Annotated in this window: 110 protein-coding genes and 1 tRNA gene (2 of these 111 only partly in view); 52 read left to right on the plus strand and 59 right to left on the minus strand. The window is 37.4% G+C overall.

The features are described from left to right. The 7 genes from AQF98_RS13070 to AQF98_RS13100 all read right to left on the minus strand — a co-directional run. Nucleotides 1–1,214, minus strand: the 5' portion of a protein-coding gene (locus tag AQF98_RS13070; protein WP_082435049.1) for a hypothetical protein. It extends 508 nt beyond the left edge of the window; only the first 1,214 of its 1,722 coding nucleotides appear in the window; it begins with the start codon at nucleotides 1,212–1,214; its stop codon lies beyond the left edge, outside the window. A 3-nt stretch (nucleotides 1,215–1,217) separates the two neighbouring features. After that, a complete protein-coding gene (locus tag AQF98_RS13075) occupies nucleotides 1,218–2,510 on the minus strand; it encodes an MFS transporter (RefSeq protein WP_055132396.1) in 1,293 nt (430 codons plus the stop codon). Next, nucleotides 2,500–3,561: a glycoside hydrolase family 130 protein gene (locus tag AQF98_RS13080; RefSeq protein ID WP_055132397.1), complete on the minus strand. Its 1,062-nt coding sequence runs from the start codon at nucleotides 3,559–3,561 to the stop codon at nucleotides 2,500–2,502. The genes AQF98_RS13075 and AQF98_RS13080 overlap by 11 nt, the downstream gene beginning before the upstream one ends. A 94-nt stretch (nucleotides 3,562–3,655) precedes the next feature. After that, nucleotides 3,656–5,134 (minus strand): RagB/SusD family nutrient uptake outer membrane protein, encoded by a 1,479-nt coding sequence (locus AQF98_RS13085; protein WP_055132398.1) that lies wholly within the window; start codon nucleotides 5,132–5,134, stop codon nucleotides 3,656–3,658. A gap of 23 nt (nucleotides 5,135–5,157) precedes the next feature. After that, a complete protein-coding gene (locus AQF98_RS13090; RefSeq protein WP_055132399.1) occupies nucleotides 5,158–8,229 on the minus strand; it encodes a TonB-dependent receptor in 3,072 nt (1,023 codons plus the stop codon). Nucleotides 8,230–8,349: 120 nt separating this feature from the next. After that, on the minus strand, nucleotides 8,350–12,489 hold the full coding sequence (locus AQF98_RS13095) for a hybrid sensor histidine kinase/response regulator transcription factor (protein WP_055132400.1): 4,140 nt from the start codon (nucleotides 12,487–12,489) through the stop codon (nucleotides 8,350–8,352). 195 nt (nucleotides 12,490–12,684) lie between these two features. Continuing rightward, complete coding sequence (locus AQF98_RS13100) at nucleotides 12,685–12,870, minus strand: CsbD family protein (protein WP_055132401.1); 186 nt, start codon at nucleotides 12,868–12,870, stop codon at nucleotides 12,685–12,687. A 124-nt stretch (nucleotides 12,871–12,994) separates the two neighbouring features. Here AQF98_RS13100 and AQF98_RS13105 point away from each other — a divergent pair, with 124 nt between their 5' ends. Further along, on the plus strand, nucleotides 12,995–13,657 hold the full coding sequence (locus AQF98_RS13105; RefSeq protein ID WP_152969710.1) for a hypothetical protein: 663 nt from the start codon (nucleotides 12,995–12,997) through the stop codon (nucleotides 13,655–13,657). 102 nt (nucleotides 13,658–13,759) lie between these two features. Here AQF98_RS13105 and acs read toward each other — a convergent pair whose 3' ends face one another. After that, a complete protein-coding gene (acs, locus tag AQF98_RS13110; RefSeq protein WP_055132403.1) occupies nucleotides 13,760–15,655 on the minus strand; it encodes an acetate--CoA ligase in 1,896 nt (631 codons plus the stop codon). Nucleotides 15,656–15,862: 207 nt separating this feature from the next. On the opposite strand from acs, the gene rpmB reads away from it, so the two are divergent. The 7 genes from rpmB to AQF98_RS13140 all read left to right on the plus strand — a co-directional run bounded on the left by rpmB (nucleotide 15,863) and on the right by AQF98_RS13140 (nucleotide 21,868). Further along, the gene (gene rpmB / locus AQF98_RS13115) at nucleotides 15,863–16,096 is read left to right on the plus strand and encodes a 50S ribosomal protein L28 (RefSeq protein ID WP_055132404.1); all 234 of its coding nucleotides are present in this window, start codon (nucleotides 15,863–15,865) and stop codon (nucleotides 16,094–16,096) included. A gap of 40 nt (nucleotides 16,097–16,136) precedes the next feature. Then, entirely contained in the window at nucleotides 16,137–16,319 is a 183-nt protein-coding gene (gene rpmG / locus AQF98_RS13120) for a 50S ribosomal protein L33 (protein ID WP_008242799.1), read from the plus strand. A 76-nt stretch (nucleotides 16,320–16,395) separates the two neighbouring features. Then, nucleotides 16,396–16,557, plus strand: a complete 162-nt coding sequence (locus AQF98_RS21845) for a DUF4295 domain-containing protein (protein WP_082435050.1) — start codon at nucleotides 16,396–16,398, stop codon at nucleotides 16,555–16,557. 75 nt (nucleotides 16,558–16,632) lie between these two features. After that, entirely contained in the window at nucleotides 16,633–17,595 is a 963-nt protein-coding gene (gene ftsY / locus AQF98_RS13125) for a signal recognition particle-docking protein FtsY (RefSeq protein WP_055132405.1), read from the plus strand. Nucleotides 17,596–17,734: 139 nt separating this feature from the next. Next, nucleotides 17,735–19,069 carry a 30S ribosomal protein S12 methylthiotransferase RimO gene (rimO, locus tag AQF98_RS13130; RefSeq protein ID WP_055132406.1) on the plus strand — a complete coding sequence of 445 codons (1,335 nt, stop codon included), beginning with the start codon at nucleotides 17,735–17,737 and terminating at the stop codon, nucleotides 19,067–19,069. 47 nt (nucleotides 19,070–19,116) lie between these two features. Beyond that, the gene (bshC, locus tag AQF98_RS13135) at nucleotides 19,117–20,706 is read left to right on the plus strand and encodes a bacillithiol biosynthesis cysteine-adding enzyme BshC (protein ID WP_055132407.1); all 1,590 of its coding nucleotides are present in this window, start codon (nucleotides 19,117–19,119) and stop codon (nucleotides 20,704–20,706) included. Nucleotides 20,707–20,785: 79 nt separating this feature from the next. After that, entirely contained in the window at nucleotides 20,786–21,868 is a 1,083-nt protein-coding gene (locus AQF98_RS13140; RefSeq protein ID WP_055132408.1) for an Ldh family oxidoreductase, read from the plus strand. Nucleotides 21,869–22,025: 157 nt separating this feature from the next. Here AQF98_RS13140 and AQF98_RS13145 read toward each other — a convergent pair whose 3' ends face one another. Next, nucleotides 22,026–22,994 carry a hypothetical protein gene (locus tag AQF98_RS13145; RefSeq protein WP_055132409.1) on the minus strand — a complete coding sequence of 323 codons (969 nt, stop codon included), beginning with the start codon at nucleotides 22,992–22,994 and terminating at the stop codon, nucleotides 22,026–22,028. A 109-nt stretch (nucleotides 22,995–23,103) separates the two neighbouring features. On the opposite strand from AQF98_RS13145, the gene AQF98_RS13150 reads away from it, so the two are divergent. From AQF98_RS13150 to AQF98_RS13160, 3 genes are read left to right on the plus strand one after another with little or no spacing between them, the layout of a single operon-like run. Then, nucleotides 23,104–23,820, plus strand: a complete 717-nt coding sequence (locus AQF98_RS13150) for a pyridoxine 5'-phosphate synthase (protein ID WP_055132410.1) — start codon at nucleotides 23,104–23,106, stop codon at nucleotides 23,818–23,820. 50 nt (nucleotides 23,821–23,870) lie between these two features. Next, entirely contained in the window at nucleotides 23,871–24,827 is a 957-nt protein-coding gene (locus tag AQF98_RS13155; RefSeq protein ID WP_235524229.1) for a DMT family transporter, read from the plus strand. Continuing rightward, on the plus strand, nucleotides 24,824–25,387 hold the full coding sequence (locus AQF98_RS13160) for a hypothetical protein (RefSeq protein ID WP_055132411.1): 564 nt from the start codon (nucleotides 24,824–24,826) through the stop codon (nucleotides 25,385–25,387). Before AQF98_RS13155 ends, AQF98_RS13160 begins: the two co-directional genes overlap by 4 nt. A 64-nt stretch (nucleotides 25,388–25,451) precedes the next feature. On the opposite strand, the gene AQF98_RS13165 is transcribed toward AQF98_RS13160, so the two are convergent. Both AQF98_RS13165 and AQF98_RS13170 read right to left on the minus strand, forming a co-directional pair. Next, complete coding sequence (locus tag AQF98_RS13165) at nucleotides 25,452–25,679, minus strand: hypothetical protein (RefSeq protein ID WP_055132412.1); 228 nt, start codon at nucleotides 25,677–25,679, stop codon at nucleotides 25,452–25,454. 36 nt (nucleotides 25,680–25,715) lie between these two features. Then, nucleotides 25,716–25,928: a hypothetical protein gene (locus AQF98_RS13170; protein ID WP_055132413.1), complete on the minus strand. Its 213-nt coding sequence runs from the start codon at nucleotides 25,926–25,928 to the stop codon at nucleotides 25,716–25,718. Nucleotides 25,929–26,208: 280 nt separating this feature from the next. Here AQF98_RS13170 and gcvP point away from each other — a divergent pair, with 280 nt between their 5' ends. After that, nucleotides 26,209–29,088: an aminomethyl-transferring glycine dehydrogenase gene (gcvP, locus tag AQF98_RS13175; RefSeq protein WP_055132414.1), complete on the plus strand. Its 2,880-nt coding sequence runs from the start codon at nucleotides 26,209–26,211 to the stop codon at nucleotides 29,086–29,088. A gap of 332 nt (nucleotides 29,089–29,420) precedes the next feature. Next, nucleotides 29,421–29,870 (plus strand): DNA alkylation repair protein, encoded by a 450-nt coding sequence (locus AQF98_RS13180; RefSeq protein ID WP_200911876.1) that lies wholly within the window; start codon nucleotides 29,421–29,423, stop codon nucleotides 29,868–29,870. 47 nt (nucleotides 29,871–29,917) lie between these two features. Here AQF98_RS13180 and AQF98_RS13185 read toward each other — a convergent pair whose 3' ends face one another. Then, nucleotides 29,918–30,868 carry an outer membrane beta-barrel protein gene (locus tag AQF98_RS13185; protein ID WP_055132415.1) on the minus strand — a complete coding sequence of 317 codons (951 nt, stop codon included), beginning with the start codon at nucleotides 30,866–30,868 and terminating at the stop codon, nucleotides 29,918–29,920. A 189-nt stretch (nucleotides 30,869–31,057) separates the two neighbouring features. Between AQF98_RS13185 and AQF98_RS13190 the strand changes: the two genes are divergently transcribed. The 3 genes from AQF98_RS13190 to AQF98_RS13200 all read left to right on the plus strand — a co-directional run bounded on the left by AQF98_RS13190 (nucleotide 31,058) and on the right by AQF98_RS13200 (nucleotide 35,190). Next, nucleotides 31,058–31,654, plus strand: coding sequence for a TetR/AcrR family transcriptional regulator (locus tag AQF98_RS13190; protein WP_055132416.1), 597 nt, complete (start codon nucleotides 31,058–31,060; stop codon nucleotides 31,652–31,654). Between the two features lie 29 nt (nucleotides 31,655–31,683). Continuing rightward, entirely contained in the window at nucleotides 31,684–32,316 is a 633-nt protein-coding gene (locus AQF98_RS13195) for a nitroreductase family protein (protein WP_055132417.1), read from the plus strand. 156 nt (nucleotides 32,317–32,472) lie between these two features. Further along, nucleotides 32,473–35,190 (plus strand): carboxypeptidase-like regulatory domain-containing protein, encoded by a 2,718-nt coding sequence (locus AQF98_RS13200; RefSeq protein ID WP_055132418.1) that lies wholly within the window; start codon nucleotides 32,473–32,475, stop codon nucleotides 35,188–35,190. A gap of 41 nt (nucleotides 35,191–35,231) precedes the next feature. On the opposite strand, the gene AQF98_RS13205 is transcribed toward AQF98_RS13200, so the two are convergent. The 4 genes from AQF98_RS13205 to AQF98_RS13220 all read right to left on the minus strand — a co-directional run bounded on the left by AQF98_RS13205 (nucleotide 35,232) and on the right by AQF98_RS13220 (nucleotide 40,179). Continuing rightward, nucleotides 35,232–35,609, minus strand: a complete 378-nt coding sequence (locus AQF98_RS13205; protein WP_152969711.1) for a hypothetical protein — start codon at nucleotides 35,607–35,609, stop codon at nucleotides 35,232–35,234. Nucleotides 35,610–35,653: 44 nt separating this feature from the next. Continuing rightward, nucleotides 35,654–38,113, minus strand: a complete 2,460-nt coding sequence (locus AQF98_RS13210; protein ID WP_055132420.1) for an outer membrane beta-barrel protein — start codon at nucleotides 38,111–38,113, stop codon at nucleotides 35,654–35,656. 93 nt (nucleotides 38,114–38,206) lie between these two features. After that, nucleotides 38,207–39,814: a PspC domain-containing protein gene (locus tag AQF98_RS13215; protein ID WP_055132421.1), complete on the minus strand. Its 1,608-nt coding sequence runs from the start codon at nucleotides 39,812–39,814 to the stop codon at nucleotides 38,207–38,209. A gap of 11 nt (nucleotides 39,815–39,825) precedes the next feature. Next, nucleotides 39,826–40,179, minus strand: coding sequence for a PadR family transcriptional regulator (locus AQF98_RS13220; RefSeq protein ID WP_055132422.1), 354 nt, complete (start codon nucleotides 40,177–40,179; stop codon nucleotides 39,826–39,828). Between the two features lie 306 nt (nucleotides 40,180–40,485). Here AQF98_RS13220 and AQF98_RS13225 point away from each other — a divergent pair, with 306 nt between their 5' ends. Both AQF98_RS13225 and AQF98_RS22225 read left to right on the plus strand, forming a co-directional pair. After that, the gene (locus AQF98_RS13225; protein WP_055132423.1) at nucleotides 40,486–41,931 is read left to right on the plus strand and encodes an amino acid permease; all 1,446 of its coding nucleotides are present in this window, start codon (nucleotides 40,486–40,488) and stop codon (nucleotides 41,929–41,931) included. A gap of 135 nt (nucleotides 41,932–42,066) precedes the next feature. Then, a complete protein-coding gene (locus tag AQF98_RS22225) occupies nucleotides 42,067–42,222 on the plus strand; it encodes a hypothetical protein (protein ID WP_200911877.1) in 156 nt (51 codons plus the stop codon). Between the two features lie 27 nt (nucleotides 42,223–42,249). On the opposite strand, the gene AQF98_RS13230 is transcribed toward AQF98_RS22225, so the two are convergent. Then, nucleotides 42,250–43,392: a putative sensor domain DACNV-containing protein gene (locus AQF98_RS13230; protein WP_055132424.1), complete on the minus strand. Its 1,143-nt coding sequence runs from the start codon at nucleotides 43,390–43,392 to the stop codon at nucleotides 42,250–42,252. A 163-nt stretch (nucleotides 43,393–43,555) separates the two neighbouring features. On the opposite strand from AQF98_RS13230, the gene AQF98_RS13235 reads away from it, so the two are divergent. Together AQF98_RS13235 and AQF98_RS13240 are read left to right on the plus strand one after the other, a co-directional pair. Continuing rightward, on the plus strand, nucleotides 43,556–44,272 hold the full coding sequence (locus tag AQF98_RS13235; RefSeq protein ID WP_055132425.1) for a pirin family protein: 717 nt from the start codon (nucleotides 43,556–43,558) through the stop codon (nucleotides 44,270–44,272). Nucleotides 44,273–44,281: 9 nt separating this feature from the next. Then, complete coding sequence (locus AQF98_RS13240; RefSeq protein WP_055132426.1) at nucleotides 44,282–44,587, plus strand: hypothetical protein; 306 nt, start codon at nucleotides 44,282–44,284, stop codon at nucleotides 44,585–44,587. Between the two features lie 47 nt (nucleotides 44,588–44,634). On the opposite strand, the gene AQF98_RS13245 is transcribed toward AQF98_RS13240, so the two are convergent. The 4 genes from AQF98_RS13245 to AQF98_RS13260 form a co-directional block, all read right to left on the minus strand. Beyond that, nucleotides 44,635–46,218: a S8 family peptidase gene (locus tag AQF98_RS13245; protein ID WP_055132427.1), complete on the minus strand. Its 1,584-nt coding sequence runs from the start codon at nucleotides 46,216–46,218 to the stop codon at nucleotides 44,635–44,637. A gap of 64 nt (nucleotides 46,219–46,282) precedes the next feature. Next, a complete protein-coding gene (locus tag AQF98_RS13250; RefSeq protein ID WP_055132428.1) occupies nucleotides 46,283–46,864 on the minus strand; it encodes a pentapeptide repeat-containing protein in 582 nt (193 codons plus the stop codon). Nucleotides 46,865–47,182: 318 nt separating this feature from the next. Next, the gene (locus AQF98_RS13255) at nucleotides 47,183–47,554 is read right to left on the minus strand and encodes a response regulator transcription factor (protein WP_055132429.1); all 372 of its coding nucleotides are present in this window, start codon (nucleotides 47,552–47,554) and stop codon (nucleotides 47,183–47,185) included. A gap of 65 nt (nucleotides 47,555–47,619) precedes the next feature. Then, on the minus strand, nucleotides 47,620–48,843 hold the full coding sequence (locus tag AQF98_RS13260; protein WP_055132430.1) for an MFS transporter: 1,224 nt from the start codon (nucleotides 48,841–48,843) through the stop codon (nucleotides 47,620–47,622). 107 nt (nucleotides 48,844–48,950) lie between these two features. Here AQF98_RS13260 and AQF98_RS13265 point away from each other — a divergent pair, with 107 nt between their 5' ends. Beyond that, nucleotides 48,951–50,201 (plus strand): DUF2130 domain-containing protein, encoded by a 1,251-nt coding sequence (locus AQF98_RS13265; protein ID WP_055132431.1) that lies wholly within the window; start codon nucleotides 48,951–48,953, stop codon nucleotides 50,199–50,201. A gap of 376 nt (nucleotides 50,202–50,577) precedes the next feature. On the opposite strand, the gene AQF98_RS13270 is transcribed toward AQF98_RS13265, so the two are convergent. Then, nucleotides 50,578–51,060 (minus strand): GNAT family N-acetyltransferase, encoded by a 483-nt coding sequence (locus AQF98_RS13270; protein WP_055132563.1) that lies wholly within the window; start codon nucleotides 51,058–51,060, stop codon nucleotides 50,578–50,580. Between the two features lie 217 nt (nucleotides 51,061–51,277). Further along, nucleotides 51,278–53,656, minus strand: coding sequence for a phosphocholine-specific phospholipase C (locus AQF98_RS13275; RefSeq protein WP_055132432.1), 2,379 nt, complete (start codon nucleotides 53,654–53,656; stop codon nucleotides 51,278–51,280). Between the two features lie 146 nt (nucleotides 53,657–53,802). Between AQF98_RS13275 and AQF98_RS13280 the strand changes: the two genes are divergently transcribed. Further along, entirely contained in the window at nucleotides 53,803–54,846 is a 1,044-nt protein-coding gene (locus tag AQF98_RS13280) for an NAD(P)-dependent alcohol dehydrogenase (protein WP_055132433.1), read from the plus strand. Between the two features lie 69 nt (nucleotides 54,847–54,915). On the opposite strand, the gene AQF98_RS13285 is transcribed toward AQF98_RS13280, so the two are convergent. Genes AQF98_RS13285 through AQF98_RS13295 form a run of 3 tightly spaced genes read right to left on the minus strand, consistent with a single transcriptional unit; the run spans nucleotide 54,916 to nucleotide 56,921 of the window. After that, on the minus strand, nucleotides 54,916–55,785 hold the full coding sequence (locus tag AQF98_RS13285) for an aldose 1-epimerase family protein (protein WP_055132434.1): 870 nt from the start codon (nucleotides 55,783–55,785) through the stop codon (nucleotides 54,916–54,918). 46 nt (nucleotides 55,786–55,831) lie between these two features. Then, on the minus strand, nucleotides 55,832–56,215 hold the full coding sequence (locus tag AQF98_RS13290; protein ID WP_152969712.1) for a hypothetical protein: 384 nt from the start codon (nucleotides 56,213–56,215) through the stop codon (nucleotides 55,832–55,834). A 10-nt stretch (nucleotides 56,216–56,225) separates the two neighbouring features. Continuing rightward, nucleotides 56,226–56,921, minus strand: coding sequence for a LytTR family DNA-binding domain-containing protein (locus tag AQF98_RS13295; RefSeq protein WP_055132436.1), 696 nt, complete (start codon nucleotides 56,919–56,921; stop codon nucleotides 56,226–56,228). 229 nt (nucleotides 56,922–57,150) lie between these two features. On the opposite strand from AQF98_RS13295, the gene AQF98_RS13300 reads away from it, so the two are divergent. Further along, nucleotides 57,151–57,750 carry an insulinase family protein gene (locus AQF98_RS13300; RefSeq protein WP_055132437.1) on the plus strand — a complete coding sequence of 200 codons (600 nt, stop codon included), beginning with the start codon at nucleotides 57,151–57,153 and terminating at the stop codon, nucleotides 57,748–57,750. A 55-nt stretch (nucleotides 57,751–57,805) separates the two neighbouring features. Here the strand turns inward: AQF98_RS13300 and AQF98_RS13305 are convergent, their stop codons facing one another. Genes AQF98_RS13305 through AQF98_RS13315 form a run of 3 tightly spaced genes read right to left on the minus strand, consistent with a single transcriptional unit; the run spans nucleotide 57,806 to nucleotide 61,163 of the window. After that, the gene (locus tag AQF98_RS13305; RefSeq protein WP_082435054.1) at nucleotides 57,806–58,822 is read right to left on the minus strand and encodes an FAD:protein FMN transferase; all 1,017 of its coding nucleotides are present in this window, start codon (nucleotides 58,820–58,822) and stop codon (nucleotides 57,806–57,808) included. 7 nt (nucleotides 58,823–58,829) lie between these two features. Further along, entirely contained in the window at nucleotides 58,830–60,149 is a 1,320-nt protein-coding gene (locus AQF98_RS13310; RefSeq protein WP_200911879.1) for a Gfo/Idh/MocA family protein, read from the minus strand. Between the two features lie 45 nt (nucleotides 60,150–60,194). Continuing rightward, nucleotides 60,195–61,163, minus strand: a complete 969-nt coding sequence (locus tag AQF98_RS13315; protein ID WP_055132439.1) for an SUMF1/EgtB/PvdO family nonheme iron enzyme — start codon at nucleotides 61,161–61,163, stop codon at nucleotides 60,195–60,197. 286 nt (nucleotides 61,164–61,449) lie between these two features. Between AQF98_RS13315 and AQF98_RS13320 the strand changes: the two genes are divergently transcribed. Further along, the gene (locus AQF98_RS13320; RefSeq protein ID WP_055132440.1) at nucleotides 61,450–62,427 is read left to right on the plus strand and encodes a helix-turn-helix domain-containing protein; all 978 of its coding nucleotides are present in this window, start codon (nucleotides 61,450–61,452) and stop codon (nucleotides 62,425–62,427) included. A gap of 110 nt (nucleotides 62,428–62,537) precedes the next feature. Here the strand turns inward: AQF98_RS13320 and AQF98_RS13325 are convergent. The 3 genes from AQF98_RS13325 to AQF98_RS13335 all read right to left on the minus strand — a co-directional run bounded on the left by AQF98_RS13325 (nucleotide 62,538) and on the right by AQF98_RS13335 (nucleotide 63,792). Continuing rightward, nucleotides 62,538–62,615, minus strand: a tRNA-Val gene (locus tag AQF98_RS13325). Nucleotides 62,616–62,715: 100 nt separating this feature from the next. After that, nucleotides 62,716–63,441 carry a DNA repair protein RecO gene (gene recO, locus AQF98_RS13330; RefSeq protein ID WP_055132441.1) on the minus strand — a complete coding sequence of 242 codons (726 nt, stop codon included), beginning with the start codon at nucleotides 63,439–63,441 and terminating at the stop codon, nucleotides 62,716–62,718. Nucleotides 63,442–63,444: 3 nt separating this feature from the next. Next, complete coding sequence (locus AQF98_RS13335; RefSeq protein ID WP_055132565.1) at nucleotides 63,445–63,792, minus strand: diacylglycerol kinase family protein; 348 nt, start codon at nucleotides 63,790–63,792, stop codon at nucleotides 63,445–63,447. Nucleotides 63,793–63,945: 153 nt separating this feature from the next. Between AQF98_RS13335 and AQF98_RS13340 the strand changes: the two genes are divergently transcribed. From AQF98_RS13340 to AQF98_RS13350, 3 genes are read left to right on the plus strand one after another with little or no spacing between them, the layout of a single operon-like run. Then, a complete protein-coding gene (locus AQF98_RS13340; protein WP_235524230.1) occupies nucleotides 63,946–66,300 on the plus strand; it encodes an RND family transporter in 2,355 nt (784 codons plus the stop codon). A gap of 3 nt (nucleotides 66,301–66,303) precedes the next feature. Then, nucleotides 66,304–66,828, plus strand: coding sequence for a DUF4269 domain-containing protein (locus AQF98_RS13345; RefSeq protein ID WP_055132442.1), 525 nt, complete (start codon nucleotides 66,304–66,306; stop codon nucleotides 66,826–66,828). Continuing rightward, entirely contained in the window at nucleotides 66,825–67,259 is a 435-nt protein-coding gene (locus AQF98_RS13350) for a GNAT family N-acetyltransferase (RefSeq protein ID WP_055132443.1), read from the plus strand. The genes AQF98_RS13345 and AQF98_RS13350 overlap by 4 nt, the downstream gene beginning before the upstream one ends. A 6-nt stretch (nucleotides 67,260–67,265) precedes the next feature. Here the strand turns inward: AQF98_RS13350 and AQF98_RS13355 are convergent, their stop codons facing one another. Continuing rightward, nucleotides 67,266–67,526 (minus strand): hypothetical protein, encoded by a 261-nt coding sequence (locus tag AQF98_RS13355; protein WP_055132444.1) that lies wholly within the window; start codon nucleotides 67,524–67,526, stop codon nucleotides 67,266–67,268. A gap of 11 nt (nucleotides 67,527–67,537) precedes the next feature. Further along, nucleotides 67,538–67,723, minus strand: coding sequence for a hypothetical protein (locus AQF98_RS13360; RefSeq protein WP_055132445.1), 186 nt, complete (start codon nucleotides 67,721–67,723; stop codon nucleotides 67,538–67,540). Nucleotides 67,724–67,804: 81 nt separating this feature from the next. Between AQF98_RS13360 and ileS the strand changes: the two genes are divergently transcribed. The 7 genes from ileS (at nucleotide 67,805) to AQF98_RS13395 (ending at nucleotide 75,025) form a co-directional block, all read left to right on the plus strand. Continuing rightward, on the plus strand, nucleotides 67,805–71,197 hold the full coding sequence (gene ileS, locus AQF98_RS13365; protein ID WP_055132446.1) for an isoleucine--tRNA ligase: 3,393 nt from the start codon (nucleotides 67,805–67,807) through the stop codon (nucleotides 71,195–71,197). Nucleotides 71,198–71,203: 6 nt separating this feature from the next. Continuing rightward, nucleotides 71,204–71,587 carry a TraR/DksA C4-type zinc finger protein gene (locus AQF98_RS13370; RefSeq protein ID WP_055132447.1) on the plus strand — a complete coding sequence of 128 codons (384 nt, stop codon included), beginning with the start codon at nucleotides 71,204–71,206 and terminating at the stop codon, nucleotides 71,585–71,587. Next, nucleotides 71,587–72,189 carry a lipoprotein signal peptidase gene (locus AQF98_RS13375; RefSeq protein WP_055132448.1) on the plus strand — a complete coding sequence of 201 codons (603 nt, stop codon included), beginning with the start codon at nucleotides 71,587–71,589 and terminating at the stop codon, nucleotides 72,187–72,189. The genes AQF98_RS13370 and AQF98_RS13375 overlap by 1 nt, the downstream gene beginning before the upstream one ends. A 103-nt stretch (nucleotides 72,190–72,292) precedes the next feature. Next, the gene (locus tag AQF98_RS13380; protein ID WP_055132449.1) at nucleotides 72,293–72,988 is read left to right on the plus strand and encodes a DUF1080 domain-containing protein; all 696 of its coding nucleotides are present in this window, start codon (nucleotides 72,293–72,295) and stop codon (nucleotides 72,986–72,988) included. A gap of 16 nt (nucleotides 72,989–73,004) precedes the next feature. Further along, nucleotides 73,005–73,538: a GNAT family N-acetyltransferase gene (locus AQF98_RS13385; RefSeq protein WP_055132450.1), complete on the plus strand. Its 534-nt coding sequence runs from the start codon at nucleotides 73,005–73,007 to the stop codon at nucleotides 73,536–73,538. 287 nt (nucleotides 73,539–73,825) lie between these two features. After that, nucleotides 73,826–74,533 carry an SIMPL domain-containing protein gene (locus AQF98_RS13390; protein WP_055132451.1) on the plus strand — a complete coding sequence of 236 codons (708 nt, stop codon included), beginning with the start codon at nucleotides 73,826–73,828 and terminating at the stop codon, nucleotides 74,531–74,533. A gap of 180 nt (nucleotides 74,534–74,713) precedes the next feature. Beyond that, nucleotides 74,714–75,025, plus strand: a complete 312-nt coding sequence (locus AQF98_RS13395) for a hypothetical protein (protein ID WP_055132452.1) — start codon at nucleotides 74,714–74,716, stop codon at nucleotides 75,023–75,025. Between the two features lie 75 nt (nucleotides 75,026–75,100). On the opposite strand, the gene serS is transcribed toward AQF98_RS13395, so the two are convergent. Further along, nucleotides 75,101–76,372: a serine--tRNA ligase gene (serS, locus tag AQF98_RS13400; RefSeq protein WP_055132453.1), complete on the minus strand. Its 1,272-nt coding sequence runs from the start codon at nucleotides 76,370–76,372 to the stop codon at nucleotides 75,101–75,103. A gap of 101 nt (nucleotides 76,373–76,473) precedes the next feature. On the opposite strand from serS, the gene rsmI reads away from it, so the two are divergent. The 6 genes from rsmI to lspA all read left to right on the plus strand — a co-directional run bounded on the left by rsmI (nucleotide 76,474) and on the right by lspA (nucleotide 80,947). Continuing rightward, complete coding sequence (rsmI, locus tag AQF98_RS13405; protein WP_055132454.1) at nucleotides 76,474–77,208, plus strand: 16S rRNA (cytidine(1402)-2'-O)-methyltransferase; 735 nt, start codon at nucleotides 76,474–76,476, stop codon at nucleotides 77,206–77,208. Next, nucleotides 77,201–77,836, plus strand: coding sequence for a PH domain-containing protein (locus tag AQF98_RS13410; protein ID WP_055132455.1), 636 nt, complete (start codon nucleotides 77,201–77,203; stop codon nucleotides 77,834–77,836). The genes rsmI and AQF98_RS13410 overlap by 8 nt, the downstream gene beginning before the upstream one ends. A 143-nt stretch (nucleotides 77,837–77,979) precedes the next feature. Further along, nucleotides 77,980–78,273, plus strand: coding sequence for a GIY-YIG nuclease family protein (locus AQF98_RS13415; protein WP_055132456.1), 294 nt, complete (start codon nucleotides 77,980–77,982; stop codon nucleotides 78,271–78,273). Between the two features lie 44 nt (nucleotides 78,274–78,317). After that, nucleotides 78,318–79,928, plus strand: a complete 1,611-nt coding sequence (lnt, locus tag AQF98_RS13420; RefSeq protein ID WP_055132457.1) for an apolipoprotein N-acyltransferase — start codon at nucleotides 78,318–78,320, stop codon at nucleotides 79,926–79,928. Continuing rightward, entirely contained in the window at nucleotides 79,913–80,422 is a 510-nt protein-coding gene (locus tag AQF98_RS13425; protein ID WP_152969713.1) for a hypothetical protein, read from the plus strand. Before lnt ends, AQF98_RS13425 begins: the two co-directional genes overlap by 16 nt. A 6-nt stretch (nucleotides 80,423–80,428) precedes the next feature. Beyond that, entirely contained in the window at nucleotides 80,429–80,947 is a 519-nt protein-coding gene (gene lspA, locus AQF98_RS13430) for a signal peptidase II (RefSeq protein WP_055132459.1), read from the plus strand. Here lspA and AQF98_RS13435 read toward each other — a convergent pair. Then, nucleotides 80,944–81,525, minus strand: coding sequence for a DUF4136 domain-containing protein (locus AQF98_RS13435; RefSeq protein WP_055132460.1), 582 nt, complete (start codon nucleotides 81,523–81,525; stop codon nucleotides 80,944–80,946). The genes lspA and AQF98_RS13435 overlap by 4 nt on opposite strands. Nucleotides 81,526–81,615: 90 nt before the next feature. Between AQF98_RS13435 and AQF98_RS13440 the strand changes: the two genes are divergently transcribed. After that, nucleotides 81,616–81,987: a VOC family protein gene (locus tag AQF98_RS13440; protein ID WP_200911881.1), complete on the plus strand. Its 372-nt coding sequence runs from the start codon at nucleotides 81,616–81,618 to the stop codon at nucleotides 81,985–81,987. Nucleotides 81,988–82,028: 41 nt separating this feature from the next. Here the strand turns inward: AQF98_RS13440 and AQF98_RS13445 are convergent, their stop codons facing one another. The 3 genes from AQF98_RS13445 to AQF98_RS13455 form a co-directional block, all read right to left on the minus strand. Beyond that, entirely contained in the window at nucleotides 82,029–82,496 is a 468-nt protein-coding gene (locus AQF98_RS13445) for a DUF6252 family protein (RefSeq protein ID WP_055132462.1), read from the minus strand. A 100-nt stretch (nucleotides 82,497–82,596) separates the two neighbouring features. Then, nucleotides 82,597–84,237: an NAD+ synthase gene (locus tag AQF98_RS13450; protein ID WP_055132463.1), complete on the minus strand. Its 1,641-nt coding sequence runs from the start codon at nucleotides 84,235–84,237 to the stop codon at nucleotides 82,597–82,599. A gap of 107 nt (nucleotides 84,238–84,344) precedes the next feature. Continuing rightward, complete coding sequence (locus tag AQF98_RS13455; protein ID WP_055132464.1) at nucleotides 84,345–85,016, minus strand: porin family protein; 672 nt, start codon at nucleotides 85,014–85,016, stop codon at nucleotides 84,345–84,347. 47 nt (nucleotides 85,017–85,063) lie between these two features. Here AQF98_RS13455 and gldB point away from each other — a divergent pair, with 47 nt between their 5' ends. Beyond that, nucleotides 85,064–86,098, plus strand: a complete 1,035-nt coding sequence (gldB, locus tag AQF98_RS13460; protein WP_055132465.1) for a gliding motility lipoprotein GldB — start codon at nucleotides 85,064–85,066, stop codon at nucleotides 86,096–86,098. 62 nt (nucleotides 86,099–86,160) lie between these two features. Then, nucleotides 86,161–86,961 (plus strand): patatin-like phospholipase family protein, encoded by an 801-nt coding sequence (locus AQF98_RS13465; protein WP_055132466.1) that lies wholly within the window; start codon nucleotides 86,161–86,163, stop codon nucleotides 86,959–86,961. Nucleotides 86,962–87,090: 129 nt separating this feature from the next. On the opposite strand, the gene AQF98_RS13470 is transcribed toward AQF98_RS13465, so the two are convergent. Both AQF98_RS13470 and gcvT read right to left on the minus strand, forming a co-directional pair. Continuing rightward, nucleotides 87,091–87,807, minus strand: coding sequence for a 2-phosphosulfolactate phosphatase (locus AQF98_RS13470; RefSeq protein ID WP_055132467.1), 717 nt, complete (start codon nucleotides 87,805–87,807; stop codon nucleotides 87,091–87,093). A gap of 115 nt (nucleotides 87,808–87,922) precedes the next feature. After that, nucleotides 87,923–89,002, minus strand: a complete 1,080-nt coding sequence (gene gcvT / locus AQF98_RS13475) for a glycine cleavage system aminomethyltransferase GcvT (protein WP_055132468.1) — start codon at nucleotides 89,000–89,002, stop codon at nucleotides 87,923–87,925. A gap of 204 nt (nucleotides 89,003–89,206) precedes the next feature. Between gcvT and AQF98_RS13480 the strand changes: the two genes are divergently transcribed. From AQF98_RS13480 to AQF98_RS13500, 5 genes are all read left to right on the plus strand, one after another. After that, nucleotides 89,207–90,109 carry an aspartyl protease family protein gene (locus AQF98_RS13480; protein WP_055132469.1) on the plus strand — a complete coding sequence of 301 codons (903 nt, stop codon included), beginning with the start codon at nucleotides 89,207–89,209 and terminating at the stop codon, nucleotides 90,107–90,109. Nucleotides 90,110–90,525: 416 nt separating this feature from the next. Further along, nucleotides 90,526–91,287 carry a hypothetical protein gene (locus tag AQF98_RS13485; protein ID WP_055132470.1) on the plus strand — a complete coding sequence of 254 codons (762 nt, stop codon included), beginning with the start codon at nucleotides 90,526–90,528 and terminating at the stop codon, nucleotides 91,285–91,287. Nucleotides 91,288–91,425: 138 nt separating this feature from the next. Next, nucleotides 91,426–92,661, plus strand: coding sequence for a PDZ domain-containing protein (locus AQF98_RS13490; protein WP_055132471.1), 1,236 nt, complete (start codon nucleotides 91,426–91,428; stop codon nucleotides 92,659–92,661). A 321-nt stretch (nucleotides 92,662–92,982) separates the two neighbouring features. Beyond that, entirely contained in the window at nucleotides 92,983–93,429 is a 447-nt protein-coding gene (locus AQF98_RS13495; protein ID WP_055132472.1) for a DoxX family membrane protein, read from the plus strand. Nucleotides 93,430–93,526: 97 nt separating this feature from the next. Continuing rightward, nucleotides 93,527–93,739: a hypothetical protein gene (locus tag AQF98_RS13500; RefSeq protein ID WP_055132473.1), complete on the plus strand. Its 213-nt coding sequence runs from the start codon at nucleotides 93,527–93,529 to the stop codon at nucleotides 93,737–93,739. 3 nt (nucleotides 93,740–93,742) lie between these two features. Here AQF98_RS13500 and AQF98_RS13505 read toward each other — a convergent pair whose 3' ends face one another. From AQF98_RS13505 to AQF98_RS13530, 6 genes are read right to left on the minus strand one after another with little or no spacing between them, the layout of a single operon-like run. Further along, nucleotides 93,743–94,945, minus strand: coding sequence for a glycosyltransferase family 4 protein (locus tag AQF98_RS13505; RefSeq protein WP_055132474.1), 1,203 nt, complete (start codon nucleotides 94,943–94,945; stop codon nucleotides 93,743–93,745). A gap of 16 nt (nucleotides 94,946–94,961) precedes the next feature. Next, nucleotides 94,962–95,573, minus strand: a complete 612-nt coding sequence (locus tag AQF98_RS13510; RefSeq protein ID WP_055132475.1) for a ribonuclease HII — start codon at nucleotides 95,571–95,573, stop codon at nucleotides 94,962–94,964. A 37-nt stretch (nucleotides 95,574–95,610) separates the two neighbouring features. Further along, entirely contained in the window at nucleotides 95,611–96,255 is a 645-nt protein-coding gene (locus AQF98_RS13515) for a response regulator transcription factor (RefSeq protein ID WP_055132476.1), read from the minus strand. 2 nt (nucleotides 96,256–96,257) lie between these two features. After that, nucleotides 96,258–97,034 (minus strand): sensor histidine kinase, encoded by a 777-nt coding sequence (locus AQF98_RS13520; RefSeq protein ID WP_055132477.1) that lies wholly within the window; start codon nucleotides 97,032–97,034, stop codon nucleotides 96,258–96,260. Then, on the minus strand, nucleotides 97,010–97,663 hold the full coding sequence (locus AQF98_RS13525) for a hypothetical protein (RefSeq protein WP_055132478.1): 654 nt from the start codon (nucleotides 97,661–97,663) through the stop codon (nucleotides 97,010–97,012). Before AQF98_RS13525 ends, AQF98_RS13520 begins: the two co-directional genes overlap by 25 nt. A 6-nt stretch (nucleotides 97,664–97,669) precedes the next feature. After that, a complete protein-coding gene (locus tag AQF98_RS13530) occupies nucleotides 97,670–98,347 on the minus strand; it encodes a hypothetical protein (RefSeq protein WP_055132479.1) in 678 nt (225 codons plus the stop codon). Nucleotides 98,348–99,074: 727 nt separating this feature from the next. Here AQF98_RS13530 and AQF98_RS13535 point away from each other — a divergent pair. Next, a complete protein-coding gene (locus AQF98_RS13535) occupies nucleotides 99,075–99,719 on the plus strand; it encodes a hypothetical protein (protein WP_055132480.1) in 645 nt (214 codons plus the stop codon). Between the two features lie 81 nt (nucleotides 99,720–99,800). Here the strand turns inward: AQF98_RS13535 and AQF98_RS13540 are convergent, their stop codons facing one another. After that, on the minus strand, nucleotides 99,801–100,889 hold the full coding sequence (locus AQF98_RS13540) for an ABC transporter permease (RefSeq protein ID WP_055132481.1): 1,089 nt from the start codon (nucleotides 100,887–100,889) through the stop codon (nucleotides 99,801–99,803). Between the two features lie 148 nt (nucleotides 100,890–101,037). Between AQF98_RS13540 and ruvC the strand changes: the two genes are divergently transcribed. Beyond that, the gene (gene ruvC / locus AQF98_RS13545) at nucleotides 101,038–101,601 is read left to right on the plus strand and encodes a crossover junction endodeoxyribonuclease RuvC (protein ID WP_055132567.1); all 564 of its coding nucleotides are present in this window, start codon (nucleotides 101,038–101,040) and stop codon (nucleotides 101,599–101,601) included. Between the two features lie 37 nt (nucleotides 101,602–101,638). Here the strand turns inward: ruvC and AQF98_RS13550 are convergent, their stop codons facing one another. From AQF98_RS13550 to AQF98_RS13600, 11 genes are all read right to left on the minus strand, one after another. Further along, a complete protein-coding gene (locus AQF98_RS13550) occupies nucleotides 101,639–102,475 on the minus strand; it encodes a DUF4349 domain-containing protein (protein ID WP_055132482.1) in 837 nt (278 codons plus the stop codon). 144 nt (nucleotides 102,476–102,619) lie between these two features. Further along, nucleotides 102,620–102,835, minus strand: coding sequence for a hypothetical protein (locus AQF98_RS13555; RefSeq protein WP_055132483.1), 216 nt, complete (start codon nucleotides 102,833–102,835; stop codon nucleotides 102,620–102,622). 62 nt (nucleotides 102,836–102,897) lie between these two features. Beyond that, the gene (locus AQF98_RS13560) at nucleotides 102,898–103,671 is read right to left on the minus strand and encodes a 5'-nucleotidase, lipoprotein e(P4) family (protein WP_055132484.1); all 774 of its coding nucleotides are present in this window, start codon (nucleotides 103,669–103,671) and stop codon (nucleotides 102,898–102,900) included. 326 nt (nucleotides 103,672–103,997) lie between these two features. Continuing rightward, complete coding sequence (atpG, locus tag AQF98_RS13565; RefSeq protein ID WP_055132485.1) at nucleotides 103,998–104,879, minus strand: ATP synthase F1 subunit gamma; 882 nt, start codon at nucleotides 104,877–104,879, stop codon at nucleotides 103,998–104,000. Between the two features lie 79 nt (nucleotides 104,880–104,958). Then, nucleotides 104,959–106,533: a F0F1 ATP synthase subunit alpha gene (atpA, locus tag AQF98_RS13570; RefSeq protein WP_055132486.1), complete on the minus strand. Its 1,575-nt coding sequence runs from the start codon at nucleotides 106,531–106,533 to the stop codon at nucleotides 104,959–104,961. A gap of 81 nt (nucleotides 106,534–106,614) precedes the next feature. Beyond that, nucleotides 106,615–107,160 carry an ATP synthase F1 subunit delta gene (gene atpH / locus AQF98_RS13575; RefSeq protein WP_055132487.1) on the minus strand — a complete coding sequence of 182 codons (546 nt, stop codon included), beginning with the start codon at nucleotides 107,158–107,160 and terminating at the stop codon, nucleotides 106,615–106,617. 90 nt (nucleotides 107,161–107,250) lie between these two features. Then, nucleotides 107,251–107,745, minus strand: a complete 495-nt coding sequence (atpF, locus tag AQF98_RS13580) for a F0F1 ATP synthase subunit B (RefSeq protein WP_055132488.1) — start codon at nucleotides 107,743–107,745, stop codon at nucleotides 107,251–107,253. An 86-nt stretch (nucleotides 107,746–107,831) separates the two neighbouring features. Then, nucleotides 107,832–108,032: an ATP synthase F0 subunit C gene (atpE, locus tag AQF98_RS13585; protein WP_055132568.1), complete on the minus strand. Its 201-nt coding sequence runs from the start codon at nucleotides 108,030–108,032 to the stop codon at nucleotides 107,832–107,834. Nucleotides 108,033–108,071: 39 nt separating this feature from the next. Next, the gene (gene atpB, locus AQF98_RS13590) at nucleotides 108,072–109,205 is read right to left on the minus strand and encodes a F0F1 ATP synthase subunit A (RefSeq protein WP_055132489.1); all 1,134 of its coding nucleotides are present in this window, start codon (nucleotides 109,203–109,205) and stop codon (nucleotides 108,072–108,074) included. Nucleotides 109,206–109,222: 17 nt separating this feature from the next. Next, nucleotides 109,223–109,609 (minus strand): hypothetical protein, encoded by a 387-nt coding sequence (locus AQF98_RS13595; protein WP_055132490.1) that lies wholly within the window; start codon nucleotides 109,607–109,609, stop codon nucleotides 109,223–109,225. An 879-nt stretch (nucleotides 109,610–110,488) separates the two neighbouring features. Continuing rightward, on the minus strand, nucleotides 110,489–110,791 hold the full coding sequence (locus AQF98_RS13600) for an AtpZ/AtpI family protein (RefSeq protein ID WP_235524231.1): 303 nt from the start codon (nucleotides 110,789–110,791) through the stop codon (nucleotides 110,489–110,491). A gap of 38 nt (nucleotides 110,792–110,829) precedes the next feature. Here AQF98_RS13600 and AQF98_RS13605 point away from each other — a divergent pair, with 38 nt between their 5' ends. Beyond that, nucleotides 110,830–113,646, plus strand: coding sequence for a hypothetical protein (locus AQF98_RS13605; RefSeq protein ID WP_055132491.1), 2,817 nt, complete (start codon nucleotides 110,830–110,832; stop codon nucleotides 113,644–113,646). A 6-nt stretch (nucleotides 113,647–113,652) separates the two neighbouring features. Continuing rightward, on the plus strand, nucleotides 113,653–115,343 hold the 5' portion of the coding sequence (locus AQF98_RS13610) for a transglycosylase domain-containing protein (RefSeq protein WP_055132492.1). The gene runs 538 nt beyond the window's last position; 1,691 of the gene's 2,229 nt are visible here — the first part of the coding sequence; it begins with the start codon at nucleotides 113,653–113,655; its stop codon lies off the right edge, out of view.

The raw sequence follows: 115,343 nt of genomic DNA on the forward strand, positions 1-115,343 counted from the left end.
TTGGTTATTGCTGCAAATTCTGGAATGGTTTGGTGTTCTTTTGGCATATACTGTGGGTAAAACAACCTCGATGCATTGACTGCATTTAACATCCATTTGCCAATGGCATTGGCGTAGGCGGGTTGATATTTTACAAGTGGTACCATTGGCCAAGCCATGTCAAAAGTATTCATCAAAAATCCGTAACCTTCGTGGTCTACCGTACTGCCAACAATTCCAGAAATATCATAACCATTCCATTTGCCAGTTAATACCCCCCAACCTTCTCTACACACTGCAGTACCATCAAATGTCCAACCTAGCAATTTGTGTACATCAAAATTAGTTCCTTGTTCTACATTCATTCTTGCAGCTAGGTAAGCTCCAAAAGGCATCAACAATTCGTATGTTGGATTGATGGGATTACTCTCTAAGGCATTCATTGCACTAATTGCACCTTTGAGGTAGCGTTTGTCGCCAAATTTTTGGTAAGCTGCATATAAAACCCAAGCATGGCCAGCAGCCACATCTTGTTGTAGGCAGATTTGGTTTTTCATGGGTTTCATCTGCCCATAATCAAAATAAGAATAATTGTAATTTCCGTTTAAGATCGAATCTGCCTTATAGAATTTCTCGGCTATACTTTTGGCAATCCAATCAAAGTCTTTTTGCTTTGGATATTTTTCGTAAATGGCATAAAACAATACATTCGGATACACATCATACCACCAATCTCTACCATAACCACCCCCCAGCAAAGCTACTTCGGGTGCGGTATTGTTCATCATAATATCCCATTTGGTATCTCTGTTAAAGTAGTTCTTCAACATGCCCGTAAAGTTCATTCCATTTTGGTTACTCTTGTCAATCCCTACCAAACTTGCGCCTAATATTGCCCCCATATTGGCCAATGCTTCGTGAAACATTCCTTTGTGGTGTTGCAAGCCTTGTCTCACATCGCCCACAGCAGTATACATGCCCATAGCAGGCTGCTTAAAGTTATTGTTGTTGTTTTCCATCCACACCATTGGCCAATATTGGCCCTTGGCTTTAAAATCGTAAATGGTTCTATCAAAGTTTTTGCTCATTTGCTGCCAATCAATAATCTGCAGTGGCTGTGGCAAATCGGCCATTTCATCAACTCTACTTAGGCTAATTTGTTTAACCTGCGCTTGTACAGTAGCAAAAGCTAGGGCTAAAAAAAAGAAAAGGAAGGTGCTCAATCTATGTTTCATATGCTAATCTGTAAGTGGTAAACCAACTATAGGTTCTTCGTTATTTAAAATGGGTGCCTCGTCTATATTTTCTATTTTTCCTTGTTTGATAATGTCTTTAGCCACCCAATAAGAAGCCAATTGTAAAATGGCCACAATAATAATGGCATACCGTAAAGCTATTTCTACAGAGAAACAATAAGCCAACACCAAAAAAGTACCCGCACCTGTTAAGCGGCCAATATACAAACCTGCTTCGTGATTTAAGATATAAGCAAACTCGCTTCGTTTTTCTTTTTTGGTTAAAATATCAATTACACTAAATTGAATAGGAAAATAAGCTAGGTCTAATAAAGGCTTGGCCAATAAAAGGAACAGCATAAACAAGATTACACCAGTACTGTTATACAGCACACCATTAATTATAGCAGCAATGGCAAAAAGACCTAAACCTATACCAAACACATATAACCTGTGTTTTGGTGAAGTATTGCGGCCGATAATGTACATTACAACTGCAGCAATAATGGCTCCTACAGATTGCGCTGTACCCAAAGCACCTTCTTTACCCACCAATAGCATAATGAGCATAGCGGGAGCAGTAACCAAAAACCCTTGAACCAGTCCTTTTAAAGTTGCTAATCTTAACAATTTGTACCAATAAGGATCGAATTTAAAATAGACAAATTTCTTTGCTGTGGGGTTGGTAAAATTTCCTCTGAAACACATGATAGAGGCTAGAATTGTAATGACGATTACCAAACCAGTTACCACTTTATAGGCCATATTTACATCGCCAGTTTTGGAAGATAGCTCAATGAACCATCCTATTAAAAAGGGAATAACTACGGCAATAATGGTATAGAAAAAGGTTTCCAAGCCATAATAATAATTTCTATTTTCATCATTGGTAATGGCTAAGGCCAAGAAATCGCGATTGGCCCAATAAAAACCAAAAGACATGCCCATAATTAGTCCTGCAATTCCAATGCCTGTGGTATCTAAAGTGGTTAATGACATCATGATCATCATCGAAACACCACTTAACATCATGCCCAGAGAATACAAGGTTTTAATAGAAAATGTGCGCAACAGATAACCATTGATAAAAAAGGTAATGGGTATACCTGTATAAATGGTCAATTGATAAACTACCACTTTTACCGGATCGTTTGAGCTGCGCATTACATACGCTGCTACGAAAATATCTATAACAGGCAGTACAATGCTATAAATTAGATTGGTTAGTGTTAATACCCTAAAGTTGTACGACTGACTTTTGAAATGGGCAATTTCTTTTTGAAGTTTATGTAGCATGATTGTATTTTAAATGAGCTAAAATATCCTGAATTGAAAATTTGGCGGCACATACAAATTCGTCTGCTGCACCATAATAGATTGTAAGTTCATCGTTGTTAACGAGATGGCCATTTGTAAAAACTACATGTCCAAAAAAACCACTCAACTCGTAGTCTGCTTCTGGCTGCATAATCGGCTCATCGGTTTGTGCAATTACTTTTGATGGATCGTTCAAATCCATTAGAAAAGCACCCAAACAATACTGATGGTTGGCATTTGCACCATGGTAGATTTCTAACCAGCCTTCTGCTGTTTTAATGGGTGCAGCACCTGCACCTACGCGTTTGCTGTCCCAATTGTTTTTACGGGTTTTGATCAAACATTTATGATTGCCCCAATGGATTCCATCTGGCGATTCGGCCAACCAAATGTAATTACCACCCAGATCAACACTACTCGGACGATGCAAGGCGTAATATTTACCATTGATCCGCTCTTCAAATATGGCGCAATCTTTATTGTGTGGTGGAATGATCATTCCTTGTTTTTCAAATGTCTGCCAATCTTTTGTGGTACGCATACCTACTCCAACACCATGCCCCGATACAGCGGTAAAGGTTAAATGATAGGTATCTTCAATTAAAACTACCCTGCAATCTTCAATGCCAAATGCTTCATCTTCTCCTTCACCTTGTAACAAGGGATACCCTTCTGGCTGATAGAAATGAATACCATCATCACTACAAACTAGCCGTAAATGCGAAAGTGTGGTAAGGTAATCGGCACCTTTGTAATTAATTACCCTTGGATCTGTAGCAATGAGATCTGGATCATTCTCTTGGATCTCAATAATTTCAATCCCTCCGGCTTTGAGTACTGGAAAAGAAATGATGCCTGGTTTTTGTTGTGGACGTTCAGCAACCCTAATCAATAACCAAGTTTTATTTTGGAAAGTAAATACCCCCGGATTTAATAGACAAGCTATTTCTAAACCCGCTCTACTGGGTTTGAGATCTTTAGGGCTTAATAGGGGGTTCTGAACAAAACGTTTTGCGATAACTGCAGTCATATTTTTAGCATAAAATTGCACGGCCCAAAAAAATGCGGCTCAATTTATAAATGAAAAAGAGGGGCCGAACCTTCAAATTCGGCCCTCAAAAGATTTAATATCCTGGATTTTGTTTTAAGGTTCCGGCAGAAGCATCTATTTCGCCTTGCGGTAGTGGATATAGGTTGTGCTTGTCTTGGAAATTTTTACCTTTTGCAGTTAAAACCGCTTTGGCAATACCCCATCTTTTCAAATCCAACATTCTTTGCGATTCAAAACCCAACTCTACCCTTCTTTCGGCAATGAGCCAGTTTTTCACTGTTGCTTTATCGGTAGAAGCAGGTCTATCTGGTAAGGTACCAGCAGGTACTGGTGCACCAGTAGCGGTTGCCGAAGTTCTAGCTCTTGCCCTAATCTGGTTAATGATGGTAATGGCTTCTGGATAAGTTCCTTTTTCGATATAGGCTTCGGCTTTCCATAACAGCACATCGGCAAATCTGATATAGATTTTGTTATTTGCTGCGTCGTCATTGCCTTTGTTTGCACCATTTAAACTGCCCAATAGTTTATTTAGGTTTTGGTTTCCTACATCAACTGTTAACAATTTTCTTGGATCATTTGCTTCAAAAGCATTTAGAAAATCTGTACTCGGCGCAAAAAATCCCCAGCCCAATGGTGCACAAATTCCATTTCCATTTCTGGGGTTGGTATTGCTTTGATGGTCGTAGGCAAAAATAACTTCATTATCTGTAAACTCTGAATTAAAACTATCGAAGTAATTGGCGTTTAAGCTATAAAAGTTCAAGTTCTGCAATTCGCTAACCAAGGTAATTACATCGTCCCATTTTTCTGTATACAAAGCGGCCTTAGCTTGTAATGCAATTACTGCACCTTTAGAAACTCTCCATTTTTCTGTAGCAGAGCTAAATTTTGAGTTTGGCAACAAGGTTTTTGCAGTAGCAAGATCAGCTTTGATTTTATCGAAAACAACTGTTTTACTTGCTCTAACTGCAACCTCAAAAGCTTCTTGATAGGTTTTTACTGGCTTTAAAATTAAAGGCACATCGCCAAAATTTGTCACCAATGAAAAGTAATAGTAAGACCTTAAGAAATAAGCTTCTCCCAACAATTGGTTCTTTCTTGCTGGAGTAATTCCAGTAATGGCTTCTATATCTGATTTGGTTAACAACTCAATTGCAATATTTAGTCTTTTAATACCTTCATAATCGTACTTCCACAAACCGTTTGGACCACCATTGGTTGAGGTATAAGTGAAATTGTTAACATCATCCATCCATGGTTGATCGCCATCAGGACTCCATTTCTTCTCGGCATCATCTGAAGCTATATCTTGCAGCACCAGGTCATTTTGAAATACCAAGCCACCTCCCCAATCCCACTGGGCCAAAATATTAAGGCGGTTAGACAGCAATTGATAAGAAGAGTTGACAGAGTTTTCAACGGTACTCAAGTTTGGGGTACTGTTTACTTGTTCGAGGGTGGTTAAACCAACAGCCTCTGTGGTCAATTGTTTTTCGCAACCAGCCAATGCAAAAAACACGAGCATTAGTGCCATTATTGATAATTTTTTCATAATGTTATTTTATTAATGGTTGTTTATAAAGTAAGTTTTAAGCCAACAATAAATGCTTTTGATTGAGGATAGGTTCCTTTATCAATTAACGAAGTCGACTCTGGATCTAATCCTGTGTAGTCTGTAATGGTAAATAGGTTTTGTGCTGAAGCATATAAGCGTACATTTTTAAAGCCAATTTTTTGAACTTTAAAAGTGTATCCCAACTCAATGTTTTTCAATCTTACGTATGATGCATCTTCCACAAATACGCTAGAAACATTTCCGCCACCATTGTTATTAAATGTTACCCTTGGTAAAGTATTGCTGGTGCCTTCGCCATGCCAGCTGTTCAATACAGAAGTCATTGAATTGAATGGGCGGCTATCAAAATTGATGATCTGTTTCAAATCGTTATATCTGTCTACGCCTTGCACACCTTGTATCAAGAAAGAGAAATCGAAGTTTTTATAAGATGATGAAAAAGCAAAACCATACGTAAGTTTTGGTACTGGATTACCAATAAATGTTCTATCGTCTGCATTAATTTGTCCATCTCCATTTAAGTCTTTAAACCTGATATCGCCAGGTAAAGTACCATTAGGATTGGCAAATAAATGACTGCTTACTTCTGCTGCATTTTGGTAAATACCATCGAACACTAGGCCAAAGTAAGAGCTAATTGGTTGCCCAACTTCTGTTTTGGTATGTGTATTATCGTCAGAAATATTTCTTACAAACTCTTGTAGTTTATTTACCCTATTGGTTAGCGTAGCTACGTTTGCGTTGATGTTATATTTAAATTGATGATCGTTGTTTTGAAGGTTTAAAGCAAATTCAAAACCCTTATTACTTACCTGTCCGGCATTTACAAATGTTCTTTCAATTACACCCACTGCTACAGCTGGTAAACCAACCGTTAACAAAATATCATCTGTTTTTTTCACAAAATATTCTGCAGAGAAAGAGAGTTTGTTCTTTAAAATACCCATATCGATCCCAAAATTGGTTTGGGTAACGGTTTCCCATTTGATATCTGGATTACCATATCTTACAATATTGACTACACCACCGCTCTCAGACACTAGGGTTTCGTAAGCATTGTTCGGTATCTCTTGGTTACCTGCCTGCCCCCAACTTGCCCTTAACCTCAGGTTACTTAACCAAGTTACATCTTTCATAAAGTTCTCGTTAGAGATTAACCAACCTCCAGATACTGAAGGAAAATATCCCCATTTATTATTAGGGCCAAAACGTGAAGAAGCATCTGCTCTTAAGGTACCTGTTACAAAATATTTACCACTAAAATCATATGTTCCATTGGCAAAGAAAGAGACCAAGTTAAAACTGCTCGCCGAACCAGAGTTGTACAGGTTAGCCGTATTTCCGTAATCTAAATATTGAAAAGCAGGCGTTGAATTGTTAAAATTCTGTCTGCTACCACCTATCGCTGCCGATTTGCTAGAAATCGTTTCTGTACCTAACAAGAGGTTTACATTGTGTTTTTGGTTAAAGGTTTTAAGGTAATTTAAGGTATTGCTAAACGTGAAAGACATTACCTGACCTCTGTTTTCGTCGAGGTTATTGGGCTTGTTGTTTCTACCCTTGCCCGGATAAAGTTCGTCTGGGTTATTGTCATTATCGTCTCCAAAGTTTTGTGCAAAGTTTTTATTGTGAGAGAAACTAATATCTACCCCAACATTGGATCTAAATTTCAGTGAATTATCTTCTAAAAAAGAATATTCTCCGTATAGGTTTCCAAACGTTTGGAAGGTATTTCTTTTGTCGTTGGTAAAATGTACAATGGCAATTGGATTAGAACTGTATTCGAAGTTTTTGTCCCAACCGTTGTTATTACCAGTATAAAATGGAAGATCGGTATAAGGATTACTTGCAGAATAAGTTGGATCATTTACATTTTTAAACACTCCTAAAACTGGTGGTCTTAACAATGCATGGCGGATTACTCCGGGTACATCTCCACTCGAAGAAAGTTTGTCTTGTTTGGCATAACTCAATTGCAGATTTGTACCTACTTTAAAACGCTCGGTTACATTGGCGTTTACATTGGCTCTGAAGTTGAAACGCTCATAACCATCGTGGTTTTCTACCACAATACCATCTTGTTTGTAATAACCTGTAGAGATGAGGTATTGCACATCTTTAGAGCCCCCACTTGTAGAAAGTTGCAGATTTTTAGAATGGCCAGTTTCAAATAATTCGTTTAACCAATCGGTATTGGCCAAATCTGTTCTGCTTCTAGCGGCTTGGTATGGACTAATTGCTGTAGCTGCATTACCTAAAGTATTGTGCCATGCCATATCTTTTACGGTAAGATATTGATCTGTGTTCAGCATCTTAGGTAAATTGGTAGCTTGATGAAAACCTGCGAAATATTCAATGTTGATATTGGCCTTACCTACTTGACCACTATTGGTGGTAATTACCACTACACCACTTGCCGCTCTAGAACCATAAATGGCTCCGGCTGCTGCATCTTTTAAAACCGTCATCGATTTCACGTCAGATTGGTTGAGGAAAGAAATGTCTCTGGTTGGCACTCCATCTATTACATACAATACATCATTATTGCCCAATGTGCCTTCGCCCCTGATTCTTAGTTTAATGCCATCGCCAGGAGCACCAGTATTTGCAGCTACAAATACACCTGCTACCTGCCCTTGTAAAGCTTGTGCAACATCTACTATTCTGGTTTTCGATAAATCGTTCATGTTTACAGTGGCTACTGAGCCCGTAATCGAGTTTTTCCTTTGCGAGGTATAACCTGTTATTACGACTTCATTGAGTGCCTGCGAACTCGATTTGAGCGAAACGTCTATATTGGCACCTGTATAGTTTACAGTTACAGTAGTAAAACCTATGTAACTAAAAGTTAGACTTTGTGCGCCACTTTGTAGGGTTAAATTATAAATCCCATTGGCGTCTGTGGTGGCTTTATTGGAGGTGCCGGTTTGAGTGACTACAACACCTGGCAAAGGCAGATTGGTTTCGTCTGTAACCTTACCAGTTAGTTTTGTTTGCGCATAACTAGAAAGGCCAGTTATTACAAGAAGCAACAAAACCAACGCTGCATAAATACGTTTGTTTTTTTTCATCTGATTTATATTTGATTAAGACAAATATAGAGGGGCATGCCTGCTGCAGTGGTACACTATAATAACATTTTAGTTCACTATTGTTGCAAAACAGCCTCAAATAAGCCTTTTTTTTGATTCTTATCTATTTGTAGCGGTGGTACCTGTATGTTGTTTTAAGCGGTAATCATTTGGCGCCAAATGGTAAATCTTTTTAAACTCCCTAAAGAAATAAGACTTGTTGTTAAAACCTGTGAGGTAAAAAATTTCGGACACGGTGAGCTTTGAATTTTGAAGCAGCACCGCAGCATGTTTTAAACGAATGCGTTTGATAAACTCCGAAGGGGTCATTCCGGCAATAGCCTTGAGCTTACGGTACAATTGCATTTTGCTAATGGATAAGGCATTCTCCAATTTGGCAGCATCGAGATCGGGTTCAGATAAATTCTCTTCTACCGCTTTGACCAGCGCATTTAGAAATTCCTTATCGCCCTGTTCCAAATCAGCATCAATAAATTGGTTATTGATATTTCCATCTTTGATCAGGTTGTTCATCCGGTTACGGTAATCTAACAATTTTCTTACCCTTACCTGCAAATAGCTAATATGAAATGGCTTAGGAATGTAAGCATCAGCACCCGTTTCGTAACCTTCGGTTTTATGTTCTTCTCCATCTCTTGCACTGAGCATGATAAAAGGAATATGACTTGTTGCAGGAGCTGTTTTAACGTAGGTACAAAATTCAAGACCATCCATATCTGGCATCATTACATCGCTAATGATGAGATCTGGTGTGTTATTTTTTAGGAAATTGATAGCGGTTAGGCCATTTTCTGCCTCGTATACATTGTATTGATCTTTTAAAATGTTTTTCAACAAGAAACGAAGGGCCACATCATCTTCAACAATCAAAATACTGTATTCTGCTTTGTCTTGCAAATCGTCTATTAAGGTATGCTTATTGCTCTCCTCAATATTTTCTATCACAAAATTCTGGTAGGGTTTTAAAATGGATTCGAACAGATAAGAAGGTGCAGAAGCGACCACTTCGTCTTTTTGATGATCAATTTTTGTATTCAGTTCAAATTTAACGGTAAAATAGATCCAATCTTCTTTCAAATCAACCTGAATAGTTCCCTCTAAAACCTCGATCAATCCTTTGGTAAAAGCAAGACCAATACCAGTGCTAAATTTTTCGAATTTGTTCTTCCCTTCAATGTGAAATTCGGTAAAGATATTTTCTAGATCAGCCTCTTTTAAAGTACAACCAGAATTAGCCACTATGGTTTCTAGTAGCTGAGAATTGGCATCATAGTTTACCGTAAAAATGATATCTGCTCCTGCCCCTGTATGCTTAAAGGCATTGGACAGTAGATTGAATAGGATTTTTTCATACTTGTCTTTATCGATAAAACCAGTAATATCTTGCTGAATGTGTCTAACAAATTGCTGTTCGTTTCGCTCTGCTGCTGGAACAAACAACTGGGTTAAACTGTTGAGCATTTTAGTGATATCGAGGTAATCATCATTTCTTTTGAGGTAACCTGCCTCTGCTTTTCTAAATTCTAAAAGTTGCTGCACCAAATAGGTTAACCTTGCAGTATGCTGATGCATCAAAGAAAGAAAATAACTTTTGTCCATTGGTTTTTGCAGGATATGCTGTTGTTGCATAAAATGTTCAACGGAACCTAAGATTAATGTTAATGGGGTTTGTATCTCATGGGCGATATTGGTAAAAAAGTTAATCCTTTGTCGGTGTGCTTCTTCATCCTTTTGCCTAAAAAGCGATTCACGCTCTAGCTTAAAACTCATTTCTAATTTGTTTTTTCTATACCGGTGAAAGGCATAACCAGAAATAACCAGTAGGATAAAATAGACAAAGTAGGCAGGGTAGGTTAACCAGAAATATTGTTTGACATGTAATGACAAGGCCACCACATCTTTGGTCCACACCCCTTCGCCATTGCTCCAACGTACTAAAAGTTCATAATTACCGGGCGGGATATTGTAATAGGCAATTTTGCCATCGGTGCCTGTATAACGCCAAGTCTGGTCTAATCCTTTTAGTTTATACGCAAATTCATTTTTAGAAGCATTAAAATAGTTGACAGCATTGAGCGCAAACTGAAAGAAATTGCTCTTCCTTTCTAACTCAAAATTAGAGAAGGAATGTTGTTTGGCATTAATGATCAAGTATTGGTTATTTTCGAACTCTTTGCCTCCGAGTTGCAGCTCTGAAATTAACAAGTTGGGTTGCCTAGTATTCTCTGTAATATCTTTAGGCATAAAATAATTGAACCCATAAATACCCCCGAAAAGAAGGTAATTATTGGCCGCCTTAAAAACTGCGCCATCACTAAATTCATTGCTCTGCAAACCATCACTTTCTTGATAATTGGCAATGCTGTTGTTGCTTGGGTTTACTTTGGCCAATCCTTTATTGGTACTTAGCCAAATGTTGCCATTGCCGTCTTCTTGTATGGCATGGATGGTATTGTTGGGCAAACCTCCTTTATCCATGGTAATTTTACCAAAAGTGGGTTTAGCTTTTAAAGATTCTGTGTACGATAAGTAGTTCAGCCCATAACTTGTTCCAATCCATAGGCAATTTTTACTATCGTAGAACAAAGACAATACATCACTGTGTGATAAACTTCCCTTATATCCGAAGGCCTTAAATGTTTTAAAAGTTTGGCTTTTTACATCGAATACACTTAAACCTCCATACCTACAGGCAATCCATAAACGCTTATCCTTGCCTTTTGCCAAAGCATAGATAATATCGTTGGCAGGTCCATTTTTCTCTATTGCCGACGAATAATATTGTTTGAAATTTTTAACGGTTAAAGACTGGTCTGCATTTCGGCTGAGTTTGAAATGGATGAGACCATAACCACTGGTACCCAACCATATTGCACTATCTGGGTCTTGGATAATGGCGTAAACAGATTTAAAATCTGGCAGTTGAGCTGTTCCTTTGATCGCTTTCCAATTGATTGTTTTTTTGCTTTTTTGGTCGTATACAGAGATACCTTTGCCATCTGTACCGATATAAGTTAATCCATCAATACCATTTTTAATGGCAAAAACCGAGTTGTTTTCCAACCCCGTGTTCATGTCAATTTTTTGGGGTTTCGCTGTTGCAGCACTCGTTTGCCAAAAATTATTAAAGATTAAAACCCCACTACCTTTTGTACCTACCCATAAATTGCCTTGATTTTCTGCAAAAGCCCGAATAGGTTTATCAATAGCAGTTCCACCTATCTTGGTGAGCAATCCAAAATAATTGTCTTTTGGATACACCTGGATTAAACCATTGCCATCTGTACCTACCCACAACACCCGATCTTTACTTACATTTAAAGTGGTTACTTTAGCATTGGCCAGTCTATTAATTTCGGCACTTAAAAAAGAGGTGGCTTGAAATGCGCTATCAAAAACATTTACACCCTGATTTTCCCAAGCAATGATATAATAAGATTGATAATAAGCTATAGATCTGATCTTTCTTTTACCTAGATCAAGTTGACGTACTTTTAAATCGACACCGATTTGATATTGGTCTTCGTTGTTTAAGCTCAATACCACTTGACGATTGACCACAAAGAAATTGCCAATCCCACTAGCCAAGTTAAACGTCTTGATTGTTTTTAGGCCATTTTTTGTTGGTTCAGCTACACATAAACTCTCATTTTTTGTGAGATACCACAACTGATTGTTCAAGAACTGCATTTTCAGAATGGCATGCGCTCCTGTAAATTTCTGATAGTTCACAAATTTATCCAGCGTAGGGTCGTACTTGCTCAATTGCCCATCTGCTGCAGAACAAAATACATCACCTTGTGCATTGATGGCTAATTTGTATTCGTTTTCGGTAACTTTTGTGGTGGTTGTATTCTGATAGAAATAGCGATAAAATTTGCCTGTTATTTTGTGGTATCTCGAAATGCCGCCAATGGTATTGATCCAGATATTACCGTGCTGGTCTTCACTAATGGCTTGGATCACATTGCTGCCAATGCTATTTTCTACCTTATCAATGTTGTGGTTATACACGCTAAAACGTGCCCCATCGTACCTGTTTAATCCATCCCATGTTCCAATCCAAAGCAACTCATCTTTATCTTGCAGAATGGCATTAATGGCACTGTTAGACAAGCCGTTTCTATTGTCTAACTGCCTATAATAAAATGATATGCCTGGTTTTTGGTCATCGGCATACAAAGGTATTGAATAAGCTAAACAACAGATTAAAGATAAAAAGACTAACGCTTTTTTCATTGGTGTTAATACTTAGGTCTATGAGGGCTGATCATTAGAAGGAGATTCTAAATCTATCAATAAATATTGATTAATGCATGCACAACATTTAACCTAACTCATAATTTACAAAATACTGAGGGCTCAAATTTTAGGCATAAAAAAAGCGACTACCTTTTAAGAGTAGTCGCTTTTAAAACTTAATTGAATATCAAATTAGAGCGAATTGATCCATTTCACCAATTCTTCTCTTCCTTTTCCTGTTTTCTGCTGTAGTTTACCTAACAGCTCATCATCTTTTCCCTCTTCGTGTTTAAGGTCATCATCAGTTAGATCGGCATATGCCTGTTTAACTTTACCCTTAATCTCGTTCCATTTTCCTTGCCATTCTAACTTGTCCATAATTTCAATATTTAATGTTTAAAATAGGTTTTATAGGTTTACAACAACACAGACAAATAATTGTTTGCTCATACATGCAACCATTACGCCAGAATAGCCGTCATCAAATAAACACATAACCATAATGATGAAAAAACTACTTTATTTACTGATCCTTCCTTTTTGTTTAACTGCAAGTTCTTGTACCATGATGGTTAAAGGCCTGGCTAAATTGGTGGTAAAAGATTACAACGACCATACCAACACCTATATCTCGGGCATACAAGTGACAGATGAAAAAGGCAAAAAACAATTATTCGGCGAATTATTTGCCGGAAAAACCGTGTACCTATATGTATGGAAAGATAAAAAGAACAGACCGCCTGCCGATCAGGAAAAAACTTACCATGCACTGCAACAACGTTTTGCCAAATATCCAGATGTGGTATTTGCCAATTTATACCTTGGTTCTGACACCGCTGCAAACTCTTACCAATTGGTCAATAATGCTTCATCAGAAGAATTTCGTCGAATCTTAAAATTAAATGAAAAAGCACCATTCATTATTGGAAAAGATGGGTCGATACTTGCCTACAAGGGGCCAAAACCTGGCGACAACATTGTAGTAGACTACGTACTTTTTGAAGCTAGAAATGGGATGAACGGCACTAAAGCAGCTAAAAAATTAATCAGAGGAGTAAATGGAGACGAAGAATTTAAATCTCCTGAATTGCAAGAATGGTATACCAACCACTTTAACAAAGCACCAGAGGGTCGAATGTCTTTTTCTATTTCCTCTACTCATTAAAAAAGAGACGCTGGGTCTCTTTCCATAATTTATCTTATTCGTTATGCTATTAAAATGCATAACGAATAAGATTTGATCAATAAAATGGCTTCTGCCTATCTTTTAAGCCTTAGCGGCACTTTCTATAATTTCTTGTACTACATTTGGATCTAGTAAAGTACTAATATCGCCCAAATTACTGGTTTCGCCTTCGGCTATTTTACGTAAAATACGACGCATAATTTTACCCGATCTTGTTTTAGGTAAACCAGAAACAAACAATACCTTATCTGGCTTGGCGATGGCACCAATTACTCGAGTTACCGTTTGCAAGATATCTTTCTTGGTCAGTTCAACATCGCCATGCATTTCTGGGAAGATCACAAAAGCATAAATCCCTTGCCCCTTCACATCATGTGGATACCCCACCACGGCACTTTCTATTACACCAGCATGCATGTTAATTGCATTTTCAACCTCAGCAGTACCAATTCTATGTCCTGAAACGTTCAACACATCATCAACCCTACCTGTAATTCTGTAATAACCATCTTCGTCACGTAAACAACCATCACCGGTAAAGTACAGATTTTCGTAGGTTGAGAAGTAGGTCTGTTTACAACGTTCATGGTCGCCATAAGTGGTACGCAGCATGCCAGGCCAAGGAAATTTGATACATAAGTTACCACTTACCCCATTTCCTTCAATCTCATTACCATTTTCGTCTACCAAAATGGGTTGTATGCCCGGTAAAGGTAAGGTTGCAAAACTTGGCTTAGTTGGGGTAACCGTTGCAATTGGCGAAATCATGATACCGCCTGTTTCCGTTTGCCACCAAGTATCTACAATTGGCGCTTTACCCTTGCCAATTTTTTCATCAAACCAATGCCAAGCCTCTTCATTAATCGGCTCGCCAACAGAACCCAACACCCGGATAGAGCTTAGATCTTTACCATTTAAAGGCTCATCGCCAAAACTCATTAAAGAGCGGATAGCCGTAGGGGCCGTATATAAGGTATTTACTTTATGTTTTTCTACTACATCCCAAAATCTAGAAGGTGTTGGGAAAGTTGGAATGCCTTCAAAGATCAATGAGGTAGCACCTTGAGAGAGTGGTCCGTATACAATATAAGAATGTCCGGTAATCCAACCAATATCTGCTGTACAGAAGTAGACTTCGCCTGGCTGGTAATTAAATACATTGCTAAATGTATAACCTGCATACACCATATAACCACCACAGGTATGTACTACACCTTTTGGTTTACCTGTTGAACCCGACGTATATAAAATGAAAAGTAGATCTTCGGCATCCATTTCTTCTGCCTCACACACATCATTTACATGTTTTACTTCATCTTCCCACCAAACATCTCTGCCTTTTAGCATCGAAACAGGTGTACGTACATGGGTTAAAACAATACATTTTTCTACAGTTGGGCAACCAATCAGGGCATCATCAATCACATCTTTTAAAGGAATCTGTTTGTTGCCACGGTAAGCACCATCGGCAGTGATCACCAATTTACAGGCCGCATCATTGATTCTATCGGCAATAGATTTGGCCGAAAAACCACCAAAAACTACCGAATGTACTGCACCAATTCTGGCACAGGCCAAAACGGCAATGGCCAATTCGGGTACCATCGGCATATAGATACAAATACGATCGCCTTTTTTGGCCCCATTTCTTTTTAAAACATTGGCAAAGCGACAAACACGCTCGTGCAACATTTTATAAGTAAGGGTTACGCTGTCTTGTTCAGGATCGTTAGGCTCCCAAATAATGGCTGGTTTATCTCCATTGGTTGCTAAATGACGGTCTAGACAATTTTCGGTAATGTTCAGTTTTGCGCCTTCAAACCATTTAATGTTTGGTCCGGTAAAATCCCAAGAGAGGACTTTATACCAAGGTTTGCGCCATTGAAAGTTCTGTGCTACTTCTCCCCAAAATTGTTCTGGGTTCTCTACGCTCTTTTTATAATCGGCTTCGTATTGCTCAAAAGATGTGATCTGCATGGTTAAGTTTAAGTTTTGTTGGTTGCTAATTTAAATAAATATTAAACAATAGGGCTTTCAAATCCTATCATTTTTACAATCGAGCAGATATTTAGTCAATTAAGTAAAAATATTTCCTGTCCACTATTGTTCTTTACAATTATTATTCAGATATTTGCACACTCTTAAAAAAATTAAGCAGCGAAATAATCAAATAATAAAAAAGTCATGTCAAGAGTTTGTGATTTAACCGGAAAAATGGCGATGTCGGGATTTAATGTTTCTCACTCGAACGTTAAAACTAAGCGCAAGTTTTACCCTAACCTACAACTTCAGAAATTTTATATTCCTGAAGAAGATCGTTGGATAACACTAAAAGTGTCTACTTCAGCTATTAAAACCATCAATAAAATTGGTATTTCTGAAGCGATTAATCGTTTCATGAAAAAAGGATATTTGTAATAACATTTGCTGATACCCATCAGCTATAATAATAAATAAAATGGCAAAAAAAGGTAACAGAGTACAGGTTATTTTAGAATGTACAGAGCATAAAACTAGTGGCATGCCGGGTATGTCTAGATATATTTCTACGAAAAACCGTAAAAACACTACTGAGCGTTTAGAATTGAAAAAATTCAATCCAGTATTGAAAAAAGTAACCGTACACAAAGAGATTAAATAAGATTGAAGGTGAAAGGTTTAGGGCTCAAAAGGTCTTAATCAATCTCGCATTAGATCATTAAATTTATTTTAAAGACATGGCAAAGAAAGTAGTTGCAACCCTAAAAACGGGTACAGGAAAAGAATATTCGAAAGTTATTACAATGAATAAATCACCAAAAACTGGTGCTTATTCTTTCAAAGAAATCATTGTTCATAACGATCACGTAAAAGATGCTCTTGCTGGTACAAGCAAGTAGTTCTATTCACGAATAGCATTAAGAGCCGTTCCGTATTTAACGGAAGGGCTTTTTTATTTTAATATCATTCTATCTATGGGTTTATTCGATTTTTTCAAGAAAAAAGAAACTGCTCCTGAGGCACAAGTTGCTTTAGATAAAGGTTTAGAAAAAACTAAAGAAGGTTTTTTAAGTAAGATCACCAAAGCTGTTGCCGGAAAATCTACAGTAGATGATGACGTACTAGATAACCTTGAAGAAGTATTGGTTACTTCTGATGTGGGTGTAAGTACTACGCTAAAAATTATAGATCGCATCCAAGCACGTGTTGCAAAAGATAAATATTTATCTACTACCGAATTGCATCACCTATTGCGAGATGAAATTCAGCTTTTGCTAGCAGAAAACAACAGTAACGATTTTCGAAATTTTGAATATGGCAACCATAAACCTTATGTAATTATGGTGGTTGGTGTAAATGGTGTAGGTAAAACAACAACCATTGGTAAACTTGCCCATAAATTGAAAAACGAAAACCTGAGGGTAGTTTTAGGTGCTGCCGATACTTTTAGAGCTGCTGCGGTAGACCAGATTAAACTTTGGGGAGAGCGTGTGGGTGTTAGAGTGGTGGCACAGGCCATGGGTTCAGACCCTGCTTCTGTTGCTTTCGATACTTTACAATCGGCTGTTGCCAACCAAGAAGATGTGGTGATTATTGATACAGCTGGCCGTTTGCACAATAAAGTAGGCTTGATGAATGAGCTGGGTAAAATCAAAAATGTAATGCAAAAGGTAATTCCTAATGCTCCGCACGAGATTTTATTAGTACTGGATGGTTCTACTGGACAGAATGCTTTTGAACAATGTAAACAGTTTACCGAAGCTACAGATGTAAATGCTTTAGCCATTACCAAATTAGATGGTACGGCAAAAGGTGGTGTAGTGATTGGTATCTCTGATCAATTTAAAATACCTGTGAAATACATTGGTGTTGGCGAAAAAATGGACGACCTACAGTTGTTCGATAAAAAAGACTTCGTCAATTCCCTATTTAATTAATATAGGATTACGCTTTGCGGTTGATTGATTAACTTTGGCAACACAAGCAGATTGTCAGTATAAATTTATTACCATCATTTAATTAATATAATCACCAAAATTGGTGAGCTCATTTTAAATCGATGTTATCATACATTATATGAATACCAAAACAATAAAGAAAGATACCATTGTAAAAAAGCCTAAAATTAATGTCATTACTTTAGGTTGCTCAAAAAATACCTACGATTCTGAAGTGTTAATGGGACAGCTGCGTGGCAATAATTTATCAGTTGAACATGAGGCCAACAGTGTTGGTAAAGACGATATTATTGTAATCAATACTTGTGGTTTTATTGACAATGCCAAACAAGAATCAATTGATACTATTTTACAATACAGTCAATTAAAAGACGAAGGCAAAGTTGGAAAAGTAATTGTAACCGGATGTCTTTCTGAACGTTATAAACCTGAATTAGAATCAGAAATTACAAACGTTGATGCTTATTTTGGCACCAACGATCTACAAAATATATTGCACAGCTTAGGTGCAAACTACAAACACGAGTTAATTGGAGAGCGTTTATTAACCACTCCTTCTCATTTTGCCTATTTTAAAATTGCCGAAGGCTGTAACCGTCCCTGCTCTTTTTGCGCCATTCCGCTAATGCGTGGTAAACATGTTTCTAGAGACATGAATGAGTTGGTAAATGAAGCCAAAATTTTGGCTGCAAATGGCACCAAAGAACTCATTTTAATTGCTCAAGATTTAACCTATTACGGACTTGACATTTATGGTAAACGCAATTTGGACGAATTGTTACGTCGTTTATCTGATGTAAAAGGCATTGAATGGATCAGGTTACAATATGCTTATCCTTCTGGTTTCCCAATGGAGATTTTGGATGCAATGAACGAACGTGAGAATATTTGCAAGTATCTGGATATGCCTTTACAGCACATTACAGATAACATGTTGAAATCAATGCGTCGTGGTATTACCAAACAAAAAACCATCGATATTGTAAACGAGATCAGGGCAAAAGTTCCGAATATCGCTATGCGTACTACCTTAATTTGTGGGTACCCGGGCGAAACTGAACGTGATTTTGAAGAAATGTACAATTGGGTAGAAGAAACCCGTTTCGACCGTTTGGGTTGTTTCACCTACTCGCATGAAGAAAAAACCCATGCACACCAATTGGTTGACGATGTTCCTGATGAAGTAAAACAGGCCCGTGTTGATGCAATTATGGAACTGCAACAAGGAATTTCTTTTGATATCAATCAAGAAAAAGTGGGCAAAACCTACAAGGTATTGATCGATAGAAAAGAAGGCGATTTCTTTATTGGCCGTACCGAATTTGATTCACCAGAGGTTGACAATGAGGTATTAATTGATGCAAATTCTGGTTATGCAGCCAACGGAAGCTTTGTAAATGTGAAGATTGATCGGGCAGAAGATTTTGACCTGTATGGACAAATTGTAAAATAAATCTCATGCCGAAAAATGTTTAGTAAATTAGGTTAATTTCGCAGAACATGAAGGCAAAATATATCTCTTATCAGGATACCCATTCATTCTCTAAACTGGTTTTAGATTATGTAAATGATGATGAATTTTTACAATCTTTCTATAGTTTTCGTCCAGATCTAGCTGGCTTAAAAAAAGCTGTCGATGCCCGAAATTTCAAAGGGAATAGAGCTGAATTGGTGGAAGTTTTAAGCCAGCAATATCAGCATATCAAAACCAATAAATCTGTAAAACACAATATAGGTTTATTGGCCGACCCTAATACCTTTACCATTACTACTGGGCATCAGCTTAATCTATTTACCGGACCTTTATACTTCATCTATAAAATTGTAACGACCATTAACCTGGCTTTAGAATTAAAGATCGCCTATCCAGAAAAGAACTTCGTTCCGGTGTATTGGATGGCAACCGAAGACCATGATTTTGAAGAGATCAACCATGTTAAAGTTGATGAAAAAAACATCAGTTGGATCCAACAAACCAATGGCGCAACCGGCAGGTTAAGTACCAAAACCGTTGCTGCAGCCGTAATGGCCTATAAAGCCTATCTGGGGATCAGCAAAAATGGGAAAAAGCTGGCCAAGTTGGTTGAAAATGCTTACTTGAATAATGATAACTTGGCTGATGCCACTCGTGTATTGGTGAATAGTTTATTTGAAAATTATGGTTTGGTGATCATCAATGCAGATGATGCCAAATTGAAAAAACAATTTAGTGGCATTATTCAAAAAGACATTCTTGAACAAAACAGTGCGCATTTAACAGAAAAAACGAGTCAAACTCTTGAGCAAAATGGTTATAAAACCCAAGTAAACGGAAGAGAGATCAACTTCTTTTATTTGATAGATAACCTGCGTGAAAGGATCATTGAAAAAGACAATCGTTATACAGTTAACCATACAGAGATCTCGTTCAGCAAAGAAGAGCTGCTCCAAGAGATTGCCGCTCATCCTGAAAGATTTAGCCCGAATGTGATCATGCGCCCATTGTACCAAGAAGTGATCTTGCCCAACATTGCCTACATTGGTGGAGGTGCAGAGGTAAGTTATTGGATGCAGTTAAAGGCCAATTTCGAGTTTTACCAAACAGATTTCCCAGTGTTGTTACTTCGTAATTCGGCTTTGCTGATTGATAAACGAAGTGCAGAAAACTTAAATAGATTGGGCTTTAAACTAGAAGATGTTTTTCTTCCAGCCGAAGAACTGAAAAAAATCTGGATCAAAAACAACAGTAATGCGAACCTGAGTTTAGCTGACGAGATGAGAGCTGTACAAGCTGTTTTTGACCAAATTAAACTAAATGCTTTTAAAATTGACAAAACTTTAGAAAACTCTGCAGATTCTGCCAAAACAAAAACAAACCATTTGTTAGAGAATCTGGAGAAAAAGCTTTTTAGAGCAGAGAAAAGAAAACATGAGGTTTCGCTCAAACAAATTGACAACGTGAAGAACAGGTTATTCCCTAGTGGTACTTTACAAGAACGCGTAGTAAACATTGCGCCAATGTATGTCAATTATGGAGATGATTTTCTTTCCTCGTTGATCGAGAATTTCCAACCCTTGGGCGGCGACTTTACGTTATTGTTACCAAGCTAAACCTTAAAAGACCAAAGCAAATCTTGATACTTGATACTCATATCTTGATACTAAATACTTGCTACTTGATACTCAAAAAATGAACTTTATCACCTTTACCGAAAACAAACTTAGAGCCTTTACTTATACTGTTTTTAAAAAAATAGGCTGTTCTGATGCGCACGCTACATTGGCTACCGATGTTTTGATCCGCTCTGATCTAAGGGGAATAGATTCGCATGGTGTAGCACGTTTAAGTGGTTATGTAAGGCTTTGGGAAAAGAAAAGAATCAATGCAACACCCAATATCAAAATTGTACACGAAACCCCTACTACAGCAACTGTAGATGGCGATGGTGGTTTGGGTTTAGTAGTTGCACCATTTGCCATGCAGGTAGCCATAGAAAAAGCTGAAAAATATGGGAGTGGTTGGGTTTCTGTAAAAAATTCTAACCATTTTGGTATTGCAGGCTACCATGCTTTAATGGCTGTAGAAAAAGATATGATTGGGATTAGCATGACCAATGCCAGTCCACTGGTGGCCCCTACTTACGCCAACGAGCGTTTATTAGGCACCAACCCTATGTGTTATGCTTTCCCGGCAGGCCAATACCCACCTGTAATTGTAGATATGGCCACGGCTGCCGCAGCCAATGGAAAACTGGAAATTGCCCAAAGAGCAAATGCAGCCATCCCTGACGGTTGGGTACAAGATGCCAATGGACAAAGCTCAATTAACCCTAATGAATTGAAAAGTGGTGGTTCGCTTTTACCCCTGGGCAGCGATAAAGACCATGGCAGCCATAAAGGTTATGGTTTAAGTGCAACGGTCGATATCTTATCAGCAGTATTATCTGGCGCCAATTATGGTCCTTGGGTACCGCCATTCGTAGCCTTTTTGGAGCCACCAACAGATCCAGTAGGCGAAGGAATCGGTCATTTTTTAGGGGCGATGCGGGTAGATGGTTTCCGCCCTGCAGCAGATTTCAAATCTCATTTAGACAATTGGATTGAACGCTTTAAAAGTGCTAAAACCATCGATCCAAATAAAAAAGTAATCATTCCTGGAGAACCCGAACATCATTTTGAACAAGAAAGAAAAGTAAGCGGAATTCCAATTATTGATGTAGTGGTTAACGATCTTAATGAACTGGCTGCAAAACTAGAAATTGAAGGGTTATAATTTCAGACTAACATTGACCCGTCATACTGAGCCTGTCGAAGTGCTATTTAAACATTAAGAAGTTAAGCTAGTGAAAAACACCTAACCCTTCTTAATGCCTTAATGTTTAGCTTGAAATTACAAACATGAACAGCATTGATGTACAGGCTAACGACTTTTACCTTTCAAATTCCTTTTCTAAACCCTGTCTTAAGTCGAACAACAACCATTGTTTGTTTTTTACGTCTGCTTGTTTAGCTTTTAACAATTTGATAAAATCCCGAACGCCGATTTCTTCATTTCCATTACCGTGGATCAATACAATACTGCCGGCATTAGCTTGTTGACCCTTTGCCAACCAAGCATCACTACCTATCGGAATTAAGCCATAAGCCTCTATTTTTTCTACAATCTGTTGATCTGACACCAAACCAGGAAAACGGAAAAAGACAGATGGTGTCAATCCATTTTTGAGCATCAGCTTTTCATTTTCCAAAACTTCTACATCCAGATCTGTATTTTTTGCCAATAAAAAATTCTCTGCTAAAGGCAATTTATTGACTTCATGGTTATAAGAATGGTTGATCCAAGTGATATTCAGTTCTTTTTGAGCGACCAAACTTTTCAACCAATTTAAATCATCTAAATGTTTCAACATCCATTTACCAGACACCGAAATAGCCAATGGAACTGGTTGTTGTATGTTTTTAAATTCGTTAATCAGAGATTGGAAAATTACCCGATCTAAAGCTTTATGCGATGGGCAAAGATCAATTGTTAATGCAATTCCTTTTTCTTGTGGTAGGGCATGATCTATTCCCGCATTTTGTAACGGCCTATTATTCTGCGAGGCCGCATTCAATGCCTTCACATAAACTGATTTACTAAAAATAGCCTGTACATTGCCCAGTACCAAATTGGAAAGTGAATAGCTATTTGCCAAATCAATTTTTGTACTTAAAGTCTGCGGATCAACCAAAAGCAAATATCTTTTGCCCCCGTTAACAAAGCTTCTTGTGGCGATCAGTTTTTCGTTGGTATTGGTAGCCAGTGCATAATTTACTTTATAGCGTTTAATTTCCTCAAAATTTTGGGCATTAACATAAAGTGAGCACACCATTAAAATCAGAAACAGCTTGAATTTCATTGGTCAAATATAAAGACAATTTATTTTTGAAGGCGATCTAAATGTCAAGGCACCTTCCCTTTTCCACTTTAAAACTTACATTCATTTACATATTCCTTATCTTTGCCGCATGACAAAATTATCGGTTAACATCAATAAAATTGCCACTTTACGTAACAGTCGTGGGGGTAACAACCCTGATCTGGTTAAAGTGGCTTTAGATTGCGAACGTTTTGGTGCCCAAGGAATAACGGTACACCCACGTCCGGATGAGCGTCATATCCGTTATCAGGATACTTTTGACCTTAAGGCTGTGATTGCTACAGAATTTAACATCGAAGGCAATTGTCGTGAACAAAAATTTATCGACCTTGTTTTAGCCAACAAACCTGCGCAGGTTACTTTGGTACCAGACACCGAAGGACAGTTGACTTCTAACCATGGTTGGGATACGATTAAGGAACAAGCTTACCTTAAAGAAATGGTTGCTATATTTAAAAATGCTGGCATTCGCGTTTCTATTTTTGTAGACCCTGTGATCGAAATGGTTGAAGGTGCTTTGGCAACAGGAACAGACCGGATCGAATTATACACTGAAGCTTATGCAAGCACTTATCATCAAAATAAAGAAGAGGCCATTGCTCCTTATATCGCCGCTGCAAAAAAAGCAAACGAATTGGGCTTGGGCATCAATGCAGGGCACGATTTAGATTTACATAACCTTCACTATTTCGCACAACAAATTCCAAATCTTTTAGAAGTTTCTATTGGCCATGCCTTAATCAGCGATGCTTTGTACCTAGGTCTGGAAAACACCATTCAACAATATTTAAAACAATTAGTTTAATCTTTCCGTCATTTCGCCAACTGTAACGAAGCTGCAATCGATCTTAAAAGATGATTTCGTTTATCCGAAATGGCACATTAATTCCCATACAAATGCTTAAAGGTGTAATCCTTGTTCTTTTTGGTGCCTGTAGTTTTGGCATCCTTTCTACCTTTGTTAAATTGGCTTATGCCGAAGGTTATAACCTCTCAGATGTTACTGGCACCCAAGCCTTTTTTGGCGTGGTATTGTTATGGACGATCTATTTCATCCAAACTAGGTTCAAATCTAAACAAAGTCCAAAACCAGTATTAAAAACACATTGGGCCAAACTAGTAGCTGCAGGTGCATTTTCGGGCATGGTTAGCCTTTGTTATTACCAATGTGTAAAACTGGTTCCAGCCTCGGTAGCCATTATTTTATTGATGCAATTTGTGTGGATCAGTGTACTTTTAGAATTGATCTTCTATAAAAAGAAACCTACCAAACACCAGATCTTGGCTATCATTTTTATTTTGGGCGGAACAGTTTTGGCCAGTGGCTGGTTAGGCACACCAATTGCCGAATTGAATGTAATGGGGATTGTATATGGCTTAATTTCGGCCCTTTTCTATGCTTCATTTTTGATGCTCAATGGCAAATTGGGCACAGAATATCCCGTACTTAAAAAAAGTGCATTGATGATTACCGGTGCCTGTATCATCATCTTTATCCTACTCCCACCTTATTTTTTAATTAATGGTGCTTTAGGTGGCAGTCTATTGAAATGGGGAATTATTCTTGCTGTATTTGGCACCGTTATTCCCCCATTATGTTTTGCATCGGGCATTCCAAAGGCAGGGTTAACCTTAAGTTCAATCTTAAGTTCTGTAGAATTGCCTGTTGCGGTAAGCATGTCGGCATTGGTATTACATGAAGAAGTAAGTTTGGTTCGTTGGTTAGGTGTAGCGATTATTTTAGGGGCTATGGTTTTACCAAATTTGGAAAATATAAAAAAGGGGAATATCTTTAAAACAAAAACCTCATGAAAAAATCATTTTTTGCGCTGATTACTTTACTTGCGCTTGCCTTTGTGGGCTGTAAAAATGTTGCCACCATTAACGAAAGTGAAGCTGGAGATGTTATTGTAACTTACCTAAAAGGAAATCCCGAATATAAAACCGATCGTTTCTATTTTGGTGAAATCAAATTCAACAGCAGAAAAGAAATGTTAGAGTTAGAAAAATATAAAACACTGGCTGATGAGGGTTATATCACTATGACCTTAGAAAAAGGTAAAAAGAAATTTTTATCTAAAGACAGCAGTTTTGTTTACCTCATTAAATTAACAGATAAATCAAAAGAATTTGTCTTGAAACAAGATGATGATAAAGCAACTGTAAAGGTGGTTGATTATGTTTTGGCCAGCGAAAAACCGGTAAATTTCTCGAAGGTAAATGACAACAATGCAAAAGTTACCGTATCCTTGAAGAAGGAAAATACTGTATTTGCGCCTTTCCAGAGAAACAGTTCAAACAACAGCGATTTTATTACCAAAACCTACAGGTTAAAATTGGATAAAGAAGAGGGCTGGAAAGTAAACAAATAAAGGTTTTAAAATATCTTATTTAGCGTTCTATAAATAAAGGCTAAATAAGATATTGGCATTCTGATTATGGCAGTGGCGGCAATTCGCATTCTGGATCTTCTGATCCTAAGCAAGCCCATTTTGCACAACTTTCCGGAAACGGTTCATTTAATGCCATAGCACCCCAACTCCCGTCTGCATATTGCTTGGTGCAATACCTACAAGGCGCATTTTGCAATGGTGGGTCTCCTCCACCCAAAATATTCTTAAGCTCACTTCTTGAAAGATTGATAGGCTGTTTTACTTTTTTCATTAGATTACTAGTTTAGGTTAATCAATTAACATGTGGTTATGGAACATCAATGGCAGGTCCTGGATCTTCAATTGGGCAATGCCACATAATACAACCTGGCGGGCTATAATAAGGCGGGTGGTATGGATCGGCTTCAGCCTCTTCAATACATTTATTACACATTGGATGTTCTAACTCTTCACCTTGTCCTCCAACAATTTTTTTGAGTTCATACTTTGACAGCACTGTAGTCGATTTTAGTTTTTTCATACTTTTTTGGTTTTAGGTTGTTACTAAAAATAGCGATAATCATCTTAAATGCAATAGCTTATTTATTATTTTCAATTAAAGGATAGGTTGAACAACATTAGTTTGCACCTACACGAACCAATGTTTGAGATGAACACGAACCCAACAGAAAATAGCCTAGTAAAAACATAGATTTTACCGTCTGCATTTGCCACCAAAATATGACGTTTTTACTGTGATTTCATGCCAATAAATAGTTGCAAATTTCTTACCTTTGCGCAATCATTTATTGCTATACTTCATGAGCTTAAACATCCACTACCAAGAAGACTTTCAAGACCGTCATATTGCTCCAAATGCGGAAGATACTGCGGCAATGCTACACACTATTGGTGTAAAATCTATTGATGAACTGATTGAACAAACTGTTCCTCAAAAGATCAGATTAAAGCAACCCTTAAATCTGCCAAAGGCAAAGTCTGAAATTGAATACTTAACCAGTTTAAAGCAGACGGCTTCTTTAAACAAAGTCTTTAAATCCTACATTGGTCAGGGTTATTATGATACACTAACCCCTGGTGTAATTTTACGTAATGTAATGGAAAACCCAGGGTGGTATACCCAATACACCCCTTATCAGGCAGAAATTGCGCAAGGTCGTTTGCAGGCCCTGTTAAATTTCCAAACCATGGTAATTGACCTAACGGGAATGGAAATTGCCAACGCATCTTTATTAGACGAAGGTACGGCTGCAGCAGAAGCCATGTTTATGCAATACAGCTTACGTAAAGACCAAAAAGCGACAAAATATTTTGTTTCTGATTTGATCTTTGCTCAGACCATTGATATTTTAAAAACCCGTGCCAATCCATTCGGTATCGAATTGGTAATTGGTAACCACGAACAATTTACCGCTACCGAAGAATTTTTCGGTGCAATTGTTCAATATCCGGCAGGCAATGGCGAAGTATTTGACTATACCAACTTTGCAGCTACTTTGCATAGCCAAAACATTAAACTAACGGTAATTGCCGATCTGTTAAGCTTAACGCTATTAACGCCTCCAGGAGAATGGGGTGCTGATGTAGTTGTGGGTACTACCCAACGTTTTGGTGTACCAATGGGCTTTGGAGGCCCACACGCTGCTTATTTTGCTACAAAAGACGAGTACAAACGTTCAATTCCTGGTCGTATTATTGGTGTAACCATTGACAGCAATGACAATTATGCATTGCGTATGGCGCTTCAAACTCGTGAGCAACATATCCGTAGAGATAAAGCAACCTCAAACATTTGTACTGCACAAGCTTTATTGGCTATCATGGCTGGCTTTTATGCTGCTTACCATGGTCCTAAAGGTTTGAAAAAAATTGCAGAGCGCACACATGGACTAACTGTTTCATTAGCAAAATCGCTAGCTGAAATTGGTTATACCGTTTTGAGCAAATCTTATTTCGATACCATTCAATTAGACTTAGGTGATTTAACTGGTTCTATCCATAAAGAATGTTTAGACAATAACATCAACCTAAATTACAATGGAAATCTAGTGAGCATTTCATTAGATGAAACCACTTCATTTGAAGATGTAAAATTATTGGTTCGTATTTTCTCTAAAGTAAAAGGAATCTCAGCTGATAGCCTAAACGTTATTGAAAGCGTAGAAACGACCATTCCTACAAACTTACAACGTACTTCTGCTTATTTAACGCATCCAGTTTTCAATGCGCACCACTCTGAGCACGAAATGTTACGTTACATCAAATCATTAGAAACCAAAGATCTTTCGCTTTGTCATTCAATGATTGCTTTGGGTTCATGTACCATGAAGCTAAATGCAACTAGCGAAATGATCCCAGTTACCTGGCCAGAGTTTGGTAAAGTGCATCCATTTGCACCTGCCGATCAGGTGTTAGGTTACTATACTGTATTTAACGAATTGGATAAATGGTTAAGTGAAATTACAGGTTTTGCGGCCATGAGCTTACAGCCAAATGCTGGTGCTCAGGGCGAGTATGCAGGCTTAATGGTGATCAGAGCTTACCATCAAGATAGAGGCGATTTCCATCGCAATATTGCCTTGATCCCTGCTTCTGCACACGGCACTAATCCTGCTTCTGCAGCAATGGCTGGTATGAAAATTGTTGTAGTTAAATCGTTAGAAAACGGAAACATTGATGTAGAAGATCTAAAAGCAAAAGCAGCTGAACATGCAGCAAACCTTTCTTGCTTAATGGTTACTTATCCATCTACGCATGGTGTTTTCGAAGAGAGCATTATCGACATCTGTAACATCATTCACGAAAACGGTGGACAGGTTTATATGGATGGTGCCAACATGAACGCACAAGTTGGTTTAACCAGCCCAGCTAATATTGGAGCAGATGTTTGCCACTTGAACTTACATAAAACTTTCTGTATTCCACATGGTGGAGGTGGTCCTGGAATGGGTCCAATTGGTGTAGCAGCACACTTGGTAAAATATTTGCCTGGTCACGCGGTGGTTGACATCAACAACGAAAAATCTATTCCAGCTGTTTCTTCTGCACCTTGGGGTTCTGCCTCAATTTTGATCATTTCTCATGCTTACATTGCCATGATGGGTGGCGAAGGTTTAACTGATGCTACTAAATATGCCATCTTAAACGCTAACTACATGAAAGCACGTTTAGAGGCACATTACCCGGTATTGTATTCTGGTGCACAAGGTCGTTGTGCCCACGAAATGATTTTAGATTGTCGTGGTTTCAAAAATTTCGGTATTGAAGTAGTTGATATTGCTAAACGTTTAATGGATTATGGTTTCCACGCACCAACCGTTTCTTTCCCTGTAGCGGGAACTTTAATGGTTGAGCCTACAGAAAGTGAGCCTAAACACGAATTAGATCGTTTCTGCGATGCCTTAATTGCCATTAGAAACGAAATCTCTGCTGTAGAAAACGGAAGTTTGGATAAAACTGATAATCCTTTAAAAAATGCACCACATACTTCTGCAGTAGTTACTGCAAATGAGTGGACCCATGGTTACAGCCGTCAAACAGCTGCATTCCCACTACCTTATGTAGCCGCTTATAAATTCTGGCCATCTGTGGGCAGGGTAAATGATAGTCATGGAGATAGAGCCTTGATCTGCGCATGCCCTCCAATAGAGAGCTATATGGAAGAAGAAGCGATCGCGTAAAGATTGACCATTTTTTATTCAAATCATAGGATAGCCCGAACAAATGTTCGGGCTATTTTTTTTGATATCTTGTCATTTTGAGTGTGTATATTGTTAAGGCAAAAAACAGAGCTGCCTATCATAATTTTTTGATCCATATGAAACTATCGCCAAAAGCAGAAAACATAGTGACACAGATTAACCAAAAGGACACTAAACTTGGTGATTTACGAAAAATTGCAACATCGATAAAAAAAGACCATGATTTAGCAATGGAACTTTGGTCAACGGAAAAATACCTGGCTCGACAACTAGCAATTTTGATTATAGACAAAAAGCTGCTCTAGCAAGAAGTGATAGACAAGCTGGCTAAGGATATCGAAGAACATAAAGAAGAAGAAAGAATTCAATTGATTGATTGGTTAATGGCTAATCAACTTTCCAAAGACAAGAAAATGATTTCGCTCATGGAATCTTGGGAAAATAGTCCTTCGGCACTTCAAAGAAGAGTTTTTTGGTATTATCAAGCTCGCTTACGTTGGGTAGGACAAATACCTCCAACAAACACCGAAGAACTACTTTCAAAAATTGAAAATCAAATTGAAAAGGAAGAGCCAGAAGTTCAATGGGCAATGAATTTTACAGCAGGCTGGATTGGAATTTACGATAAAAAGTATCGGAACCGTTGTGTTGCACTTGGAGAAAAAACCGGCCTCTATAAAGATCAAATGGTATCAAAAGGATGTACACCTGACTACTTGCCAGAATTTATTGAGATTGAAAGTAACAAACGAAAAATTTAATTTTTGATTATCCCTGGTTCATGTTTACACGAACCAGGGTAATCTATTTATATCCCAATTTTGATACCCACATTCACACCTAAACCCCCAATATTGATATAAGATTTAAGGTCATCACTAGGTTTACTAGAATCGTAACCTGCTGTTCCTGGTACGTTAGAGCTAGAGGTTATCGTTTTATGGTAATTTGTTTCTCTTGTTCCGGTAGGTAGGTCACTTAAGCCTACATTCACTTTAGAGCCATTGGCCAATGTGCCCGTTGCATTGAAACTTCTTACCTCTTTGCTATCACTGTTTACAGATACATTACGGTATTCTACTTCACTAAAGAAACTGATGTTTTTACCTAATGGATAGTTAAAACCTGCTGCACCTAAAAACCCAACAGTTGGTTTAGGCTTAACCCTTTCGGTTCTGGTCAATTCAATGGCTACAAAATTAGGGTTTACTGTTTTTGCAATCGACCCTGTTTGATCGCTCACTGTGGTATTGATATCTAAATAGCCATACACAGGCACTACTGCACCCATTTTTAAATAAGGTTTAAATTTAGCCTCGGTTGGCAAATGGAATACCAAAGATGGCGTTAAATCTACTGCGGTAACCTGACCAACAGACTTTAAGCCTAAAACTTGTGTATTGCCAATATAACCCGTTTGTTTGGCCATGGTATTTTCTTCACTCTTGAAAAAATTTGCACCCATTTCTATCGCCACTACTTTATTGAACCTAAAACCTCCTGCTAATCCAGCTCTCCAACCTTGCCCAAAAGATCCGGTTATAGTTTCCTCAGATATCCTGGTTTGCGCCCCTGTAGAGGGGTTTATTGAAAATACATAATCTCTTGGTTGTAGCGACCCCACATTAGGAAACTCTACAGGAGTAACTTTCAAAAAATAACTGCCCGATGGTTTTAAATAAAATCCTCTTCCTTCTTGAGCAAATGCCCCAAAAGATGCTGTTGCAAGCAATGCAACAGATAAAATTAGTTTTTTCATAACAATAAGTTTTAGTACACAACAAACACATTCGTTATGCTTGCATAATATATTTAACGTTAGCTACACACTAAATGTTTTCTTAGCTAGAGATTTATCTTATCATTTGTACGTCATAAACATGAATTAATAGTTGCGAATTATTTTATCCTCTCTACATTTGCTAACAGTGTTAACTTTTTTTATCTAATGGCTACAGAACGAAGTTTGAAACAAAAAGAAGTAGTGAGAGAAGCAATTCTCGAAGCTGCCAAAACCATCGTCTTAAAAGAAGGGTGGCAAGCTGTTTCTATGCGCAAAATTGCAGATGCCATTGGTTACAGTTTGCCAGTAGTGTATAACCATTTCGAAAATAAGGACGCCATATTAGAAGAATTTGTAAAACAAGGTTTTGCAATGTTAGGTAAAACGATGGCAATTGCCAAAGCAAAATCACAAGTCCCTGCCCAGCAATTAACAGATATGGCCATTGCCTATTTTGAATTTGCTTTTTTACAAAGAGAATATTACCAGATGATGTTTGGTTTAGGAATGCCAAGCTGCGAAAGGGTTAGTCAAATTCCAGAGATTGGAAATTATGCAACGATTGTAATCGGCACCATACAGGCCTTAAGCAAGGTAGAAAAAGTAGAAGAAAAAACCATTTTAAAATACCATACTTTCTGGTCAATTCTTCATGGTTTAAGCTCTATCAATATGGTTAACATGACTGCTACACCAAATGAAATGCAACAACATGTATTGCTAGATGCGGTACAAGGTTTTATCAAAAACATCAATAATTAATTTTTAAAATAATCATAAAAAAATATCCAATGAGTTTAATAGAAGCATTAAAATGGCGATATGCCACTAAAAAAATGAACGGGCAAGCAGTGCCACAAGATAAAGTTGATCAGATTTTAGAGGCGGCAAGATTGGCTCCAACCTCTTCTGGTTTACACCCATTTAAAGTAATTGTAATTACCAATCCTGAGTTGAAACAAACACTTTTGCCTCATTCGTATAACCAATCTCAAATTATCGACTGTTCTCACCTTTTGGTTTTTGCAGCTTGGGATAATTATACTGAAGAGCGCATTAACCAAGTTTTTGAGCATAACAATAACGAACGTGGATTACCAAGTTCTACTACCTCAGATTATCAGAATATGCTAATCAGCAATTATGTACCAAGAACTGCCGAAGTTAATTTTCAACATGCTGCCCGCCAAGCTTACATTGGCTTTGGTTTAGCCCTTGCTGAAGCTGCTTTATTAAAAGTTGATGCTACACCGATGGAAGGTTTTGACAATGCACAATACGATGAAATCTTAAACCTTAAAGAAAAAGGTTTGAGAAGTGTTACCTTATTACCACTAGGCTATCGCGATGAAACCGGCGATTGGTTGGTTAACTTGAAAAAAGTACGTCAGCATAAATCAGACTTCATTATCGAGTTTAAATAAGAAAATATCAATTGATCAATGGGTGTATTGGCTAACAGTACACCCATTTTTTATGCCTTTTTAATTGTAAAAATATGTTAAAGATGCGCCAAAATACGTTTCCATTAAGCAATAATCAATATATTAGCGCATATACAATCAGCTTATTCTAATTTAATGAAATTTACTAGGATCCTATTTACACTGCTCTTTTTAACAAGCCTGTCTGCATTTGCACAGCAAGATAGCGTTGCATTAAACAATATCATTAGTAAAGTTAAAAAACTATCTGATGAGCAGCCTATAGAAAAAGTATACCTGCATTTTGACAAGCCCTATTATGCCGTAGCAGATACCATGTGGTTTAAAGCTTATGTAACCATAGAGCAGAATTTACCTTCGCCATTGAGTAAGATTGTGTATGTAGATGTATTTAATGCAAAAGACTCCTTAATCCAAACCTTAAAGTTGCCCGTAAAAAATAGTATGGCTTATGGCAATATCCCTTTAAACATGACCACTTACCAACAAGGGAACTACTATGTAAAGGCTTATACCGTTTGGATGCTCAATTTTGACAGCGCTTACTTTTTCTCTAAAAACATTACCCTCGGAGAAGCCATTGACAAACAACTCAATACTTATATTTCTTATACCAATGAACCTGCAGATAAAAACATCAAAACTACAGCTAGGATCCAGTTTAAGGATATCAATAAAAAGGTATATGCCAATAAAGTAGTCAACTGGCGGGTATTCTCAAATTATGATGAATTTGCAAGAGGGAGAGGCACCACAGATCAAAATGGATTTTTAAACATTAGTGTAACCAGCAAAAATGGAGAGGCCATTACAAAGGGAGAGATTATAACCGATATCGCTATAGCAGAAAAAGAAACTGCAACTGCTAATTTTAAGCTTAAACAAGCTCTAAATGAATTCGATTTCCAGTTTTTCCCAGAAGGTGGAGAAGTGATTGGTGGTGTACCGAACCAAATTGCCTTTAAAGCCCTTAAAAGTTCGGGTTTAGGTGTTGATGTTAAAGGAAGTATTCTAGATGAACAGAACAATGAAGTGGCTACTTTTAATTCTGATTTTGCAGGGATGGGCTCATTTTACCTTACACCAGAGGATGGAAAAAGCTATACCGCAAAAATTATCTCAAAAGCTGGATCAGTTAAAAGCTTTGCTTTACCTAAAGCTGCTGCCTCTGGCATAGGCTTACAGGTAATCAATTCTAGTCCAGATTTTATCAGCCTTAAAATTTTAGCAAACACTCCTTTCTTCGAGGCAAATAAAGGCAAAACATTTTTCGTGGTTACCCAAAACTCAAATGTGGTTTATTATGCTGCAAAAGCGAATTTATTGAACCAAGTAATATCAATTAAAATCCCCAAAAAAGATATTCCTTCTGGAATAGTCCAAATAACCTTATTTAACTCAGAGAGCCAACCTTTAAGTGAGCGTTTGGCTTTTGTGCTCCATGCAGACGTGATGAATTTGGCCTTAAAATCAGATTTACCAACCTACAAACCACGCCAAAAAGTAAAATTAACTTTAGATGCCAAAAGTGCAGGGGTTCCGTCGGTAGGCAATTTTTCTATCTCGGTAATTGACGAGCAGAAAGTACCAGTTGATGAGAATAGTGAAACTACTATTTTGAGTTCGTTGTTGCTAACTTCCGATCTGAAAGGTTATATCGAAAAACCCAACTATTATTTTGTAAAAACAGATGATAAAAAATTAGCCGAACTTGATAAATTAATGCTGACCCAAGGCTACCGCAGATTTGCCTATAAAGACCTACTCGAAGGCAAATTCCCTTCGGTTAGCTATTTACCTGAGCAAGGCATTAACATTACCGGAACGCTGAGAGACCTTACCGGTATGCCTATTAGAAAGGGAGCATTAAGATTAATGGTAACCAATAAACCGATTTCTGCAGAAACCATGACTTCGAATTCGGGGATCTTTAATTTTCAAAACCTTGTATTTCCAGACTCTGCTCAAGTAGTTATTAGTGCAAAATACAATGCCAATGCCGCTAATTTAATGATTGTGCTAGATGGTATGCCAACTGCGAGCAATGGTAAAAATCCAAACTTAGTAGATGAGGTAAGTAATATCGACACCCTGCTATCGGCCTACTTAAGCAATAGCCAAAAACAATACAGATACCTGCGAACCCTTAAACAAATTGAGGTAAAAGCTCCTTCTACAGTAAAAAAACCAAGCCATAGCGACCATGGTGCTTTAAGTGGTTTGGGTTTAGCCGACCATTTAATTGAAGGAGAAACTTTTAGTGCCTGTAATTTCTTGTTAGATTGTATAAAATCGAGGGCAACGGGCATGACCTATGATGAAACGCAGCAAAAGTTTTACGTTACCCGTAATTACAATACAGGCAGTAGAGTTGCCGTGCAAGTCTTCCTCAATGGAATGCCTGTTGATGCCAGAGATATCAATACGGTGATGGCAAACGAGCTAGAATCGGTAGAGATTTTTCTTCGCGACCCTCTAGGTACTGTTGACCGTTTATATAATACGAGCGGGGTATTGGTGATCAATACCAAAAAGAAACCAGTTGGCAGAAAAATCTCTAAACAAGAATTGTTGGATCTATTCCCTAAGGCAAACGTGATTACCTATAACCCAATGGGATACAGTAAAGAAAGAGAATTTTATTCGCCAAAATATCTTCCTGCTGCTCCAGTTACCAGTACAGACTTACGTACTACCATTTATTGGAACCCAAAAGTAGTTACCGACGATAAAGGAAATATAAGCTTAGAATTTTTCAATGCTGATGGCAAAGGAACCTACCGTGCTGTTGTAGAAGGTTTAGACAAAAATGGCAACATCGGTAGAAGTGTTTTAAGATATACCGTAAAATAGAATCAGGGCATCATCCTCAAAAATTGATGCCCTAATTCTTCTTAATCGGCTAACAATTCTTTAAGGCCTAAGCAAACCTCTTCCATCTTTTTATATGATGTAAAAGAATTCATTTGTTTCTTAAAGTCTATTACAATAAAACCAGGTTCTGCTTTGAGGTAAAAAGCTGTGCTATCTGACAATACTACATTTACGTTTTTAATGTCTGAAGATGCTGTAAAAAGTTGGTCGTCTTGTAATGCCTTTTCCAGATAGGCCACTACTTTATCTGTTTTCCGCTCTGGGTATGTAGCTTCAAAATTGTAACCAGCATCGTTGTTTTTCACACTGATAGATAAATTATCAGATGCAGAGCGAAAATTGCAGCTCAAGCCAAGTGCGGCCAAAAGCATGCTTAAATAAAGATATAATGCTTTCATTTGTTTTGATTTAAAGGTGATCATGAATTGAATGATTGAAAAGTTTAATTGCCGCCTGCCCTATTTTTGATATCGTCTGTTGCGGTATTTCTATTTCTGGCAGATTTGATACTCTGGTTACCAAAATTGTAACTTACACCAAATACTGCTCTCCTACTGATATAATTATTCTGCACCTTTAAATTAACGTTCTGATATAGTAAGGTACCTTTCCAATAATTGGTCGCAAATATATCGTCAATATTTAAACGGAACTTTAATTTTTTAGCCAGTATACTTTTTTGCAGCCCCATATTTAACGCGTATTGGTAAATTGTAGTCCGCTCTAAACCCCTTACTTTTGGCGAGTTTAGCCAAAAACTGGTTTCTATGGTCCAATTGTCTGGCAATACCACAGTGCTACCGATATTAAAACTGTAAGCTACTTTTTGGAGCTGAAAAGGGGCACCAGCAATGTTGTCGTCATTAAATTTATTGAAATACAGATTAAAATTACTCTGTATGTTCCACCACTTGGCAAGTTTTACAGGAAAATATAGGTTGGCTGTATAGTTTTGACCACTGCCAATATTGCCCTGCCCTACGGTTACAATTCTAGTGGTATCGTTCTGTGCGGTCTTACTATCCAAAATCATATCAGTAGTTTTGGAATAATTGAGTGATAGGGAAATCCCATTATTGTAAATATAACTGATACCGAAGTTATTTGTAAACTGTGGTTTTAAGTAAGGATTACCCTGCTGTATGGTATAGGGATCCATATAAAAATTAAATGGATTTAGCTGTTGGTAGTTTGGTCGATCGATACGTCGACCATAAGAATAGTTAATTTGATGCTTATCACTAATTTTCTGGCCTAAAAAAACTGTCGGAAATAAGGAGAGATAATCATTTGCAGCTATCGTGGCATTGGTAACCGAAGTACCTGTAGCATCGGTATATTCTGCCCTTAGCCCCACTTGCACTTGCCATTTCCCCCAGTCTTTTGATAAGTTGAGGTAAGCAGCGTGTATACTTTCTTTGTAAATAAACTGATTACTTTGTCCAGGTATGTTTTCCCAATTGGCATTACGCAATCGGCTTGCTAAAAAGTCGTTATCGGTTTTTACATAACTGCTTTTTAGGCCTGCCTCAAAATTTAATGTTTTAGAGATAGGTAAGGTTAAATCGCCTTTTACCGCATAAATATCGATACCTGTTTTACTGTCATTCTTTAATATACGATTTGAATCGAGCACATTACTGGCGCTAAAGAACTTGGCATCAAAATTCTCCAGCCCTTTGTAATCAAAACCCGAATAATCAACATCAAAATTTAAGCTAGCACCTTCTTTTTTTAATTCGTGCTTAAGGTTAAGGTTAATGGTATAATTTTGATTAGGGGTATTGGCATCCGAATTTTGCACCAATGAATGACGACTGCTGTTACCATTTTTCACCTCGCCAATAAATGTTTGTGTAAAATTATCCAGTTTGCGAGTACTCGTACTGGCATCTAGCATCATCCCAATAGTGGTTTTTTCATTTACAAAATAATCTGCACCCAGTTTTCCAGCCAACCTTGATCCAGTATAGATCTTGTTAAAATTCTGATCAAACGTAGTCATCAATCCATTAGATGCCGTTGTTCTGTTGAGCAATAGGTTAGAGAAATTGTTGTTTTTTGAAGCATTAGCATTGGTATAAAAGTTCCACTTTGCCTCGCGGTGATTAAGGTTAAAGTTAAACTCTGTACCATAAATATTCTTTGGCAGGTCTGATTTAATGGCATTGCGATAGTTTGAAGAAATACTCCCATTAGTACCAAAAGTTTTATTCCTTTTCAGTTTGATATTGATGATACCCGCATTGCCAGAAGCATCATACTTGGCCGATGGATTGGTAATGATCTCTATAGTGGCAATTTGACTGCTGCTCAAATTATTGAGAAAGGCATGCAGGTCTGGGCCAGAAAGAAAATTGTTCTTGCCATCAATCATCACGGTAATGCCGCTTTTATTGTTCAACAAAATCTGGTCGTTCTGTCTATCAATGGTTACCCCAGGCGCTTTTTCCAGCAGTTCTAATGCTGAGTTTCCGGTAGACATAATGCTGCTTTCTACATTCAGTACGGTTTTATCAATCCGATGTTCAACAAAGTTTTTCTTGTTTTCTACCACAACTTCTTTCAATAACTTTACCGTACTTTCTAACCGAATAACCGGGAGTTGAACGGTTGAATTACCGACTGTAAATTTTGCCGTTCTCGCATTTTTATGCCCCATTAAAGAAACAGAGAGTATATAATCTCCAGGTTTAACTTGTTCAAAAACAAAACCACCATTCACATCTGTTTCCATTCCCTTTACCAATGAAGTATCCGGAAAATTTAACAGTTTGATATACACATAGGCTATATCTTCATTCTTTTCATTGCTCACTTTCCCCGAAATCTTGCCAGAATTTTGGGCAAAAGAAGCCCCATATGCCAAAAGGCATACAATTAACGTAAATAATTTTTTCATAATTTTCTTTTCTTAACTGGTAGGCTAGGCTACCATCAACGGATAATATATAGTGATAATGAGCTATTATTGTTTACTTACAGGTTGCTCCTTTTATGGGTTATCTTGCTTGAACGGATCCAATTCGCTTTTACATTTTAAGCCATCTTCTGTCATGATCCACTCTCTGTAAGGACTATCGTAGTTGTTGTCTGTATTACATGAATAATAGTAAAACTGTAAGTAGTTATAAATGTTGTTGTTCAACATTAGACGTGTTCCAACTGGCACTCTTAAAGTGATATGAACTTCTTGGTTTCTCCAAATGCTTTCTTTTTTGAGATCTAACCTAGGGCTAAGCGTAATCAAAGAATCTTTCTGAGTGTATCTGTAATTGATATTCTGTGCATTTCTTAAAGCAATCGGAAACGTTTTACCTTGCGATTCGTAGGTTTGAACCATGGTTGTTTTATGGTTATCGCTTTTTAAGATTTCAATTCTCACGTTACGGGGCACTCTAAAAGGATGTTCATCTTCGTTATCAATAATTACACGATTGCCAAAATCCATTTCACTGATTTGATAATTCAAACTATCTTGTTTGCTAAATGCCATGCTTTTATCTACATCAATTACATAAGTAGGATAGGCTTTAATCTCTGTGGTTTGTACCAATTCTGCATGTTCCTGAAACTCTGATGTAATTTTAGCTGCAAAATATACTGTAAAAGAAGCACCTATTAGCCAGATGATCAACAACGAGAAAGAAAGGGTTTTGTTAATGGCAGTTTTGTTAAAAGCAACTCTGATGGCAAATAACACCAATGCTAAAATTGGAATAAATACCACTACAAAAGCACCCAATACAATTTCATTTCTAAAACCTTCATTGATAATAGATAGCGGGAAATAGTTATAAGCATTTGAATCCCAGAAGCCTAAAAATGCAGCCAAACAGATAATTAGCCCAATTAACATTCCAAAGCCGCAAACAATAAAAGCACCTGCAATAATTTTCATGATAATGGTACCTGTGGCGCCCAAAAGTTTACCTATAGAATCTACCATCTCTGTAATAAAATTTCCAGAACGTTTTACCATTGGTCTAAACTGCTCATTTGCAGATTTCATGTTTTCTTTAAAAGCAGCAAGCTCTTCGTCGAAACTTCTTTTATACCCATGAAGGTTGGTTGCCTCGCCCTTCATTTCCATCTTTTCAGATCTCGAAATCGCTCTTGGTGTGGCAATCCATAAAATGATATAGGCCAAAATTCCTGTTCCACCAATAAATGCCAATAAAAGGGCGATCAAGCGAACCCAACGGGTTTCGATATTGAGGTAGTGCCCCAAACCAGCACATACGCCCGCAATTGCTCCTTCGTCTGTATCGCGATACAATTTTTTGCCTGCGTCGAAATTTGTAAAATTGTTTGCTTTCGGTGCCTCTTCTTCCTCTTCAGATTGAAAGTCTTGAACACGTCCCATTTGCGCAATTACACCTTCAACATCTGTCAATTCGATCACTTGTTTTTGACCAGCTTGAAGAATTTCTGTAAACATTTCGGCAATGCGATTCTCGATATCGGTTACAATTTCGAAATCATCTGCATTTTTAGCAAAATGTTGTTTAATCTCGTTCAGGTAGGTAGTCAGTACTTCGTATGCATCTTCTTCAATGTGGATGATCGAGTTACCTATATTTATGATGAGTGTCTTTTTCATGTCTGTGTTGTTTAATTTTGAGAGTCTGATTGTTTTGGCGCTCCATTTTGTGAAGTAGTGATGGCATAAGCCAACTCTTGCCAGGTGTGGTCTAGTTGTTTTAAAATCTGTTTACCATCTTCTGTAAGCACATAATATTTACGTGGCGGACCAGAAGTAGACTCAACCCAGTTGTAACCTAACAATCCATTATTTTTTAAGCGGGTTAACAAAGGATACAAAGTTCCTTCAACTACCAATAGTTTGGCCTGCTTTAATTCGGCGATAATATCTGAAGCGTAAATCTCTCCCCTCGATATAATTAAAAGCACACAATATTCAAGTATGCCTTTTCGCATTTGCGTTTGCGTATTTTCTGCTATCATAAAACAAAGATATATGTTTCATATAGTATTATGCAATACATAGTACTATAATTATTTTAATTTATTTTATAACTAACTGATAAACAGTTATATAATTTTACATTATTTTTATCAAAATTTTAGATTAGCTACAAATAAGTAATTTAACAGCTCTATTAGCTTTGTTTTACACTAACTTTCCTCAAAAAAACTTCCAAATAAAATATCGAACTAAGATCTATTTTAACGTAATTTCAAAATAATATTTTAAGACTACTATTTCAGTAGTAATTATTTCATTACCTTTGCCCCTTCAAAAAAATATAAATGCTTAAAAAATCTATTGCCTTGATTAAAGCCGAGGCTGCCGAAAATTCGGAATCTTCTTTAAAAAGAAGTTTGGGTCCTTTCCAATTGGTCTTGATTGGTGTAGGCCTAACTTTAGGAGCAGGCTTATTTTCAATTACTGGTTTGGCCGCAGCCAATTATGCAGGTCCAGGTGTAACCATCTCTTTTGTAATTGCAGCTTTAGGTTGTGGTTTTGCTGCCTTATGTTATGCCGAGTTTGCGTCTATGATTCCTGTAGCTGGCAGTGCCTATACGTATGCCTATGCTACCATGGGCGAGTGGTTTGCATGGATTATTGGTTGGGATTTGGTGCTCGAATATTCTGTGGGTTGCGCTACAGTGGCCATCAGTTGGTCGCAATATTTAACCAAATTTCTGGCATCTTACCATATCTTACTTCCAGCACAATTAACCATCTCTCCTTTCGAAACTGCTAAGTTAAGCGATGGCACTTTGGTGCATGGCTGGATCAATATCCCGGCTGCTTTAGTGGTGATATTGATGACATTAGTGGTAATTAGGGGTACAAAAGGATCGGCCATTGTCAATGCCATTATTGTATTTTTAAAGGTTGGCGTGGTCTTGATTTTTATCGCTTTGGGTTGGCATTATATTGATCCGGCCAATTACAAGCCATACATTCCTCAAAACACTGGCGAATTTGGTCATTTTGGTTGGAGTGGGGTATTGCGTGCGGCTGGCTTGGTGTTTTTTGTATTTATAGGTTTTGATGCGGTAGCTGCATCTGCACAAGAGACAAAAAATCCAAAACGAGATTTACCAATAGGCATTATTGGTTCTTTATTGGTTTGTACCGTATTATTTGGCCTTTTTGCGCATGTAATGACTGGCTTGGCCAACTATAAAGATTTTGCCAATAGTGGCGCTCCAGTAGCCATTGCTATAGAAAAAACACCTTTCTCTTGGCTCAGTCAGGCCATTATCTTAGCCATTTTAATTGGTTATACCTCAGTAATTCTAATTGACCTGATGGCACAATCGAGAATGTTCTATGCCATTAGTAAAGATGGTTTATTGCCAAAAATGTTTTCAGACCTACATCCAAAGTTTAAAACACCTTACAAATCAAATATCTTACTTTGTACATTTATTGGTTTATTTGCTGCTTTTGTACCTTTAAATGTAGTGGGCGAAATGACCAGTATAGGTACGCTTTTAGCGTTTTTAATGGTTTGTGGTGGAATTCTGATTTTAAGGAAAACAGATCCAGATGCCGAAAGACCATTTAAAGTTCCATTGGTACCACTCATTCCTATTTTAGGCATTTTGGTTTGTTTAACCATGATGGCCTTTATGCCTTGGGAAACCTGGTTGCGTTTATTTGTTTGGTTAGCATTGGGTATGGCCATCTATTACCTATATGGAAAAAAGAACAGTGTGTTGGGTAAATCGTTCAAGAAATAGTACAATTTATTTAGGATAAAACACGCCGTACTTTTAAAAATAGGGTGCAAATCATTTTTTTCAACATTTTAACACACTAATGCTCATTGGCTTAAGATTTGTATAAGTTATAACATCTATCTTATACATCTACCTATGATTATTAAATTGCACAGCCCTTATACTTATGCAAGGCATAAAGAAGGAAAAGTAGTTAGCCCAGTATCACACAAAGACAGGGTAAATGCAGATCGTATAGTGATGTTGATTTTACTGCTTATTGCCATTACAACAGCCATCATTTTTGCTTAGATCTAGCTGGTTTTACGGATAAATAGCTTACAATAATAAAGTATCAATACGATGCGCCTGCACCATATTTAAGGTTGGCGACCAACTGTAAATGGTAAAATGCCCATCTTGTGAGGCAACTAAAGCCAATGCATTTCTTTGATCAAAAATAAACTGTGCTGCCGAAAGGTGTCTGGTACCTCCAGTTTTTGCTGGATGGATCACTTTGGCATCCCCTCCAGTAATGGGTTCAGAAAAAGACAATTCTTGAATGTGTGCACTGCTATTTGCCCTTCCGGTTTTAGCGCCAAAGGCCAAAAGTTCGTATTCATCAGTAATGATGGTTGCACCATCTATAGCCGTTAATCCAGCCAAATGATCTACTTCTCTTTTTAAGGCGCTTTGCCAAAAAATTTCACTTGCATCTGGTCTATCCTTCCTTACCAAATCTGCTAGCCCTTTAAAGGCTGGAGTTAAGGCATAACTAATGGGGTGGATAACTGATTGCTCCCAATCTTTGGTACCATGTGGCACTACCAATACTGCTCCGCCTCTACCATGTGCACGCATAGATACCGCCAATTGAATTAGAATATTGGCCGAATCATTCCAATAAGAATGTGCAGTGAGGTCTAACAAAGACAACAACATAGTAGGGCAATCGGCACTTGCCGCACTTTTTTCTTCTACAATTTTAATCTGATCGCCTTTAAGCACAGCCACATTGGTATACTTACCAAAACCATAAATCCGACGGTGTTTGATGACCAATAAGCCTGGCTCCGAAACATCTACTACAAAACAATAGTTAGGAATATTTAAGGTAGTTCCCCAAATATGGAGATTATACCCATCGTGCCACACCCCAATATGGATACCTCCACGTTCAACACCCGGAGCAAGCTTGGTTAAAACATTGGCATTTAAAGGTAAGGTTTGGTTAAAGAGTAAGGGTTTACCTGCCTGCTCTGGTGGTAAAAAAGCAATAGATATTTTAGGCGAATGACCTTCTTCCTTACGTAAGCTAGACCAAAAAGCAGCATCTAAAATAGCCTCAACTACCCTTGCAGGTGGCTGTGGAGCCAAATCTACTTCGCCCTTGGCATTGGCTTCTGCTAAATGTTTAGCAAAATGCGATTCTATTTTTTGAGCCACCAACTTAGCGGCTTGGTATGTTGCTCGGTTCACCATTTTACTAAGTTAAGTTTTTCTGTTTTTAGTTTGTTGCATCGCATGCACTGTTTACATTTTTTCGACTTTATTATTTTTAACAGCTCGAAAAACATTACTTATCCTACATCAATAACCAGCATAAGAAAGGAGCCTATCTTTGTATCAATAAATTATTACATTTATGGCACAGACAGTAGTACACAAAGCCAACACCCGAGGGGTGGCAGATCATGGCTGGTTAAAAAGTTACCAGAGTTTCAGCTTTGCTGGATATTACAATCCAGAGCGAATTAATTTTGGGGCATTAAGAGTTTTAAACGACGACATTGTTACCGGAGGCATGGGCTTTGGCGAGCACCCTCATGACAACATGGAAATTATCTCTATTCCGTTAGAAGGAGAACTACAACATAAAGATAGCATGGGCAACACCGCCACCATTAAAGCTGGCGAGATACAGGTGATGAGTGCCGGAACTGGAATCTATCACTCAGAATATAATCCGGATGCGAGTAAACCTGCCAAGTTTTTACAGATCTGGTTGTTTCCAAATAAAAGAAATGTAACACCGAGATATGACCAGATTTTATTGGATGCAACTGAGCAAAAAAATGAATTTGTACAGATCTTATCACCAAATGCAGATGATGCAGGGGTATGGATTTATCAAGATGCTTGGTTCAATCTGGCGAAGTTTGATGCTGAAACCAGCAAAACCTATCAATTGCACAAAAAAGGCAATGGCGTTTACATCTTTGTACTTAAAGGAGAAGTAGAGGTTAATGGTCAAGTTTTAGAGACCCGTGATGGTTTTGGAATTTGGGAGACAGATTCGTTTGCGGTAAAAGCAATTACAGATGCTGAATTTTTATTGATGGAAGTTCCGATGGAATTTTAATTGAAGGCGATGCAAGTAATAGAAATTCTGATTGTTGGCACCAACAAGCCAATTTTAGCCACCATAGAAAGGTTGATCAATAAAGAAGGTCAATGGGTGGCCACGCTTAGCTATTCGGTAAAAGAAGCAACTTCCATTTGTTTGGAAAAAGATTTTGGCCTTTTGTTAATTGGTGCAGGACTTGGGGAAGATGAAGAAGTAGCACTGAAACAACAAATTGCAATACTGAGGCCAAAACTGCCTGTAGTTAAACACTATGGCGGTGGTAGTGGACTGTTGTTTGCAGAAATCTATCAGGCACTAGCTACTTCATAAAAAAAGCTCCCAATAAAAATTGGGAGCTTTTTATTTTTTGGCCAAATCTATTTATAGGTTTCTGCTAATTTTAAAGCATTGTATGCATTTACAATTCCACCACTAACGCAAAGGTCTGCGAAAGGAATACTCACCGTATCTGCACCTTTTAAATTACTGATATTGTGGTTCACTTTGGTAACCGATTTTAAGATGATCTCCTTTACCTGCACAGCAGTTAATTTTGGATAATAAGAACGAATCAAAGCAGCCAAACCTGTTACTACCGGTGCGGCCATACTGGTTCCATCTTCGTCAATATATTTATTATCTGGCACTGTAGAATGGATACGCACCCCTGGCGCAAAAACATCAACAGCTGTTTTGCCATAATTAGAAAAAGGTGCTTTTAGATTATCTCCATCAATTGAGCTCGATGCACCTACAGTAATCCACGAGCTAGCCACACCTCCATCTAAATAGGTTTTAGAAGGAAAATTAGGTTCAACATCAATATCCTTATTATCGTTACCTGCAGCATGAATTAACAATACATCTTTACTTACAGCATATTTTACTGCCTCATCTACCACTGCTTTATCTGGCGAATAATCTTTACCGAAACTCATGTTCAACACCTTTGCTCCATTATCAGCAGCATATCTAATGGCATTGGCTACATCTTTATCGCGTTCATCTCCATTTGGGGTATTGCGTACACCCATAATCAAAACATTATCTGCTACACCTTTTATCCCAATATTATTGGTACGGTCGGCACCGATAATACCTGATACGTGAGAACCATGTAAAGCATCAGGCCCTTTAATGTCGTTATTACCATAAAACCGTTCTTTGCTATTGTTCGGATCATCACCAACTATAGCACGAGGGTCGTAATCTAAATTGAGGTTATAGTTAACCATCTCATAGGCTTGTTTGTATCCTGCCTCGATTTCGCCCTCATAAAATGACTTGAAATCTGTTTCTTTTAAAATATCAAGCATGGCAGCTTTCATTCTATCTTCTTGCTGTCCTTGTGGCTTAAAAGCTTCAAAATCTGCAAGGGTTGGGTTAGGTTTCCCAATTTTTTTCACTACGCCATCCAAAACATATTTAAAGCCACTTACACCTTGTAAATCACTTTTAGCTGTACCCAATCTTTTTTCTAATTCTGTACGGTTGATCAAAAAAGTTTCGTAATCGGCTTTGTCTTTTGCAGCTACCGTGCTTGCGGTTAGTCCTGCAAAACGGGCATCATCCCTACGTACCAAACGCGTTAATTCTAGGCTCTCAAATTCAATAGAACCTGTTTTTCCACCCAAAAAATTCCAACCATTGATATCGTCTGCATAACCATTCTTATCATCGTCTATCCCATTACCTGCAATTTCTTTTTTATTTACCCAGATAATGCGTTTGAGGTCTTCGTGGTTTAAATCTACTCCACCATCTAATACGGCAACTAAAACTGGGGTCGATTTCTTTCCTTTTAGTAAATCTTTATAAGCTTTTTCAGTACTGATACCGAAAACAGAATCTGTTTTAAGATCGAGATTCTGCCAGTTTGGTTTTTGCTGTGCCGATGAGAAGAGCGGAAATAAAGCTACTAGCAATAAGGCAGCTGATCTTTTAAAAAAATTGTAATTCATATCAAAGTTTTAGACGTAAGAAAACGGTTTGCTTCCGTTTTTATTGTTATTTATATCAGTACCCTTATTCAACAACAATGCCATAATTTGTCAATAGCCCTATTAAACCATCGGCTGAGAATTTTGCTTTGCGCAATTGATTTTTTTCAGGGTCTATGGTAAAGTTATAAGAAGTGGTAAAGTTGGCTCCATTTAAAATGCTCTGCATAAATACAGCGGTACTCAGATCGCAACGTTCAAAAACAGCAGATGTAAGGTCTGCTTCAGAAAAATCGGCACCTTTTAAAGAGCAGTTTTTAAAATGGCTTTTTTTATTTTTCTTTTTCATGAAGGCTGCATAATCTAATATGCAATTGGTAAAATCTACACCAAAAAGAAAATCTTTGGCATGCGAGAAATCGGCCCCTACCATTTTACAATCGTTAAATTGTACTTTATCAAATCCTATAGGGCCAAACTTGACCATGCTTAGGTTGCAGTTCTCAAAAGTACATTTGGTAAAATTGCAACCATAAAAATCTGCGTCTGTTAGGTCACAGTTTTTAAAGGTGCATTCATCAAATTGGGTATCTTTTCTTCCTTTTGTTGGCAATGAAACTTTTTCAAATACTTGATCGGCGTAGTATAAACTTTCTTCTGTTGACATGGCTATAATTATGAAGCGCAAATTAACAAATTAAGCAGAAATTAAGTCTTAGATTCGAGAAAAGTAAATGGAATAGAAGTCACAAAATGTGGTGGTATAAACCCGACAGCAATGAAAAGCCCCGAAGCATGAGGGCTTGTAGTGGATGGCGGGACTGTACTTACCTAAGCCTTACTGACTTTGATTTACTAGCGATTTGACACACCCCTTTTATAAAAAAGAATAGATGTAAAGAAGGGCTTATTGTAGCAAATGTTCAACTGATCGACAATAAAATTGACCGATTACCTGAGCACTTTACACGATAAGCCCTTGTATTTAGGCTGCTTTTTTGGTTAATAATTTTTTGATTCTGTTTTCAATATCGTCTAGGTCAAATGGCTTGCTAATGTAGTCGTCTGGTGTAGCCATTTCGCTCATCTGTTTGCTCCTCACATTGGCAGACATTACAATAACAGGAATGTGTTTGGTGAAAAGATCGTTTTTTAGATCGTGGCAAATTTCAATGCCATTGCCATCGGGCAACATCACGTCTAAAATAAAAAGATCGGGGATTGAATCTTTTAGTTTGCTTTTCATTTCTTTAAGGGTCGATGATAGCTGCAAATCGTACCCTTCATCTTTTAATAAAAACTCGATAATGTAACCGATGTCTTTATCATCTTCTAAAATGTGTATCCGTTTCTTCATATTGAGGAGAACAAAAAAACGATGTTATTGTTTGGTACCAACCTTAATTTTTTTTCAAAAATAAATCAGCTCGAAACTGGTGTTTGATCTTCGCTAAGGTTGAGGGTGCTGTAGCCATAGGCACAGAACAATAACAACACCACAATACAGATCCAAAGTGGGCTGTAACCCAATTTTTCTGCCAAATAGAAACCGCCTGTTGGGCCAACCACTTGGGCAATTGACCAGGCCACTGTATAACCAGCTGCATATTGCCCTCGGTTAAACTCATTGCTTCTTTTAATCACAAAAGTATTGACAAATGGAATGGCAAACATTTCGCCAAAAGTGAAACAGGTTACACTGATTAGTGCCACCACCACAGGCAAAAATTTAGGCAGCATTAAGGTGGCAAATGAAAGACCTACAATTAAAACACCGGTTACGATGTAAAATACTGGCGAACGTTTGTTCTCGATCTTACTGATCATCACCATTTCGAACAGTGCAATAATTACCCCATTTACGCCTAACACCATTCCGATCAGGGCTTCGTCTAAATGCCAAACTTCCTTAAAAAATACCGGTACCACCCTAAACATTAAAAAGAAACAGGTAGCAAAAACGGTGGTCAACAACAAAAATTTGATAAACAAAGGATCTTGCCATGGTTTGCGAACAATTATCCCTTCAAGCTTGGCCGCTACCGCTTTTCTGAATCCTTTAACGGCAGGCAAAAACATAAAAATGGCAAAGGCTACCAGGATGCTCACTACCCCATCTACAATAAACAACAGCTGATAATTGAAGGAGGCGATGATGCCCCCAATACTAATCCCCACTGCCCAACCAATGTTGGTGGCTAAACGGTTTAAAGAATAAGAACGTGTCTCTTTTCCTTCGGCAGCATAAGCAGCAATGGCCGTAAAGTTAGCAGGGCGAAAAGCATCACAAAAAAAACTGATCAGTACCGCCAACACACATAGAGTATTAAAATGACTAACCTGCGAAAACACTAAGAAAAATAAACCGCCAATAAGTGAAGAAAAAATCTGTACCGGCCTAAAGCCAAACATGTCTGTAAGCTTACCACCAGCGGTTGCCCCTAAGATAGAGCCTACCCCAAACAAGGAAATAATGATCCCTGCATCTGAAGCCGGGCGATGTAAAGATTTTGTCACATACAAACCCATAAATGGAACCGCCATGTAACCACAACGGTTAACTAAAATAACGATACTTAAAAGCCAAGTTTCCTTACTTAAACCCGAAAAAGAGGTTTTATAGGCCTGAATAATTTGTTGGAACATGGGGTTGGGATTGACGATCAAAAATAGACATTCGGCTGTAAAATCCTATCTATAATTTCCGTATTTTTGAGTCCCTCCAAAAAATTTGGACTACCAAACCGCAACACATGTCAACAGAAATAAAATGCCCTAATTGCAACCATGCTTTTCCAATTGAAGAGGTAATGGCAGAAGAATACAAACAGGATCTGAGAGAGAAAATGGTTTCTTTTACCAAGCAAAAAGAGGAAGAATTTCTGAAAAAGGCAGAAGTATTTGAGCAACAAAAGAAACAGCAGGAATTGGCTTTTGAGCAAAAACTGGTGCAAGAAAAAAATGCACTTCAAGCTTCGATGGCTGAAAATTTGCGTAAAACGATCAGTGCTGATTTTGAGAATAAATTGAAAATGCTCGACGATGCCAATAAAGAAAATGAAGAAAAACTAAAACTGGCTCGGGGTAAGGAAATTGAATTCTTGAAAAAGGAACAGGAAATTAAAACCCGAGAGGCAGAGCTGGAATTGAACGTTCAACGCAAATTACAAGAGCAGCGAGAAGAATTGGTAGTACAAGTTCGCAAACAAGAACTAGAAAAAAATAGCCTTAAAGAAACCGAGCACCAATTGCGGGTTAAGGAACTTGAGAAACAGTTAGACGACCAGAAAAAACTGGCTGAAGAAATGAAGCGTAAAGCCGAACAAGGCTCTATGCAATTGCAGGGAGAAGTACAAGAATTAATTTTGGAAGAATTGTTGCGCAACACCTTTCCATTCGATTTGATTGAAGAAGTTGGCAAAGGGGTAAGAGGAGCAGACTGTGTACACAATGTGCGCAACCAGTTTGGCCAAGAGTGTGGTCGGATTATTTATGAAAGCAAGCGCACCAAAGATTTTTCTATGGAATGGATAGAGAAGTTGAAAAAAGACATGCGCAGTATGGGGGTTGATGTAGCCGTAATTGTTACCCAAGCTTACCCTAAAGGCATGGATTGTTTTGGAGAAAAGGATGGGGTATGGATTTGCTCTTTTGATGAAGTAAAAGCTGTTTCTTACATTTTGAGAGATGGGATCATTAAATTATTTGGCGCCACCAAATCTCAGGAGAACAAGGGTGATAAAATGCACATGCTTTACGATTACCTCAATGGCAACGAGTTTTCTGAGCAGTGGAAAGCCATTCGTGAAGGTTTTATGAGCATGAAACTATCTATTCAACGTGAGCGTGATGCCATGGAAAGGTTATGGAAAAGCCGTGAAAAACAATTGGAAAAAGTATTGTTAAATGCAGCCCACATTAGAGGTTCAATTGAAGGCATTTCCGGTAATGACAATATCCAGTTGAGCTTGGGCGAAGACGACGATGACTTGTTGTTGGATTAGGTTTTAAGCCTAATATGAATCACTTTAAGAAAGTCAAGGGCAGCTAAGAATAAATTGATTTTACCTACTTCTGTTGGCGAGGACGCCAACAGACAGCGTACTCAAACTTAATTTCTTAATGTTTAAAAATTAAGCAACAAGCTAAGACAACGACGACTAGTTGTTCGACTAGTTTTTTTACCATTTAACCATCTTAGAAAGCTAAGGGCGACAATATATTGTAATCTGTTGGCAAGGAAGCCAACAGATAGCACTTAAAAACTTAATTTCTTAATGTTAAAAGTCATTTGCTCATGTTGGCGTCCTCGCCAACAGACAACATAGAAAACAGACAGTATAATCTTAAACTTAATTTCTTAATGTTTGAAAAAGCAACCTATAACTGCTTTAACATCCAGATATCACAACCAAAATGCCCAGAATTACCTAAGGCACCAGTAAGCTTTTCAAACCCCAATTTTTCGTACATGTTTACAGCCTGGTTCAGTTCGGGCATGGTTTCTAGATACATCTTTTGGTAGCCTAATTTTTTAGCACTCTCAAAACATTTTTCCATTAAAATTTTCCCAAAACCTCTTCCACGTGCCTCTGGATAAAGATAAAGTTTAATCAACTCACAGGTGCCATTAGGTAAACCTGCTGTAGGAAAAACTCCTGCACCTCCAATTATTTTACCATTTTCTTCCAATACCCAGTAAGCTGAGTTGCTTTCTTCAAACACATCAGATAAATGGTCGGTACTTTCATCAAAATAGGCAGTGCCGGGTTTATTCGCTTTATATTCGGCTAAAACACTTTTAATAAGCTGGCCAAGTTCAAGATCGTCGCTTTGTTGAATGGGTCTTAAGATTGCTTGCATTTGGCAAAAATAACGAAAATCTAGCTCAACTCTTAAATCCATTGGCGAGGACGCCAATGGATGCGAAAATGGATCAACCAAAACTTTGTGGCTTTTGTGCCTCTGTGGTAACAAAACTTTGCGACCTTGTTGTCGTAGTGGTTAGTAAAGCTCCTGTTGGTGTCTCGCCAACAGCAGGTAAAAGACTAACTTCACTATCGGATCTGCAAAAATCAACTTACCCGATCATTCCTCCCATAAAAGGATCACTAATTGACTCTGCTCCAGTTTCTACGTGTCCAGCATAATGTTTCAAAAAGTTTTGATGACCTACTACAGTAATGATCAAATCGTACCAACCTTTACTTTTTTGCAGGTTAAGGGTAACTATCTTTTTGCTATTTGCAGCTACTTTAATAGATTTTGAATTGGCTTGATAAGCTTCGTCTTTGATGAGCACCTCTAAAGTAGTGTGCTCTTTGTTTTCTAGAATTAGTTGCAAGTTACCTGTCGGTTTCTTTAGCAATCCACTTTGCTCATCAACACTTAACATTTCAATTGCAGGACCAGCGGCACTTCCTTTAAACTGTCGGAAAAACCCATTTGGTCCATTTACAGTTAAATCGTATTGTCCATTTTCAAATTGTGCAATTTCCCAGTTATCAGTTAAATTGTCTCCAGCATTTACGGCATAGGCCCAAGTTTTTCCAGCTTCTTTTTTATACTTGCTAGTGGTATATACATTAAAAGCTGCACCTGCAGATTCCATTTTCTGACCAAAGGCGGTTTTGGCAGCAGCGAAATTCAATTGCAGTGCTGTTTTCTCTGCATTTAAAACAGCATCTACTGCTAATCGGTAAGGTAAGGCACAAGCCAACCTTGTTCCTTTTTCTTGAACTGCAGCAAACGTTGATGCCTCTTTTGAAAAAGGCAAATAAGTATTGATTTGATCTATATCTGTTTTAGATAGTGCTGTAGGTGTTACTTGTGCTGGTTTCGATTTTGCATTTTGTATTCCCGTAATTACCTTCTCCTTTTTTAACCTTTCTGGCGTTTGCAATTCCTCACCATTATACGGCCTAAATACGGATGTTAAATCGCCACAGATCGCTCTTCGCCAAGGGCTAATCACTTCACTTTTTATCTTCTTCCCTGTTTTTCTACTTAAAAAATTCTCTAAGAACATGAGGGAAGAAGTATGGTCAAATACCTGCGAGTTTACATAACCACCTTTGCTCCAGGGCGAAGCAATTAACATAGGCACACGATAACCTAATCCAATTGGACTATCTTTTTTAAACTCATAATCTACCCAAGGCTCTAAACCTTTACTTACTTTACCTGTTGAAGGATCATTGGGTTTAGGGGGTACAAAAGGTGGGATATGATCAAAATAACCATCATTCTCATCGTATGTTAAAATGAAGATTGTCTTTTTCCAGACTGCTGGGTTTTTGGTTAAGATATCTATGGCCTCCGAAACATACCAAGTTCCATACAAAGGTGAGCTGGTATGGTCTGAGAATCTTTGTGGTGCTACCAACCAAGAAACAGTAGGTAATTTTCCATTGTCTACATCTTTTCTAAATTGTTCAAAGATGTCTTCTTTCGGGATATTCAACGTTTCTTCTTTTCCTTGATCGTTTGTGAAAGTAAAAGACGCCAATTTTAAATAATCTGCATTCTCAATATTAGTTGTAAAAGCCTTATTGATTAGGTTTTTTTCTCTTGCTGAAAGCTGATTGTATTTAGCCAAAACTTCTTCGGCACTTAATGGTGGATAACTGGTCTGGTCTCCATTTTGGCGAAAATAGGCTGATAGTTTTACATGATGCCTTTTCACGTATTCTAATGGATTATCGCCATAGTTGCCCAACCAATCGTCTACTTCGCCTTCAGGCAGTTTTGAGGTCCATAACTCATTCTGGTAAACTTTCCACGATACGCCATTGTCTTCTAAGATCTCCGGAAAAGTCTGCCAATCTACAAAAACATTGTCTTGCGATTCGGCCTGAGAATTGTTAACCACAGGCACTGAATTTGCTGATTGTTCGGGGCGGATAGTTCCTGTCCAAAAGAATAACCTATTTGGCGTAGTACCCGTTAATGACGAGCAGAAGTTATGGTCGCAAACGGTAAAAGCATCGGCCATGGCATAATAAAAAGGAATATCCTCTCTTTTGTAATAACCCAAGCTCATTAAAGATTTTACAGGTACCCATTTGTCATATTTCCCTTTATTTCTTGCGGCAACCTGATCAGACCACGAGTGTGGCAAACCGCCTTGCCAGGTAATTTTGGTTTTATTGATATCAACATGAAACGGGGCGTAAGTATTGCCTTTATCATCATTCTGGAGCCAGACCTTGTTCTGATTGGGCAAAATCTTGGCTCTTGGATCGTTAAAACCCCTCACCCCTCTCATTTTACCAAACATATGGTCGAAAGAACGATTCTCTTGCATTAAAAAAACAACATGCTCTGCATCATAGAAAGTGGTGCCAGGATCTGCATTAATGGCCATTGCTTTTTGAATAGACATCGGAATTACATTGGGCAAACCAAAGGCGCCAGACAACAGCGTGGCTTTCTTAATAAAATCTCTTCTTGAATCCATTTTAGTTTTAAAATTAGGGCTGTTCAAATGTACAGTGTAGCCTATTGAATTAAAAACAATCTGTATTAAATTTTATGACAAAATGCAGATTTGAATTGAAACTTTCAACACCTAAGTTTGTTTATCTTAACTAAAAAACAATACTGATGAGTGAAGTAAAAGCATATGCAGCGCATAAGGCAGATCAGCCTCTTGGGCCATTCAAATTAGATCGTCGCGAGCCTGGAGCCGATGACGTTGAAATCAAGATTTTATATAGTGGGGTTTGCCATTCTGATATTCATACTGCCCGTAACGAATGGGGCGGAACGATGTATCCAGTGGTACCTGGCCATGAGATTGTGGGCAAGGTAACCCGAGTTGGAAGTAGCGTGAGTAAATTCAAGGTGGGCGATACCGTTGGTGTTGGCTGTTTTGTAGATTCATGTGGCCATTGCAATAATTGTAAAGACCATCAAGAACAATACTGTGAAAATGGGCATACTCAAACTTATAATTCATACTCGCAAGACAGGAAGACTATCTCTTATGGTGGCTATTCTAGCCATATTGTAGTTACCCAAGGCTTTGTACTGAGTGTTTCAGACAAACTACCATTAGCAAATGTAGCGCCTCTTTTATGTGCAGGTATTACAACGTATTCGCCGTTGAAACATTGGGGAGTTAAAAAAGGCCATAAAGTTGCCGTTGTGGGTTTAGGTGGCTTAGGACACATGGCTGTTAAAATTGCTTCGTCTATGGGAGCTGAGGTAACCATGTTAAGCCGTTCGCCAGAGAAAGAGAAAGACGCAACAGCCTTAGGTGCTCATCATTTTGCACTTACTACCGAAAAGGCAAATATGAAAGCTTTGGCCAATACCTTCGATTTCATTATCGATACGGTTTCTGCACAACACGATTACAATGAATACTTGGCTTTATTGCGTACCAATGGTGTAATGGTACTATTGGGCGTACCGCCAACGCCTTCAGAAGTGAGTGCAGTAAACTTGATTTTTGGCCGCAGAAGTTTGGTTGGATCTTTAGTAGGTGGCATTAAAGAAACACAAGAAATGCTCGACTATTGTGCAGAACATAACATTAGTGCAGACATTGAATTGATTAAAATGGACCAGATCAATGAGGCTTTTGAACGTACCTTAACTGGTGATGTTCACTATCGTTTTGTGATCGACATGGAATCGATATAAGTACAAGAGAAATATTTGGGTTTAACATTGTGGATTTTAGAAATTCACAATGTTAAACTCATTTTCTTTTTAAAAACAGGTAACCTGCCAAGTACGTTGCCAGTTGCTTTTTGGGGCAAGTGCAATAATGCCTTCTTTATCTTTCAGTTGTTGGTTATGCTGCATCGAATCGGCAATGCCACACCAAGGCTCCAGACAAATAAAAGGAGCATCTTTGGCTGCCCATATCCCAAAATAAGGAAAATCTTTGAATTTGAAATTGAGACCATTGTAATTTTTAGTGTTCATTAAAGAAATGCTGTCGCTTTTTAGATTTTTAAAAACTAGTGCATCATCATAAAACAGTTCATGTTTCAATGCTAATTTCTTTTCAGTTAATTTTACAGTAGTCATTTCATCCGAAACCAGGTTATCTACAATATGATGGTAGGTTAATTCTTCATCATTGTTGAACTGCAAATAATAATCGGTATAAACACCTTCTTTATTTAATGGTGCCGCAAATGCGGGATGTCCTCCGATAGAAAACAACAGTTCTTTATCTGCAGGATTTGTAACCTCATAAGTGCAGCAAACACTGGCTCCAAACATTTTATAGCGGAGGCCCAAATTAAATTCAAAAGGATAATTCTTTAATGTCTCATCGGTATGTGTAAGCGTAAAAAGAACTTCATGCTCTGCAATTTGCTCAATTTTAAACTCTAGGTCGCGGGCAAAACCATGCCTAGGCAAATGATAGGTCTGGTTTTCATACTCGTAAGTATTGTCTTTTAAAGCACCAATAACAGGGAATAAAACTGGACTAAATTTACCCCAATAATCTGCATCTCCACTCCAAAGAAATTCGGCACCACTGTGTACACCTGTTATATATTGTAATTCGGCCCCCTTTGTATTAAAGGTTGCTTTTATATGCTCATTTTCGATGGAGACCGTCATGAGGTAAAAATAAATAAACGGTTTTATATGTCCTAAGAATTAACATTTAATTATTTTCATTTAACTCTATCAGGTATTGTTTAGCCTCTTCTACTGCTTTATTACAGATCTCGGCAATCAGATCTATATTTTCCTTTACTTGTCTACTATTCACACGATCATACAGGTCGATATCCAGATAGTCGGCTAATTTATTATCCAAGCCCATTACGGCAATACTAGACTGCATGTGATGCAATGTCTTTTTGATACCCGGATAGGCCCTAAGCTCGAAATCTCTTTGCAGATTGGCCAAGTTTTCTGGAATAATCTCTATGAATAGTTTGGTTACCTTTTTTTCATAATCAATATCACCCCTGCTTACTTGTTTCATGTAACTTAAATCAAGCAACTCAAATTCATTCTGATCTTTGTTCATTGAATTTTCCATTTAAATAACATTAAAGTATTTGTACCCTTTTATTGAGTGCAGCCCTAAAGGCATCAGACACTGGAACTAGATTCTTATCTATAATTAAGGTGCCACCCTCTATTGTATCTATTTTACTTACATTGATAATATAAGAGCGGTGAACCCTCAAAAAAATATGGTTGGGCAATTTGTCTTCAACCGATTTTAAAGAGGAATGGATAGAATATATCTTTTCATGCACTGCTATCTTAACATAATCACCCATTGCTTCGAGAAATAAAATTTCGTTTAGCTTCAATCTCCGAACTGTATTCGAGTCTCTGATAAAGATAAATTCATCAGGCACTTCACTTACCTTATTCTTTTTAGTTGTTAAAATTTCTTTGGCCTTTTCTATCGATTGTAAAAATCTGGCAGGAGAAACAGGTTTTACGATAAAATCTACAACCCTCAGGTCGAAAGCTTCAACGGCATAATCTCTTTTGGCTGTTGTAAAAATGATCATGGGTTGATTTTGCCCTAAGCTTTTTACCAACTCAATGCCACTCATGCCGGGCATTTCTATATCTAAAAGCAAAAGATCTATCGGATTAGTTAAAATTTTATGGTAACCCTCTGTGGCATTATCGCATTCTCCTATCAGATTCAAAGTTGGATCGAGCGCTAACAGCTGGATCAGTGTTAGTCTCGCAATCTGATTATCATCAATAATTAAGCAGTTCATGGGTAGTTTTAACCTCCCCCAATATAAAAACTAACATTAACTAATAAGTAATTTTAGTTTTGTTCAATCTGTTCATTATTAAAAATCGTATGTTAGCCTGAAATTTTAAATAAGGTAAGTGACTGTTTAACGGGTTTTTATGCCCATGTAACTACACCCTATTTAATGGTTTTACCTAGCAATGTAACTTTGGACTCAAATAATAAATTAAAAATCAAAATTTCTAACCATGAATAAAATCCACAAACTCTCGATCTTATTGATCACTTTATTCTCTTTTAACACTTCATTTGCACAAAGCCCAATGAAAGAACCTGTTAGCTTTAAACTCAAAAATGGCCTAACAGTAGTAGTTGCTCAAAATGTTGGCTTAGGCAAAATTTATTCTCGCCTAACTATCGAAAATCAAACAGACGATAGTCAAAAAGTTGCCGCACAGATTTTAGAAAACTTTTTGAACAGCAAAGCAACTAAATTTAACGAAGGTATGCTAGAAAATGGCAAACCTGTTGCTCGTGTAAGCATGACTTTTAACGAAGCAAATGCTGCCACTACCATTAACGCTTTCGAACAGACTTTAAGTTTTGTATCAAGTTCTTTTATTAATCCAGAAATTACTAAAGAAGCTTTTGATGAAATGAAAAGCACCTATACAGGTAACAAAGCAGATTTAGCTTCGATTACCATTAAAGATCTACAAGATTTTTATCATAAAAACTTTAAAGCAAGCGACGCCTATATTACAATTGCGGGAGACATTACACCAAGTACAGCCAAATTAATAACCAACAGAGTATTTGGAGACTGGAAAACCGAAACTGCTTTATAAAAACCTACAAACATACAGAGTTAAGGGGATTGGAATTAGTAATTTCAATCCTTTTTTATTTTGTATCCATCATCAATTGTTTAAAACCATTGCTTAACGTATCTGCTATTTTACCATCAGGTTTTTTATAAATGAAATAGGCAGCTAAGTTTTTCCTAGCGGTCACAAAATTTAAAGCTTCTGTTAGGTCCATAGCCATTAAAGCATTGTCATAACCATCTGCTGTAATTGCATCGTTTGCAAAAACAGTTACACTGATCATTTCATTGGTTAAGGGATATCCAGTTTTAGGGTTGATTAAATGTGAGACTGTTTGGTTACCAATTTTTAAATACTTTTGATAATTACCCGAAGTGGTTACTGCTCCTTGTTTAAATGTAATGACATGTTTGATTGAATTACCTGCGGCTTGACCTTCGTTTGGCCCTTCAATTCCAATTTTCATCTCTGTACCATCAGGTTTTGGTCCACTTGCCCTCAACTCTCCTCCAACCTCTACAATAAATATTTTAATGCCTTTTTGCAAAAGGAAATTGGCTAATACATCTACTGAATAGCCCTGTGCAATACCATTTAGATCTATATTCACACAGGGTTTATGTTTGTACAGAAATGAGTTTTTGATTTCAATTTTATCCATTCCAATGCAGGGCAGTACCTTCTCTATTGTTGCACTATCTGGAAAAACATTGATTTTTTTGGGCCCAAAACCCCACAACTGCACCAATGGGGCTACTGTAACATCAAAGAGCCCTTGAGTATCTTTATTGATCTCAAAGGCTCTTTTAACTACCGCAGCAAAATGTTCATCGATGGCCAAACCATTTTCAGATTGATTAAACTTATTAATGGTCGAATTGCTTTGATATAGCGACATCGATAAATCAATCACCTTTAAAATACTATCTATTTGCCCTTTGGTTACTAAACTATCTGTTGCAAAATAGTTTACCGCATAGGTAGTGCCCTGTGCATAACCCTTTATTTTAATTTCTCGTAATTGTGATTGATGAATTACCAAGCAACAAATAAAGGATAATACAACCCCTAAGTACTTTAAAGTAGCCTGCATTTAAATCTTAAGACAATGCTTTTGTTTTTCCAGGCATGGCAACAGGATATAATCCATTGGCATCTGGTAAAACTTTAGGCATGGCATCCCAACTTAGTTTGGCTGGTAAAAGACTATTCTCTGCTTTAAGTGCATCATCCCATTTAATTACTTCGCCAGAATAAGTTGCATAACGTCCAACTATGGCTGTAAAGCAGCTTTTTGCGGCACGTTCAGCATCCCAAAACTTATATTCTCTTTTACTAATGGCTTCAAATAATTCATCGTGTTCTGTTTGGTAAGGGTTGGCATTCCCCTTTCTATCATGGTTAAAGATCTCCTTTCCTTGATGGTCCCATAAAATACCACTATTATTTGCTGAAAGATAAACCCTGCCTTTTGTACCTTGAAAAGTTTCATCAACCCTGTTGCTGGTACCCTCAAAGTGACGGCATTGACTGTAAATGACAGAACCATCAGCATAGGTCAATTCTACTGCATGGTTGTCGTAAATCTCTCCATAATCTTTTCCGGTTCTCCATGCCCTGCTTCCTGTACCCTGAATAGAAACTGGATAGGCATTTTTTACCCAATTGGCAATATCTATATTATGTACATGTTGTTCTACAATATGATCACCACATAACCAGTTGAAATAATACCAGTTGCGCATTTGGTATTCCATTTCTGTTTGAGTAGCCACACGTGGTTTTACCCAAACGCCACCACTGTTCCAATATACTTGGCCAGAAACAACATCACCTATTGCACCATCCTGAATTCTTTTCAATGTTTCTCTATAATTGGTTTGGTATCTGCGTTGTAAACCAACCACTACATTTAATTTCTTTTGTTTGGCCAGTTCGGCAGCGGCCAAAACTTTTCTGATCCCTGGTGAATCAACCGCTACAGGTTTTTCCATAAACACATGCTTGCCTTGTTTAATGGCTTCTTCAAAGTGCATTGGTCTAAAGCCCGGAGGAGTAACCAATAAAACCACATCTGCTAAGGCAATTGCTTTTTGATAAGCATCAAAACCAACAAATTGACGATCTTTTGGCACGTCTACTTTTCCTTTAAACTTATCGACCAAGATATTATAGCTGCTCTCTATACGATCTTGAAAAGCATCGGCCATGGCTACCAGCTTCAAGTTAAATTTGGTACTCAATGCCTGATAAGCTGCTCCTGTACCTCTATCTCCACAACCAATCAAGGCTATTTTAATGGTATCATCTACAGAAGAAATGGGACTGCTTGCCCAAGCATAGCCACTCATCATTACCCCACCTGCTACTAGCGCAGATGCTTTTAAAAATTCTCTGCGTTCATTTAATGTTTCTTTCATGTTTTTCAAAGGTTAGTTTATATAGGTTTTTTTATTTAATTGATTTTAGTAGTCGGCAATAGGGGGTTTATTGTAATAGGCGTCTATCTGTTCTTTTGAAGGTGTGTTTAAGGGCCTCACCAATCTAATTCCAATAAAAGGTGCTTCTGGAAACCACCAATTGCTTTTCGGAATTTGAGGATCGATTTGTTTCCAAGCTGGCTCGGAAGCTCTTCTCGCCGCAGAACGAAGATCTTTTGCACCATCTTCATAAGAACCTCCCCGTACTACCAAAGGGTATAACTTATCAGCCACTGCTATTGGATTTTTAGCATCTGTTTTACTTAAACTTGCATAAAAATCTGGCTTGTACTGGTCGTAGGTCCACTCGGCCACATTGCCATGCATATCATACAAACCAAAAGCATTTGGTTTTTTCTGGCCAACTTGATGTGTTTTCTTTTCGCTATTTCCATTGTACCAGGCATAATCGCCTAATTTGCTTGGATCATTACCAAAAGCGTATTCTTCTTTGCTTCCTGCCCTGCAGGCATATTCCCATTCTGCTTCGGTGGGTAAGCGATAAAAAACCCCTGTACGGGCATATAACCATTTACAAAATTGAATGGCATTATACTGGGTCATGGCTAAGGCAGGATAATTTTGCTTACCCATGCCAAAAGTCATATCTAAGTATGGTTTGGTTGGCCTGGTTACCGCATCCACTTGTGTAGATACTTTAGCTGTGCTGTTATTTACCTCGTAATCTTTATAAAGAAATGGTTCATAAATATCCCATATTACTTCAAACTTGCTCATCCAAAAAGGATCTAGTTTTACTTTGTGTATGGGGATTTCGTCTGGATTGCCGTTCTTACTGCCCATCAAAAAATCGCCAGCAGGTACGGCCTGCATCTCGAAAGAAAGCTTTGTACCTTCTATTTGTTGTTGATAACCGATAAATTTTTGCTGTGCTAAAGTTTCAATTCCAAAAAATGCTAAACCAAGTATTAAAAAATGTATTTTGTTATTCATAGTAATTAAAAATAGAAAAAAAAATCCAATTTAGATAGAATTCAAATTGGATTAAGATATTTTTCCAAAAAATATTGGACATAAAAAAGCCTTCCGATTACGGAAGGCCTGGAGCGATAAATTATAATAAATATTTTGATGTAGTTAGCTACTAAAACTGGGATATATTTATCAACAAAATTAATGTTGCAACTCATAAATCGCCTATTTTATTTTACCGAATCACTCCAATCTTATAAATTTGGATTGATTAACACACTGAAAACTATATCTTGGTCCAATCTGTATGACGCACACTCCTCTATCAAAACCAGAACCTCAGGTAATAACCCAAGTTCTGGCAGCATTATCCCATTACCATCCATTAAGTACCCCATTAAAAGAAGCATTTACACAAAGTGCTTTTAACCTAGTGCTTAAACAGGGCGAATACCTGATGAGACAAGAAGAAGCATGCCATCAGATTTATTTTTTGGTACAGGGCATTGTGAGTGGCTATCGGCGCAAAGGACTTAAAAAGCTCATCACTTTCATTACCGTTAGTGGCGAACTCATCTCTCCTATTTCTGGCATGTATGGCCTAGGGCCTGCTGGCGAAAACATGGTTGCAGAAGAAGACTGTTTATTAATTGGGATCTCAGTAGTTGATATTCTCCGCTTTTTTGAGCTTTTCCCAGAAATGAACATCGTGGTACGCAAAATCTTAGAAAATCACTATAAAAATGCGCACGAGCGAGCAGTAATTAATAAAATGGGTACAGCAAAGGAAAAATATGCCTATTACCTCAAAATTTTACCTAACCACCATAATAGAGTCCCTATTCAATTGGCGGCTAATTTCTTAGATATTAAGTTGCAAACCTTACTCAACACCAAAAAAACACATCAGCTTCAAGAAGAGTTTAGTGCTGCTACCAAACATCAACTCCACGTCTTAACAAAGGCGATGAAAGAGGACAAGATCTTTCAGCAGAAAAAAATAAGCTTAAATGCGATTGCAGCTCAGCTCAATCTCAGCACACACCAATTGTCCTCACTCATTAACGAACATTATCAACAGAATTTCACCGACTTCATCAATACCTATCGCATTAATTTCATCAAAGATCAGTTAAGGAGCAAAGCCAATTTTCAGCAAACTACCATAGAAGCCTTAGGTTATGAAGCAGGATTTTCATCAAAGAGTTCATTCTTTGCGGTATTCAAAAAGCAAACGGGTTTAAGCCCTTTATCATTTGCCAATACTTTAAACAGAAAAAAATAATAGCTGATTTTTTTTTAGATAGACTAGTCTTAAAATAGGTTGACCTAAAAATCGATTGATTTTTAGCTGGATAGCACCAACAAAAAAGCCCCAGATTTCTCTGAGGCTTTTGGTGGGAAATGAGGGGTTCGAACCCCCGACCCCCTCGGTGTAAACGAGGTGCTCTGAACCAGCTGAGCTAATTTCCCTTTTGGTTTCCTTAACGTTAAAACTTAATAAATGTTCCTTCGTTTTGGGATTGCAAATATAGTGTCTTCTATTTGTTTTGCAAAAAAAATTTCACTTTTTTTATGAAAGTACATCTTCAAGGATTTGATGAGACTTGATTTGCCCGAAAGATGCTGTATGTAAAGTATAGTAAACCAATATTTTATCCAAAATTAACCGTCTGGTTTGATTGGCTAATTTTATTTCAATTAATTTTTCAAATGGCGTACTAAATAGCAACAAAAAATAATCTGCAAGTGTTTTTTCTATAAAATGTGGGTGGATCGGCATCACCGAAGTAAAATCTCCCTCCTGTAAATCGAAATATTTTTGGTCATTTCTAGTTTGGGCACGAGGTGCAAAACCTAAAAACCGAGAAAGTTTTAACAAAAAGGCCAAATGAAAATTCACACTAGGCTCGTCTGTTTCATCAAACCAACTGATGGCATTGTAAATGAAATCAAATAAATTCTCATCTGTATGCTGCTGGCGGATACTTTTATACAATACTTCATTTAAAAATTGTACAATGGTATTCTTCACCACATGATAAGGGATAGAACGAAAAACAGGTAAGGGACGAGCTTCTGCTACCCGTTGAATTTGTGTATTGATTTTATGATACACTACCATATCCAATAAATGTAATGGCTGCAGCACGTTCATTGGTATTTTGGCTTTCGCTTTTTTAACGCCATTGATCAGGTAAGATTGGATCCCGAATTTATCGGTAAATACCTGAACAATTACACTGCTTTCGCTATACAGTGTCGTTTTTAAAACAATCCCTCTAATTTTATGTAACATTTGTTAAATGAACTTTGGCACAAAAATAAACAATGCAATGGCTAACGCTAAAAAAGCTGCAACCAAAACCGCTGCCGCTGCCACATCTTTGATCAAACCTGCCTTTGCTTGTTTTTGAGGCGAAACTAGGTCTACTAGAATTTCAATGGCTGTGTTAATTAATTCAAGTATCAATACCATGGCAATTGCCAAGGCTATCCATAACCACTCGGCACAAGTCAATTTTGCATATAAGCCCAATAAAACAACCAATACAGCCGAAATACAATGAATTTTAAAATTGAGCTGTGTACGGAATGTGTAGACTAATCCGTTAAATGCATAAACAAAGCCATTTAAAAATCTTTTCATTGCTAGGCTAAAATACATCAAAAAAGATAGATTAGCTATCCATAGTTCAAACAATAAAGGGTTTCTACTGTTAATTTACCATTAAATAGATCTGTAGATTTTGTATTCAGCCATTTTTATACTTTCTTTACTTTTTTAAAAACGCAGTTGATTATGTGGGCTAAACTTTCTAAAGCTATACTTCAAAATAGAATTCTACTTATCCTTTTCTTCCTGATCGCTACAGTTTTCATGGCCTGGCATGCCCGAAATCTAAAACTTTCCTATTCGGGAAGTAAAATTCTGCCCCTTACCGATTCTGTTTTTATCAAATACAACGCTTTTAAAAAACAGTTTGGCGAAGACGGAAGTGTAATGGTATTGGGCGTTCAAAGCCCCAATATTTATCAAAAAGATACCTACAATAAATGGGTACAGCTATCTGATGATATTCAAAAGCTGAATGGGATCAAAGGCGTATTGTCTATTGGCAAATTATTCGATCTCCAAAAAGACACCGTCAATCAGAAATTTGTAGTGAGCCCAATTCCAAGTGGTTTGGTTAAAAACGATGCTGCAATGGACTCATTAAAGAACCGCATTTTTGGCATGCCTTTTTATAGTGGTTTGTTGTTCAACAAAACAAGTAATGCTACTTTAATGGCCATTACTTTCGACCCAAAAATATTAAATTCTGTTAATAGAAATCCTATTTTAAAAGAGATTGAAGCCAAAGCTGAGGCTTTTAGCAAAAGTACTGGCCTACACGTACATCTATCTGGGCTGCCCTTTATCAGAACAGCAACAAGCAAGTTGGTATCTAATGAGTTTGTTTTGTTTTTAGGCTTGTCTATTTTAGTTTCTGCTTTAATCTTGCTCATCTTTTTCAGAAGTTTTTACGCCGTATTTTTTCCCATATTGGTGGTAATAATGGGTGTAATCTGGAGCATAGGTACCCTGGTATTATTTGGTTACGAGATTACCATTTTAACTGGACTAATTCCGCCATTAATTGTAATTATTGGTATTCCGAACAGTATCCTGCTGTTAAACAAATACCATAACGAACTTAAAAAACATGGCGATAAGGAAAAAGCCATGAGCATTACCATTGAAAGAATAGCTGTTACCACTTTAATTGCCAATGTAACCGCAGCCATTGGGTTTGGCGTACTGTATTTTACCGGAAGTGAGCTGCTCATGCAGTTTGGAAGTGTAGCTGCATTAAACGTAATGTTTACCTGGTTAATGTGCCTTTGCCTCATCCCTATTATTTTTAGTTATTTACCGATACCAAAAGGCAAAGCCAATACACCACATGTGCCTAACTTTTTAGACCATCTATTGGCAAAAACTGATGCATTGGTTCAGCAAAAAAGTGTGTTGATCTATATCGCCACTATCATTTTAACCATCATTTCTTTTATTGGCATCTATAAAATAAACATCAACGGCTATGTGGTTGACGATCTTCCTAAAAACTCACAAATCTTAACCGATCTTAAGTTTTTTGAAAAGAATTTTGAAGGGATTTTACCACTGGAGATCAGCGTAGACACCAAACGTAAAAACGGAATTTTAAGCATTTCTACGCTCAATAAAATTGATAAAATGGAACGGATGATTGCCGATTACCCGGAGTTTTCTCGTTCTATATCTTTAAACACTGGTTTAAAATATGCTTCGCAAGCATTTTATAATGGCGATTCTGCCTTCTACCGTCTACCTACAGACATTGAGAAAAATTTCATTCTGGCTTATGCTGCCAACTCTGGAAAAGGAAATGGCAATATGTTAACCAATTTTGTAGATAAGGATAAACAAACCGCCAGAATCAGTTTTCAAATGGCCGATGTAGGCTCCAAACGTTTAGATGCGTTATTGCTTGAACTCAAACCACGTATCGACTCCATTTTAACACCTAAACGATTTGATGTAACCTTAACTGGATCGAGCATTATTTTCTCTAAGGGAACCGATTATTTGTTACGACATCTATTTGAAAGCATTGGATTGGCCATCGTTTTGATCTCACTTTTAAGGTTAGCTCAATTTAAAAGTTTGGGAATCATGTTTATTTCGCTACTGCCAAACATTGTACCTTTGGTGATTACCGCTGGCTTGATGGGTTTCTTTAACATTGCCTTAAAACCGTCTACCATTTTAATTTTCACCATTGCCTTTGGCTTGGCTTCAGACCAAACCATTTACTTTTTAACCAGGTACCAACAAGAACTAACCCTAACCAATTATAGCGTAACTAAAGTAGTTTCTGATACCATTAGAGAAACTGGGGTAAGCATGACCCACATTGCCTTGATCTTATTTTTTGGCTTTGGCATATTTACGGCTTCAACCTTTGGTGGCACTGTAGTTTTGGGATTATTGCTATCCATTACCTTGATTGTGGCCTTGGTATTTAACCTTACTTTGTTACCAGCATTGATGCTTTGGTTAGATAAAAAGAAAACCAGAAAATTGATTTCTGCCGAAGAGGTTGCCAAAAATATGGAACAGATTGACCATTAAACCATGATTGATTTTGAGGATATTGGTTATTTAAAGAATGGCACCGAAAGACAACAATTGGCACACCACGTGTTAACTAAACATGCAATTTTTGAAAAACTTATCGCCTTCCAACCAATTTTAACGGGTACTATCCCCATTAATATCGACATTCCATCTAGCGATTTGGACATTAGCTGTTATTGGACCAATAAGGAAGATTTCATTGCCCAAGTTCAAAAATCTTTTGCAGCTGAAGAGGAATATCAACTTCGGGAAACGATCATCAATGGAGAAGAAACGATTATCGCCAACTTTAAAATTGATGGTTTTGAAATAGAACTATTTGGACAGCGTATTCCTAGCAAACAACAAAATGCCTTTCGGCACCTTTTAATTGAACAACAGATTTTAGCCGAAAAAGGGGAAGAATTTAGGCTAGAAATTATCAATCTAAAACTACAGGGCTATAAAACCGAGCCAGCATTTGCACACCTTTTAAAATTAGAAGGAGATCCGTATCTTTCACTTTTAACTTTATCAAAATGATTTTTAGAGTAGCAGAGGTACTAGACATTAAACAAATTCAGGTGGTTAGAAATTCGGTTAAAGAAAATACCTTATCAGACCCTAGTTTGGTAACAGATCGAGATTGCGAAGAATTTTTAATGGAAAGAGGTAAAGGTTGGGTATGCGAAATCAACCATCAGATTGTAGGTTTTGCTATTGCCGACTTAAAGGAAGATAATGTTTGGGCCTTATTTGTCGATCCGCAATTTGCGAAACAAGGCATTGGCAAAAAGCTCCATCAATTGATGTTAGATTGGTATTTCGATCAGCAGAGAGAACGGATTTGGCTAGGCACATCGCCCGGCACTAGGGCAGAACAGTTTTATAGAACATTAGGTTGGCAAGAAATTGGCATGCATGGCAAAGACGAAATTAAATTCGAGCTGACTAAAGAAAACTGGAGAAAGTAATAGCAACTAAGCTACATGCTCATCGTTTACAGGCTCTTCGCCAATGGGCTTTAACTCTACCTTTGCGCCTTCACGATCTACTTTTTTGGCAAACAAGATGGGGTAAAGAAACAGTAGTGCACCCACAATTAAAAGTACACCCGAAATACCAAGCACAACATCGCTGCCGGCTAACTTGTTACTATACATTATTCGGGCGGCAATTAAGGCTACAATTCCTAAAAAAATGGCAATAACAGCCTTCCGTAATTTCAATACTTTGATCATGACTTTGAGCTTTAGATTTTTCTTCGTTTAATTATACTGATGATAACAAAAATTAAACCAATTAGTTCTAACAACATGGTAAAAATCAAAAGCCCCATTGTTAACGCACCATGATCATTTTTAAGCAAAATAGCCACAGGCATTAATACCACCGCAGCAATCATAAATATCAGTCCAATTTTCAGTAACTTTTCCATAAAACAAAATCGCACAAAACTACCATAATTCATTCTAAAACTGTAACTTTGCATCCTTTAATTTTTGAAGATACTTGATTGATGTATAGGGAATTTAAACAGTTAGAATTAGCTAAAATAGGAAAAGAGATACTAGATTTTTGGAAAGCGGAAAACATCTTTGAAAAAAGCATTAGTACACGTTCAAAAGCCAAGCCTTTTACTTTTTATGAGGGACCGCCTTCGGCAAATGGCATGCCTGGTATTCACCATGTAATGGCTCGTGCTATTAAAGACATTTTTTGTCGCTACAAAACCCTTAAAGGTTACCAAGTTAAACGCAAGGGTGGATGGGATACCCATGGTCTTCCTATTGAGCTTGCTGTAGAGAAAAAATTAGGCATTACCAAAGACGACATTGGCAGAAAAATCTCTGTTGAAGCCTACAATTCGGCTTGTAAGGAAGAGGTAATGCGTTATACAGACGTATGGAATGACCTGACCGAAAAAATGGGTTATTGGGTTGATCTGCAAAAACCATATGTCACCTACCATAACGAATACATTGAAACTTTGTGGTGGATCTTAAAATCGTTCTACGACAAAGGATTACTATACAAAGGCTATACCATACAACCTTATTCGCCTGCGGCCGGAACAGGTTTAAGTTCGCACGAACTGAACCAACCAGGCACTTATCGCGATGTAAGTGACACCACCATTGTGGCACAATTTAAGGCCATTCCATCAACTTTACCTTCATTTTTAAACAGTTATGGAGAAGTAAGCTTTTTGGCTTGGACCACTACCCCTTGGACTTTACCAAGTAATACCGCATTAACAGTTGGGCCAAAAATTGATTATGTTTTAGTTCAAACATTTAACCAATATACATTTGAGCCTACCCAAGTAATATTGGCCAAAGCCTTAGTAGGCAAACAGTTTGCAGGTAAATTTTTCTTAGCCGAAAGCGATGCTGATTTTAGCAATTACAAAGCTGAGGACAAAAAAATACCTTATCGCATTTTAACCGAGTTTGTAGGTGCAGATTTAGTGGGCATCAAATATGAGCAGTTATTGGCTTGGGCTACCCCATATCAAAATCCGGAGCATGCCTTTAGGGTAATTAGTGGCGATTTTGTAACCACCGAAGATGGTACGGGTATAGTGCACACGGCACCTACTTTTGGTGCAGACGATGCTCGTGTAGCTAAATTAGCTACACCAGAAGTACCACCAATGCTCGTTCTAGACGACAAAGGTAATGCGGTACCATTGGTAGATCTACACGGACAATTCATTACCACTTTAGGTGGAGATTTGGGTGGTAAATACGTTAAAAATGAATATTATAACGATGGCGAAGCACCAGAGAAATCTGTAGATGTTGAAATTGCCATCCTTTTAAAAGAAGAGAATAAAGCCTTTAAGGTAGAGAAATACGTACACAGCTACCCACATTGCTGGCGTACAGATAAACCAGTTTTATATTATCCTTTAGACAGTTGGTTTATTAAAACTACAGCCGTTAAAGAAAAAATGGTAGAGCTGAACAAAACCATCAACTGGAAACCAGAAGCTACCGGAACAGGTCGTTTTGGCAATTGGTTGGAGAACTTGGTTGACTGGAATTTATCACGCTCACGTTACTGGGGTACGCCTTTACCAATTTGGCGCACTGCCGATGGCTTGGAAGAAAAATGTATTGGTTCTATAGCAGAATTGAATGCAGAAATCCAAAAAGCGATCGAGGTTGGTTTCATGCCTGCAGGTTTTGAGCTTAAAGACATGCACCGTCCATATGTAGATGATGTGATCTTGGTATCGGCCAAAGGCGAAAAAATGACCAGAGAACTAGACCTGATTGATGTTTGGTTTGACAGTGGTGCGATGCCTTATGCACAATGGCACTTTCCTTTTGAGAACAAAGAAGAATTTGAGAATGCCTACCCTGCCGATTTTATTGCCGAAGGTGTAGATCAAACCCGTGGTTGGTTCTTTACTTTACATGCCATTGCGGTAATGTTAAGCGAGAGCAGCGACGAGATCAAAGCCATCAACAAACACGTCAACAACTTAGGTGTAGCCTATAAAAATGTAGTTTCTAATGGATTGGTATTAGATAAAAACGGCAACAAAATGTCTAAACGTTTGGGCAATGCTGTTGATCCTTTTTCTACCATAGATACTTATAGTGCCGATGCTACCCGCTGGTACATGATCAGCAATGCTTCACCTTGGGACAACCTGAAATTTAGTTTAGAAGGTTTGGACGAAGTGCGTCGCAAGTTTTTTGGCACCTTATACAACACGTACTCTTTCTTTGCCTTATACGCAAACATAGATAAATTTGAGATCGATCTGAACAACCAAACTCCTGTTGACAAACGCAGTGAGCTTGACCGTTGGATCTTATCGTTGCTGCAAACCTTAATTGCAGAAGTTGATGAAAGTTACAATGCTTATGAACCCACTAAAGCGGCTAGAGCAATCCAAACTTTTGTAGACGAGCATTTGAGCAATTGGTACATCCGCTTATCTCGTCGTCGCTTCTGGAAAGGAGAAATGACCGAAGATAAAAAGGCTGCTTACGAAACTTTGTTTACTTGTTTAATGACCATATCGCAATTGATGAGCCCAGTTGCTCCGTTCTTTGCCGATTGGTTGTACAAAAACTTAAGTGAAGCTACACCTGGTCAACATGCAGAATCGGTACACTTAACTATCTGGAATGAGGTTGACACCAGCTTGATCGATCAACAATTGAACGAGCGGATGGAATTGGCCCAAAACATTTCTTCGATGGTATTGTCACTTCGTAAAAAAATGGGCATCAATGTTCGTCAGCCATTGGCAAAAGTATTGATCCCAGTATTGGATGATACTTTCCAAGTAAAAGTTGAATTGGTAAAAGATTTGATCTTATCAGAAACCAACATTAAAGAAGTCGATTTCATTAAAGATACTGCCGGGTTTATCAAGAAAAAGGTAAAACCGAACTTTAAGGCATTAGGCGCCAAAGTTGGAAAAGACATGAAATTGGTTACCGAGGCCATCAATAACATGTCGCAAGAAGATTTGGCTCAATTTGAAAGAGAAGGCACAATTGCTATCCCTAATACCGCCTATTCGATCTTGCTTGCTGATGTAGAAATTATTGCAGAAGATATTCCAGGTTGGCAGGTAACTAACCTTGGTAGTTTAACAGTGGCCTTGGATGTAAGCATTACCCCAGAACTGAAACGAGAAGGATTATCGCGTGAGTTAATTAATCGCATCCAAAACTTAAGAAAAGAATTAAATTTTGAAGTTACCGATCGCATTAGTGTAAATTTACAAAACGATAATGTAATAGCAGATGCAGTAAATCAGAACAAAGCCTACATTTGCGCAGAAATATTAGCTGACGATATTATATTAGCAGCAGACATAACTAATGGAAACAAAATAGTAATTGAAGATGTTGAACTACAAATCTTAATTGCCAAACAATAAATTAATATGGAAAAAACTGAGAAAACCCGCTATTCAGATAGCGAACTACAAGAGTTTAAAGAGCTGATCCAGGATAAATTGAGAAGCTCTAGAGAAGAACTTCTTTCCTTAACTTCTTCACTAAGCAATCCTAATTCTAATGGTACAGAAGATACTTCTGGTGCCTATAAAACTTTAGAAGATGGTTCTGCTACCTTAGAAAAAGAACAAATTAACCAATTGGCTGCCCGTCAGAAAAAATTCATCGACAACTTAGAGGCTGCTTTGGTTCGTATTGAAAATAAAACCTACGGTATTTGCAGAGAAACTGGAAAACTGATCCAAAAAGAGCGTTTGCGAGCGGTACCGCATGCTACGTTAAGTATGGAAGCTAAATTGAAACAAGGTTAATGAAAGGATATACTAAACCCTTACTACTTATATTTTTAGTATTGTTGGCAGATCAGGTTTTAAAAATCTGGATCAAGACCAATATGTTCCTTGGCCAAGAGTTTAAGATCTTGGGCGATTGGTTCATTATCCATTTTACAGAAAACAACGGAATGGCCTTTGGCCTAGAGTTTGGTGGCGAATTTGGCAAACTGGCTTTGTCTCTATTTAGGGTAATTGCAGTGGCTGGTATAGGTTATGGTCTACATTACATGATCAAACGTAAATACCACCGTGGCCTGATCTTAAATGTTGCTTTGATTTTTTCTGGTGCTTTAGGTAACATTATCGACTCTGTTTTTTATGGTGTCATCTTTAAATACGAAACCTTATTTCATGGTCGTGTGGTAGATATGCTTTACTTCCCGATTTTAAAAGGAGTATTCCCATCGTGGTTGCCAATTTGGGGTGGAGAACAATTTGAGTTTTTCCGTCCGGTGTTTAACATCGCAGATACTGCCATTTCTGTTGGGGTAATTATGATCTTGATCTTCCAAAAAAGATATTTTAAAGAAGAAGTAAAAGACGAAGTAGGCATCAACAACGAAACCGTAGAAGATTAAGCCTTATTTAATCGATAAAATATAAGCCATCCCGAATATTCAGGATGGCTTTTTTAGTTTAAGATGATTATATTTGAGATAGACCTAAATTAAACCTATCCAAATGAAAAAAATTACACTATTTGCAATTGCACTCCTCTTCTCTTTATGTTTTATTAAGCCGTTAATGGCACAACAAAAAAGTTTGTTTGATGGTAAATCTTTAAAAGGCTGGCATGCTGATGTACCTGATATGGACAAAAATGCCAATGCCCCAAACCCTTTTATAGTACGTAATGGCCTATTGGTAAGCTTAGGCGATCCGAGAGGACACCTCATTACCGATGCTGTTTATCAGAATTACCGTTTAGAAGTTGAATATAGATTTGCTGGTAAACCGGGCAACTGTGGTGTGCTGGTTCATGCTTCTACACCTAGGGCATTGTATGGCATGTTCCCTAAATCGCTAGAAGTACAAATGCAACACCAGGATGCTGGCGATTTCTGGTGCATTGAAGAAGACATTACTGTACCAGATATGGAAGCTAGACGAGGCCCAAAAGCCAACTGGGGTGTAAATGGCAATAAACTACGGAGAATAAAAAACTTAACTGATGGTTCAGAAAAACCATTGGGCGAATGGAATACCATGGTGATTGAATGTTTAAACAAAACGGTCAAAGTTTGGGTAAATGGTGTTATGGTAAACGAAGGTTACGATTGTACAGTTGATAAAGGACAAATTGCTTTACAGGCAGAAGGCTCGGAAGTAGAATTTAAAAAACTGCTGCTCAAACCGATAAAAAAACTAAGCAAATAAGCATTCATCCCGATCTATGAATTTCAATTTACAGCCGACACTCCAAAACAGTTTGATTCAAATTGTTCCGTTAAAACAGGAAGATTTTGAAACCTTATATGCCGTTGCATCCGATCCTTTAATCTGGGAACAGCACCCTAATAAAAATCGTTACCAAAGAATAATATTTGAAAATTTCTTTGAAGGAGCCCTCAGTTCTGGAGGAGCTTTTCTGGTATATGATAACGAAACAGGGAAAGTAATTGGCAGCTCTAGATATTACGAACTTGACGAAGTGAACCATAGCATTGCGGTAGGTTATACCTTTATTAGTCGCGATTGTTGGGGCAAAGGACATAACAAAGCTTTAAAACAGCTGATGTTCGATTATGCCTTTCAGCATATAGATAAAATCATTTTACACATTGGGGCTACCAATTTTCGTTCGCAAAAGGCCATCGAAAAATTAGGCGCCAAAAAAGTAGGCGAAATGGAGGTGGCCTATTATGGCGAACCTACAAAGCTCAATTTTGTTTATCAGGTAAATAAAAAAGATTGGGAAGCACAGTGAGGAGTACACCTGCAAAGTTTACCCGCACAAACCCAAGTAAATAGCCGGGATTGGAGCGACATCCTTTTGGGCGAAGCAAAAAAGATACAGCGAAAAGCCCGACCACCTTTAACCTAATGCAAGGACATTGCGCTTCAAAAAAGATAGATTTCAATAATTTATTTTAAAATTTAATTAGCTGACAGTCTGAAATTTACAACAAAATCTAAATAAAAATTAAGTTTTGGCTGTGGAATTGTGGCCCCGTTGACATCTCATTTATAAACACACACAAAATTATACACAACATGAAAAAATTATTTGCCCTTGCCTTTGTTGCCTTATTTAGTATGAGTGCCATGGCGCAACAAGTAGACTTAAGAAAGAAAATTAGTGTAAGCGGATCTGCAGAAGCAGAGGTTACACCAGATATCATCTACCTTTCTATCTCTTTAAAAGAATATCTAAAAGATAACAACAGCAAAAAAAGAGTAGACATTACCGAACTTGAAAATCAATTGTACAATGCAGTTTTAAAAGCTGGTATAGCAAAAGAAAACCTGATGGTTAACAACATCTCTAGCTACAACTATGCTATAGAGAAAAAGAAAAACCCAGATTTCTTGGTGAGCAAACAATACCAATTAAAAGTGACCGACTTGAACAAATGGAACGAAATTATTGGTGCTGTAGATCCTAAAGGTGTAGCTTATACCAATATCGACAGCTATGATTATTCTAAGATCGAAACACTAAAAAAAGAGTTAAAAATTAAAGCTTTACAAGCTGCCAAAGCAAAAGCAACTTACATGGTTGAGGCTTTAGGCGATAAATTAGGAAGCGTAATTGACATTCAAGAAGTGAACAATGAAGCTTATCCACAGCCAATGTACAGAGCAAATGTAATGATGATGAAATCTGCCGACATGGCTGGAGCTGCAGAATCTGCGCCTGAGTTAGACTTTAAAAAGATCAAATTGAACTATGTAGTAAATACAGTGTTCGAGATCAAATAGTAGCTACTGGAATAGACCATTTTAAAAAAATTGATCAAAACAAAAAGCCCCACCATATATAGGTAAAGCAACATTTGATCAACACGATTAAATATTTATTCAAATAAATGAAACCTACCAAATCAATATTGGTAGGTTTTGTGTTTATAGGTATAGTATTCACCATAAACGATAAAAGTTATGAAAAAATTTATTTACGCCTTAGTCCTGGTTTTCACATTAGGAATCAGCACCAATACAGTATCAGCAGCAGAGGATAAAAAACCGAAAACTGAAATGACTGCTGAGCAAAAAGTTCAATTCGAAAGAATAGTGAACAGGGTTGAGGAAATTCGTAAGATGGACAAATCCAACTTAACCAGAGCAGAAAAAAGAGCTTTGCGAAAAGAACTAAAAGAAATGAAAGAACAAGCTCGTGTACTTCAAAAAGGCGTTTACCTTTCTGTTGGTGCCATTATCATCATCATTTTATTATTGATTATTATCTTTTAAAAAGCAAAATATACCTTCCTATAAAAACAAAAAGTCCCGACAGTATTGCCGGGACTTTTTTATGGAGTTGATAGGTTAATCGATCACATCAAATCCGGTATATTTTTGCAGTACTTCTGGAATTCTAATTCCATTTTCAGTTTGATAGTTTTCTAAAATTGAAGCTACAATACGTGGCAAAGCCAAAGCACTACCATTTAAAGTATGCACCAATTGAGTTTTGCCTTCTTTCCCTTTGAAACGGATTTTTGAACGGTTACTCTGAAAGGTTTCTACGTTAGATACAGAAGAAACTTCTAACCAACGTTCTTGAGAAGCACTCCAAGTTTCCATATCATAGGTCATGGCAGAACCAAAGCCCATATCGCCGCCACATAAGCGCAGTACACGATAGTGAAGACCTAGTTTTTGCAATAACCCTTGCACATAAGTACTCATGTCTTCCAATGTAGCATAAGAATGGTCTGGGTGGGTAACCTGAACCAATTCTACCTTATCAAATTGATGCAAACGGTTTAAGCCACGTACGTGTGAGCCATAAGAACCCGCTTCTCTACGGAAACATGGTGTATAAGCTGTATTTTTGATTGGCAGATCTTCTTCCTTTAAAATTACATCACGATAAAGGTTCGTTACCGGAACCTCAGCTGTTGGGATCAAATACAGATCATCAACTGTTGAATGGTACATCTGTCCTTCTTTATCAGGCAATTGACCGGTACCAAAACCAGAAGCTGCGTTAACCAAGTGTGGCACTTGCACTTCTTTGTAGCCAGCAGCAATAGCCTCATCTAAGAAAAAGTTAATCAATGCTCTTTGTAAACGGGCACCTTTTCCTTTATATACCGGAAAACCAGCACCTGTAATTTTAACACCCAGTTCAAAATCGATGATATCGTATTTTGCTGCCAATTCCCAGTGCGGTTTCGCATTAGCTGGCAATTGTGCAGGTTCGCCATGGGTTAAAACAATTTCATTCTCTTCTGGAGTAGTTCCCGGTTTAACCTGATGGTGTGGCAAATTAGGCAACTGTACCAATAAGTTAAACTGACTTTGCTCTAGTGCCGTCAATTGCTCAGAAAGATTTTTGATACTTTCTTTATGTGTAGCAGTTTGCGTTTTAATTGCTTCGGCCTCTTCTTTTTTACCATTGCGCATCAACTCTCCAATCTGTTTTGCGGCAGCATTGGCTTCAGCAGAAATACTATCCAACGAAGTTTGAGTTTGGCGACGTTCTTCATCAATGGAGATGATTTGGTCTACCAATTCGGGTTGTTTAAAATTGCGCACCTGTAGGCGCTCTAAAACTTTCTCTCTATTTTCGCGGATATAGTTAACTTGCAGCATTATTTTATTTTTTTACAAAGATAGCAAGAGTTTTCAGTTTTCAGTTGGCGGTTTTCATCTCAATGTCCAATCTTGATACTTGATACTTAATACTTGATACTATGGCAGGAAAACTATATCTCGTACCTACGCCTATTGGCAACTTAGAGGACATGACTTTTAGGGCAATCCGCATTTTAAAGGAAGCAGATGTGATTTTAGCCGAAGACACCCGTACCAGTGCCCCAATGCTCAAACATTTTGGCATCGATAAAAAGGCCTATTCACACCACCAGCACAACGAGCATAAAGCCACTACAGAGATCATTAAATTTTTAAAACAAGGACAAAATGTAGCCTTAATCTCTGATGCAGGTACGCCAGCTATTTCAGATCCCGGTTTCTTTTTGGTTAGAGAAGCCTTAAAAAACGAAATAGAAGTGAACTGTTTGCCCGGCGCCACAGCTTTTGTACCAGCCTTGGTTAATTCTGGCTTACCCAGTGATCAATTTGTATTTGAAGGGTTTTTACCCGTTAAGAAAGGCAGACAGACCCGTTTAAAATTGTTGGCTACCGAAGAAAGAACCATGATTTTTTACGAAAGTCCGCACCGTTTATTGAAGACCTTGGCAGAGTTTGCCGAATATCTGGGAGCAGAAAGACAAGCTTCCGTAAGTAGAGAATTGACCAAAATGTACGAAGAAACTGTTCGTGGCACTCTTATTGAAATAAAATCACATTTTGAAAACAATATATTAAAAGGAGAATTCGTAATTTGTGTAGCGGGAGCTGAAGAGCGCAAGGATAAAGAAGCGAAAACGAAAGACAAATACCATAAAAAAGAAGATAATGATTAGCATAGATAGATTTTTAAGCGACGAACAAGACCCAAAAGCAGTAGAGAAAGTAATAGGCAAACTCAACGATTTATTGACCTCTGGCGAGGAAATATTATACCTTGCTGTACAAAAAAAACCTGCCGTAAATCTTTTACCAGATAGCATAGCCATTAGCAATAAACGTATTTTTTATTGCGAGCCGGGCAATTTAGGGCTAACCATGAATTTCAAGGACATTTCTTGGAAAAACATTAAAGAAGTTTCTTTTAAAGAAGAGTTTTTCGGTTCGAAATTCATTTGCGTACCGCAGCATGGAGAAAACATTGTAACCGAATTCATTCCTAAAACACAGGCCAGAAAGTTACATCAGGCAGCCAATGAGCAGTTAGAACAGTACAAGGAAATGATGAGGCAACAACAGTTGGAAGAAAACAGAGCTTCTGCAGCTTCGGTTAATGTTCCTCCTATTCAAACCATTATCGATTTGCCGATAGAAGAAGCAGAAGTTATTCAGCCGCAGGTGATAGCAGAAGCAGAAGATGAAACAACTTTGAAATTAAAAAAGTTGAAAACTTTATACGATAAACAATTGATTACCAAAGAAGAGTACGAACGTAAAAAGGCTGATATTTTAGATAGTCTATAACAGTAATACGTCACCCTGAATTTATTTCAGGGTCTTTATAAATGATTTGCTTCTTTTTTAAAGAATCTTCAGTCTTGATCAATTTCAGAATCTACTCTAAACAGACCCTGAAATAAATTCAGGGTGACGACAAATAAATTAAAATGATACGTGGTGGCTGTGTATATATTTTAACTAATTTTACCCACACAGTATTATACATTGGTGTAACCTCAGACTTATATTTTAGAATTAAAGAGCATAGAGAAAAATTATACCCAAAGGCATTTACGGCGAAATATAATTGTAATAAATTAGTTTATTATGAGCAATTAAGCACAATTGAAGATGCCATTGCTAAAGAAAAACAATTAAAGAATTGGAGAAGGGCCTGGAAAATCAATCTCATTAATTCATTAAACCCAGCGTGGGAAGACCTATTTGATACATTAGAATAAAAAAGATGCTGAAATAAATTCAGCATGACGATTAAAAAAAGAGAATGTCTAAAAAAAATTATCTCTTAGCACTAAGTAGTGCTTTTTTAATGTGGTTGGCTTGGCCTCCACACATCTGGTTCGCTCCATTGTTATTAATTGGCTTAGTGCCTTTATTTATAGCCTTAAACAATATTAAAAACCAAGGCTTAAAAAAAACAGGCAAACATGTGTTCTTAACTGCTGGCCTTACTTTTTTGGTTTGGAATACGGCATCAATCTACTGGGTATACAACGCCATTAGCGCCTATAACGGACCAGTTGTATCTTTGCTAATTTCTTTAATCCCTTTTGGTTTAGGTGCTTTAATGATGACTTTTGCTTTTTGGCTGTACCATCAATTGCAGACTAAGGTAAATACCAAAATTGCTTACCTAGGGCTAATCTGTTTCTATATTTCGATGGAATACCTACACCAAAGTTGGGACCTGGCTTTTCCTTGGATGACTTTGGGCAATGGCTTTGCAGGCATGCACCAACTGGCCCAATGGTACGAATATACGGGTGTTTATGGTGGTTCAATCTGGATTTTGTTGAGCAATATCTTAGCTTTTGAGGCTTATCAAAGTTTCAAATCTAAAAACGGATTTGCCAAATATAGCGTTGCTTTAACTTGGCTTTTAGTATTGTTATTGCCAATAGGTTTTTCGTTAAAAACCTATTCGGGTTATACCGAAAAGAAATCGCCAGTTAATGTGGTTACTGTACAGCCAAATATCGATCCTTATAAAAAATTAGGTGCTATTCCGGTAGCCCAACAAGTGCAGATTCTTAGCCATCTTTCCGATTCGCTGGCACAGGTCAATACCGAATATTTCATTTGGCCAGAAACTGCTATTTCTAATTATGCGGATGAAGATCAGATCAGGGGCAATCCAGAGTTCTTACAGGTGCAACAATTTTTAAGCAAATACAAAAATGGCACCTTAATTACTGGAATTGAAAGTATCAAATATTACAACGATAAAAAGACCATTTCTGCAAAGGCAAATCCAAATGGTGGCTTTTACGACAATTTTAATGCAGCCATACAGGTAGAAAACTCTGCTGAGGTAGCATTTTACCATAAATCTAAATTGGTTCCTGGGGTAGAAAAAATGCCTTTCCCAAAAACCTTATCCTTTATTGCCCCTGTTTTCGAAAAATTAGGCGGCAGTGCATCTGGTTGGGGCTGGCAAGATCATCCTGATGTTTTTTACTCGCAAAATGGTGTAGGTGTTGCACCTGTAATCTGTTACGAATCGATTTGGGGCAGTTGGGTTGGCGAGGCTGTTAAAAATGGTGCCCAGTTTATTGCGGTAATTACAAACGATGGTTGGTGGGGCAATACCTCTGGTAAAGATCAACACTTTCTTTATGCTAAATTGAGAGCCATAGAAACCCGCCGTTGGGTAGTACGATCGGCCAATACAGGCATTTCTGGTTTCATTAACCAGAGAGGTGATGTGGTGAAACAATCTACTTGGTGGACAAGCACTGCATTAAAAGAAGACATCAATTTAAACGATTCGTTAACAGTTTACGTTAACAATGGAGATATCCTTGCTAAATTGGCCACTATTGTAGCTGTAATCTTAGCATGCATCATTCCTTATAGAAAATGGGTAAGAAAATAATATTAGTAATTACATTATTTGTTTGTCTGCATAGCACAAGTCAAGCACAGGTTTATATAGACAATATGTATAAACAGGCCAATGCAATGGCCCGCGCTGCTGTTAAAGGAGAATATGCAACCCTATTGCAATACACCCACCCTACTGTAGTTAAAAGCATGGGAGGAAGAGATAAAGCCTTAATCACTTTAAAGCAAGGTTTGGAAGCCATAAAATCAAGTAGTTTTGCAATCAAAAAAGTAGCCATTGGTAAGATGACGCAAAGCATTGTTTCTAAAGAAAACATCCAGTGTATTGTTCCACAAATTATGGACATCGAAGTATCAGGTGTAAATGCCCACTCCAACAATTATTTGTTTGGCATTTCTTACGATGGAGGCAAAAACTGGTATTTTATGGATACCGCAGCTGCTACACCCGAGAAGTTAAAACAGCTCTTTCCAGAGATCAATAAAAACCTAGTTATTCCAAAGTCTCAAACCACTTACAAATAGCTCAAAATGCCACAAAAAAAATCTATTCAGCTTTTATTGCTCGCCTTTATTTTGTTATTAAATGTTGGCTGCGACCAAGTGTCTAAATCTATTGTAAGGCAAAATATCAACTTGAATGAGAACATCAGTCTTCTCAAAAACCATATTACTTTAACCAAAGTAGAAAATACTGGCGCATTTTTAAGTACAGGTAGTAACTTGCCAGACTTTGTGCGTTTGGTTTTATTGAGCATTTTACCAGTTTTAGTACTGGGTTATGGCCTCTTTTATTTATTTACAAAGACCAATCTGCCCAGATGGTTTCAGATTGGTCTTTGTTTTTTAATAGGTGGAGGAATTGGCAACATTTACGACCGTATTAGATTTGGTTCTGTTACCGATTTCCTGCACATCGATTTTGTGATCTTTAGAACAGGTATCTTCAATTTGGCCGATGTTTCGATCATGATCGGTATTGCTATTTTGTCTATCCAATCTTTTAAAAGGAAAGTAATTAAACCAGCAATGATCGACGAAAACAATTAAGGCAATTTTTTAAAGATATTGGCAATCACGGTAGGAATATCATTGATTGCTTTTTGACCATCGTTTACCTCTCCTTCGGCCCAACCTCTCCAAATTAGTTTAGAGGTTTTACGTTCGATGATGTCTATCATAATACTACCTGCTTTTACCTGCATTTTTCTGGCTCTACTACCCACATATACCGGAAAAGGATCTGTATAGGCATAATAAAACCTAGCCCTACCCCTATAGTAACCAACTCTTGGGCTTAAGCGTGATGGTGGATTATAATACACCGGATCGCTCACTGTTTTGGTTTCTTTATTCACTACGGCAGTATACCTAATTAAAAGATCTGGTTTGTTGTTGTTGAGCTGAAATCCTCGTTTATCTAGCTCTGCATTGGTTGCCTCTACAATTCTATCTGTGGCAATGTCGTTATTGTAAATGGAAGTGGTTTTAGATTGCGACTCTGGAATCCAAGCGTAAGTTTGATAACGATTGGTAGTTACAGGTTTATTACTTACAGCGTAATAATCGTAAGTTGAACACGATGCTAAGCATACCACCATGCTCAATAAGATGAATATCTTTTTCATGGCAAAATTATTTATATACTAATTAAACAATTTTGAGCCGATGAGGTTTAATTTCAGCCGATTAGATTACTTTTAGATTATAAATTGAAAATGATGAACATTCCAAAAGAACACCAGACGGTAATGCCTTATTTAATGTTGGCTGATGCCAAAAAATTCATCGATTTTGTGCAACTTATTTTCGATGCTACAATAACCGCTAAACAGTTAACTGCAGATGGAAAAATTAGGCATTGCGAAGCAACCATTGGAGGCTGCACCCTTATGTTTACTGATGCCAATGAAGATTGGGCTGTAGCAACGGCCAATTTGTTTGTGTATGTTGCCAATGCAGACGAGACTTATGATAAGGCATTGGAAAATGGTGCAAGCAGTGTGATGGGACTCTCAGACCAATCTTATGGTAGAACCTGCGGCATTGAAGATCCTTGTGGCAATACCTGGTGGATCACTTCTCTATAAGATAAAAGGATGAGCATTACCCATCCTTTTATCCAATAAAGCTACAGTTTAGCTCTAAAATTACCTTCTGTAATGGTGATATTAACTCCTGCAGTAGTTTTTGCAGTAAAGTTAAAGGTGCCCTCAACGTATCCTCCTTCGTCTTTTGTAATCACCAAGGTACCAGAACCTTGACCTACCATGGTGTTGTATACTACCGGAGGAATGCTTGTGCTGGTATAAATAGCTTGTGTGGTATTGGTAGAAGTTACGCCCCCGCCAATTGGGTAGGTTTTTACCCCTGTGTAGCTCAACACATTGATATTGATCTGTGCCCCATTTCCGGTACCACCAATAGCCAATACACCACTAGTTTTTGTGGCTTGCACGGCCAAGCCTGCACTCCAATCTTTGCCATCTACCTTGGCAGACATGCTACCTTCAGTAACTTTGGCGTCATCGCCCTTTTTACAAGATGTTATTGTAAACAAGATCAGACAGCCAACCAATAAGTTCTTTAAATTTTTCATCGCTATGATTAGGTTTAATTATTTACACAAAAAAACCTAATCGTTGCCTGCAAGGCAATACCGAATTCTACTGATTATTGATACCCACTATTGGGTATGCTTAAGCCATATACTTTCCAACAATTGGCATTCTTCTGCCAATTCCGAATGCTTTTGGCGAAACCCTTAAAATTGGTGGGGTTTGGTAGCGCTTAAATTCGGCCATGTTTACCATTTTAAGTATCCGTTGCACCAAGGCAGCGTCAAATCCTTCAGCAATAATAGCTTTAGAGCCTTTTTTCAATTCGATATGCTGAAACAAGATCTGATCTAAAATACCATAATCGGGAAGCGAATCTGAATCTTTTTGATCTGGTCTCAACTCTGCCGATGGTGGTTTAACAATGGTATTTTCGGGGATCACTTCTCCGTCCTTATTAATGTGTCTAGCCAATTGAAAGATCTGTGTTTTGTACACATCGCCAATTACGCCAAGAGCGCCGCACATATCGCCATACAATGTACCATAACCTACGGCACATTCACTTTTGTTTGAAGTATTTAATAAGATATAGCCAAATTTATTGGACATGGCCATTAGTACAATGCCTCTACAGCGGGCTTGGATATTCTCTTCTGTTAAATTAAAGGGCAAATTGGCAAATGGTTTGGCCAACATGCCATCAAAGGCATTTGCAGCATCCTTAATCTCAATAATTTCGTGCTTGCAGCCAATGTTGTTAACCAGATCTAGGGCATCTTTAATAGAATGATCTGTTGAATATTTAGAAGGCATTAAAACCGCCATTACATTTTCTGGTCCTAAGGCCCTACATGCCAACGCACAAACAATAGCCGAATCTATTCCACCAGATAAACCTAAAACAGCTTTGGTAAAGCCCGATTTTCTAAAGTAGTCTTTAATGCCCATGATCAATGCATCGTGGATCTGAACAATATCACTATCTCGTTCTACTGCTGGATATTTGTTCTTTACATTTTGAATTTCATCCAGGTCAAATACCTGAAGATCTTCTTCAAAGTATTTCATTTCTGCCTTTACCTCGCCAGCCTCATCAAAAACCAAAGAGCCTCCATCAAACATGATTTCGGTTTGTGCCCCAACCTGGTTTACATAGAACAGGGGCAATTGGTATTTTTTGGCATTGGTTGCTAAGATCTGGATACGATCTTCATCATGGCGGTAATTGAACGGCGATGCCGCAATATTGATCATCAAATCTGGCGATTCTTTAATCAGCGTATCCATCGGGCAAGACACATATAAAGGATCATCATCAATGTTCCACAGGTCTTCGCAAATGGTTAAGGCAATTTTTCTCCCTTTAAATGGAATACAGGCAAACTGGTTATTGGGTTCAAAGTAGCGGTACTCATCAAAAACATCGTAGGTAGGTAACAATGCTTTTTTGGTAATGACTTTCACTTTTGCATCTTCAATAAAATAAGCGGCATTGTACAAGTCTTTTCCTTCCAAAACTTCATTTTTAATGGGCAGACCCAAAATACAGGCAATGCCAACGCAATGTTGAGCTATGGTTTGGGCTGCTTCATTGCAAAGTGTAATAAACTCCTGAAATTCTAGAAAATCGTTCGGAGAATAACCACAAATAGCCAGCTCTGAAAAAACCACCAGATCGGCCCCTTTATCTTTTGCCAAATTGATGTGTGCAATAATATGTGCTGTATTTTGTTCGAAATTACCAATGTGATAATTGAGTTGCGCTAAAGCTATCTTCATTCGTCTCTTATTTATTTTTAATAGTAGTCCAGTTTACAATTTGCAGCTTGCAGTTTGCAGTTAACATTGAACCTATTCCCTATTTCCTATTCCCTACTTCCTACCCCCTAAAAAAACACCCCAACATTTAAGCCTACATAGTGATTTCTAATGCTGTTTTGACCTGTAGATATATTCGTAAATCCATTATTGAACGTTAAGCCCATCATTAAACTGGTTTTGCCATCAATATCAAACTCTGCACCCCCACCTACAATAATTCCGGCTCTGTAAAATCTGGTCCAGTCTTTTGAGTTTACGCCATCAGCTATTTTACTCCCATTAACCTTGGCATCTTGTTTGGCACCAATCCTGAAATCATTAGATAGCCCAAACTGCCCATACCAACGGATGTTGCCGATATGATCTGTTTTAAGTTTAAGGGTTAATGGTAGTTCTATATACTGCATTTTATATTTTAAGTCGTACCCTACAGGAACGGTTCGATCTGCTGTTGCGCTATAAGGCAAGGCATTAATCTCTGTACTTTTTCCGTTAATGGTAGTAATGGTTAGGCCAGTTGAAAAGCTATAGTTTTCGGCAAAATTAAAATCGGCCATTAATCCATAGGCAAAACCTAAATTTACCCCATTGCCCTTTCCGTTCTCTGCCTTGATAAACCCAAAATTTGGATGTGCCGTTAAACCCAACCTAAAACCATAATAAGGTGCACTACTTTGTTGTGCGTAAGTATGGATGGTAAAAAAAAGGAAGAGTATAACGGTTAGTATTTTTTTCATTTGGATATGATTTGGTTTCCTGTTACTAGTATCTATATTTGTTATTCATGAGCTATAACGTAAAACATTTCCAAATCTATCTATTTTTTTTGTGTGTAATTGCAATTTTTTCTTGCAAACAAGATCATAGACCCGATGTAAGCCACATCAAAGTTGACATTAAAATACAAAGATTTGAAAAGGACCTTTACGCTGGGAAAGCAAAAAGCATTCCAGAAGCCGATGCCTTGTTAACCAATAAGTATGGAATGTTTTATAGTGATTTCATCCATCAGATGGTTGGCGATGCCAATTCTACTGGACCACAAGTATTGGAAGGGTTATACGGCGACAAAGCTTATGCTGCCTTAAACAAAGAAGTAGATAGTGTATATCCAAACTTAAGCAATGTAGAAAAAGAACTGACCCAGAACTTTAAATACATTAAATACTATTATCCTAAAACAAAAGTACCCAACTTCGTTTCGTTTCTATCTGGTTTTGCCTATCAGGTAATACAGGCAGATCATTATATGGGCATTGGCCTAGATATGTTTTTGGGTAAGGATAGCCAGTTTTATGGTGCCATTGTAGCTAGTGTACCCGCTTACCAGTCTAGACGTTTTACCCCTGCCTATCTCCCATCAAGAGTTACGGAAGTATTTGCCAGAGAAGAACTGTTTAAAGAACGTGATGAAGACCAGACTTTGTTGGCCAAGATGATCTACAATGGCAAGATCCTTTATTTTTTAGATCAGGTACTTCCAGAAACAACTGCCGATACCATTAAAATAGGTTATACCACCAACCAGCTAAACTGGTGCAAACAATTTGAGGCTAACATTTGGGGATTTTTCTTAGAAAGAGATCTTTTGTACCAAAGCGATATCCAAAAAATACAAACGTTTATTACCGACGGGCCTTTTACCCCTGGCTTGGGCGAGAAAAAATCGTCTGCACCCAAATTGGCCGTTTGGATAGGCTGGCAGATTGTAAAAAAATACATGGCCGAAAACCCTGATGTAACTTTGCAACAGCTCATGGCCGAAAATGATGCCCAAAAGATACTAACCAAATCTAAGTACAAACCGAAGGAAAGTTGACAGTTTTCAATTCACAGTTTTCAGTTGGCAATTCAACCATACCATAATTTAACCATCAAACAATGACTACTCCATCAAATTCAACAGCAAAAAAGAAAATAGGAATTGTATTATCTGGTGGTGGCATTAGAGGGATTGCACATTTGGGCGTTTTAAAAGCCTTTAAAAATGCTGGCGTTGAGTTTAGCCATATTAGTGGCACAAGCGCTGGCTCTATTGCCGGAGCCTTTTATGCTGCAGGTATTGATCCAGAAGAAGCCTTAAAAATCTTTTACAAAACCAAGTTGTTGCGTTTCATTAGGCCAGCATTGGGGTCTTTAGGGTTGATCAACATCGAAAACGTGAAGAATATCTTAAAAGAATATTTCCCACACGACCAATTTGAGGCCCTAAACATTCCTTTAACCATTTGTGCCACTAACTTTAGCGAGGGCGATGTGGCTTATTTTACCAAAGGCCCATTGATCAGATCCATATTGGCTTCGAGTTGTATTCCTGGTATTTTCAAACCCATAATGATCAACGACCATATGTTTGTAGATGGTGGTATTTTAAATAATTTTCCGGTAGAACCCTTACTTAACAACTGCGACTACATTATTGGCTCGTCTTGCAACCACTTGAAACCGGTACATAAAATTACCAAGATTGCCCACCTGATGCAGCGTGCGGGCATCATGTCTATCAACCACGATATGGAGCGGAAGATTAAATTCTGCGACATTCTTATTGAGCCAAAGGGAATGGGAGAGATCAGCACTTTTGATATGAAAAAAGCCGAAACCATTTATTGGTTGGCTTACGAGGAAACCTTAAAATCGATTAAGCAAAGTGAAAGCTTTCAGGAATTGTTAAAGGGTTAATCCAATAGAATACAATTATCTTAAACCAATTTATCGAGTTTAAATCGCATCTTCTATACAAAACCCTTCGACAAGCTCGGGATGACACGATAAGCAACAGGATACATTAGAATAAAAGAGGTTATTCTTCTACTGACTTAGAGCCACCAGACGTTCATTTTCTAATACTGGAATAGCCGTACACAGATCTAGTTTTAAACAAAACTGAACATCTTCTTCAATGTTTAACTGCTCTAACCTGTGGCTATGTGAAGATTTGCGTAGATAAGTTCTTAGATCGTCTTTGGCCAATAGATACATATCTTCGGCAGCTACACAAGAGTCATCAAAATGTTTAAAATCCTTACGCAAGGTATTTACTACAGCACCTGCAAATAAGGTATCTTCTAAGTTAAACTTATCTTTCCAGCCCGCACAAAGCAAAAGCACATCCTTATCCTGTACTTTTAACCAGTTACACAAAGCTGTTAAATTTAAAAAAGAACCCACTACAACTTGGTGTGCCCTTTCTTGTGCCATGTGCATGGCTTTGGTGCCATTGGTGGTGGTGAGTACAATTGTTTTACCCGCTACCTTTTCTTTGGTATAAGAGAAGGGCGAGTTGCCAAAATCATAACCTGCTACCACTTCGCCATTACGTTCTGCTGCCAACAAATAACCTCGATCACTATAGTTTAAGCAATCTTCTACATTAGCTACCGGAATAATAGCCGCTGCTCCATTTTCAATACCATAAGTAATAGACGAGGTTGCCCTTAAAATATCAATTACAACAACAATACTTTGTTCAATATCGTATAAATTTAATAAGGCAGGCGTTAGGCAAACTTCAATGGTTCTTGACATGTAGGGGTTGCAGGTTGTGGGTTATCAGTTACGGGTAATGTGCTATGAGCTACACGTTATAAGTTATAGGTGATGTGTACCTGACCCTTCAACTTATAACATGCAACCTGTAACCCTATTTATAAAATGGAAACTTAACTACTTTAGCTTTAATCTTGTTGTTTCTGATATCGATAAAGAGTTCTGTACCTTCTTTGGCCAGTTCTTTATTTACATAGCCCATGCCAATTGCTTTTTGTAAAGATGGAGATTGGGTACCCGAAGTTACCTTACCCACTACATTACCTTCTGCATCAACAATTGGGTAATCATGACGAGGGATACCACGATCGATCATTTCGAAACCGATCAGTTTGCGCTGCACGCCTACTTCTTTTTGAGCCAATAAAGCTTCTGAGTTGGTAAACGATTTGGTAAACTTGGTAATCCAGCCTAAACCAGCTTCAATTGGCGATGTAGCATCGTCAATATCATTGCCATATAAACAGAAGCCCATTTCTAAACGCAAGGTATCGCGGGCACCTAAACCTATTGGTTTAATCCCATATTCGGCACCTGCACTAAAAATGGCATCCCAAATCTGATCGGCATATTGGTTCTCAAAATAGATTTCAAAACCACCTGCACCGGTATAACCAGTTGCAGAAACAACAACATTCTCTACACCTGCAAAAACACCTTTCTTAAAAGTGTAATATTCCATAGATGCCAGATCTATAGTAGTTAAACTCTGTAAAGCATCTGCCGCTTTTGGACCTTGAATGGCCAATAGCGAAGTTTGGTCTGAGATGTTATGCATCTCTACATTATTGGTATTGAACTGTTGGATCCAGTTCCAATCTTTATCAATATTACTTGCATTAACTACCAACATATAGGTTTTTTCGTCTATGCGATAAACCAACAAATCATCAACAATACCACCGTCTTTATTTGGTAAGCAAGAATATTGCACTTTACCATCGTGTAGTTTGCTGGCATCGTTACTGGTTACTCTTTGAATAAGATCTAAGGCATTTTCGCCCTTTAAAATAAATTCGCCCATATGGCTCACATCAAAAACACCAACCGTATTTCTAACCGTTGCGTGTTCTGCGTTGATCCCTTCGTATTGTACAGGCATATTGTAACCGGCAAATGGCACCATTTTAGCACCTAATGATATATGTTTCTCTGTTAATGCAGTATTCTTCATGATATTTTTTAAATATTTGGTTGGCAAAAATACTAAGAATAGCCCAATGTTTTTGGTTTAAAAGTTTTTTAAACGCAAACAAAGTAAAGATTTTAATACGTATACAAAATTTATAAATATTACAGCAGATCTGCGTTGATGTATGTATCTTTTGCCTATTATTATTTTAATATTAACCATTAACAGCACCAAGCCTAAAACTCCATGCAAAAACTGAGCTCGTACGTCCTTTTTATATTAGTAAGCTTATCGCTAACCGCAAGCGCACAACAAAAAACCTATACCATTCCTTTTCAGTTAACCGATTACAATAACATTGCTATACAGGCTATTTTAAACAAAAAGGATACGGTTAACTTAATGTTCCATACCGCAGCTAGTGCCCTTACCTTAACAGAAGATGCATTAAAGCACATTAAAAGTTTAAAATTTGGCAGAACAGACAGTGTAAAAAGTTGGGGCGGTAGCGATAATACTTCTCGCTATAGCGAAAGCAATACGGTACAAATTGGAGGTTTAAAATGGGAGCATGTTCCGATCTGGGAAAACAAAAACTCTGGACAACAAACGGATGGCAAGTTTGGCCTCGAGCTTTTCGAAAATAAGGTGATCGAAATCGACTTCGATAAAAAAGTGCTGATCGTTTCTAACGGTCTACCTGCTAAGGCTAAGACATACGAAAAACTTAAACTTACATTTGAAAACGAAATGATGTTTGTAGAAGCCAATGCTACCTTAGGCAACAATAGCCTTAAAAACAAATACCTGATCCATTCTGGTTATGCAGGTGCCATTTTATTCGACGATCAATTTGTGGCCGACCATAAAATTGGCGAGCAATTAACCATCACTGCCGAAAAACAGCTTAAAGATTCATTTGGCAATGTATTAAAAACCAAAAAAGCCATTTTACCTGCATTTACAATAGGTAGTCAAAAACTTAGCAATGTATCTGTAGGTTTTTTTGAAGGGGCATTAGGCCGCCAGAAAATGAGCATTATGGGTGGCGATATTTTAAAACGTTTCAACATTATTATCGATGCCAAAAGAACATTCATTTATTTAAAGGCCAATAAGCTTAAGAATTCGGCTTATGCTAATGTGTAGTAGCCACATCCATTGGTTGGTGTAGCCACCACTCTATATGTCAATACAAATACTTGATTAAAAACCTGTTGGTATCTCATAGCCAACAGGTTTTTCTATAATCTATTCTTGCACTACCTTAATTACCAACTCGCCAACTTTTGTGCTTACTGTTACATATTGCAAGCACTCAACCCATATTGTGCTACCATTAGCCCTACCGTACTAAAAACGGAATGAGAAAAAAATGTGCTAACTATCTGCATATAATCGGCTATTCATCTACCCATGAAAAAGGGCGAAAACACCCTATCTTTTTTCTAAAACAATCTATTTCTTTAACATAAATAATCAAAGCGAAATCATATTTAAAAATAGGCCTTTACATAATTTCTACCCGATATAGCATTCTAAAATTCATTAATAAACATACCTCTATGAAAACTAAACTAACACTTCTAGCATTAGCATTATTTTTTTGTTCAACCGTATTTGCTCAAAAAGATCAAGAAAGACAACAGAAATATCCAGAAAAAAATGTTGTTAAAATGGAAAAGGCAATAGCCATTGTCAATAATTTTAAAGCTATAGATTTATCAAAATTTGGCTATAATATGATTGCGAAAGAAAGATTAGATAGTGTACTAAAAGCTGCTGTTGAAACGGCAAGGGCAACAGGTTCTTTTGATTGCAATAGACCAGAAGATACAAAACCATTAGTACTGGGAAAATTAAATCAGTACGATGACCGCATGTTTGATGTAACTAAAACAAAAAATCTGAATTTAAGGCTTTTTGATATTGGTGGCTCTCTTAAAAAAAGAGATAGATTGTTTCAGAATAATTTTTGGATTTTCAAGGACTTCCATTGTCCAAACGCCCGTTCTACCCGAGCGATGATTGGGATGACTTTATATATAACAGTAAAAGACCTTAAAATTGACTTGGACGAGTTTACATTAAAGAACCTTACAATGGCAGCCCAGTTGGGCAAAGCTAAGATCACATACCATATCCAATTTTTTGGACTTAATGGAGTAATTAATTTTAGTGATTTTAATTCGACAGAAATTTTGACACAGGATAATTATACTAAAATTATTGATAACTGGCTCAAATTGAAATCTAGCTTAAACAAGAATACTATTGTAGATCCAGTTATTATCCCAAATATAATTCCCGTTACTCCTGAAATTTGATTTAAAAACATCTCTGGTTTGGTTGATACTAGGCAAAGATTATCTGTCTATAATCTGTTACAAATAATTTCAAAATGAAATAAAGTTGTTTAGATTTATATATGGAAGTGTAGCGACATTTTTTTAGAAACGAATAAAATGAAAAAAATTATTTTACTCACTTTAGTTATTTGCTTATCCTATTTAAACGATTGCAAAAGCCAAACTGGTGGTTTAGGTATTACATTTAAAATTCAAGAATCAAGTAAGTTCCCCATTATAACTGAAGTTATCAAAGGCAGCCCAGCAGAACGATGCAATATTCAAGCAAATGATTTTATAACGAAAATTGATTTTGTTAGCGCTCAAAATTTATCACTCGAAGCAGTTTCAAATAAATTAAGTGGTGCTATTGGAACGACTTGTTATATAACAATATGGAGAAACAATAAAGAATACGCAATTTCTTTTATAAGAGCGGATTTAAATAAATTAGGCAATCCTTCTTCATCTCAATATTATTCTTCAGTAACTTATTTAAACTACAAGCCTAAATTTGGCACTATAACCTTTGATTACCCTTCAACTTGGGAGGTTGGCAAAAATGATAATGTTAAGCAAGCCTATAACGAAAACTATTACTTACAGCCAAAAGGACAAGAATTTGAAGCCAGAAGTGGGCAAGTTGTAATTAGACTTTTCGAACCTGTATCAATTATGGAGGATACTAAATCATTGAGTGCAACTTTCTCTTTAGCACTCTTCAATAAATTTGTAACCCAAATTTCAGATGGTGTCCAACCAAACATAACAACAACATTATATGCTGGGAAGACTTATTACGAGTGCACTCAATACAATTCTGGTTTTGTAACCAAGCTCATAGGAACAAAAAGTGAAAATGGAAATCTATATGTAGTTGCAATGGCAGCGGCTCCTAAAATTAGTACTGAAAATAACGAAATTCTATATAAAGTTGCACAGTCAATACGGGGTGCAGAGCCTAGTCTTTATTTAACATCTCAAGAAGCTGTTATTAGAAATTGGTATAATGCCCTTGGAAAAGGGAATAAAACTGAAATGGAGAAGCTTTCTTGCGAGTCCGCTAATCAAATTAATTCACTTCTTTCAATTGCCCAACAACTATATGGCAGTCCAAATAGTAGTAATTTAATTCTAAGTGAGGCAAAGAAATATGATTTTTCTAATTTAAAGTTTTATACTGTAGGCGGTAACAGCACATTAGTTGTTATTAGAATTTGTGGTAATATTATAGGGCCGAATGGATCAATAAAATCTTTTTACAATTACTCAAATTTTCTTGGAGGTTCCAATTTGTATGTTGTAAAACTAGAGCAGGGTCAATGGAAGCTGTGTCAGGCTGCTGGAAGATAAAACCTTTATTAATATTGTCAACTAAATTATTGAACAAATAATCAAAAACCACTCTTCTTGATGTATCTCCACCACGAACCAAACATCTGTTTGTATACTTATCATTTCTGCTGGTAAACTTCCACTTACTTAAACTATACTTTCTACCCCTATAAATATACTTTTCTATATTTCAATTATAACTCTTGTTATCTACCTTGATTCTTATGGACTGGGACCATAATGTTTGATACAAACCATGATATTAAAATTTCTTAAACCAGTTTAAGTTTTTAACGCTTTTTGTTTAAGACATTTATGCTTCTTATTAATTTCATCGTTATGCAGATTAAAACAGTAAAACTAGCCCAGTTATTTTTTAGGTTGGCCATTGCCTTCTCTTTTCTTTCTGCCGTAGCAGATCGTTTAGGTTTTTGGGGTGCACCGGGCAGCCCATCGGTAAGTTGGGGCAATTGGCAAAATTTTGTAAGTTATGCCAACAAGCTCAATGCTTTTGCATCGCCACAAATAGGCGAATTATTGGCTTTCGCAGCTACTTTTTTAGAGGTGTTATTTGCATTACTCTTGATTATTGGGTACAAATTAAAGTTAACGGCCTTAGCCTCTGCTGCATTATTGTTGGCCTTTGCCCTCAGCATGACATTTAGTATTGGAATTAAAGCCCCATTTGATTACAGTGTATGGACCAGTGCTACCGCCTGTTTGTTATTGTATACCATATCTTCTTATCCTTATAGTTTAGATGCTTATTTAGCCAAAGGGAAATAAGATACTTCGTGAGGAGACGAACCAAATACAAAGGGTTTGAACGAGGGTGTCATCATCAATAAAAATGGTTATACTTACCAAAATATATCAGTAAACCATGGCACCTTTCAATCAGCAAACACCAGAAACAATAGAAATAAAAGGTAAAAATTTAACCTGCCCTATCTGCGCTAACACTTACTTTTGGCAACGTAGTGCACAACTCAATACTGCAGTAGCTACATTTTTTAATGTAGATTGGGCCAATCGTTCGGCCATCTGTTTTGTATGCTCAGATTGCACACACATCTCTTGGTTTTTAGGAGACTAGGTCTTAGCTAGCAGTTAAAAGCTCGTAGATGTCTAACATCCGTTTGGCATTGGCATTAATTTCATGATCACGCTCTACCGTTTTGCGGGCATGATGCCCAATTTCACGCCATTTATTGGGTTGGGTAATGCATTGCAAAATGGCACGGTAAAATTCATCGGGCGTATCTGCAATCATAATGTCTTTTCCATGTTTACAGCTGATCCCTTCTGCAGCCATAGTTGTTGCAATGATACATTTTTGCATGGCCATGCCTTCAATAATCTTTACCCGCATACCACTACCAGAAAGCAAAGGCACAATCATAATGGCTTTAGAGTTCATAAATTCAACGGCATCAAATATCTCTCCCTCCACAATCAGGTTATCAGAATCGTAATCAAAAAATTGTTTCTGCATGTTTTTACCTGCAATGTAAAAACGCAACTCGCTACTTAAAGTCTCAATATCTGGCCAAACCTCATCCAAAAACCATTCTAACCCTTCTTTATTTGGTCGCCAATCCATAGCCCCTAAATGAAACAACGTAGGGAAGCTGGTCTTCTTCTCATCTACATGGTATTTCTCAAAATCTATCGCCACCGGAAAAACATCTAGCCTGGTCTGACAGCCCATTTTTAAAATGTTCTGCCGATCTGGGTTACTAATGGCAAACACCTGATGAAAGCGGTTGATCTGCTCTGTTTCATACACCTTTAACCTTCTGGATAAAAATTCCAGGTACTTTCTTCTTGGCCTAAACTGCTCACCGGCAGCCAAGCGTTCCCATACATCAAATTCTATATTGTGTGCCCTGTAAATTAACTTCGCCTTGCTGTGTTCTTTTACCACATCCAGATAAGGCACAACAAATAGGCCTTCAAATTGGATAATGTCAAATTCTTGTTCTCGTAAAACATTTTCTAACAACTTGGCAGCCTCGTCATCGTAAAAACGAGAAACGTTATAAGATTGGTTAGAGAAAATATTAAAAAAAGCGCCCCAAATGTTTACTTCGGTATCGATATTATAAGAATAGAAATTGATTTGTTCAAAAATAGGATCATAGATATCATCCACATCTACCCAATGTTTAGAGGTATTGATACTGAACAAAGTAACCTCTACCCCCAATTTAAGCAGTCCCTTTATGGTATTGTATACCACAATTGGATATCCACTATTAGGTGGAAATGGAACACGGTTGGTTAGAATGAGGGCTTTCATGCCCTGAAATTACGAATTATCCTTCTTCTTCAAAAGAAAGTCTTAGTTGGGGATCGCTTACGGTAAAAGTTTTACGATGGAATGGCGAAAAGCCATTTGCTATAATTGCGGTGCGGTGCGCTATTGTTGGATAGCCTTTGTTCTTTTTCCAATTGTAATGTGGATGAGCTAGATCTAATTGATCCATCAGCTCATCTCGATGTGTTTTGGCCAATATGGATGCTGCGGCAATGTTGAGGTATTTACCATCGCCTTTTACAATACAGCTATGCGGAATTTGAGGGTAGGCCTTAAACCGATTGCCATCAATTACCAGGTATTGGGGTTGTACCTCCAGCTTTTCGATAGCTCTGTGCATGGCCAAAAAAGAGGCATTTAAGATATTGATCTGATCAATCTCTTCGTGGTCTACAATGCCAACCGCCCAGGCAATGGCTTCTTTTTCAATAATAGGTCTTAATTTTTCGCGTTGCTGATGGGTTAGTTTCTTAGAATCGTTTAAGCCTTCTACATAAAAGTCTTTGGGTAAGATTACGGCAGCGGCATATACAGGTCCAGCTAAACAGCCTCTCCCCGCCTCATCGCAACCTGCTTCTATTAATTCTATCTGATAGCTATTTAACAACATGGTACAAATCTACACTTTCTATCTGTTGAACTACAAATTACTGGTCGAAACCATTTTTCATGGCATAAACAGCTAAGCCCACACGGGTTCTTAAACCCAGTTTTTCGAACAGGTTATCTCTATAGCTCTCTACTGTTCTGGGGCTACAACACATCTTATCGGCAATTTCTTTATAGCTCATTTCTGTAATGGCATATTGCAAAAAGGTCTTCTCACGCTCGGTTAAATGCTCTGGTTGTGGCTTATTAGTGGTTTCATTAATTAAACTGGCAAATACCTTGCTTGCTGCCCACTCGGGATAATAGTGCCCATTTTTAACCAGGTTATTGAGTGCCTTTTCTAATTCTGTAGGGTGTACATTTTTTAATAAATAGCCTTTTGCCCCACATTTGATCATTTTAATTAAGCTCTGCTCGTCATCTTGCATGCTCAAAGCCATAATCAATACATCTGGGTGTGTTTCTTTCAACCATTTGGCCGTTGCAAAACCATCCATTATAGGCATGCTGATGTCTAACAGTACAATATTGGGGATATTGTTTTTATGGTTACATTTTTCTTGCAGCTCTGCTCCGTTCTCACATTCGTAAAGCACTTCAAACTGCTCAAAATTTGCCAAAATACTCCCCAAAGCTTTCGCAATTAAAATATGGTCGTCTACAATTACAATGCTATTTTTCATGTTTATAGTAAAATCTCGATTGTTAAGGTGGTGCCTTTTCCAAGCTCGCTTTGCATGGTATAACTTCCACCAATTAGTTCAATCCTTTTTTTCATGTTCATTAATCCAAAACCTTTGCCTATACTGCTTTCTACATCAAAACCCTTCCCATCATCGCTCAGCATAATTTGCAGTTTCTGATCTAATTTAATAATGTTGGCTGTTATTTTATTGCTGCCTGCATGTTTGATACTGTTCTGCAAAAACTCTTGTGTTATTCTCAATATTACAGTTTTTGCCTCATAAGGCAATGTTAAATCTTTGATCTCCACATTTAGGTCGATCTGGTATTTTTTAAGCTCAGCAACTTTTGCAAACTCTTGTTTTAAAAGGAGTACAATATCATTGGCCTCTATATGGTTATCGGTTAACGATTTAGAAAGGTACCTCAACTCTGTTAACGATTGGTTGATAATCTCGCTAATGCTTTCGATTTTATCGTTAATGTTTGGGGCCTTGTTTTCAAAGGCTAGTTGTTGTGCATATAAGCTGGCTAGGGTAAGTTTCTGCCCTACGTTATCGTGTATCTCACGTCCGATATGCTGCATAGTTTGTGTTTGCACTTCAATTTGAGCAGACAATAGCTCTTGCTGATGCAAAATTTGTTGTTTTTGCAAGTTGGCCAAGTTCTCTTTCTTTTTATGCTTGTACTGAACCACAAAGGCTACAGTTGCCACTATAAATGCCAACAAAAAAACATTAAATACAATAATGATTAATGTGTATTCGGTTTCCCCCATATAAAAGCTGCAGTAAATAATAGGTACATGATATGGTTAGCCACCATAAAAAAAATATAATAATTGTTCCAAAAACTAGGATTTTTAAGAATCAGGCCATAAAACGAAAAGAAGGGCAGCGTACCAATGTAAAAAATCATGATCCCGATATTGATATAGAACATGAAATTTTCTTTAAACAGCAGGATATTTTCAGACTTGATCTGTTTAAAGAGTTCTAAAAACACCAGCAACATTAACAGTACATTACCTACGGTATAACTTAAAGAATACACGATGCTTACCTTTTCGAAAAGCCCAAAATAAGGCAAAAAAGAAAGGATATAAACAATAGTGCATACCCAAAAGAGCTGTTTGTTCTTTAGCGATTTAACAGCATACAGCCAATAAAAAAATAAAAACTGTACCGGAATACCAAAAAAATCGTACCAGTACACTCTAGATGAAGCATGGTTTTGCAAGCCCCATTTGCTAAAGGCCTCAATTAAAAAAATGAGACAGATATAGGCTACAAACCACTTCCAGTAGGTATTTTTTAGTCTGGGCAAATAAATTAAAGACACTATGGCTGCAAATAATTGCAGCCATAGTAATGTTTCGCCTAGTAGTTTTTGAAAATTTTCTATCATCACAAACTAGAATCCTTCTCCTTCATTACTTGCTGGCGGGATCAATTGGCCATGGTTGAGGGCAAGAATTTCAGTAGTATCTGATGCTTGTCTCATCAAACCTTGTATATTATTCAATTTCTTTTTAAAACCACTATAGGTTTTAAGATCTATCGGATTAAAATCTGCATAAATGCCCTTACTGTTTTTAATTGCAGGCAACATAATTAAGGTATGTTTTCTTTCGTAAAGCTGGGTAATTTGATCGCCTAGCAAGCCTTTAAGGTGTTTATAGCCTGTCTGGCTCCATTTCGATTTAAGTGGGTAGGCGGCATAATAAATCCTAATCCCTAGTTTATTTTCTACATTAGGTTGATTTTGTTTTACCCCTCTTTCAATATCATTGATGAATTTTTTCAGGGTATCTAGGTCAAATAAAATAGAACTTGCATCATTTGAAACTGCATTGCCAATAGACTTCAACTGTGTTTGTCTGTAGTTGGCAATCATTTCGCTTACCAGACTAGTACTTAACTTACTAGGGTTTAGTGGTTCGCTGTCTTTTAAATCTGCAAATTTAGAACTGGCTAGCGTTGATTGACCTGCTGCTGTTCCGTTGTTTGATGTAGGTGGGTAAAGATAGGCATACACACCAAAGGCGATTACAAGTAGCCCAATAATTACAATTAGAGACTTCTTTTCCATAATTTTGATTGTTTGTTTGATTAGTTTAGATAAATATACTTCTTCCTTTTTACAAAGAAACCCAAGTTTGCAGAAAAATGCAGCAGGTATAGCCTCATTTCGATATCCGTTAAACAACGGTAAAAACTCTCGCTAATTCTACGGTTTAATTTAGTTCTGCACACCTTGTCCAAACTCAGCATTCTGCGCAATTTTGAGGCAAGCAATTTTGCTATTGGCCCTACATCCTACCGATAAGACCCAATTCTAATTAACAAACAACTCATGATTAAATTTTTAAAAATCCAGTCAAAAAGAATTAAAGATTTTTTTAATGCTTTAAAAGAACAGATCGCATTTTGTAAATCAATTATGCATAAATTATAAGATAAATGCATCAGAATTAGTTCCCTAACACGTGGTGAATAGTAAAAATTTAAATATGTATTAAACAAACCTAAGAAGCTTTCGCATATGATATATGAGTGAGCTTCTTGGCATGGTTGAGTATGTGATCTAAAATATGTGTACAAGCTTGCCATTGTAACAATGGATGAATTTGGATCTCCCCTTACTCATTAGCGCAAGTTATTCCTATCAACTGGATGTTTAACCTATTGAAACTCCACCCAACAATTATTTACTACTGTTGATATAAAAAAATTAAAAAAAGAGGGGTAACATTTTTAAACCTTTATTGATATATAAGCAAACAAGCATATTTAATCATTATTCAAAACTAAAGGTCATGAAAAATATCATAATTACTGTAGCGTTTGCATTAGGTATTTCGTTTACAAGTCTAGCCCAAGCTAACAGAACTGCAACACCAACAAAAGTAGCAGTGAGTGAAACTAGCCAAAGCTTAAGAGTTGAAGGTGCCGAAGGTCATTATTGCGATTACTGCAAAGGAAATTATGCGCAATCGCATTTTCCATGCATTATGAAAGCCATTAAAGGTAAAATCAATGCAAAAACAGGTATGGTTGAGTTTGTTGCTGGTGAGCCAATAGGTGGTATTGTAGTTAAAGGAGGAAAAAATCCTGGTGGGAACCTTAACCTATTAACCAATGCCAATGGAGAAATTGAAATAAATAATGCAGCTCCGGGTAATTATCAGTTGATAATTGCGTTACCTACAAATACAGGTGATGCACAATCTAGGGTAGCTGGCAGTCCGATAGGAGGCATTGTTGTAAAAGGTGGAAAAAATCCTGGTGGTGGCATGATGCAAATGATAACCAATACAAATGGAGAGGTTAATTTAAATATTACGGAGGCAGGAAACTATAAATTTACGCTAACTGCCCCTACAACAGAACAGAAAAACAATCCCTTGTACCAGTCTTCACAGGCTGAACACGTTAACCCACTTTACAAAGGGAACCAATAAAATATTGCTAGTTCGTACCTAGCCAATCGCTTAACTCTAAAGTGGCCCTCGTATCCGTAAGGAACGGGGGTTTTTGTTTAATTAAACACTTACATTTTGACCTTTAACATCAAAGGCATCGCGTAGGCCAATGGCTAATAGGTTAAAGGCATATACCGTAAGCATAATGGCCAAACCTGGTAAAACAGCTAGATAAGCTGCATCCATAATAATGTAGCCATAATGTTCTTTGATCATGCTACCCCAGCTTGGCATTGGGGGTTGGGCACCAAAACCTAAAAAGCTCAGGCCAGTTTCTAATAAGATAGCTGAGGCAAAATTGGCTGAGGCCACCACTAATATGGGGCCAGCAATATTGGGCAAAATATGTTTGGCTATTGTTCTACTGGTAGAAAAACCCAATGCTTTTGATGCTTCTACAAATTCTACTTCTTTTAAGGCCATTACTTGTCCACGAACCAAACGGGCTACATCAACCCATGTAGAAAGACCTACTGCAATAAAAATCTGCCAAAAGCCCTTACCTAATGCAAAAGAAATGGCAATGACCAAAAGCAGCGAGGGTAATGACCAGATCACATTCATGAACCAACTGATTCCTGCATCGGTTTTACCACCAAAATAGCCTGCTACAGCACCTAAGCTAACGCCAATAAAAAGAGAGATCAACACAGCCATTAAGCCCACTGAGAGCGAGACCCGAATACCCAACACCAGTCTACTCAAAAGGTCGCGACCATAGATATCGGTTCCTAAATAAAAGGTTTGTGTGTATCTATTCTCGCCAGAAACCAATGGGTAAACTTCCTCTTCGGCTTGCTCATCGTCTCCGATATATTCTCTGGCATATACTTTACCATCTTGCTTGCGGTAAGAAGTTATTGGAACACTTTTAAAGTTTACCTCTTGCCCATTGAGCATTTTTTCGAAAAAGTTAACTTGTTTAATGTTATCATTTCTACTAATGATCAGGAACTCGAATGATCTTCCAGGTTTTTTATTGCTCAATTGCAGATGCATGGTATTGGCAAAAGGAGTTTGATCTGGAATAATTAGATAACCTAAAATACCCACTAACATTAACAACAGAATAAATACAAGACCACCAAACGCAAGCTTATTGCGCTTAAATCTATTCCATATTTTTTTTGAAGGGCTGTTGTTATTCATTATTGACGCTTTAACCACTTGGTTTTACTTACCTTACATGGTTAAGTACGGAACGTAAAACTAACAATTGTTTTCTTTTAAAGAAACTAAAAAATTAATCGCTCTATTTTTAGTTTCAGTATCTGCAAATATGCTTAATATTGTGTTAATGTTGGTTGAAAAAAAGGAACGGGTTATTATGGGTATCGACCCAGGTACGGCCATTATGGGGTACGGCGTTATATTGGAAAAAGGCAGTAAAATTGAGCTGGTTAATATGGGTATTGTACGTATGGACCACTTAGATGATCACTTTCTTAAGCTACAGCGTATTTTCGAGAAAACAATTGCTTTAATAGACGAATATCAACCAGATGTTTTAGCTATTGAAGCTCCTTTTTACGGAAAAAACATTCAGGTAATGCTAAAATTGGGCAGGGCGCAAGGTATAGCCATGGCTGCAGCTTTGTCTAGAAACATTTCGGTAACTGAATATGCTCCGCGAAAAATTAAACAATCTATTACTGGTAAAGGAACGGCTAGTAAAGAACAAGTGGCAGCCATGTTGCAAAGACTATTAAACTTTAAAGAAACACCAGAGTTTTTAGATGCAACTGATGGTTTGGCAGTAGCTGTTTGCCACTCTTTTCAAAGAATAAATACAGTAGGTACTGGTAAATCCTATTCTGGATGGGATGCTTTTGTAAAAGACAATAAAAAGCGGGTAAAATAAATCGCCATTCCATGCTAGGTTGAAATGGCGATTTGAATTATTTTTTATTACGAATGTAATACTTGATTCCAAAGAATAGTACAACAGCCAAAACAACCAACATCCACATTTTGGAAATAGCTAAGATCAATTCTTTAAATATTGTCCATCCATCAACAATGTTTAAACCCAAACGTTGGAAAAATCCTGGGCGGTAATCGTATAAGTTATCATTGCCAACCACAAAGGTATTTACCGTACGGTCTTGATAAAAATTAAGTGTAATGGTGCTAAATTTAACCTTGTCATCAATGTTTAGGTTTTCAATTTTCTTATCTACATAATCGTCTTTGATGTATAAAGAGCTTTCTACATTTGCGCTTTTTTTGGTCGATACCTTGTTGATCTGTTTAACAGCGTCTACCCTATTCTGAGCTTTTAATTGATTGGCTAGATAAGCAATACTCTGATCGTCCATTTTCATTGCCTGGTGATCTACAAACACAGCCATTCGGGCAACCGTATTGGTAAAGTCATCTAGTTTTTCGGAAGGGATTTTAGCAATCAGCAATCCTTCTTTCTGATAAGAAGTAATCTCTTTCAAAGAGTCGACACTGTATTTTACTTTATCACTTTCCTGAACTGAACTTTGGATAGAAAATTCAACAACTGTTCCACCCTGTGCTTTAATGGTTGCGCTTAACTGTTCTTTGGTTCGTTGAACATCTTTAACCCTAAACCGCATGTCGGCAGTTTTAATAATTTTTGTAGGGAGATCTTCTTTAGCAGTACTATCGGCCATGATGGCCTCGCTGGTAGCAGCGTATTCCTTTTTTTCCTGACTACAGCCAAAAACCACGAGGGCTAGGACTATACAAACTACATATTTTTTCATAGGTTATTGGATTAGGTTTTATTGCTTAATGCAAATAACCCTTGTAAGTAACCTTCGATTTTCAAACAGTAACAGAAATGCTACAAAATAAAAAATCCACATCGATTCATAACCAATGTGGATTTATCTATAAAATGTTTTAAATTATTTTGCGTTCAAGATTTTGAAAACTGCTTTGCAACAGATAATTGAGCCAATTAATAAGATTACCCATGATACGATTGAAAGTGTAGTTGAATCGAAAGCGAAACGTGCAAAAACACCAACCATACTTACTACAACACCAACTAAGATTAACATATAAATAGACGGCTGATTAGCAGTTTCCATGCTCTGTTCTCTTTCTTCTGTTTGACCCATGATTTTTTCTTTTAAATTGTATGCTGCAAAAATAATATTTATTAGCTAAATACTACAACAAATTAATAACTTTTCAGTTTATCAAATCTTTGTTTTCCTTTATCTGCTTCATTTAGCTTATCGCCTTTATACAAAAGCTTCTCCCAATCGCCATACATTGGGTTTGGCAACACAATAAACTTCGTTCCGAATAGGTTTTGGGCTAAGTTAACTTGCTCCTTTGTATCTTTCCCTTCTCTGTAAAAAACATTAGAGAAATCGCTAAGGTTATCTCCGCACAGTAACAACACATTGTACTTTTCCAAAATCTTTTGTCTACGAGCTTCCTTATCAGATGTTGTTGTTTTAAGCAATAGGTGTGCTTCGTCTGCATTTGGGAAACCAAATTTTTGCAGGTTCTTTAAAGTACCGTCATGGTCTGCAGCTTCTCTATTGGTTACATAAAAAGTTTCTACATTTTTACTGGCTGCAAATTTTAAAAAGGCCAATGCTCCTGGAACGGTGTCTGCTTGTGCCAAGGCTGTCCATTGTGTCCAATCTGCAGGCACAAAGCTCACGCCTGCCTTCACTTCATGCCCTTGAAAGGCAGAATTATCCAAAATGGTTTCATCGGCATCTACAATCACACAATTAGGTTTTCCGTTGGCTTGTTCCCAAAGGGCTTCTTTTAATGACAAACGGGCAAAGTTATAGGCCTGAAAAGACAGCGCTCTATACTCACCACTATATTGCTGCCATAAAACAGCATTGGTATAATCTCTTGTTGGTGTTAACGCCTGCGCAAAAGATAAAGCAGGTACAAGGCCCAATAGCCAAAAAAACAAGTATTTTCTCATTATTTCAATTTTATAGGGGTTAGATATTAATCATTCAAAAAGGTACTTCTCCCTGACTTTGAGAGCAGGAATGTTTCTGCATCAGGATAGGCTTGTGTAAAGGTAATAGGAATCTTTATTTTTCTTATTCCATTTAAACTCTACTGCTAAAAGTTTATTGTTCAATCCAACAAAAACATAATCGTTATGGATTACAATCCAAAATAATCATAATAATTATGGATTCAGAAAATCGATCTCAACAAAAAACCCCTATCAATTACGATAAGGGTTTTTCTATTTTTTTGAATCAGCTCAATGAACAACTGAACTAATGAACAATAAAATTATCCGTTCAATGCAGCAGCACCACTTACAATCTCTGTCAACTCTGTGGTAATTGCAGCTTGACGAGCTTGATTGTATGCTAATTTTAATGCTTTTAATAAATCTCCAGCATTTTCTGTTGCTTTATCCATTGAAGTCATACGAGCACCATGTTCAGATGCATGCGAATCTAATACCGCCTTGTACAACTGAATTTTAATTGATTTTGGAATCAATTGGGTTACAATTTCTTCTTGGTTTGGCTCTAAAATATAATCTACGTTCGATGCTTTTACATCAACTACTGCTTCTGCTTTAGGCAAAGGCAATAATTGTTCGGTAGTTAAGATCTGTACTGCAGCATTTTTAAAGCGGTTGTAAACTAACTCAACTTTATCAAACTCACCTTTTTCAAAGCCAGCCATAATCGCATCAGTAATGGTAGTTACGTTTTCGAAAGTTAAAGCCGAATACACTTCATTGTTGTTACCAATCACATTATAATTACGTTTTTCGTAAAAATCTTGCGCTTTTTTACCAATGGCTACAATGCTTACATTACCTTTTTTAAGTTGTTCACTATATTTTTCGGCAATGAGGTTATTCGCAGTTTTAATCACGTTCATGTTAAAGGCACCAGCCAAACCACGGTTTGATGACACCACTACCACCAATACTTTATTAGGTTCACGCTCCTGAATAAAAGGAGATGAAGCGCCTTCTAAGCTTGCAGAAAGATTTCCTAAAATCTCTTTCAACTTGGTAGCATACGGACGTAACTGTACAATAGCATTGGTAGCACGTTTCAACTTCGCAGCCGAAACCATTTTCATGGCTTTGGTAATCTGCTGGGTAGATTGTACCGATGATATACGAATTCTTACTTCTTTTAAATTAGCCATTCTTTATTGGGTTGCGGGTTACAGGTTCTGCGTTGCAGGCTTTAAACCTATAACACATAACTCGTAACCCATAACTACTCTAATATTTACTTGAAATCTCTTTTGCAACTGTTTCTAAAACACCAGTAATCTCATCATCTAACTTACCAGCTTTTAAAGCTTTTAAAGTATCTGGGTGACGTAATTCTAACGATTGTAGATATTCTGCTTCAAATTCTTTCACTTTATTTACAGGAACCGAACGCATTAAGTTCTTAGTACCGATATAAATGATCGCTACTTGTTTCTCAACAGTCATTGGAGAGAACTGACCTTGTTTCAAGATCTCCACGTTACGTGCACCTTTATCTAATACAGATTTTGTAGCTGCATCTAAATCAGAACCGAATTTAGAGAAAGCCTCTAACTCACGGTATTGAGCTTGATCTAATTTTAAAGTACCTGCTACTTTTTTCATTGATTTGATCTGCGCATTACCACCTACACGTGATACCGAGATACCTACGTTAATTGCCGGACGGATACCAGAGTTGAACAAGTTCGACTCTAGGAAGATCTGACCATCAGTAATTGAAATTACGTTGGTTGGAATATATGCAGAAACGTCTCCAGCTTGTGTTTCGATAATTGGCAAAGCCGTTAACGAACCACCACCTTTAACAATACCTTTTAATGATTCAGGTAGATCGTTCATTGCTTTTGCAATCTCATCGTTAGAGTTGATTTTTGCAGCACGCTCTAATAAACGACTGTGTAGATAAAACACGTCACCTGGATAAGCCTCACGACCTGGTGGACGACGTAATAACAACGATACCTCACGGTAAGCTACAGCTTGTTTAGACAAATCATCATAAACAATTAATGCTGGGCGACCAGTATCGCGGAAAAACTCACCAATTGCAGCACCAGCAAATGGAGCATAAAACTGCAATGGAGCAGGTTCAGCAGCAGATGCGGCAACAACAACTGTATAAGCCATTGCACCGTTTTCTTCTAAAGTACGTACAACGTTAGCTACAGTACTTGCTTTTTGACCACAAGCAACGTAGATACAGAATACAGGATTTCCTGCTTCGTAAAATTCTTTTTGATTGATAATGGTATCGATACAAACGGCAGTTTTACCAATCTGACGATCGCCAATAACCAACTCACGTTGACCACGACCAATTGGAATCATACCATCGATAGCTTTGATACCTGTTTGTAAAGGCTCAGTAACTGGCTGACGGTAGATTACCCCTGGTGCTTTACGCTCCAATGGCATTTCGTAAGTCTGTCCTAAGATTGGTCCTTTACCATCGATAGGCTCGCCAAGTGTGTTTACAACACGACCTAACATACCTTCACCAACTTTAATAGAGGCAATTTTTTTAGTACGTTTAATTGTATCACCTTCTTTGATCTCGTCTGATGGGCCTAACAATACCACACCTACGTTATCTTCTTCAAGGTTTAATACGATACCTTGCAAGCCGTTAGCAAACTCAACTAACTCGCCACTTTGAACTTTAGTTAAGCCGTAAACACGAGCAATACCATCACCCACTTGTAAAACGGTACCAACTTCTTCCAGTTCAGCTTCTGATTTAAAGCCTGACAATTGTTGTCTGATAATTGCCGAAACTTCGTCTGGTCTTACCTCTACCATAATTTTATTTTTGATTTCTTTTTGAAAATGTAAATCTTGTACTCTTTTTATTTTTATTCCCGATTTCGCATCGGGACGATATTAAGCTATGCCTTGTGCAAATTCTTTTTTAAGTTTACTTAAACCACTTGCAATACTTGCATCAAATTGTTTATCACCAACCTTTAATACAAAACCACCAATTAGTTTTTCGTCAACTTTTTCTTTAACAATCACTTCTTTAGCACCTAATTCTTTTTTAACTAGCGCTACAATTTCTGCTTTGCTTGCCTCAGTTAATGCAATTGCAGAAGTTACCTCAGCAGTTACAATACCTTTAATAGCTTGGTACTGGTTGATAAATTGTTTTGACGTTTCAAATAAAATTCCAGCTCTGCCCTTGTTCACTACCAGTTTCAAAAAGCTTTGGGTAATTTTATGAATCTTGCTTCCAAAAACATCATTCAAAATCCCTAGTTTCTTATCTAAAGGCACAATTGGGTTTTTCAATATTGCTTCTAATTCGCTGTTGTTATCTACAACTTCCTCAAATAACACCATGTCATTTCTCATATCCTCCAAAGCGTTCTGCTCTGTAGAAAGGTCGATTAATGATTTTGCGTATCTGGCTGCTGCTTTACTTGACATATATTTGAGTTCTAAGTTGTAAGTTATAAGTTATAAGTTGCTGATTAATCAAGAACTAAAACTTAAAACTTAAAACGTAATACTTATAACTTAATTTAATTCAACATCTTTTAACAGGTTGTTTACCAAATCCTGTTGTTTTGCTTTATCATCTAACTGGCTACGTAAAACACGCTCAGCAATATCTAATGACAAGGCAGATACTTGGCCTTTTAATTCTGCTAAAGCAGCTTTTTTCTGATTTTCGATCTCAATACGAGCTTTTTCAATCAATTTAGCGCCTTCAGTATGTGCTGAAGTTTTAGCCTCATTAACGATATTGTCTTTCAGCATTTTCGCTTCTTTCAAAATTTCGTCACGATCAGCACGGGCTTGTTTCATTAACTCTTCATTTTGTGAAGTTAAACGAGCCATTTCTTGTTTGGCCAATTCTGCTTTGTTTAAAGCATCATCAATAGATTGTTCACGTTCTTTGATCGCAGCTAATACTGGTTTCCAGGCAAACTTGCCTAAAAGAAACATCAATAATAAAAATGCTATTGTTTGAAATACAACTAAACCAACTTCAGGTATTAATAAATCCATCTCTGTATATATTATAATTTTTTTGTGTTCATTTCATTAATAAGTACCCTGCAAAACAATCTTTTGCAAGGCACTTATTTTGGTTATTACATTAATGCAACAACAACCGCGAATAACGCAACAGCCTCAACGAAGGCAGCAGCGATCAACATCGCAGTTTGAATTTTTGAGGCAGCTTCTGGCTGACGAGCAATACCGTCCATAGCAGAACCACCAATACGTCCGATACCTAGACCAGCGCCAATCGCAGCTAATCCTGCACCTACTGCAGCAATACTTCCTGTAATCATGATTTTATATATTAATTGTTTTAAAAAATATTATTATTAATGGTGTTCTTCTACTGCCATACCAATAAACAAGGCAGATAAAATGGTAAATATAAATGCTTGGATAAATGCTACCATCAATTCAATTCCGCCAATAAATATGGCAAAAGGAATAGAGGCTGCAGAAACCCAAATACTGTTGAATACAAATATTAAACAGATTAACGAAAGCACTAAGATGTGACCTGCGGTGATGTTTGCAAACAAACGAATCATTAATGCAATTGGCTTAGTGAAAATACCAATTAACTCTAATGGCATTAAAAAGATCTTCATTGGCACTGGTACACCTGGCATCCAGAAAATGTGTTTCCAGTAATGTTTGTTACCATTAAATACGGTGATACCGAATGTAATGATTGCCAATACCATCGTTACCGCAATATTTCCTGTTAAGTTAGCTCCACCAGGTAAGAAAGGAACCAAACCCAACATGTTGTTAAACCAGATGAAAAAGAAAACAGTTAACAAATAAGGCATGAAACGCTCGTGTTTATGGCCTAAATTTGGTTTAGCAATATCATCACGAACAAATAAAATAATTGGCTCTAACCACGACTGTAAACCTTTTGGAGATTTACCTTGACGTTTTTTGTAGCTATTGGCCACGCTGATAAATACAACTAGCAATAAAACTACCGATATCAATAAGGTACATGTATTTTTAGTTAACGAAAAATCTAACGGACGTTCGTTCTTTGCATGGTGTTTCTCATCTAAATCAACAAACTGTCCGTGCTCATTGGCAACAGCAGAAGCTAAATAGATTTTTTCATGCATTTTTACAAAACGCTTTCCGCCTTTCTCTACAACAACTTTAGCATCATCATCATGCTTAAAATCGCTACTGTTAAAGGTTACCAATTTACCTTCAGCATACAAAATAACAGGCAAACCAATATAGGTCTCGCCAATTACATGCCAGCTATGCGAATCAGCAATGTGATGCAAAGCAAATTTGCCGATCTCAAACTTTTTCTTTTCAGTTGTTTCGGCATGCGTTTCGCTCGCTTTATGTGTGCTATCAACTTGTGCTTTTACACCAAGCGAAACCAACAAAAACGCCGAAAAAAGCGTAAAAACAACAATTAACCTCTTAAACTTAAACTCAAAAACGTGGCTACAATCCATTTACTCGCAGATTTTTACTATTTATTTTGGTGGCGCAAGTTACGTAACAAACCGTATATTTCAAAGAAGGTGAACAATAAATATAAAGAAAAAAAATTGAACACAAAAACAAGGTCCTTTCCTTTATGGTTTAAGCTGTAAATCAACACAAAAGCCATAGAAAAAAGCATCTTTACCGCAATAGACCCCATTATGGCTAAAACACCTGTTTCTGGGTTGCGTTTGATGCCAATAAATGCCAATAGATAAGCTACAAAAGTTAGCCCCCCTAAAAACCCAAAAATTAACCAAAATTTATTGGCTAACAGTTTTACATCTGGAAAAATAATTGGCAACGCAATAGCAATACCTGCTAAAACTCCAGTATATATGAAGTAGTATAAAATAAAACGTGGAATACTCAAAACTTTAATTTTTCTGCAAAGGTAACTTATTATGCTGAAAGCATAAAGCTTAAAGCATAAGACTGAAAGAACAAGGAAACAGCCGAAAGCATTCTAATTAAATAAGAAAGCTATAAAAGATGTTATTAGGATACAAGAGCCATTTAATAATAACCTCATAGCGATCACATCTCTATAAAAAACAAGCTGTGGATAGGATATGTCTGCTAAGAGTTCAGAAAAGCAAGTTTTTTTGCTCTTTTTAAGGCTATCCGGGCTTTACATTCCAATCTTTTTGTGCTTCGATACTTCGGTAAACTAAGCTGAGCATACAAAAAGGATTTCCATTTCAATCCCGTTTAGTATACGCAGGCCTATACTACTATTTAGAGCTGTTTTTGCCAAGAACCTGTGGCTTTGTTATATAAACCTGATTGGAATGGATGCCGATTTTTCTTCGGCAGGAGTGCAAAGCAGGACTGTACCTGACCGAAGAAGTACTAACCATGTTTTTCTAAGATTTCTATAAATATGATTGGTGCTTTGTGAGGTTTTATGAAAGCAGGTTGCTACGTGCTTTTTAACATTAGCCGGGCTTTACATTCCAATCTTTTTGTACTTCGGTAAACTCGGTATAAACTAAACTCAGCATACAAAAAGGATTTCCATTTCAATCCCGTTTAATGAACGCAGGTTGGTACAACTATTTAAGGTTGTAACCTTGTCTAGAGCCACTACCTTTGCTAGATAAACCTGAAACGACAGCCCCGAGGAACGAGGGCTACAGTGTAAAGCGGGGCTAGCGCTAAATAGATCTACTGGCCCTGCTTTTCTAAAATTTTTATGGCTAAATTGAATCTAGATACCTTGTTCCAATTGAAGATTGAACAAGTTTTTATTCTATTTGTCCTTTTTTGTTAAGGAGCGTACCACCTGAAATAGAGAAACGACAACCCCCAACAGCCCTAGCAATGCTGTAAAGATAGGTTTTTGGCTTTTTCTATGCTCATCAATTTGATGACCAATAAACGCAAACACACCAATAGTGGCTAGCATCTGAAATGCAATTCCAGTATATTTAGCAAAATTAGTAGCCTGTTTTGTATTTTGTTGCTCTTCAGGATCTGTCATAAAAATAATTAAAATAAAAATATAGCTTAAATATTGAGAATTTATTGCCGAATAAAATATTTTTGCATACATTTTGTTATATTGTAAGATAAATACACAACCCTATATTCTTGAACAACTACGCAAAACTCAGCCTAAAAATTATATTTACTTGCCTAAGCATAGCCTTATTTAACGGTTGTTCTTCGCAAAAAAATACTGCCACAAATAGAGGCTTACAAAACCTATCCGCTCGTTATAACTACATTTACAACTCAAATGTTTTATTGGCCAATTATCAAGATGAGCTCTCTCAAAGCAATAAAGATAATTACGACAACTTTTTAGCCGTATACATTGCTCCTGCAACTATAGATTATATCGGAACTGGATCTGCCGTTGGCAATTCTAAAGAGCTTGATGACATTACCGCAAAGGCTCAAACCATTGTAAGTGAAAAAGCATTGAGCAATTATATTGACGAGGCCTATATTTTATTGGGTAAAACTAATTTTTATAAGGGCAGCTATTTTAATGCTGTAGAATATTTTGACTATACCGCCAAAACCTATAAAAAGAATAAAAAGATTTTATTAACCTCACTTAACTGGAAAGCCAGAAGTTTAATGCAGCTGAACAATTATGAAGCCGCCACTAAAATTTTGGATTCGGTTAAGGTATTGTTAGATTCAGTAAAGAGTGAAAAGGCAGAGCCATTGGCAACATTGGCCCAAATGAGCATCTATAAATACAACTATAAGGAAGCCATTACTTATTTAGAAAAAGCAATCAAAGCAACAGGAAAGGTACAGAGCCGAACCAGGTGGCCTTATATTTTGGCGCAACTTTATGAGCACGAAAAGGATTACCTGCCAAGTTTGCGCAATTATACGAAAGTAGAAAATAGCAATGCTTCTTTCGAAATGTATTTTAATGCCAAATTGAGCAAAATCCGTATCAATGATTTTTTAAATGATAAAACCTCCAATAGGAAGGAGCTATTGCTTAAATTAATAAAAGATGATAAAAACTTCGACTATACTGACCAGATCTATTATGAAGTAGCCCAAGATTACTATGCTGATCAGGAATATAAAAAAGCCGTGGAGTATTATAAACTTTCAGCTCGAAAAAGCACCATCAACCAAAACCAAAAAGGGTTATCTTATTTAAAGATTGCAGACCTCAACTTTAAAGACCTGAAAGATTATGTAAATGCAAAACTTTATTATGATAGCGCAGTAACTACCCTGCCTAAAAACTATCCTAATTATGAGGCTATTGTTAAAAAAGCTCAAAATCTAGAATATCTAACACAGAGATATCAACTTATTGCTGCGCAAGATACACTCCAATTGATTGCCAGAATGTCTGAACAAGACCGAGAAAAGAAACTGGATGTGATGTTCGAACCCAAAAAAGAGATGGCAACAACAGTTGCTATTGCCGACAATGGAAAAGTAATCAGATCTGATGTTAATGGCAGCAATACCAGAAATCAAAACAATACCTTTTATTTTAACAACATTACTGCAATTAGCAAGGGCTTTACCGATTTTAAGAAAAGATGGGGCAACAGAAGTTTGGAAGACAACTGGAGACAGAGTGTTAAATCTTCTTCTCAAATTAACCAGCAAAATTTAACTGCAGCTATAGGCACCAATGGAACTACCAGCAGCAATACACAAAATACAGGAGCCACAGATAAAGTTACCTTAATTAAAGACTATAAAGCCTTACTTCCGCTTACACCAGAATTGATGCGCAAATCTGATGAGCTGATTATTGAGGCCTATTTTGAAATAGCAGGTTTTTACCAACAAGTATTAGAAGACCAAGCAGAGGCCGTTAAAATTTATGAGCTCTTGTTGGCTAGGTATCCTCAGAACAAACATTTAGAGGTGATCTATTATAGTTTATATCTAGGCTATAAAAATGTAGACCAAGCGAAGGCTGATCATTATAAAAACTTGGTATTAACTAAATACGCTAATTCTGTTTATGCTAAAACCATTTTAGACCCTAACTTCTCAACCAAGCAAAATGCATTAGATCTAGAAGTTAACAAGATTTACAATGCTGTTTTTAAAGATTATGAGAAAAAGGAATTCCCTACGGTAATTACAGCAGTTAATCAAACCAATCAACGCTTTCCTGGTAACGCCTTGCAAGCTCAATACGAATATTTAAAAGCAATAGCAATTGGCCGTACCCAAGCAGTAGATAGTTTATTGACCGCATTTAATGCCATACTTGCCCAATATCCAAATGACCAGTTGATCAGTCCATTGGTAAAAGACCATGTTGCTTATATCAATGCCAATTTGGCTACCTTTAAACCAAGAAAAATTGCATTGATAGATTTTGATTCAACTGAGCCTCCTTTTATGGCACAAGGCGAGCCAAAACCAATAGTTAAACCTGTAGAACAGCCAAAACCTAATGTGGTGCCACCAACCACAGTGGTAACACCACCTGCAGTTACTGCGCCAGTGGTTAATCCACCGGTACAAATTACCCCACCAGAAACAAAAGTTGAACCGAAAGTTGAGCCGAAAACTGATGCCCCAGTCAAACCTGTAGATAATTTTTTCAGCTTAGGAGAATCTAAAACCTATTATTACGTTATAGATGTAGCAGATGTGAGTGTAAGCTTAAGTTCGTCTCGTTTTGGAGTTGGGCAGTTCAATAGAGGAAACTATGCAGGCAACAACTTAAAGCACCAATTAACTGAGCTTACAGAAAATCAATTGATCTATGTGGGTAATTTTGGAAGTTTAGAAGAAGCAAAAGAATATTATGAAGGTATTACTTCGCAGTTATCAAAAATCATGAAAGTACCTGCCAATACCTACAGAGGTTTTTATATCAGTAAAGAAAACTTCGATAAGTTAAAAAATAAAGAAACTATAAATAGATATCTTGAGTTTTTCAAGAACAACTTTTAATATAAAATGAGTAAATCCTTAACCCCAGAAAGCATTAAGAAATATAACCATAGGCTTTGGAAGCTGTTGATTGGCGGAATGGTTGTATTTGCGCTTTTTATTGTTGCTATTGGTTATGGCCTATTTGGAGATATTCCTTCTTTTAGGGCAATTGAGCATCCTAAAAGCAATGAAGCCACAGAAATTATGTCTGAAGATGGCAAGGTGTTGGGCACTTATTTTGTAAAAAATCGTTCAAATGTCAACTATAGTCAGATTTCTCCAAACGTAGTTAATGCTTTAATTGCTACCGAGGATGTTCGTTTCCGTTCTCACTCTGGTATAGATTTCAAAAGAACATTTACCATCTTCTTTTATGCCATGATGGGCAAAAAACAAGGTGGAAGTACCATTACACAACAATTGGCGCTTAACTTATTTTCTGAAGAGGGCAGACAAAAAAACTATTTCAAAAGAATTATTCAGAAATTTCAGGAATGGGTAATTGCCGTTAAGCTAGAACGTAACTATACCAAAGAAGAAATTATTACCATGTACCTCAACACGGTCGATTTTGGTAACCAGGCTTATGGCATTAAATCGGCAGCAAGAGTTTATTTCAATACCACACCAGATAAATTAACGGTACCTCAGGCTGCTGTTCTGGTAGGTATCCAAAGAGGGATTACCCGTTACTCGCCTACTAAAAATCCAGATCGTGCACTGACCAGAAGAAATACGGTAATGGCTTTAATGGTGAAGGCAGATCTATTGACTGCCGAAGACTTTGATTCGGTTAAAGACAAACCACTAGGTTTACGTTTTACCCCAGCCACTACCAATGATGGCATTGCCCCTTATTTTAGGGCTGTTTTAAAAACAGAGGTTAAAAAAATATTGGAAGAAAGATCGATTACCAAAAATGGTACCCCTTACGATTTAGATAGAGATGGTTTAAAAATTACCACCACCATTAACTACGATATGCAAGTATATGCTGAAGAGGCTCAAAAAGAGTACATGAAAGTTCTTCAGCAACAGTTTAGTAACAGTTGGAAAGGTAGAAATCCTTTTAAGGGAAAAGATATCGAAATGGTGATTGATCAAGGGGTTAAACGTTCTGACCGCTATAAATCATTAAAGCTAGAAGGAAAATCTGACGAAGAGATCAACACTGATTTCAATACCCCTTCCCGATTGACCATTTTTACTTGGAAAGGCAATATCGATACGTTGATGAAACCTATTGATTCGGTAAAATATTACAAATTGCTATTGCGCAATGCGATGATGGCAATGGATCCTAAAACTGGATACATTAAAGCTTGGGTAGGTGGAATTAACTACGAGCATTTTAAATATGATCAAGTAAAGATGGGTACCCGCCAAGTGGGCTCAACAGCCAAACCATTTACTTATGCAGTTGCCATTGAAAATGGGATCTCACCTTGTTTATCGGTGCCAAATGTACCTGTAACCATTTCAACCCCGGGTAGCCCCGACTGGACCCCTCGTTCTTCTGGTACCCTATCTGGCAACATCACCTTGTTAAAGGCTCTGGCCAATTCTCAAAATTATATTGCGGCCTACCTTATGAATATAGTGGGTGCTGATGCGGTAGCTGTAGAAGCGAAGAAAATGGGTATCACAAGCGATGTACCTGCGGTACCATCTATCTGTTTAGGTTCTTTTGATGCCTCTGTATATGATATGGTGGG

Origin of the sequence: Pedobacter sp. Hv1 (assembly GCF_001412215.1) — a bacterium.
Classification (GTDB): Bacteria; Bacteroidota; Bacteroidia; order Sphingobacteriales; family Sphingobacteriaceae; genus Pedobacter.

Coding starts and splice junctions, on each gene's coding strand:
- gldB (WP_055132465.1), top strand. CDS start 85,064: ATGAGCTATAACGTAAAACATTTCCAAATCTATCTATTTTTTTTGTGT.
- AQF98_RS13450 (WP_055132463.1), bottom strand. CDS start 84,237: ATGAAGATAGCTTTAGCGCAACTCAATTATCACATTGGTAATTTCGAA.
- recO (WP_055132441.1), bottom strand. CDS start 63,441: ATGTTACATAAAATTAGAGGGATTGTTTTAAAAACGACACTGTATAGC.
- bshC (WP_055132407.1), top strand. CDS start 19,117: ATGAAGGCAAAATATATCTCTTATCAGGATACCCATTCATTCTCTAAA.
- AQF98_RS13085 (WP_055132398.1), bottom strand. CDS start 5,134: ATGAAAAAATTATCAATAATGGCACTAATGCTCGTGTTTTTTGCATTG.
- AQF98_RS13210 (WP_055132420.1), bottom strand. CDS start 38,113: ATGAAAAAATTATTTACGTTAATTGTATGCCTTTTGGCATATGGGGCT.
- AQF98_RS13550 (WP_055132482.1), bottom strand. CDS start 102,475: ATGAAAAAATATGTAGTTTGTATAGTCCTAGCCCTCGTGGTTTTTGGC.
- AQF98_RS22225 (WP_200911877.1), top strand. CDS start 42,067: ATGATTATTAAATTGCACAGCCCTTATACTTATGCAAGGCATAAAGAA.
- AQF98_RS13445 (WP_055132462.1), bottom strand. CDS start 82,496: ATGAAAAATTTAAAGAACTTATTGGTTGGCTGTCTGATCTTGTTTACA.
- atpA (WP_055132486.1), bottom strand. CDS start 106,533: ATGGTAGAGGTAAGACCAGACGAAGTTTCGGCAATTATCAGACAACAA.
- AQF98_RS13200 (WP_055132418.1), top strand. CDS start 32,473: ATGAAATTTACTAGGATCCTATTTACACTGCTCTTTTTAACAAGCCTG.
- AQF98_RS13440 (WP_200911881.1), top strand. CDS start 81,616: ATGATGAACATTCCAAAAGAACACCAGACGGTAATGCCTTATTTAATG.
- AQF98_RS21845 (WP_082435050.1), top strand. CDS start 16,396: ATGGCAAAGAAAGTAGTTGCAACCCTAAAAACGGGTACAGGAAAAGAA.
- AQF98_RS13370 (WP_055132447.1), top strand. CDS start 71,204: ATGGAAAAAACTGAGAAAACCCGCTATTCAGATAGCGAACTACAAGAG.
- AQF98_RS13395 (WP_055132452.1), top strand. CDS start 74,714: ATGAAAAAATTTATTTACGCCTTAGTCCTGGTTTTCACATTAGGAATC.
- AQF98_RS13215 (WP_055132421.1), bottom strand. CDS start 39,814: ATGAAAAAGACACTCATCATAAATATAGGTAACTCGATCATCCACATT.
- AQF98_RS13250 (WP_055132428.1), bottom strand. CDS start 46,864: ATGTCAACAGAAGAAAGTTTATACTACGCCGATCAAGTATTTGAAAAA.
- atpG (WP_055132485.1), bottom strand. CDS start 104,879: ATGGCTAATTTAAAAGAAGTAAGAATTCGTATATCATCGGTACAATCT.
- AQF98_RS13315 (WP_055132439.1), bottom strand. CDS start 61,163: ATGAATAACAAAATACATTTTTTAATACTTGGTTTAGCATTTTTTGGA.
- AQF98_RS13535 (WP_055132480.1), top strand. CDS start 99,075: ATGAAAAATATCATAATTACTGTAGCGTTTGCATTAGGTATTTCGTTT.
- AQF98_RS13225 (WP_055132423.1), top strand. CDS start 40,486: ATGCTTAAAAAATCTATTGCCTTGATTAAAGCCGAGGCTGCCGAAAAT.
- AQF98_RS13600 (WP_235524231.1), bottom strand. CDS start 110,791: ATGTATGCAAAAATATTTTATTCGGCAATAAATTCTCAATATTTAAGC.
- AQF98_RS13355 (WP_055132444.1), bottom strand. CDS start 67,526: ATGATCAAAGTATTGAAATTACGGAAGGCTGTTATTGCCATTTTTTTA.
- AQF98_RS13285 (WP_055132434.1), bottom strand. CDS start 55,785: ATGACGGTCTCCATCGAAAATGAGCATATAAAAGCAACCTTTAATACA.
- gcvP (WP_055132414.1), top strand. CDS start 26,209: ATGAGCTTAAACATCCACTACCAAGAAGACTTTCAAGACCGTCATATT.
- AQF98_RS13525 (WP_055132478.1), bottom strand. CDS start 97,663: ATGATAGAAAATTTTCAAAAACTACTAGGCGAAACATTACTATGGCTG.
- AQF98_RS13240 (WP_055132426.1), top strand. CDS start 44,282: ATGCAAGTAATAGAAATTCTGATTGTTGGCACCAACAAGCCAATTTTA.
- AQF98_RS13490 (WP_055132471.1), top strand. CDS start 91,426: ATGAAAAAAATTATTTTACTCACTTTAGTTATTTGCTTATCCTATTTA.
- AQF98_RS13220 (WP_055132422.1), bottom strand. CDS start 40,179: ATGATAGCAGAAAATACGCAAACGCAAATGCGAAAAGGCATACTTGAA.
- rimO (WP_055132406.1), top strand. CDS start 17,735: ATGAATACCAAAACAATAAAGAAAGATACCATTGTAAAAAAGCCTAAA.
- serS (WP_055132453.1), bottom strand. CDS start 76,372: ATGCTGCAAGTTAACTATATCCGCGAAAATAGAGAGAAAGTTTTAGAG.
- AQF98_RS13090 (WP_055132399.1), bottom strand. CDS start 8,229: ATGAAAAAAAACAAACGTATTTATGCAGCGTTGGTTTTGTTGCTTCTT.
- AQF98_RS13195 (WP_055132417.1), top strand. CDS start 31,684: ATGAGTTTAATAGAAGCATTAAAATGGCGATATGCCACTAAAAAAATG.
- AQF98_RS13155 (WP_235524229.1), top strand. CDS start 23,871: ATGATTTCGTTTATCCGAAATGGCACATTAATTCCCATACAAATGCTT.
- AQF98_RS13560 (WP_055132484.1), bottom strand. CDS start 103,671: ATGAGAAAATACTTGTTTTTTTGGCTATTGGGCCTTGTACCTGCTTTA.
- AQF98_RS13170 (WP_055132413.1), bottom strand. CDS start 25,928: ATGAAAAAACTAAAATCGACTACAGTGCTGTCAAAGTATGAACTCAAA.
- AQF98_RS13230 (WP_055132424.1), bottom strand. CDS start 43,392: ATGGTGAACCGAGCAACATACCAAGCCGCTAAGTTGGTGGCTCAAAAA.
- AQF98_RS13470 (WP_055132467.1), bottom strand. CDS start 87,807: ATGTCAAGAACCATTGAAGTTTGCCTAACGCCTGCCTTATTAAATTTA.
- AQF98_RS13530 (WP_055132479.1), bottom strand. CDS start 98,347: ATGGAAAAGAAGTCTCTAATTGTAATTATTGGGCTACTTGTAATCGCC.
- AQF98_RS13255 (WP_055132429.1), bottom strand. CDS start 47,554: ATGAAGAAACGGATACACATTTTAGAAGATGATAAAGACATCGGTTAC.
- AQF98_RS13340 (WP_235524230.1), top strand. CDS start 63,946: ATGTGGGCTAAACTTTCTAAAGCTATACTTCAAAATAGAATTCTACTT.
- AQF98_RS13310 (WP_200911879.1), bottom strand. CDS start 60,149: ATGAAAGAAACATTAAATGAACGCAGAGAATTTTTAAAAGCATCTGCG.
- AQF98_RS13375 (WP_055132448.1), top strand. CDS start 71,587: ATGAAAGGATATACTAAACCCTTACTACTTATATTTTTAGTATTGTTG.
- AQF98_RS13380 (WP_055132449.1), top strand. CDS start 72,293: ATGAAAAAAATTACACTATTTGCAATTGCACTCCTCTTCTCTTTATGT.
- AQF98_RS13345 (WP_055132442.1), top strand. CDS start 66,304: ATGATTGATTTTGAGGATATTGGTTATTTAAAGAATGGCACCGAAAGA.
- AQF98_RS13205 (WP_152969711.1), bottom strand. CDS start 35,609: ATGAAAGCATTATATCTTTATTTAAGCATGCTTTTGGCCGCACTTGGC.
- AQF98_RS13540 (WP_055132481.1), bottom strand. CDS start 100,889: ATGAATAACAACAGCCCTTCAAAAAAAATATGGAATAGATTTAAGCGC.
- AQF98_RS13150 (WP_055132410.1), top strand. CDS start 23,104: ATGACAAAATTATCGGTTAACATCAATAAAATTGCCACTTTACGTAAC.
- rpmB (WP_055132404.1), top strand. CDS start 15,863: ATGTCAAGAGTTTGTGATTTAACCGGAAAAATGGCGATGTCGGGATTT.
- gcvT (WP_055132468.1), bottom strand. CDS start 89,002: ATGAAGAATACTGCATTAACAGAGAAACATATATCATTAGGTGCTAAA.
- ruvC (WP_055132567.1), top strand. CDS start 101,038: ATGTTGGTTGAAAAAAAGGAACGGGTTATTATGGGTATCGACCCAGGT.
- AQF98_RS13510 (WP_055132475.1), bottom strand. CDS start 95,573: ATGTTGTTAAATAGCTATCAGATAGAATTAATAGAAGCAGGTTGCGAT.
- AQF98_RS13185 (WP_055132415.1), bottom strand. CDS start 30,868: ATGAAAAAACTAATTTTATCTGTTGCATTGCTTGCAACAGCATCTTTT.
- AQF98_RS13500 (WP_055132473.1), top strand. CDS start 93,527: ATGGCACCTTTCAATCAGCAAACACCAGAAACAATAGAAATAAAAGGT.
- atpF (WP_055132488.1), bottom strand. CDS start 107,745: ATGGATTTATTAATACCTGAAGTTGGTTTAGTTGTATTTCAAACAATA.
- AQF98_RS13425 (WP_152969713.1), top strand. CDS start 79,913: ATGGGTAAGAAAATAATATTAGTAATTACATTATTTGTTTGTCTGCAT.
- AQF98_RS13415 (WP_055132456.1), top strand. CDS start 77,980: ATGATACGTGGTGGCTGTGTATATATTTTAACTAATTTTACCCACACA.
- AQF98_RS13280 (WP_055132433.1), top strand. CDS start 53,803: ATGAGTGAAGTAAAAGCATATGCAGCGCATAAGGCAGATCAGCCTCTT.
- AQF98_RS13260 (WP_055132430.1), bottom strand. CDS start 48,843: ATGTTCCAACAAATTATTCAGGCCTATAAAACCTCTTTTTCGGGTTTA.
- AQF98_RS13275 (WP_055132432.1), bottom strand. CDS start 53,656: ATGGATTCAAGAAGAGATTTTATTAAGAAAGCCACGCTGTTGTCTGGC.
- AQF98_RS13095 (WP_055132400.1), bottom strand. CDS start 12,489: ATGAAAAAAGCGTTAGTCTTTTTATCTTTAATCTGTTGTTTAGCTTAT.
- AQF98_RS13165 (WP_055132412.1), bottom strand. CDS start 25,679: ATGAAAAAAGTAAAACAGCCTATCAATCTTTCAAGAAGTGAGCTTAAG.
- AQF98_RS13390 (WP_055132451.1), top strand. CDS start 73,826: ATGAAAAAATTATTTGCCCTTGCCTTTGTTGCCTTATTTAGTATGAGT.
- AQF98_RS13305 (WP_082435054.1), bottom strand. CDS start 58,822: ATGCAGGCTACTTTAAAGTACTTAGGGGTTGTATTATCCTTTATTTGT.
- AQF98_RS13410 (WP_055132455.1), top strand. CDS start 77,201: ATGATTAGCATAGATAGATTTTTAAGCGACGAACAAGACCCAAAAGCA.
- AQF98_RS13160 (WP_055132411.1), top strand. CDS start 24,824: ATGAAAAAATCATTTTTTGCGCTGATTACTTTACTTGCGCTTGCCTTT.
- AQF98_RS13515 (WP_055132476.1), bottom strand. CDS start 96,255: ATGAAAAATAGCATTGTAATTGTAGACGACCATATTTTAATTGCGAAA.
- ileS (WP_055132446.1), top strand. CDS start 67,805: ATGTATAGGGAATTTAAACAGTTAGAATTAGCTAAAATAGGAAAAGAG.
- AQF98_RS13505 (WP_055132474.1), bottom strand. CDS start 94,945: ATGAAAGCCCTCATTCTAACCAACCGTGTTCCATTTCCACCTAATAGT.
- AQF98_RS13480 (WP_055132469.1), top strand. CDS start 89,207: ATGCAAAAACTGAGCTCGTACGTCCTTTTTATATTAGTAAGCTTATCG.
- AQF98_RS13270 (WP_055132563.1), bottom strand. CDS start 51,060: ATGCAAGCAATCTTAAGACCCATTCAACAAAGCGACGATCTTGAACTT.
- AQF98_RS13235 (WP_055132425.1), top strand. CDS start 43,556: ATGGCACAGACAGTAGTACACAAAGCCAACACCCGAGGGGTGGCAGAT.
- acs (WP_055132403.1), bottom strand. CDS start 15,655: ATGCAGATCACATCTTTTGAGCAATACGAAGCCGATTATAAAAAGAGC.
- AQF98_RS13100 (WP_055132401.1), bottom strand. CDS start 12,870: ATGGACAAGTTAGAATGGCAAGGAAAATGGAACGAGATTAAGGGTAAA.
- AQF98_RS13455 (WP_055132464.1), bottom strand. CDS start 85,016: ATGAAAAAAATACTAACCGTTATACTCTTCCTTTTTTTTACCATCCAT.
- AQF98_RS13385 (WP_055132450.1), top strand. CDS start 73,005: ATGAATTTCAATTTACAGCCGACACTCCAAAACAGTTTGATTCAAATT.
- AQF98_RS13075 (WP_055132396.1), bottom strand. CDS start 2,510: ATGCTACATAAACTTCAAAAAGAAATTGCCCATTTCAAAAGTCAGTCG.
- AQF98_RS13520 (WP_055132477.1), bottom strand. CDS start 97,034: ATGGGGGAAACCGAATACACATTAATCATTATTGTATTTAATGTTTTT.
- AQF98_RS13320 (WP_055132440.1), top strand. CDS start 61,450: ATGACGCACACTCCTCTATCAAAACCAGAACCTCAGGTAATAACCCAA.
- AQF98_RS13435 (WP_055132460.1), bottom strand. CDS start 81,525: ATGAAAAAGATATTCATCTTATTGAGCATGGTGGTATGCTTAGCATCG.
- AQF98_RS13295 (WP_055132436.1), bottom strand. CDS start 56,921: ATGAACTGCTTAATTATTGATGATAATCAGATTGCGAGACTAACACTG.
- AQF98_RS13300 (WP_055132437.1), top strand. CDS start 57,151: ATGAATAAAATCCACAAACTCTCGATCTTATTGATCACTTTATTCTCT.
- rpmG (WP_008242799.1), top strand. CDS start 16,137: ATGGCAAAAAAAGGTAACAGAGTACAGGTTATTTTAGAATGTACAGAG.
- rsmI (WP_055132454.1), top strand. CDS start 76,474: ATGGCAGGAAAACTATATCTCGTACCTACGCCTATTGGCAACTTAGAG.
- AQF98_RS13080 (WP_055132397.1), bottom strand. CDS start 3,561: ATGACTGCAGTTATCGCAAAACGTTTTGTTCAGAACCCCCTATTAAGC.
- AQF98_RS13140 (WP_055132408.1), top strand. CDS start 20,786: ATGAACTTTATCACCTTTACCGAAAACAAACTTAGAGCCTTTACTTAT.
- AQF98_RS13555 (WP_055132483.1), bottom strand. CDS start 102,835: ATGGGTCAAACAGAAGAAAGAGAACAGAGCATGGAAACTGCTAATCAG.
- AQF98_RS13190 (WP_055132416.1), top strand. CDS start 31,058: ATGGCTACAGAACGAAGTTTGAAACAAAAAGAAGTAGTGAGAGAAGCA.
- AQF98_RS13145 (WP_055132409.1), bottom strand. CDS start 22,994: ATGAAATTCAAGCTGTTTCTGATTTTAATGGTGTGCTCACTTTATGTT.
- AQF98_RS13495 (WP_055132472.1), top strand. CDS start 92,983: ATGCAGATTAAAACAGTAAAACTAGCCCAGTTATTTTTTAGGTTGGCC.
- AQF98_RS13360 (WP_055132445.1), bottom strand. CDS start 67,723: ATGGAAAAGTTACTGAAAATTGGACTGATATTTATGATTGCTGCGGTG.
- lnt (WP_055132457.1), top strand. CDS start 78,318: ATGTCTAAAAAAAATTATCTCTTAGCACTAAGTAGTGCTTTTTTAATG.
- AQF98_RS13335 (WP_055132565.1), bottom strand. CDS start 63,792: ATGAAAAGATTTTTAAATGGCTTTGTTTATGCATTTAACGGATTAGTC.
- AQF98_RS13265 (WP_055132431.1), top strand. CDS start 48,951: ATGTCAACAGAAATAAAATGCCCTAATTGCAACCATGCTTTTCCAATT.
- AQF98_RS13245 (WP_055132427.1), bottom strand. CDS start 46,218: ATGAATTACAATTTTTTTAAAAGATCAGCTGCCTTATTGCTAGTAGCT.
- AQF98_RS13350 (WP_055132443.1), top strand. CDS start 66,825: ATGATTTTTAGAGTAGCAGAGGTACTAGACATTAAACAAATTCAGGTG.
- atpB (WP_055132489.1), bottom strand. CDS start 109,205: ATGGATTGTAGCCACGTTTTTGAGTTTAAGTTTAAGAGGTTAATTGTT.
- AQF98_RS13105 (WP_152969710.1), top strand. CDS start 12,995: ATGATGAAAAAACTACTTTATTTACTGATCCTTCCTTTTTGTTTAACT.
- atpH (WP_055132487.1), bottom strand. CDS start 107,160: ATGTCAAGTAAAGCAGCAGCCAGATACGCAAAATCATTAATCGACCTT.
- AQF98_RS13465 (WP_055132466.1), top strand. CDS start 86,161: ATGACTACTCCATCAAATTCAACAGCAAAAAAGAAAATAGGAATTGTA.
- ftsY (WP_055132405.1), top strand. CDS start 16,633: ATGGGTTTATTCGATTTTTTCAAGAAAAAAGAAACTGCTCCTGAGGCA.
- AQF98_RS13485 (WP_055132470.1), top strand. CDS start 90,526: ATGAAAACTAAACTAACACTTCTAGCATTAGCATTATTTTTTTGTTCA.
- AQF98_RS13290 (WP_152969712.1), bottom strand. CDS start 56,215: ATGGAAAATTCAATGAACAAAGATCAGAATGAATTTGAGTTGCTTGAT.
- lspA (WP_055132459.1), top strand. CDS start 80,429: ATGCCACAAAAAAAATCTATTCAGCTTTTATTGCTCGCCTTTATTTTG.